Source organism: Streptomyces tropicalis (assembly GCF_029269835.1).
Classification (GTDB): Bacteria; Actinomycetota; Actinomycetes; order Streptomycetales; family Streptomycetaceae; genus Streptomyces; species Streptomyces tropicalis.
The window spans coordinates 226,974-342,316 of sequence record NZ_JARJBB010000005.1; the positions used below are offsets into that span (position 1 = coordinate 226,974).

94 protein-coding genes and 5 pseudogenes (2 of these 99 cut by a window edge) are annotated in these 115,343 nt (G+C 73.2%); 59 read left to right on the plus strand and 40 right to left on the minus strand.

Annotation, left to right across the window (positions count from 1 at the left end):
- Positions 1–395: the 3' portion of an ester cyclase gene (locus P3H78_RS12520; RefSeq protein WP_276108997.1), read on the plus strand. It extends 22 nt beyond the left edge of the window; only the last 395 of its 417 coding nucleotides appear in the window; its start codon lies beyond the left edge, outside the window; it ends in the stop codon at positions 393–395.
- 551 nt (positions 396–946) lie between these two features.
- On the opposite strand, the gene P3H78_RS12525 is transcribed toward P3H78_RS12520, so the two are convergent.
- The gene (locus P3H78_RS12525; protein ID WP_276108998.1) at positions 947–1,507 is read right to left on the minus strand and encodes a hypothetical protein; all 561 of its coding nucleotides are present in this window, start codon (positions 1,505–1,507) and stop codon (positions 947–949) included.
- Between the two features lie 544 nt (positions 1,508–2,051).
- Here P3H78_RS12525 and P3H78_RS12530 point away from each other — a divergent pair.
- Positions 2,052–2,885: a LysR substrate-binding domain-containing protein gene (locus P3H78_RS12530; RefSeq protein WP_276108999.1), complete on the plus strand. Its 834-nt coding sequence runs from the start codon at positions 2,052–2,054 to the stop codon at positions 2,883–2,885.
- Positions 2,886–2,942: 57 nt separating this feature from the next.
- Here the strand turns inward: P3H78_RS12530 and P3H78_RS12535 are convergent, their stop codons facing one another.
- A complete protein-coding gene (locus P3H78_RS12535; RefSeq protein WP_276109000.1) occupies positions 2,943–3,806 on the minus strand; it encodes a PhzF family phenazine biosynthesis protein in 864 nt (287 codons plus the stop codon).
- Between the two features lie 306 nt (positions 3,807–4,112).
- Here P3H78_RS12535 and P3H78_RS12540 point away from each other — a divergent pair, with 306 nt between their 5' ends.
- Complete coding sequence (locus tag P3H78_RS12540; RefSeq protein ID WP_276109001.1) at positions 4,113–5,528, plus strand: APC family permease; 1,416 nt, start codon at positions 4,113–4,115, stop codon at positions 5,526–5,528.
- A gap of 351 nt (positions 5,529–5,879) precedes the next feature.
- Here P3H78_RS12540 and P3H78_RS12545 read toward each other — a convergent pair whose 3' ends face one another.
- Positions 5,880–6,884 (minus strand): ArsR/SmtB family transcription factor, encoded by a 1,005-nt coding sequence (locus P3H78_RS12545; RefSeq protein ID WP_276109002.1) that lies wholly within the window; start codon positions 6,882–6,884, stop codon positions 5,880–5,882.
- Positions 6,885–6,962: 78 nt separating this feature from the next.
- Here P3H78_RS12545 and P3H78_RS12550 point away from each other — a divergent pair, with 78 nt between their 5' ends.
- The gene (locus tag P3H78_RS12550; protein WP_276109003.1) at positions 6,963–8,243 is read left to right on the plus strand and encodes an MFS transporter; all 1,281 of its coding nucleotides are present in this window, start codon (positions 6,963–6,965) and stop codon (positions 8,241–8,243) included.
- 49 nt (positions 8,244–8,292) lie between these two features.
- Here P3H78_RS12550 and P3H78_RS12555 read toward each other — a convergent pair whose 3' ends face one another.
- Complete coding sequence (locus tag P3H78_RS12555; RefSeq protein WP_276109004.1) at positions 8,293–9,099, minus strand: MBL fold metallo-hydrolase; 807 nt, start codon at positions 9,097–9,099, stop codon at positions 8,293–8,295.
- 125 nt (positions 9,100–9,224) lie between these two features.
- Here P3H78_RS12555 and P3H78_RS12560 point away from each other — a divergent pair, with 125 nt between their 5' ends.
- The 5 genes from P3H78_RS12560 to P3H78_RS12580 all read left to right on the plus strand — a co-directional run bounded on the left by P3H78_RS12560 (position 9,225) and on the right by P3H78_RS12580 (position 12,569).
- Positions 9,225–10,202: a helix-turn-helix domain-containing protein gene (locus P3H78_RS12560; protein WP_276109005.1), complete on the plus strand. Its 978-nt coding sequence runs from the start codon at positions 9,225–9,227 to the stop codon at positions 10,200–10,202.
- 79 nt (positions 10,203–10,281) lie between these two features.
- The gene (locus tag P3H78_RS12565; protein WP_276109006.1) at positions 10,282–10,749 is read left to right on the plus strand and encodes a hypothetical protein; all 468 of its coding nucleotides are present in this window, start codon (positions 10,282–10,284) and stop codon (positions 10,747–10,749) included.
- A 123-nt stretch (positions 10,750–10,872) separates the two neighbouring features.
- On the plus strand, positions 10,873–11,325 hold the full coding sequence (locus P3H78_RS12570) for a thiamine pyrophosphate-dependent enzyme (RefSeq protein ID WP_276109007.1): 453 nt from the start codon (positions 10,873–10,875) through the stop codon (positions 11,323–11,325).
- Positions 11,326–11,553: 228 nt separating this feature from the next.
- Positions 11,554–11,997 carry a hypothetical protein gene (locus P3H78_RS12575; RefSeq protein WP_276109008.1) on the plus strand — a complete coding sequence of 148 codons (444 nt, stop codon included), beginning with the start codon at positions 11,554–11,556 and terminating at the stop codon, positions 11,995–11,997.
- A gap of 227 nt (positions 11,998–12,224) precedes the next feature.
- On the plus strand, positions 12,225–12,569 hold the full coding sequence (locus P3H78_RS12580) for a VOC family protein (protein ID WP_276109009.1): 345 nt from the start codon (positions 12,225–12,227) through the stop codon (positions 12,567–12,569).
- A gap of 16 nt (positions 12,570–12,585) precedes the next feature.
- Here the strand turns inward: P3H78_RS12580 and P3H78_RS12585 are convergent.
- A protein-coding gene (locus tag P3H78_RS12585) for an IS5 family transposase (RefSeq protein WP_438827962.1) occupies positions 12,586–13,415 on the minus strand; the annotation gives its coding sequence in 2 pieces (ribosomal slippage) (positions 12,586–13,079 and positions 13,079–13,415; 831 coding nt in all).
- 186 nt (positions 13,416–13,601) lie between these two features.
- On the opposite strand from P3H78_RS12585, the gene P3H78_RS12590 reads away from it, so the two are divergent.
- A complete protein-coding gene (locus tag P3H78_RS12590) occupies positions 13,602–14,186 on the plus strand; it encodes a GNAT family N-acetyltransferase (RefSeq protein ID WP_276109010.1) in 585 nt (194 codons plus the stop codon).
- Here the strand turns inward: P3H78_RS12590 and P3H78_RS12595 are convergent.
- The 5 genes from P3H78_RS12595 to P3H78_RS12615 form a co-directional block, all read right to left on the minus strand.
- Positions 14,114–15,010, minus strand: a complete 897-nt coding sequence (locus P3H78_RS12595) for an IS5 family transposase (RefSeq protein WP_276109011.1) — start codon at positions 15,008–15,010, stop codon at positions 14,114–14,116. The two genes, P3H78_RS12590 and P3H78_RS12595, sit on opposite strands and share 73 nt — an antisense overlap.
- A 176-nt stretch (positions 15,011–15,186) precedes the next feature.
- On the minus strand, positions 15,187–16,224 hold the full coding sequence (locus P3H78_RS12600; protein ID WP_276109012.1) for an SPFH domain-containing protein: 1,038 nt from the start codon (positions 16,222–16,224) through the stop codon (positions 15,187–15,189).
- A 4-nt stretch (positions 16,225–16,228) separates the two neighbouring features.
- The gene (locus P3H78_RS12605; RefSeq protein ID WP_276109013.1) at positions 16,229–16,660 is read right to left on the minus strand and encodes an NfeD family protein; all 432 of its coding nucleotides are present in this window, start codon (positions 16,658–16,660) and stop codon (positions 16,229–16,231) included.
- A 787-nt stretch (positions 16,661–17,447) separates the two neighbouring features.
- Entirely contained in the window at positions 17,448–17,645 is a 198-nt protein-coding gene (locus P3H78_RS12610; protein ID WP_276109014.1) for a hypothetical protein, read from the minus strand.
- A gap of 544 nt (positions 17,646–18,189) precedes the next feature.
- Entirely contained in the window at positions 18,190–20,526 is a 2,337-nt protein-coding gene (locus tag P3H78_RS12615; RefSeq protein WP_276109015.1) for a bifunctional serine/threonine-protein kinase/ABC transporter substrate-binding protein, read from the minus strand.
- 593 nt (positions 20,527–21,119) lie between these two features.
- Between P3H78_RS12615 and P3H78_RS12620 the strand changes: the two are divergent.
- Positions 21,120–21,685 (plus strand): annotated as a pseudogene (locus P3H78_RS12620) (class I SAM-dependent methyltransferase); the annotation flags it as partial.
- A 404-nt stretch (positions 21,686–22,089) separates the two neighbouring features.
- On the opposite strand, the gene P3H78_RS12625 reads toward P3H78_RS12620, so the two are convergent.
- Positions 22,090–23,385 (minus strand): DUF1479 domain-containing protein, encoded by a 1,296-nt coding sequence (locus P3H78_RS12625; RefSeq protein WP_276109016.1) that lies wholly within the window; start codon positions 23,383–23,385, stop codon positions 22,090–22,092.
- Positions 23,386–23,483: 98 nt separating this feature from the next.
- A complete protein-coding gene (locus P3H78_RS12630) occupies positions 23,484–24,686 on the minus strand; it encodes an ROK family transcriptional regulator (RefSeq protein ID WP_276109017.1) in 1,203 nt (400 codons plus the stop codon).
- A gap of 278 nt (positions 24,687–24,964) precedes the next feature.
- Here P3H78_RS12630 and P3H78_RS12635 point away from each other — a divergent pair, with 278 nt between their 5' ends.
- The 12 genes from P3H78_RS12635 (at position 24,965) to P3H78_RS12690 (ending at position 36,501) form a co-directional block, all read left to right on the plus strand.
- On the plus strand, positions 24,965–26,674 hold the full coding sequence (locus tag P3H78_RS12635; protein WP_276109018.1) for a sodium:solute symporter family protein: 1,710 nt from the start codon (positions 24,965–24,967) through the stop codon (positions 26,672–26,674).
- Positions 26,675–26,690: 16 nt separating this feature from the next.
- Entirely contained in the window at positions 26,691–26,996 is a 306-nt protein-coding gene (locus tag P3H78_RS12640; protein ID WP_276109019.1) for a hypothetical protein, read from the plus strand.
- A 93-nt stretch (positions 26,997–27,089) separates the two neighbouring features.
- Complete coding sequence (locus tag P3H78_RS12645; protein WP_276109020.1) at positions 27,090–27,920, plus strand: aldo/keto reductase; 831 nt, start codon at positions 27,090–27,092, stop codon at positions 27,918–27,920.
- 308 nt (positions 27,921–28,228) lie between these two features.
- The gene (locus P3H78_RS12650) at positions 28,229–28,639 is read left to right on the plus strand and encodes a VOC family protein (protein ID WP_276109021.1); all 411 of its coding nucleotides are present in this window, start codon (positions 28,229–28,231) and stop codon (positions 28,637–28,639) included.
- Positions 28,640–29,129: 490 nt separating this feature from the next.
- Positions 29,130–30,116: a LacI family DNA-binding transcriptional regulator gene (locus tag P3H78_RS12655; RefSeq protein ID WP_276109022.1), complete on the plus strand. Its 987-nt coding sequence runs from the start codon at positions 29,130–29,132 to the stop codon at positions 30,114–30,116.
- Positions 30,117–30,246: 130 nt separating this feature from the next.
- Positions 30,247–31,203, plus strand: a complete 957-nt coding sequence (locus P3H78_RS12660) for a ribokinase (protein ID WP_276109023.1) — start codon at positions 30,247–30,249, stop codon at positions 31,201–31,203.
- Positions 31,200–31,604 carry a D-ribose pyranase gene (rbsD, locus tag P3H78_RS12665; protein ID WP_276109024.1) on the plus strand — a complete coding sequence of 135 codons (405 nt, stop codon included), beginning with the start codon at positions 31,200–31,202 and terminating at the stop codon, positions 31,602–31,604. The genes P3H78_RS12660 and rbsD overlap by 4 nt, the downstream gene beginning before the upstream one ends.
- Positions 31,605–31,614: 10 nt before the next feature.
- Positions 31,615–33,114 carry a sugar ABC transporter ATP-binding protein gene (locus P3H78_RS12670; protein ID WP_276109025.1) on the plus strand — a complete coding sequence of 500 codons (1,500 nt, stop codon included), beginning with the start codon at positions 31,615–31,617 and terminating at the stop codon, positions 33,112–33,114.
- Entirely contained in the window at positions 33,111–34,145 is a 1,035-nt protein-coding gene (locus tag P3H78_RS12675; RefSeq protein WP_276109026.1) for an ABC transporter permease, read from the plus strand. Before P3H78_RS12670 ends, P3H78_RS12675 begins: the two co-directional genes overlap by 4 nt.
- A gap of 12 nt (positions 34,146–34,157) precedes the next feature.
- Complete coding sequence (locus tag P3H78_RS12680; protein ID WP_276109027.1) at positions 34,158–35,174, plus strand: substrate-binding domain-containing protein; 1,017 nt, start codon at positions 34,158–34,160, stop codon at positions 35,172–35,174.
- 470 nt (positions 35,175–35,644) lie between these two features.
- Positions 35,645–36,259 carry a nucleotide-binding protein gene (locus tag P3H78_RS12685; protein WP_276109028.1) on the plus strand — a complete coding sequence of 205 codons (615 nt, stop codon included), beginning with the start codon at positions 35,645–35,647 and terminating at the stop codon, positions 36,257–36,259.
- Positions 36,256–36,501 (plus strand): hypothetical protein, encoded by a 246-nt coding sequence (locus P3H78_RS12690; protein ID WP_276109029.1) that lies wholly within the window; start codon positions 36,256–36,258, stop codon positions 36,499–36,501. Before P3H78_RS12685 ends, P3H78_RS12690 begins: the two co-directional genes overlap by 4 nt.
- A gap of 339 nt (positions 36,502–36,840) precedes the next feature.
- Here P3H78_RS12690 and P3H78_RS12695 read toward each other — a convergent pair whose 3' ends face one another.
- Positions 36,841–37,194 carry a hypothetical protein gene (locus P3H78_RS12695; RefSeq protein ID WP_276109030.1) on the minus strand — a complete coding sequence of 118 codons (354 nt, stop codon included), beginning with the start codon at positions 37,192–37,194 and terminating at the stop codon, positions 36,841–36,843.
- 187 nt (positions 37,195–37,381) lie between these two features.
- On the opposite strand from P3H78_RS12695, the gene P3H78_RS12700 reads away from it, so the two are divergent.
- The 6 genes from P3H78_RS12700 to meaB all read left to right on the plus strand — a co-directional run bounded on the left by P3H78_RS12700 (position 37,382) and on the right by meaB (position 45,637).
- Positions 37,382–38,041: an NADPH-dependent FMN reductase gene (locus P3H78_RS12700; RefSeq protein WP_276109031.1), complete on the plus strand. Its 660-nt coding sequence runs from the start codon at positions 37,382–37,384 to the stop codon at positions 38,039–38,041.
- A gap of 165 nt (positions 38,042–38,206) precedes the next feature.
- Complete coding sequence (locus tag P3H78_RS12705) at positions 38,207–38,968, plus strand: SDR family oxidoreductase (protein WP_276109032.1); 762 nt, start codon at positions 38,207–38,209, stop codon at positions 38,966–38,968.
- 502 nt (positions 38,969–39,470) lie between these two features.
- Positions 39,471–40,208 carry an SIR2 family NAD-dependent protein deacylase gene (locus P3H78_RS12710; RefSeq protein ID WP_276109033.1) on the plus strand — a complete coding sequence of 246 codons (738 nt, stop codon included), beginning with the start codon at positions 39,471–39,473 and terminating at the stop codon, positions 40,206–40,208.
- Positions 40,209–40,626: 418 nt separating this feature from the next.
- Positions 40,627–42,435: a methylmalonyl-CoA mutase family protein gene (locus P3H78_RS12715; RefSeq protein ID WP_276109034.1), complete on the plus strand. Its 1,809-nt coding sequence runs from the start codon at positions 40,627–40,629 to the stop codon at positions 42,433–42,435.
- A complete protein-coding gene (gene scpA / locus P3H78_RS12720; RefSeq protein WP_276109035.1) occupies positions 42,435–44,609 on the plus strand; it encodes a methylmalonyl-CoA mutase in 2,175 nt (724 codons plus the stop codon). Before P3H78_RS12715 ends, scpA begins: the two co-directional genes overlap by 1 nt.
- Positions 44,610–44,614: 5 nt before the next feature.
- Positions 44,615–45,637 (plus strand): methylmalonyl Co-A mutase-associated GTPase MeaB, encoded by a 1,023-nt coding sequence (meaB, locus tag P3H78_RS12725; protein ID WP_276109036.1) that lies wholly within the window; start codon positions 44,615–44,617, stop codon positions 45,635–45,637.
- Positions 45,638–45,874: 237 nt separating this feature from the next.
- On the opposite strand, the gene P3H78_RS12730 is transcribed toward meaB, so the two are convergent.
- On the minus strand, positions 45,875–46,951 hold the full coding sequence (locus tag P3H78_RS12730; protein WP_276109037.1) for an enoyl-CoA hydratase/isomerase family protein: 1,077 nt from the start codon (positions 46,949–46,951) through the stop codon (positions 45,875–45,877).
- Positions 46,952–47,199: 248 nt separating this feature from the next.
- On the opposite strand from P3H78_RS12730, the gene P3H78_RS12735 reads away from it, so the two are divergent.
- Both P3H78_RS12735 and P3H78_RS12740 read left to right on the plus strand, forming a co-directional pair.
- Positions 47,200–48,138: an NUDIX hydrolase gene (locus P3H78_RS12735; protein ID WP_276109038.1), complete on the plus strand. Its 939-nt coding sequence runs from the start codon at positions 47,200–47,202 to the stop codon at positions 48,136–48,138.
- Between the two features lie 412 nt (positions 48,139–48,550).
- Positions 48,551–48,890 (plus strand): annotated as a pseudogene (locus P3H78_RS12740) (protein-L-isoaspartate O-methyltransferase family protein); the annotation flags it as partial.
- 185 nt (positions 48,891–49,075) lie between these two features.
- On the opposite strand, the gene P3H78_RS12745 reads toward P3H78_RS12740, so the two are convergent.
- Positions 49,076–49,357 (minus strand): hypothetical protein, encoded by a 282-nt coding sequence (locus P3H78_RS12745; protein ID WP_276109242.1) that lies wholly within the window; start codon positions 49,355–49,357, stop codon positions 49,076–49,078.
- On the opposite strand from P3H78_RS12745, the pseudogene P3H78_RS12750 reads away from it, so the two are divergent.
- The 7 genes and pseudogenes from P3H78_RS12750 to P3H78_RS12775 all read left to right on the plus strand — a co-directional run.
- Positions 49,253–49,816, plus strand: a pseudogene (locus P3H78_RS12750) (aldo/keto reductase); the annotation flags it as partial. The gene P3H78_RS12745 and the pseudogene P3H78_RS12750 sit on opposite strands and share 105 nt — an antisense overlap.
- 282 nt (positions 49,817–50,098) lie before the next feature.
- Positions 50,099–51,277 (plus strand): phosphatidylinositol-specific phospholipase C domain-containing protein, encoded by a 1,179-nt coding sequence (locus tag P3H78_RS12755; protein ID WP_276109039.1) that lies wholly within the window; start codon positions 50,099–50,101, stop codon positions 51,275–51,277.
- 406 nt (positions 51,278–51,683) lie between these two features.
- Positions 51,684–51,975: pseudogene (locus tag P3H78_RS33380) on the plus strand (DNA glycosylase AlkZ-like family protein); the annotation flags it as partial.
- On the plus strand, positions 51,901–52,641 hold the full coding sequence (locus P3H78_RS12760; protein WP_438827956.1) for a winged helix DNA-binding domain-containing protein: 741 nt from the start codon (positions 51,901–51,903) through the stop codon (positions 52,639–52,641). The pseudogene P3H78_RS33380 and the gene P3H78_RS12760, both read left to right, overlap by 75 nt.
- A gap of 76 nt (positions 52,642–52,717) precedes the next feature.
- The gene (locus P3H78_RS12765) at positions 52,718–52,966 is read left to right on the plus strand and encodes a hypothetical protein (RefSeq protein WP_313884401.1); all 249 of its coding nucleotides are present in this window, start codon (positions 52,718–52,720) and stop codon (positions 52,964–52,966) included.
- A gap of 26 nt (positions 52,967–52,992) precedes the next feature.
- A complete protein-coding gene (locus tag P3H78_RS12770) occupies positions 52,993–53,463 on the plus strand; it encodes a S26 family signal peptidase (RefSeq protein WP_276109041.1) in 471 nt (156 codons plus the stop codon).
- A gap of 179 nt (positions 53,464–53,642) precedes the next feature.
- Positions 53,643–54,476 (plus strand): dienelactone hydrolase family protein, encoded by an 834-nt coding sequence (locus P3H78_RS12775; protein ID WP_276109042.1) that lies wholly within the window; start codon positions 53,643–53,645, stop codon positions 54,474–54,476.
- Here P3H78_RS12775 and P3H78_RS12780 read toward each other — a convergent pair.
- The gene (locus P3H78_RS12780; protein WP_276109043.1) at positions 54,443–55,798 is read right to left on the minus strand and encodes a serine hydrolase domain-containing protein; all 1,356 of its coding nucleotides are present in this window, start codon (positions 55,796–55,798) and stop codon (positions 54,443–54,445) included. The two genes, P3H78_RS12775 and P3H78_RS12780, sit on opposite strands and share 34 nt — an antisense overlap.
- Before the next feature lie 562 nt (positions 55,799–56,360).
- Between P3H78_RS12780 and P3H78_RS12785 the strand changes: the two genes are divergently transcribed.
- Positions 56,361–58,910 carry a beta-galactosidase gene (locus tag P3H78_RS12785; protein ID WP_276109044.1) on the plus strand — a complete coding sequence of 850 codons (2,550 nt, stop codon included), beginning with the start codon at positions 56,361–56,363 and terminating at the stop codon, positions 58,908–58,910.
- 622 nt (positions 58,911–59,532) lie between these two features.
- Positions 59,533–59,718, plus strand: coding sequence for a hypothetical protein (locus P3H78_RS12790; RefSeq protein WP_276109045.1), 186 nt, complete (start codon positions 59,533–59,535; stop codon positions 59,716–59,718).
- Positions 59,719–59,835: 117 nt separating this feature from the next.
- On the opposite strand, the gene P3H78_RS12795 is transcribed toward P3H78_RS12790, so the two are convergent.
- A complete protein-coding gene (locus tag P3H78_RS12795) occupies positions 59,836–60,435 on the minus strand; it encodes a hypothetical protein (RefSeq protein ID WP_276109046.1) in 600 nt (199 codons plus the stop codon).
- A gap of 230 nt (positions 60,436–60,665) precedes the next feature.
- A complete protein-coding gene (locus tag P3H78_RS12800) occupies positions 60,666–61,751 on the minus strand; it encodes a helix-turn-helix transcriptional regulator (protein WP_276109047.1) in 1,086 nt (361 codons plus the stop codon).
- Between the two features lie 274 nt (positions 61,752–62,025).
- Here P3H78_RS12800 and P3H78_RS12805 point away from each other — a divergent pair, with 274 nt between their 5' ends.
- The gene (locus P3H78_RS12805) at positions 62,026–62,259 is read left to right on the plus strand and encodes a response regulator transcription factor (RefSeq protein ID WP_276109048.1); all 234 of its coding nucleotides are present in this window, start codon (positions 62,026–62,028) and stop codon (positions 62,257–62,259) included.
- Here P3H78_RS12805 and P3H78_RS12810 read toward each other — a convergent pair.
- The 11 genes from P3H78_RS12810 to P3H78_RS12860 all read right to left on the minus strand — a co-directional run bounded on the left by P3H78_RS12810 (position 62,253) and on the right by P3H78_RS12860 (position 87,277).
- Positions 62,253–63,605 carry an MFS transporter gene (locus P3H78_RS12810; protein WP_276109049.1) on the minus strand — a complete coding sequence of 451 codons (1,353 nt, stop codon included), beginning with the start codon at positions 63,603–63,605 and terminating at the stop codon, positions 62,253–62,255. The two genes, P3H78_RS12805 and P3H78_RS12810, sit on opposite strands and share 7 nt — an antisense overlap.
- 42 nt (positions 63,606–63,647) lie before the next feature.
- A complete protein-coding gene (locus P3H78_RS12815; RefSeq protein ID WP_276109050.1) occupies positions 63,648–65,204 on the minus strand; it encodes an amino acid adenylation domain-containing protein in 1,557 nt (518 codons plus the stop codon).
- Between the two features lie 73 nt (positions 65,205–65,277).
- Positions 65,278–68,520 carry a non-ribosomal peptide synthetase gene (locus tag P3H78_RS12820; protein WP_276109051.1) on the minus strand — a complete coding sequence of 1,081 codons (3,243 nt, stop codon included), beginning with the start codon at positions 68,518–68,520 and terminating at the stop codon, positions 65,278–65,280.
- A 22-nt stretch (positions 68,521–68,542) separates the two neighbouring features.
- A complete protein-coding gene (locus P3H78_RS12825) occupies positions 68,543–71,719 on the minus strand; it encodes a non-ribosomal peptide synthetase (protein ID WP_276109052.1) in 3,177 nt (1,058 codons plus the stop codon).
- Complete coding sequence (locus P3H78_RS12830) at positions 71,716–73,557, minus strand: condensation domain-containing protein (protein WP_276109053.1); 1,842 nt, start codon at positions 73,555–73,557, stop codon at positions 71,716–71,718. Before P3H78_RS12830 ends, P3H78_RS12825 begins: the two co-directional genes overlap by 4 nt.
- Positions 73,550–73,774 carry an MbtH family protein gene (locus tag P3H78_RS12835; RefSeq protein WP_276109054.1) on the minus strand — a complete coding sequence of 75 codons (225 nt, stop codon included), beginning with the start codon at positions 73,772–73,774 and terminating at the stop codon, positions 73,550–73,552. The genes P3H78_RS12830 and P3H78_RS12835 overlap by 8 nt, the downstream gene beginning before the upstream one ends.
- A 188-nt stretch (positions 73,775–73,962) precedes the next feature.
- Positions 73,963–76,233, minus strand: coding sequence for a pyridoxal-phosphate dependent enzyme (locus P3H78_RS12840; RefSeq protein ID WP_276109055.1), 2,271 nt, complete (start codon positions 76,231–76,233; stop codon positions 73,963–73,965).
- Between the two features lie 2 nt (positions 76,234–76,235).
- Complete coding sequence (locus P3H78_RS12845; protein ID WP_276109056.1) at positions 76,236–77,243, minus strand: GHMP family kinase ATP-binding protein; 1,008 nt, start codon at positions 77,241–77,243, stop codon at positions 76,236–76,238.
- Positions 77,243–78,841 carry an argininosuccinate lyase gene (locus tag P3H78_RS12850; protein WP_276109057.1) on the minus strand — a complete coding sequence of 533 codons (1,599 nt, stop codon included), beginning with the start codon at positions 78,839–78,841 and terminating at the stop codon, positions 77,243–77,245. Before P3H78_RS12850 ends, P3H78_RS12845 begins: the two co-directional genes overlap by 1 nt.
- 70 nt (positions 78,842–78,911) lie before the next feature.
- The gene (locus tag P3H78_RS12855; RefSeq protein WP_276109058.1) at positions 78,912–86,267 is read right to left on the minus strand and encodes a non-ribosomal peptide synthetase; all 7,356 of its coding nucleotides are present in this window, start codon (positions 86,265–86,267) and stop codon (positions 78,912–78,914) included.
- 302 nt (positions 86,268–86,569) lie between these two features.
- The gene (locus tag P3H78_RS12860) at positions 86,570–87,277 is read right to left on the minus strand and encodes a formylglycine-generating enzyme family protein (RefSeq protein ID WP_276109059.1); all 708 of its coding nucleotides are present in this window, start codon (positions 87,275–87,277) and stop codon (positions 86,570–86,572) included.
- A 522-nt stretch (positions 87,278–87,799) separates the two neighbouring features.
- Here P3H78_RS12860 and P3H78_RS12865 point away from each other — a divergent pair.
- Positions 87,800–89,215, plus strand: coding sequence for a hypothetical protein (locus tag P3H78_RS12865; RefSeq protein ID WP_276109060.1), 1,416 nt, complete (start codon positions 87,800–87,802; stop codon positions 89,213–89,215).
- Positions 89,212–89,712: an RDD family protein gene (locus tag P3H78_RS12870; protein ID WP_276109061.1), complete on the plus strand. Its 501-nt coding sequence runs from the start codon at positions 89,212–89,214 to the stop codon at positions 89,710–89,712. Before P3H78_RS12865 ends, P3H78_RS12870 begins: the two co-directional genes overlap by 4 nt.
- A 199-nt stretch (positions 89,713–89,911) precedes the next feature.
- Here P3H78_RS12870 and P3H78_RS12875 read toward each other — a convergent pair whose 3' ends face one another.
- From P3H78_RS12875 to P3H78_RS12885, 3 genes are all read right to left on the minus strand, one after another.
- Positions 89,912–90,352, minus strand: coding sequence for a DUF7144 family membrane protein (locus P3H78_RS12875; protein ID WP_276109062.1), 441 nt, complete (start codon positions 90,350–90,352; stop codon positions 89,912–89,914).
- A 38-nt stretch (positions 90,353–90,390) separates the two neighbouring features.
- Positions 90,391–90,999 (minus strand): SHOCT domain-containing protein, encoded by a 609-nt coding sequence (locus P3H78_RS12880; RefSeq protein ID WP_313884402.1) that lies wholly within the window; start codon positions 90,997–90,999, stop codon positions 90,391–90,393.
- Positions 91,000–91,131: 132 nt separating this feature from the next.
- Entirely contained in the window at positions 91,132–91,329 is a 198-nt protein-coding gene (locus tag P3H78_RS12885) for a DUF8691 family protein (protein ID WP_276109063.1), read from the minus strand.
- Between the two features lie 344 nt (positions 91,330–91,673).
- On the opposite strand from P3H78_RS12885, the gene P3H78_RS12890 reads away from it, so the two are divergent.
- The 3 genes from P3H78_RS12890 to P3H78_RS12900 all read left to right on the plus strand — a co-directional run bounded on the left by P3H78_RS12890 (position 91,674) and on the right by P3H78_RS12900 (position 95,574).
- A complete protein-coding gene (locus tag P3H78_RS12890) occupies positions 91,674–93,758 on the plus strand; it encodes a SpoIIE family protein phosphatase (protein WP_276109064.1) in 2,085 nt (694 codons plus the stop codon).
- 143 nt (positions 93,759–93,901) lie between these two features.
- Complete coding sequence (locus tag P3H78_RS12895; RefSeq protein ID WP_276109065.1) at positions 93,902–94,261, plus strand: DUF779 domain-containing protein; 360 nt, start codon at positions 93,902–93,904, stop codon at positions 94,259–94,261.
- 74 nt (positions 94,262–94,335) lie between these two features.
- Positions 94,336–95,574 carry a phosphodiester glycosidase family protein gene (locus P3H78_RS12900; protein ID WP_438827957.1) on the plus strand — a complete coding sequence of 413 codons (1,239 nt, stop codon included), beginning with the start codon at positions 94,336–94,338 and terminating at the stop codon, positions 95,572–95,574.
- Positions 95,575–95,659: 85 nt separating this feature from the next.
- On the opposite strand, the gene P3H78_RS12905 is transcribed toward P3H78_RS12900, so the two are convergent.
- The 5 genes from P3H78_RS12905 to P3H78_RS12925 form a co-directional block, all read right to left on the minus strand.
- A complete protein-coding gene (locus tag P3H78_RS12905; RefSeq protein WP_276109066.1) occupies positions 95,660–95,854 on the minus strand; it encodes a hypothetical protein in 195 nt (64 codons plus the stop codon).
- Positions 95,855–96,023: 169 nt separating this feature from the next.
- Complete coding sequence (locus P3H78_RS12910) at positions 96,024–97,115, minus strand: acyl-CoA dehydrogenase family protein (RefSeq protein ID WP_276109067.1); 1,092 nt, start codon at positions 97,113–97,115, stop codon at positions 96,024–96,026.
- Positions 97,112–98,296 (minus strand): acyl-CoA dehydrogenase family protein, encoded by a 1,185-nt coding sequence (locus P3H78_RS12915; RefSeq protein WP_276109068.1) that lies wholly within the window; start codon positions 98,294–98,296, stop codon positions 97,112–97,114. The genes P3H78_RS12910 and P3H78_RS12915 overlap by 4 nt, the downstream gene beginning before the upstream one ends.
- Positions 98,293–99,267 (minus strand): NADPH:quinone oxidoreductase family protein, encoded by a 975-nt coding sequence (locus tag P3H78_RS12920; protein WP_276109069.1) that lies wholly within the window; start codon positions 99,265–99,267, stop codon positions 98,293–98,295. Before P3H78_RS12920 ends, P3H78_RS12915 begins: the two co-directional genes overlap by 4 nt.
- Before the next feature lie 127 nt (positions 99,268–99,394).
- Entirely contained in the window at positions 99,395–100,039 is a 645-nt protein-coding gene (locus P3H78_RS12925; RefSeq protein WP_276109070.1) for a helix-turn-helix domain-containing protein, read from the minus strand.
- 156 nt (positions 100,040–100,195) lie between these two features.
- Here P3H78_RS12925 and P3H78_RS12930 point away from each other — a divergent pair, with 156 nt between their 5' ends.
- The 7 genes and pseudogenes from P3H78_RS12930 to P3H78_RS12960 all read left to right on the plus strand — a co-directional run bounded on the left by P3H78_RS12930 (position 100,196) and on the right by P3H78_RS12960 (position 107,151).
- Positions 100,196–101,734, plus strand: coding sequence for an ATP-dependent DNA ligase (locus P3H78_RS12930; RefSeq protein ID WP_276109071.1), 1,539 nt, complete (start codon positions 100,196–100,198; stop codon positions 101,732–101,734).
- Positions 101,731–102,204: an NUDIX hydrolase gene (locus P3H78_RS12935; protein ID WP_276109072.1), complete on the plus strand. Its 474-nt coding sequence runs from the start codon at positions 101,731–101,733 to the stop codon at positions 102,202–102,204. Before P3H78_RS12930 ends, P3H78_RS12935 begins: the two co-directional genes overlap by 4 nt.
- 76 nt (positions 102,205–102,280) lie before the next feature.
- Positions 102,281–103,666: an NADP-dependent succinic semialdehyde dehydrogenase gene (locus tag P3H78_RS12940; protein WP_276109073.1), complete on the plus strand. Its 1,386-nt coding sequence runs from the start codon at positions 102,281–102,283 to the stop codon at positions 103,664–103,666.
- Between the two features lie 25 nt (positions 103,667–103,691).
- Positions 103,692–103,928 carry a DUF6213 family protein gene (locus tag P3H78_RS12945; RefSeq protein WP_276109074.1) on the plus strand — a complete coding sequence of 79 codons (237 nt, stop codon included), beginning with the start codon at positions 103,692–103,694 and terminating at the stop codon, positions 103,926–103,928.
- A gap of 394 nt (positions 103,929–104,322) precedes the next feature.
- Positions 104,323–105,387 (plus strand): annotated as a pseudogene (locus P3H78_RS12950) (type III polyketide synthase); the annotation flags it as partial.
- Complete coding sequence (locus P3H78_RS12955) at positions 105,387–106,601, plus strand: cytochrome P450 (RefSeq protein WP_276109075.1); 1,215 nt, start codon at positions 105,387–105,389, stop codon at positions 106,599–106,601. The pseudogene P3H78_RS12950 and the gene P3H78_RS12955, both read left to right, overlap by 1 nt.
- Before the next feature lie 7 nt (positions 106,602–106,608).
- Complete coding sequence (locus P3H78_RS12960; protein ID WP_276109076.1) at positions 106,609–107,151, plus strand: cupin domain-containing protein; 543 nt, start codon at positions 106,609–106,611, stop codon at positions 107,149–107,151.
- A 61-nt stretch (positions 107,152–107,212) separates the two neighbouring features.
- Here the strand turns inward: P3H78_RS12960 and P3H78_RS12965 are convergent, their stop codons facing one another.
- Entirely contained in the window at positions 107,213–108,439 is a 1,227-nt protein-coding gene (locus P3H78_RS12965) for an acyl-CoA dehydrogenase family protein (protein ID WP_276109077.1), read from the minus strand.
- Positions 108,440–108,608: 169 nt separating this feature from the next.
- On the opposite strand from P3H78_RS12965, the gene P3H78_RS12970 reads away from it, so the two are divergent.
- Entirely contained in the window at positions 108,609–109,250 is a 642-nt protein-coding gene (locus P3H78_RS12970) for a TetR/AcrR family transcriptional regulator (protein ID WP_276109078.1), read from the plus strand.
- Between the two features lie 62 nt (positions 109,251–109,312).
- Here P3H78_RS12970 and def read toward each other — a convergent pair whose 3' ends face one another.
- On the minus strand, positions 109,313–109,888 hold the full coding sequence (def, locus tag P3H78_RS12975; RefSeq protein WP_276109079.1) for a peptide deformylase: 576 nt from the start codon (positions 109,886–109,888) through the stop codon (positions 109,313–109,315).
- A 160-nt stretch (positions 109,889–110,048) separates the two neighbouring features.
- On the opposite strand from def, the gene P3H78_RS12980 reads away from it, so the two are divergent.
- The 5 genes from P3H78_RS12980 to P3H78_RS13000 all read left to right on the plus strand — a co-directional run bounded on the left by P3H78_RS12980 (position 110,049) and on the right by P3H78_RS13000 (position 114,827).
- Positions 110,049–111,287: a Mur ligase family protein gene (locus tag P3H78_RS12980; RefSeq protein ID WP_276109080.1), complete on the plus strand. Its 1,239-nt coding sequence runs from the start codon at positions 110,049–110,051 to the stop codon at positions 111,285–111,287.
- Positions 111,288–111,307: 20 nt separating this feature from the next.
- On the plus strand, positions 111,308–112,036 hold the full coding sequence (locus P3H78_RS12985) for a type 1 glutamine amidotransferase (protein ID WP_276109081.1): 729 nt from the start codon (positions 111,308–111,310) through the stop codon (positions 112,034–112,036).
- Positions 112,037–112,361: 325 nt separating this feature from the next.
- Positions 112,362–113,387, plus strand: coding sequence for a 6-phosphofructokinase (locus P3H78_RS12990; RefSeq protein ID WP_276109082.1), 1,026 nt, complete (start codon positions 112,362–112,364; stop codon positions 113,385–113,387).
- 139 nt (positions 113,388–113,526) lie between these two features.
- Positions 113,527–114,477, plus strand: coding sequence for a cytochrome c oxidase assembly protein (locus tag P3H78_RS12995; RefSeq protein WP_276109083.1), 951 nt, complete (start codon positions 113,527–113,529; stop codon positions 114,475–114,477).
- A gap of 98 nt (positions 114,478–114,575) precedes the next feature.
- Positions 114,576–114,827 (plus strand): hypothetical protein, encoded by a 252-nt coding sequence (locus P3H78_RS13000; protein ID WP_276109243.1) that lies wholly within the window; start codon positions 114,576–114,578, stop codon positions 114,825–114,827.
- A 3-nt stretch (positions 114,828–114,830) separates the two neighbouring features.
- Here P3H78_RS13000 and P3H78_RS13005 read toward each other — a convergent pair whose 3' ends face one another.
- Positions 114,831–115,343 carry the 3' portion of a sensor histidine kinase gene (locus P3H78_RS13005; protein ID WP_276109084.1) on the minus strand. The gene runs 693 nt beyond the window's last position, so 513 of the gene's 1,206 nt are visible here — the last part of the coding sequence; its start codon lies off the right edge, out of view — the gene reads right to left on this strand; it ends in the stop codon at positions 114,831–114,833.

Here is a 115,343-nt window from a genome sequence, read left to right on the forward strand (position 1 = left end):
TACGGGAGTTCCTGCTCCAGGTTCGGTCGGGCAAGCATCCGGAGCGGGCCGGGAAGTACATGGCAACACAGGTCGAGGCACATCAGGTGCAGGCCGAGGCTCCTGCCACGGTAGTGCGTACGCCTCAGCAGTACACCGCTCATGTACGCGAAATGCTGGCGGTCTACGGACCGTTCGAGTTCTCCATCGACGAACTGCTCTCCGAGGACGACCGGGTCTATGCCCGGTGGCACCAGGTCGGCCGTCACCAGGGAGCCCTCGATGGCCACGCGCCCACAGGACGCCCGCTGACGCAGTACACCAGTGCCGTCTACCGCGTCCGCGACGAAGTGATCGTCGAGTACTGGATCCAGATCGACCGCCAGGGCGTCCTCGCGCAACTCCAAGCCAGCTGAACTCGGTTCCCTGTCGCGACGGGACTGCAGGGCACGGGGGAGATCGCCGTCGGGAAGCCGGTCCGGGTCTGGAGGGCACTCCAAATACCGGGCCCTGCCTGCCACATCTTTGCCTGGTCAGGTGCCGAGGACCACGGCGCGACCACGAGAGCTGGAGGAACCCCCGAATGAGAGTGCTTGCGGCCCGCGAAGGACGTGGCCGGCCCTATTGGTCCAGCGCGGCAGTGCTTCCCTGCAGCGCGAGAGGCCCTTGCTGCAGTGCGGCGCACGGTGGACACAAGACGCCCCCCACGCCCATGCGCCCGGTACCCGGCTGCGCATCGGGTCCAGCACCATGGGACGACGTGCCGATCTCCTGCAACTACAGGAGTCGGCCGCCCTCCACGTTCACCCTCGCATCCGGCAGCGCGCGGCCGCCGGTTTCGGCACCCGGTGCGCAGGATGACCGACGGGTAGCCCGTCCGATCTTCGCAGCGCGATGGGGCTGGAGAGGTTCGATCTCCCTCGTGCTGTGCCCGCATGGCCGAGCCGCCAGCCAGACGTCGCACGTGTCAGGACAGGTGCCGCTGCCCCGCTGCAGGCACGATCCTTCGTCGTGCGGCGTGGGCAGCAGCGCAGCCCAGCAAGAGGAGCAGTGAGGCACCCGCTGCCCACCCGGTGTACCTGACGCGCAGATCAGCGCGGGCTCCGAGCGCGGGGCGGGTGATGCCCGCGGGGTCGTACACCACCGTCACCCGCCGGCCGGCCAGCCCCGCACAACCGGTTCCACCGGGCACGGCATCGCGATGCGAGCCGTCCGGCAGGGCCACTCGGCACACGGTCCGGTCCCCGTAACGCTCGCCGACGACCCATCGCGGCTGCAGCAGCGTGCCCTGGGCCTGTGAGCCGAGCGCCCTCAAGTACCAGCGGGACGCACCCGCATACGCGGAGCCGAGGCATGTCAGACAACAGACGAGCACGACCACGGCCGTCGTCCCGCGCAGCGGCCAGCCGGCGCTGCGCCGGATCAGCCACGACAGCAGTCCGGCCGCTGGCGCGGCCACACCCAGTGGAATCCCCACCGGCTGCCAGAGGTTGGTGATGATCCAGCACCACACGACACCGGCGAGCAAGAGGCCCAGGAGGACCGACCAGGTGGCCGTGGCGCCGGCCGGTGACGCCGGAGCCGCGCGGCCAATGGCCCGCCAGGCGGGCGCTTGCGGCGGCCCGGATGGCCGTTCCTGCGGTTGTTGTGGTTCATGGCATCCCCGTCCGTCCGTCAAGGACCGGTTCAGCGGCCCGGCCGCCACATCGTCGTGACGATGTGATCGGTGCCGATCGTGGTGCGTTCAGCGCGGGATGAACCCCACGCTCTCATAGCGCTCGAGGGGCACGGGACTGGACGACTCGGGGGAGGCCGGCGCGCCGAGGACATCGATACGCCGAAGGCTCTCTGGCGGCCGTCCCCTTCCCCAGCCGGGACCGCGGATGTCCGCGTGTCGATGATGGCCGTGACGACCTACGGTCCGGCCGCACGTGCGCGGACCCGGGGGCAGTCCCCGATCAGGCCTGTATCAACCTTCGCAGCCGCTGGCCTGCTGTTGCAGGCCACGACGTTCGACAGCCGCAAAAATGCAGGAAGTGGGTGATTCATTCCCGTCGGCATAACCTCCTGTTATGACCACAGACCTTGAGACGGCCCTGCTGCGTGCCTTTGTCACGTCCGTCAAGGCGGGAAGCATCAGTCGCGCGGCAACAGCGCTCGGTCACAGCCAGCCGGCCCTGAGCCAGCAATTGCGGCGACTGGAACGCGTCGTGGGGCAGCCTCTGCTGCACCGTGCCGCCACAGGGGTGTCCCTCACCACGACGGGCGAGGCTCTGATGCCCTATGCCGAGCGGATACTGGCCCTGTCGAGCCAGGCTCTCCAGGTGTCCAGGAGCACGCTGGACGGACATTGCGGGGTGGGGCTGCTGGAGGACCTAGCCACCCCTGTCCTGACCAGTGCGCTGGCGGAGTTCACCCATTTCCATCCGGACATCACGCTGGAACTCGTCAGTCTGCCCGGACCCGCCATGCGTGAGGCCTTCGTCTCCGGCCGCGTGGACCTGGCCCTGTGCGATCCGGCGTACCTGCCGGAGCCTTCCCGATGGACGGCGCGTATGCCGCTGGTGTGGGCGCAGGGTCCCGGAATCGACATCGCGGCCGATCCCCTGCCGCTGGTGCTGTTCTCCCAGCCGTGCCGCTGGCGCGACCCGGTCCTGCAGACCCTGGAGCGGTCGGGCCGCAGGTGGCGTGTCGTCTTCGAAAGCACAAGCCTCGCCGGCGTACAGGCGGCCGTCCGGGCCGGTCTGGGTGTCTCGGCCCTGCTCCCGCCGAATCTCGAACCGGGCACGGTGGCGCCGAGCCTGCCGGAACTTCCGGAAGTCGAGTTCGGCCTCGTCCGGAGCTCCGCGACCGAGGGTGACCGCCTTGTGGACGCAGTGGAGACCCTCCTGCGACGGCTCGTGTGAGCACAGCTGCGGCACCGAAACCGTCGGCCGGTCCTCGATGGACAGTACCGTTCGCCGTCATTGCGGCAGCACCTCCAGACGTCCGTCACCGACGAAAGCGACATCGCCCCCCACTTCGACCGACGGGATGTCCGTGCCGGTGCCGTGCGCGGTGATCGCCATCTCGCTGGGGCGGCCGGCGAAACCCCCTTGGCGGAGTGTGACCTGTTCGCCGTCGCCGATCCGGCCGTTGCGGCGCAGATAGGCCGCGACGCAACCCGCGGCGCTGCCCGTGGCGACATCCTCCGCGATGCCGTCGTTGTTCCAGTGCCGACCTTCGATGGCAGTGGCGTCCAGCATGTAGGCGAACTGGGCGCCGAGAGGAGCCAGGAACGCCTGGAGGTCGAAGGCGACGCGGGCACGTTCCAGTGCGCCGTGGCGTACGGGGACGACGAGATAGCGCAGCCCGGTGGAGACCACCTCCGGCCGGAGGTCCGGGTCGAGGTGTTCGGGGCGCAGTGAGAACCATGACGCCACGTCCGGCACCTCAGGCCGGCTCAGGAACAGCGCCGAGCCCTGGTCGAGGACGCTCGAGTACCGTCCGCGGCTGTGCCTGTGCGTGGCGACGCGGACCGTGCGGGTCCTGAGGCGCAGGGTCCACTCCTCGTCCGGAGCCGTGCCGTGCAGGGCGTGCAGCACGCAGGCGGCGCCGATCACCGGGTGACCCGCGAAGTCCAGCTCCTCCAGCAGGTCGAAGACGCGCGCCTGCCATGTGCGCCCGTCCTGGCCTCCGGGCTGCAGGAAGATCGACTCGAAATGCCGCAACTCTCTGGTGACTTGGGCCATCTGAGACGCTGTGAGCCCGCCAGCCGTTGGGAACACCGTCAGGCTGTTGCCGCTGTAGGCCTGGCCGGTGAAGACGTCAACGTGGTGATATCGCATGTCACGAAACTACGGACGAGGATGCGGCTGGGGAACCACGAACCTTGCATGAGCAGCCATAAGTGCGCGTTATGGCCCGGTGCGGCGCGTGCCTCGTCGTCGTCAGGAGTGCGGACCGCACCCGCAGGCCGACCACGGGGGGCGCCCTCCCACCTCGGGAATCCCTATCAATTCGCTGACGTTCCGCAACTCAGGTCCGGCGCATTTTGACGCGCCTGCGGGCAGGATTCACAGATCGCGTGCGCTGTCGGCCGACCATCCCTTGACGGACATCGCCGAACTGCCGAGGATCGTCGCACCAGAATCATGTCCAGTGAAGGCCGGCGTGTGAACCGAGAACGCAGCGATTCGGTCAGCGAGGGTCAGAACGCGGGAGCATCCCGAGGGCTGACCCGCTGGCAGGCGGTTCCCCTGGCCATCGGGTCCGTCGCCGGCTCGGGCATTCTCTTCCTGCCCTCGGCGGTCTACGCGCGGGCGGGAAACAACAGCCTTCTCGTGTGGGCACTGTCGACTCTCCTGTGCCTGCCGATGCTGCTCATGTTCGACGACATGGTCCGAAGCAATCCCGACGGCCGTGGGATAGAGGCGTTCATCCGGGCCGGCCTGGGCGACATGTTCGCCCGCTGTGTGCCCTTGATGTTCATCGCGCTCGTCGTCGTCGGCCTGCCCTCGGGGACGTTCGTCGCCGGGCGTTACGTGGCCCGGACCTTCGCGATGGACCGGGCAGCCGTCATCGCGATCGGGCTGGCCGTGCTGCTGGCCGCCGCCCTGGTCAATCTCGCGGGGGTCCGGACCAGCACGCGGGTGCAGACGGCTGCCTCCTGGGGGCTGGTCCTCATGGCCGCCGCCCTGCTCGCCGCAGCGGCCCCCTCGGCCGATCACGGCTTGTCCTCGGTGGCTCCCGGCACCCAGCACCTCGACGTGGTTCTCCCGGGAGTGGTGCTGGCGTTCTGGGCCTTCGCCGGTTTCGAGAACCTCACCTTTCTGGCGCGGGAGTTCCGGGCGCCCGCACGTGACTTCCTCCCGGTCAGTGCCATCGCCCTTGCGGTCTATGGCCTGTTCACCATCCTGCTCACCGTTGCTATCGCCGTGTGCGTGCCAAGGCAGAACGTCGACCAGGTCGTGGGGCTCCTGCAACTGGCCGCGGCGGTGGGGCACGGCAAGTTCGTGCTGTGGGCTGTCACCCTGATCGCCTGCACCGCCATGCTGCTCAACGCGATCGCCTGGGTCTGGGGTGTGTCGCAGATGGCGCGGGACGCTGCCGTCAACGGCCTGCTGCCTGCCGCCCTTCTCGACCCCGAGGAAGCCGGTGCGCCTCGCCGCGCCCTCGGACTGCTCTGCGTCCTGTTCTCGGCAACCTCGGTCCTGCTGAGCCTGCGGCCTTCGCTGGTCGTCGACACCACGGCGGCGGCAAGCGCGATCTTCATGCTCCTCTACATACTGAGCATCGTCTCCTACCTGCGAGTGCGCGGCCTCACACTCCGGTCCGGACTCAACCTGCTCCTCCTGGTGGTGATTGCGGCAAGCCTCGTCGAATCCGTCTGGGAGGCGCTCTACGCGCTGGTGGCGTTCGTCGCCGCCCTCAGCGTGCAGCTCCTTCAGCGTCGCAGGGCGCCCCAGAACTCAGACAGAACTCCTCATGGTGGCGTCGATACCGACGGTCTCCTGGTCGACGGCGTTCACGGCGGTGCGCCCGGAGGCGGAGATGACGCCGATCTGTGACTGCATGTCATGATCCACCACCTTGTAATGCGCTGGGATCCGTTCTCCACGAGCGGCTGCAGGCTCGCGCCCAGCGTGACGTAGGAGGTGAGGACCTTGGCGAGAACCGTCTCGTCGACGGCACTGTCGCCGAGCACCAGGGCACCGCTGCCCGCTGACGCCCGTCGCAGAGGTCGCGCCGACGTGCGGACGGGCGTGCAGTCGGCGTGGGCGCGGCCGTTCAGCCGGTCGCCGCGGTTGTCGTGGACGGGGCACGGCCTCATCGCGCTCCTTGGTTCTCGCCAGGCCGGACTCGGCTCCGCCAGTGGTGTACAGGTCGACCCTGCCAGCCGTATCCGCCGTGCGCCGGCGCTACGGACGACGCAGGGCGGCGTGCCCTGCGGACTGGTCCAGCAACGCCGAACCAAGTTCACTCACCACGTAGTTGACCTCGTTGCGGTATCTGCTCTTCGTCACCAGTCCCGCCTCGCGGAGCACCCCGAGGTGTTGTGAGACCGCCGGTGCGCTCAGCCCCGTGCGGGCTGCCAGCTGCGTGGTGGTGCACGGCGAGGTGGTGAAGGCCAGGATCATCGCCCGGCTGCGGCCGAGCAGCCTGGCGACACTGCGATACTCGGTCCCGCCCTGCTCCCACAAGGTGCCCAGGGCCCGTGCCGGATAGACGGCGATGGGCGGAGATGCCGCGCTGCTGGCGACCAGGACCGATCGGGTGGCGAACAGGCTGGGCACGAGCGGCAGGCCCCGGCCGTTCAGACGGATGTCCGTGTCCAACATGTCATCGACGCCGAGGCGGTCGCCCGTCCAGTGAAGTGCCGGGTGCAGCTGGTGAAAGAGCGTCTGGACGCCCCCGCGGGAGAGTTCGCGCGTGCGGAAGGCGACGTCGGCTTCGAGGACGGCCCGCATGCGCGGCCAGTGCGGCCGCAGGGCGGCCTGCCACCACGCCTCCACGGCCTGCACCAGCTGCGGCAGCGCCCGCTGGGCGTCGGTGGCCAGCCGATGGCTGAACGAGCCTGGTACGGCGCTGTCGCCCATGGCCTCTACCTCGGCCTGGACCCGTGCGTGCGGCGTTGCCAGGACGATGGCCAGCTCATCCTCGATGTCACCGGTGGAGCAGTCGGGTGGAGGCGTGAGGAAGTCGGGCAGGCAGATGCTTCGGCCGGTGAGGGAACGCAGGGGCGCTGTCGTGCGGGCCAGGTCCCGGTCCTTGAGGAGCTCCTTGGCGGAGGTGATCCAGGGCCTGTGCACGGAGTTCCGCCCGGCGTCGGCGAGCACCCAAAAGCTGCTCACCGTGTCCCAGAGCGGTGAGATGGTGAACCTGATCTTGGCGACGTCGCCGACATCGAAGTGCAGGGAACTCATATCACCGCCTGATCAGGGACTTTTCGCCGACATGAAATCTCTGGTCGTCTCCCGCGCCGGATGGTGGTGTAAGGCACCATGACACATGAACGCTCGGATCTGCGCTTCCACCGGGACTTCCGCCGGCTGTGGACCGCGGACACGGTGAGCCAGATCGGTGCCGGGGTAACGCTCGTCGCACTCCCGCTGGTGGCCATCCGCACCCTGCACGCCTCGCCGTTCGAGGCGAGTCTGCTCGTCATGTTCGAGTACCTGGCGGCGCTGGTCATCGGTCTGCCCGTAGGGGCTTGGGTCGACCGCATGCGCCAGCGCCGCGTCATGATGGCGGGCGACGTCTGCCGCGCCGTGCTCCTCGGCTCGATCCCCCTCACGGCGGCCATGGGTGCACTGACGCTGAGCCAGTTGTATGCGGTCGCCTTCGGTGTCTCGGTGTGCACCGCGTTCTTCGACGTGTCCTTCCAGAGCTACCTGCCCCGCCTCGTGGCGGCGGACCAACTCGTCCAGGGGAACGTCAAGCTGGAGACCACGCGCAATGTGGCCCAGGCCGGCGGCCCCGGTTTCGGAGGGGCGATCGTCGGAGCACTCACCGCCCCGACGGCCATCGTCGTCAACGTCGTCACCTTCGTGCTGTCGGCGCTGTCGCTGGCGCGGATCCGCACGCCCGACGTCAAGCCCCCCGCCTCCGGCGGCAACCTGAAGTCGGAGATCGCCGAGGGCCTGCGTCTGGTCTTCGGCGACAGGTCGCTCAGGGCCATCACCCTGAGCTCCGCGATCTCCAACATGTGCGCCACGATCGGCGCGTCCATGCTGCTGGTCCTGCTGGCGGGCCGGCTCCACCTCTCCTCCTTCCTGTGCGGCCTGGTCTTCACCGCCGAGGCCGTGGGCGGCCTGCTCGGCGCTCTGGCCGTCGGCCGCGTCGTGTCCCGGCTGGGCCAGGGGCCGGCCATGTGGATGGCCCTGATCGTGAGCAGTGTCCTGTGGCTGTTGACCCTGCCGATGTACCAGGCGGACTGGCGGTTCGCGCTGGCACTGCTGCTGAACAGCCTCGGGTGGGTCAGCTTCATGACCTACAAGATCTCCAGCGTCAGCATGCGGCAACGGCTCTGCCCGAAACCGCTCCTCGGCCGTATGACCGCGACGTTCCGCTTCGTGGTGTGGGGTCTGATGCCGGTGGGCGCACTGATGGGCGGCATCCTCGGCCAGACCCTCGGACCCCGGCAAGCAATGTGGATCGGCGTGCTCGGCGAGCTCGCCGCATCCCTCCCCATCCTGCTGTCACCGCTGCGGACCATGCACGATCTGCCTCCCACCCTCGACGAGGCACCCGAGCAGGCCGACGACATGGCTGCGGCGACCTGAACAGGCCGCCGAGACTGCGATGGGCGTGCACGGTCCGGCGCCGGACCGTTCAGGCTGTCGTGCCACCCAGGTACGTGCTCTCCCCCGGAGCCAGCAGGGTGAGACGCTCCGACAGGCCCGCATCGCTGAAAGCCTTCTCCAACTCCTCGCCGCCCTCGGTGAAGTGGTGCCACATGTGGAAGTGCACGGGAACCACCTGCGGCGCATTGAGGATCCGTGCCGCTTCAGCAGTCTGCGCACTGGTGAGGGTGAGATAGCCGTCGATCAGCCCGGTCCGGCCAGCGCCGGCGAACAGCATCGCCACATCGGTCCGCGGGAAGCGCTCGGCGACGACCCGCACGACGTCCAGGGAGGCGTTGTCCCCACTCACATAGACCGTCGGCAGGCCTCTGCCGGACAGCACAAAGCCGGCCACCTCGCCGACGATCGGCTCCGCGCCCTCGGGGTCGTGGAGCGCGGGCACCCGCGTGATCCACAAGGCGCTCCCGTCGGGGCGGGGCAGCTCGACGGTCTCCCACAGCGGCACGGACCGGCACGCGCCCGCCAGCCGGGCGGTGGCCGAGGCCGTCGTCAGGACGAGCGGGACGTCGGCGAGGTACGCGCGGCCCGACTCATCCAAGTTGTCAACGTGCTGGTCGTGGGAGAGCAGGACCGCGTCAACCGGGCCCACCTCGTGCGGCTGAAGCGCGGAAGCCGCGGTTTTGGCAAGGACCCGGCCAGGGCCCAGGTCGTACTCGCGCGGCGGGTCGAACGTCGGATCCGTCACCAGCCGTACGCCGCCGATCTCCAGGATCGCGGTCGGGCCGCCCACGAGCTGGATCCGGATCCCGGTACCGGCTTCTCGGTCTGCGGTCATGTTCTGCCTTCCTCTCTTCACAACTCGGGTACGCCGTCGATCGTGGCCGGTCGCGCCGTGACAAGTCAGTGGCTTGAACGTCGACCTACGATAGTTTTGCGCCAGCCCGAATCAGGAGGTGACTCATGGGCGAGCGGGAGGCGCAGACGGTGGCCGTGGTCATGTTCGACGGAGCCCCGATGTTCGAAACCAGCGTTCCGGTCAGTGTCTTCGGGGTCGACCGCGCGGACATGGGGGTACCGAGGTTCACGGTCCTGCCAGTCGCGGGCGACCCCGGTCCGCTCACCACGACCGCGGGGATCCGGCTGGAGGCGACCCACGATCTGCAGGCCCTGGACGCGGCGGCGACGATCGTCGTGCCCAGCTGGCGCGATCCCCAGGAGCATCCTCCGCACCAGGTACTTGCCGCCCTGCGGGCCGCGCATCGGGACGGTGCGATTATTGTCGGCCTGTGCCTGGGCACGTTCGTCCTTGCGGCTGCCGGTCTGCTCGACGGCCGACGGGCGGCAACTCACTGGAAGTACGCCGCCGCGCTCGCCCACGCCTACCCACGGATCAGCGTCGATGCCTCAGTGCTGTTCGTCGACGAGGGCGACATCCTCACTTCCGCCGGGACCGCGGCGGGCATCGACGCCTGCCTGCATCTGGTGCGCCGCACCTTCGGCGCTCAGACCGCCAACGCCATCGCCCGACGGATGGTGGTTCCGCCGCAGCGGACGGGAGGCCAGGCGCAGTACATCGAGCGGCCCCTTCCGGACAGCGACACCCGAAATCCACTGACCGCGGTCCTGGCGTACGCGATGGAGCACCTTGCCGACGAGGACCTCGACGTCAACGCGCTGGCGTCCCAGGCGTTCATGAGCCGGCGCAGCTTCGACCGTCGGTTCCGGGAGCTGACGGGGAGTTCCCCCCTCCAATGGCTCCTGGCCCAGCGGATCATGCACGTCCAGCACCTCCTGGAGACCACAAACCTGAACGTGGACGCCATCGCCCGTCAGGGGGGCTTCACCAGCGCGGTCGGGCTACGCCCTCACTTCCGCCGAGTGGTCGGCGTGGCGCCGCAGGCCTACCGCGCCAGCTTCCAACGGCAAGCCGCTTCATGAGCCACTTGACCGACGGCCGCCCGCCGCGCCCGCACGGCACGAGCCGACTCATTCGTCGCCCAACGGCAGGGAGTTCCCGATGACCGAATTCCATTTCAGGATGTCGCTGGAGGAAGGCGAGGCAGCCGGCGCAGCGAACGTGGGAGACATCGAGGTGGTGGGGAGCCACGGCCGGGCCTCGTCGACGGACATCACACCTGCTCAGCCTCTGCTCATCCAACTCGCCGTGGCCACGCTCCTGAACGAGCTCGCCCCCGTGGTCAAGCGCGGTCGCGGCACCGCCGTGTTCCGGGCGACTCCGGCCCGCTTCTCGCTGAAGTTCAAGCTCAAGAAGGGCGGCCCGTTGGTGATCACCTGTGGCAAGGCCGTCATCGACGAAGCGGACCCCCTGGCTGTCGCCTCGGCACTGTGGGCGTCCGCCAGCGAGGCCACCCGCCGGTGGCTCCCCCATGTTCCGCAGAACGACCCCCTATACCCCTTTCTGGTTGGCTCCCTTGCCGCGTTCCACGAAGCACTGGAGAAACGACGTGGCCAAACGGCGGGCTGACCATCCCCGCGTGACGACATACGCATTCAGGAGGAATGCTGTGACCCAGATCATTTTGATCGCAGCGATCGTAGGTGTCATCGCGGGCGCAATGACCCGAACGGCGACAAGCGGATCGTTCACGTGCACCGCTTCCCCGCCGAGGTCGACGCCCACTGCCCGGTCTCCGTGGGCGTCGAAGGAGACCCCAAGCTCGCCCGGCCGGACCGACGAGTCCTGGCGATGATGGGCGACGGCTCGTTCCTGATGAACTCCCAGGAACTGGACACCGCCGTCCGCGAACGCGTCCCACTGGTCGTCCTCGTCCTAGTGGACCAGGAATACGGCCTGATCACCTGGAAGATGGAACTCGAACTCGGCCGCCACAGCCACACCCGGTTCACCAACCCCGACCTCGTCGCCTACGCCGAAAGCTTCGGCGCACGCGGCTACACGATCGAGACCGCCGGCCAGCTCCTGCCCGTGCTGCGCCGCGCCCTCGACGACGATTCGGTGTCCGTGATCGCCTGTCCGGTCGACTACTCCGAGAACCTGCGTCTGACCGACAGACTGGGCAGCCTTCACGGCCCGTTCTGACACCTGGTCTACCACCCTGAACCGCAGTGCAAATTCACCCCCGTAACATTGGTGTGGCAGATGCCACCACCTCGCCACTTCTCTGTCCCTGGGAGAAATCTAGGAGAAGATCTTCTCCGACCCCCTCGGCGACCACCCCAGACCGACGACCCGGTTGCCCTACATAGCCGAGCGAGGGGAATCCCCTCGAAGATTCCCTTCGATGCGAGGATCACGGCGGGATGGCTGTTGAAGGAGGACGAATACCGCCAGCGCATCCGCCGCCATCGTCCCAGCTCACTGCTGCCACTGATCGCCGCGGCGGCAGCCCGCTCCGGCGCACCTGAACAGCCACAGCCCTGTCTGAAAAGCCCGTCGATGAACTACACGCCCTGGGCTAAGGCAGTGCTAACGAAAATGCCCAGCCAGAACAGCGAATTGCAGCACGAACTGGTCAGCCCCGAGCGCATCCGTGCCACCTGGAGTGGTACCGCGAGCGTCGAGGACGCCGCCCAGGCGTTTGGCATGTCGAGATCGAAGGGCTACGACCCTGTGCGTCGCGGGGAGTTCCCTTGCCGCGTGCTGCTGATCGTCCGCGCAGCTCGCGTCGTCTCCGCCTCGCCCCTCCGCGTACCCGAAAGCGGTGAGCCCGAGTACAACGGAGCCGTCAGCACGAGCACCAATCCATCCTGACCAGCCGCACGTCGTGCAGTCAGGTATCACGCGCGAATCACAGACCCCGTGGACACCCTCCTGGCACGGGTTACCGAGAATGGACATAAACGTCCGCATAGGACTGGATGGACGGCCCTGGACGGCTTCTACGACATGTGGCATGTGGTACCGCGACCCACTCGCTAGTGCTGTGACCGCGTAGGTTCACCGGGTTGCTGTGCGTTGTCCGGCGCTACCATGGCCGGATGCCACTCGAGTTGTTCGCCGGGATCTACGTCCGTGACTTCGAGGCTGCGCAAGCCTGGTACGTGCGTGTGTTGGGCTCCGAGCCGACGTTCCTCGCATCCGACACGGAAGCAGTGTGGGAGCTCGGTGAGCATCGGTACCTCTATATCCAGCAGAATGCCCAGCACGCCGGCCACGCCATCCAGACGATTCTCGTCGACGACCTGGACGTCTGCGTCGATCGCATCACCGAGCGCGGGATCGAGCCCGTGAAGCGGGAGACGTACCCCGACGGCATGCGCAAGGTGCTGTACCGCGATCCCGACGGCAATGAGATCGGGTATGGAGGGGCCCCCTCTAGCTAGGAGTTGTCGTCAATTGTCACGCCCACATCAGGAGCGGGGCGAGGGTGACAGCTGCCTGGTTGGACTCGGCGGTCTTGTCGTAGCGGGTAGCGATGCCGCGCCACTGCTTGAGGCGGTTGAAGCACCGTTCCACGACGTTGCGCTGCTTGTAGAGCTGCTTGTCGAAGGCCGGCGGGCGCCCGCCCCGGCTGCCGCGCCGGAGCCGGTTGCGGATCTGGTCGGCCCGCTCGGGGATGGTGTGGCCGATGCCGCGGCGTCGCAGCCAGGTCCGTATCGCGCGGGAGCTGTAGCCCTTGTCGCCCAGCACGTGTGCGGGCCGCGCCCGGGGACGGCCCAGGCCCATGCGAGGCACCCGGATCGCCTCCATCACGGTGGTGAACTGGGTGCAGTCGTTGGTGTTGCCGCCCGTGAGCACGAGGGCGAGCGGACGCCCGAAGGCATCGCAGGCCAGGTGAATCTTGCTGGTCAGGCCGCCCCGGGAGCGTCCGAGTGCGGGGCTGCGTCGCCCCCTTTTCGGGCCCCGGCGGCATGCTGGTGGGCACGCACGACGGTGGAGTCGACCGACACCAGCCAATCGACCTCTCCCGCCGCGTCCGCCCGGGCCTGGGCGGCCTGGAGCATCCGCTCGAAGGTGCCGTCCAGGGCCCGCCGGCGAAAGCGGGTGTGCAGCGTGTGCCAGGGGCCGTACCGCTCAGGCACGTCCCGCCAGGCCGTGCCCGTCCGGAACTTCCACACGATCCCGTTGAGCACGGTTCGATCGTCCAACCGCTTCCGCCCACGCAAGGACTCGGGCAGCAGCGGACGGAGGAACTCCCACTCCTCATCGGACAGTTCATGGCGACGTATCACCCGACCATGATCCACCACTCAAGATCAATTGAAGACACGACCTAGGGCGTGTTCTGAAAGTGGATCAAGGTAGTGCGATCTCGCCTCGGTCTGGCTTACCTGCACCCCACCCGACGGGCCAGGCTCCCGATTTGGCACAAAGCGCCTGATCACACAGGGGGTGCGGGTGTTATCGTCCCTCGCATGGCTGAACTGATCGCTCCCACTGGACGGCTGCATTCCTCGTGGCTCACGGCGCGTGACGAGTGGCAGTCTGGTGCTCACCAGGACGGGGCTGGCCTGCGTCTGGTTGGTGACGATGACCTCGACAGCCCGGAAGGGTTCGCCTCATGGGTCGAGCGACTGCGAAAGCAATCGGACCGGTCGCTGCCTGTCGGGGAAGGCCGCGTCCACGCTACCCATTGGTGGATCGTCGACGGCGAGACGTATCTCGGGGCCATCGACCTTCGACACTATCTGAACGCCTTTCTGTTGGAAGGGGGCGGACACATCGGTTACAGCATTCGGCCTTCTGCCAGGAGACGCGGACTGGCCTCGTGGGCGCTGGGAACGGTTCTACTCAAGGCGCCGGCGCTCGGTCTGGACCGGGTCCTTCTCACCTGTGACGACGGCAACGTCGGCTCAGCGCGGACCATCGAAAGCAACGGCGGCGTCCTCGACGATGTGCGCAGCACCGAAACCGGGGTCAAGCGCCGCTACTGGATCACTCTCGACGACACTGGTCGCAGCCATTCATTGATGGCTGCGACGAGGACGGTCGCCTCGTAGCGGACCGCGAGTTTGTCGTACCTCGTGGCTACGGCGCGGTGTCTTTTCAGGCGATTGATGCCGCACTCGACCGCGTGTCTCGCCTTGTAGTCCTCGGGGTCGAACTTCGGCGGACGGCCGCCGAGCGAGCCGCGCTCCTTGCGGTTGCGGGCCTGGTCAGCCTTGTCCGGGATGGTGCAGCGGATGCCGCGGCGGCGCAGGTAGGCGCGGTTCTTCCGGGAGGCGTATGCCCTGTCGGCCCGCACGCGATCAGGGCGGACGCGTGGCCTGCCCGGCCCGAGTCGGGGCACGCGAACCTTCTCCAGCACTCGCTCGAACTGCGGCGAGTCTCCACACTGTCCTGCAGTCACCACGACAGACACGGGCTTCTGACCTTGCTCGACGGCCAGGTGCAGCTTGGTGGCGAACCCGCCGCGAGAGCGTCCCAGCCCGTGATCACGGAGCTCGGCGAACACGCCGCCCGGTGGTTCCTTCTGCAGGTCGCCCTGCTTGCGGGCTCCGGCCGCATGGGCACGGCAGACCGTGGAGTCGACGCTCAGATCCCACGTGATCGCACCCTTCGCATCGGCCAGCGTCTGGAGCCTGGTGAAAATTCGGTGCCAGGTGCCGGTCCGCTGCCATCGGCGGAACAGGTCATAGACCCGGCCCCACGGCCCGTATTCGACAGGTACATCCCGCCACGGAACACCCGTCCGGACCCGGAACCGTATGCCATCAATCAGCTGCCGCCGAGCCCAGACAGGCGGCCGCCCCGCCCTGACACCCTTCGGCAACAGCGGCTCCAGCACCGCCCACTGCTCGTCCGTGAGATCTCCCCGCCCCATGAACCCTGATCATTCACAGCCCAAGATCCACTTTCGATACACGGCCTAATAGACGCATCGTCGACCGACCAGGAGCAATCCGGCTCGCCAAATGTCATGCCCGCATCTACCCCTCGGGTTGCGTCCAGGGAAGTGACGTACAGGAACCGGCGAAACCCAGCCGGCGTGCCCGGCTGTCAGCGTGGCGGCTGGGAGAGGCCGGGGTCGAGGGTGCCACGATCGGCCCTGGCGGCGTCGGCGAGGGCCTCGGCAGCGGCTTCCGCCGCCTGCGCCGTGTCGTCGGCGGCCTGGGCAGCCATGTCGTCCGTGGGTTTCTCGCGAGTGGCCGGAGACTGGGGCAGCACCTCGCTGAAGGCGCGGGACACACCCTGGAGTGCGGAGGTGATCTCGCTGGGGATGACCCAGAAGTTGTTGCCCGAGCCTTGCGCGAGTTGGGGCAGCGTCTGGAGGTACTGGTAGGCGAGCAGCTTGGGGTCCGGGTCGTTGCGATGTACGGCCTGGAACACCTCGTCGATGGCCCGGGACTGGCCCTCGGCCTGGAGGATCGCGGCGGTGCGGTTGCCCTCCGCCCGCAGAACGGCGGCCTGCTTGTCGCCCTCGGCCGTGAGGATCTGTGACTGGCGTTGCCCCTCGGCCCCGAGAATCGCGGCGCGCTTGTCCCGCTCGGCTCGCATCTGCTTCTGCATCGCGTCCTTGATGGTCTGCGGAGGGTCGATGGCCTTGATCTCCACCCGATTGACCCTCAACCCCCACTTGCCGGTGGCCTCGTCCAACACGCCGCGCAGCTGGCTGTTGATGGTGTCCCGTGAAGTGAGCGTCTTTTCCAGGTCCATGGAGCCCACGACGTTGCGCAGCGTGGTGACGGTGAGCTGCTCGACCGCTTGAAGAAAATTCGCGATCTCGTAGAAAGCCGCACGCGGATCGGTCACCTGGAAATAGAGAACCGTGTCGATCTCCACGACCAGATTGTCCTCGGTGATGACCGGCTGCGGCTTGAAGGAGACAACCTGTTCCCGCAGGTCGATCAGCGGGCGAACACGGTCGATGTACGGGATGACGAAGTTGAGGCCGGGATTCAGGGTCCGGAGATAGCGGCCCAGTCGCTCGACGGTACGTGCACGCGCTTGGGGCACGATCCGGACCGCCCGCACCACCGTGAAGACCGCGAACAGAGCGATGATCAGGCCGGCAAACAAGAACGCCGAGGTTTCCATGGTTTCAGTCCCGGGGGTAGACAATCGCGGTTGCGCCGCTGATCTCCATGACATCGACGGTCTTTCCGACAGGGATCACCAGCGTCTCGTCGTAGGCGCGGGCCGTCCACTCGTCGCCGTCGATACGGACCCTGCCGTCCCGTCCCGTCACCTCCGCGACGACATAGGCAGACTTGCCGACCAGGGCGTCGACACCGAACCGTGCCGCTTGGGGCTGCCGCAGACGGTGCAGCGCGACGGGCCGCAAAAACAGCACGGTGACCACGGCAACGACGGTGAACACCAGGAACTGGAAGGGCACCGACAGACCGACTGCAGCAGAACCCGCCGTGACCAGCGCGGCCGCACTCAGCATGCCGAGCGCGGCAGTCAGTGTGAAGATCTCCGCCACAGCCAGAACGGCTGCAAAGATCAACCACATCAGCCATGGATCCATTGCGCGCCTCTTCAGACCGGTGCAGGCGTGGAAGGGCCGGCCGCTCACCATCGGACCCCGAAACGGAACAGCCGCGGTACCCGTCGGCGAACAAACCCTGGCGATCCAGGCAAGGCGGGCCAGTATGGCACATCCAGCTCATTTATGCCCACTACCTGTGCCTTACCCATCCAGGAAGATCACTCCACCGCGGCACAGGGGCCAATCCGGTCCAGAGCGAAATCCGCGGCCGCGTCGTCCGCCCCTCCCTGGTCGTGGCACAGCCGACCTGTGATCGCCTGTGCAGCCACACCGGCCAGTCCGACGACGATCCAGAGGACGGAGCCCATAGGCGGAGGCCGCGGGCCCGCCTCGCGCAGCTGGGAGGAGTCGAGCGACAGGCTCCGCGGCGGGCAAGCCATCGGGCAGGCGGCCGCAGCGCGATCCTCGACTTCGTACGCGCCGAACAGGCGAGCCAGCTCGTCCTGGGTGCCAGCCGCCCTCCGGGAGCGGACCGCCCGGCACGCCCCGGCCGTCCTTCACGTACCGCGCCCCCTCTACCGGCGACGCCCGTGACGACACAGGCATGCGTGGACACCGCCAGACGGGCAGGAGACCGACGCGGGCAAGGCGAAGGATGCCTCTCTGTCGGCGCGTGGACATCAAGATCCGGACCAGGTGCGGACCGAATCAGCCTGGCACTCGACGTTTCCGCTCTTTGTCGCAGGTCAAGAGCGAGGTCAGGCGTGTACCACCAGCAGACGAAGAATCTGCTGGTGTCGTACTCGCCGAAGAGGCTGGGCTTCTTCTAGACACGGGAGAAGGGCGCCTGGCCGGGGGCGATGCCTGGCAGGCGCCCGGTCGGCGTGTTCGTCAGAGACCGGGCCGAACGAGTAGCCGTCCCCGCGGAGGCGTGCTCGCCCTGGGCCTCGCCTCGAACGAAGCGCTCGGCATCAGCCTCGATCCGGACGAACACCAGGACGCCCTGCAGCACGCTGGAACTCACCCCGTCACCACTGCGGCCAATCCTCGGGCTCCTGCACCAGTCGTGATCCGGCGGCCCCGGTGAAGAGGAAGCAATGGCAGCGCTGAAGGCCGGACGAGCGGGCCGAGCAGCACTACCTCGTCGGGCCTCGCATCCTCGCCCGCGGCGAGTCCGCCACGTCTGGGAGTCCCTGCGCGCCTCGGGAGGGCGGGACAAGTCCAGGACGGGCGGCCCTCTCTTCGCGGAAGACCCGGACCGCACCGTCCGTGTCGCCCATGCCCCTACGTCCTCTCGGCGGGTGGACCGTCCACGGCAGTCCGGACGGTCTGGACGTCGAGTGGTCGGCGTACTTGGGCCGGAAGACCCCGGTGGGGAACGGCGCCGGTCCGACCGGCGCCCTCACCCGTCCCCGCTCCGGCCACGTGCCCTACGCCCCGCACTCGTTGACGGAGCAGGACCGACACACGCGTTTCGAGGGCCAGGACCGCAGCCGTGGCTCTTCCGGAAGCTTTGCTCCGGAGCCGGGGGCGGAGGAGCCGTGGGGCGGAGTGCTGGCTGCTCGCTGCTATCCGAATTCGCTGATGGTGAGCTGTGCTCCCTTTGCCCAGCCGTGCGGCGGGTACTGCGGGTCGAAGAACTCGAGGTTGCCGCTTGCGGCGGCCACCCAGTTGGCCCCGTGGAGATTGATGATCTGGTTGTACACGTCCTGGGGGCCAGGTACAGCGCCCCCGGTCTGGTTGGCGAAGGACTCTGCGGCCCACGCCACGGTCAGTACGGCATCGTGGTTCATGATGGCGTACCCGTCGTCAAGTTCCGCGTCAGTGTGCCCGAGTTCCGTGAAACTCGTCCGGAACGAGGTGAATCCGCGCGGGTTGCTGCCGCCCTTCTTCCAGCTCTCCGGGTTCAGTACGGACACGTCGATCACGGTGATCTTGTCGCGGGTGAGCTCCTTCACCCGTTCCGGGTTGCCGCTGAAGGCCGATCGCCCCGACCAGCACGTCACGACCGTGATCGGACGCAGACCACCTTCCTGGCTGCACAGCCCGCGGTTGGCCAGAGCCTTGACGAAGTCGGGGAAGTCGTTGTCACGGCCGGCATAGAAGACCAGGTCGGAGCCCGAGTAGCAGATGTCCTGCACGGACTGCCCGAAGAGCTTCGGGACCACGTGCTGCCCGGTGGACCCCGCGTAGCCCGTACGGCGTGTGCCGATGGTGTCCTTGAACTCCTGGTCGAATGCTTCGCGGAGGGTTTTCACGTAGAGGTCGTCGTTGATGTCGTAGACCAGAAATCCGCGGCGCCCTTCCTGCAGGGGCCCGATGGCCTTGCGGACCGCGCTGATGTGCTGCAGGTTGGAGGCAGATGCCTTGAAGAGGTAGGGGGATTCCAGACTGGTCGCGGTCAGCGGTCCGCCCACTGCCGGGATCTTCAGCTCGGACAGTCGGTCCGCCAGCCGCTGTGTCTCCGGAAGGCTCACTCCGAGGCCGACGGCCCCGACCACCGGATGGTCGCCCGACTTCATCGTGGCCAACTGGTCCGTGACCGTCCTCCAGTGCTGCTGCGCACTTCCCTCGTTGGCCAGAAGGAGTTGCACACCGGGGACCTTACCGGGCAGGCCCGTCGTACTTCTTCCCTTCAACCCGGGACAGGCGTTGGCACGGCACTGGGCGGCATAGGCGCCCGCCAGGCTCTCGCGGATGGCGGTCCACGACAACGGGCTGCTGTCGTTCGCCGAGTACGGCATCACCAGGGCGACTCGGACAAACGGCTTCCGCTTGTCCGAGGCTGCTTCCTCGGCAACTCGCTGGTTCTCCTGTGCGATCTTCCCCACGATCGTCCTGAGTTCGGGACCGAAGGCGTCGGCACGGATGATCGGGTCGGCTACGCCGACGCATTCGGAACCCTTCCGCGTGAGCGCGCTGACGCAGACGCCGAGGTCCGGCGGTGGCGGGTCCTTCTTCCAATATCCGGGGATGACGATCAGAGCGGGGATCAGCACCGCCACCGCCGCCCCCGCGCTCACCGCCTGCCACTTCCGCGCCCTCCGCACGCGCGGCGCCTTTCGGCGCGGTGGCTCGACAAGGGGACGCAGGGCGTTCACCAGGTCCCTGCTCGTGGGTCTCATCGCCGGGTCCCTGTCCAGCGCGGCGCTGAGCAGCGGGAGGAGGTCGTCCGGCACACCGTTAAGATCGGGCGTCTCTTCTGGACCGGGGTACGGATGCTCCGTTCCGTCCTGCATCACGAAGCAGCCTCGCCCGCGTGCGGCGCAGCCGACGGTCAGCGCCCAGGCCCAGACATCGGCCGGGGGGCCGGCCGGAGGGCCGCCCCGTTTGAACTGCTCCGGTGCCAGATACGGCAGGGTGCCCAGGACATGCCCTGTCTTCGTGAGCTGCTCGGTCTCCGTGAGATCCTCGCCGTCGACGAACCGGGCGATACCGAAGTCGATGACCTTGGTGCCATACGGACCGAGCAGAACGTTGGACGGCTTCAGGTCGCGGTGCACCACGCCGCGCGCATGGGCGGCCTCCAGCGCTCCGGCCAGATCGAGCGCCAGCTTCCGCACCGCGTCAGGGGGTAGGGGGCCCTCACGCAGTCGGTCCGCAAGAGTTGGACCAGGAACATATTCGGTCACCAGGCACGGTTTCTCCGGTCCGGGAAATGCGGCGAGGACCGAGACAATGCGGGGGTCCCGAAGTGTCTGCAGGATTCGGGTCTCGCGAGCGAAGCGCTTCCGAAACTCCTCGTGGACTTCTCGCGACGGCAGAATGGTCTTCACCGCGACCTCATGGCCCGCCGGATCCCGCGCAAGGTAGACCACACCCATTCCACCCTGGCCAATTCTGCCCCGCAGGCTGTATCCGTGCAGTTCGGACGGGTCGTCCGCGAGTAGCGGATTCACTTTCATCTGGGCTCCCCCTCACAAGTGCCATTGGGTCAGGCGTCCGAGTCTGACTACCGTTCGAAGACCGACGGCTCGACGTTCTGATCAATGAACATGGGAAATTGGCGACTCGCGAACAGCCCTGATCGATCATCAAACCGGTTCTGGACGTTGATCGAGCAGATGGTTTCGCTTCTTTCACATGAGCGCGAGCGGCACCAAGGAAGAGATCTCACGGGTCGAGGCGGGTGAATCACCTTCGAATGAGAAGATTTCGAGCCGCTTCCTCCCGTCTCCGTCATGGCAGTACGGAGTCCGGGCGGCGCCCGTGGACGCACGATCCCTCAGGCTTTCCCGTAATTCCCGGTGGACCGGAACATGGCGTCGGATGCGGTGCATCGCCGGGCGAGGGTCGTCCTCGTACTGGACGTATTCGGGCGATCCGTCAACGCGACGAGGTGCCGTAGCCGCCGTCGTCCGCCCGCCGGGGATTGCGGGACAGCCCTGAGGGCATCCACCCTGCACAAGCCCACTGGGGTCCTCACGGTGGCGCCTGCGGCCCTTTTCGCCACTCCTTTCCGGGGGGGGAAGACGCCAGACGTGAGCGTCAGTGAGGGGCCGCTGTTGTGGACGCGGGATGCGGCACGGGCTCCTCCCTGGCCGGCGTACTCGATCAGTCGCCCGGCGCCCGTGGTCCGGGTCCGGACACTTCAGTGCGCGCGCTGCGCTCGGCAGCCCGCGCCCACGACCGTGCCACCGCGGTGGCCTGGGACGTCTTCCGTCCCTTCCCTCTGGCCGACGGCGTGGCCGATGTCGTGCTGCACGTGTTCGCCCCGCGCGACCCAGCTGAGTTCCACCGCGTGTCGCGCCCGTCCGGCCGGCTGATCGTGGTCCGTCCCATCGACCGGCACCTGGCCGAGCTGCGCGAGCGAGCGCCTGGGACGGTCACGATCGACCGAGCCGAAGAACTGCGCCTGCACCGGGCGCCGAACCCCTTCTTCGAGGCCGTCGTCACTGAACAGGTCGAGTACCTCGCGACTCTGGCCAGGCTGGATGCTCCGGACCGGGTGGCAATGGCGCCGAGCGCAGGCGACATGAGCCGTGCAGACGTGAGCGGAGACGGCCTCCTGCCCGATCAGATCAGGTCACCGTCGCGGTACTGGTCACCGCCCACCGGCCTAAGGAACCACGAGCGGACGCATGCGTCTTCCGCCGGCGAGCAGTGGGCACGCCTGGCGCCCTGCCTTCCCTGCAAGTGGGAAGGCAGGGCGCCCCGCGCCGGCCACTCGCCCGAAAGGGCTGTCCCGTCATCACCGGTGGATCGGCGCACGGCGTCAGATGCGGTGCATCGCAAGGCGGAGGGCCGTCCCCATACGGGGCGTATTCGGGCGATCCGACAACGCGGCGAGGGGCCGTAGCTGTCGTCGTGCGCCCGCCGGGGATCGCGGGACAGCCCTGAGGCACGCTGGAGTTCCACGGGGTTGGGAGGCGGCGCCGGCCGGACCTCGCCCCGCCGACCCGTGCGGCTTCGACCTCCCCGGCGCCCAGTCGGGGGCCCGGCCTTCCCACGACCGGCATGCCGCCGGTTCAGTCCAGGCCGAGTCCCCGGCGACCCGTCTCATTGAGGTCGGCCGGGCCGAAGCGGCCGGTCCAGGAGCGTTCGTAGTGTTCCCCGGGGAAGTCGCCGGGGCTGGAGCCGGTGAGGAAGGCGTCCCGGACGCTCGTCGCGTAGTGCTCGTTGCGCGGACACCAGGGCGCGGCGGGGATGTACATGACGTTGCCCCAACCCTGCTGGTCAGTGACCGGGGCGACACTGTGGATCATGTCGCAGTGCCACCAGACCGAGTCGCCGGCCCGGACGTCCGGGATGCCGCTGAGGGCCGTGAGGAGCAGCGGGTGCCACTTCTCATCGACGGGGAAGACCTGGTTGGTGGTGACGCCGCACATGTCGTCCTCCGGCACGTCCGGCAGCAGCGGGCGGAGCATCAGGTAGGCCATGGCCTCGGGGACGGGCACCGTGTGCAGGACGCCCTGGTCGTGGTCCATGTCGGAGAGCGCGGTCCAGCCCTGGAAGGTGCGGAAGGCGGAGCACATGGTGGTACCCGGGTACTGGGGGCCCGAGGTGCGGAAGGCCGCGTCCCAGGGGTCGTACTGCTCGGCGGTGCCGTCGAACAGGTGACGGAAGGCCTGCTGGTTCTCCCGGGTCATCCACAGGTCGAGGGTGCCGGGGTCGCAGTGGGTGCCGAGTCCGCCGGAGTCCGTGCCCGGCGGACGGCGGCGGATGCGGTCCGGGTAGAGGGCGTCGCGTTCGGGGTCGAACCACTGGGTGCCGTCGGACTCGTGCCGCCACAGCGTGTTGAGGAACCGCTGGACGTCCGCCATCCGCTCGCTCTGGCGCGCTTCCATCTGGGCCCGGGACCAGTAGACGGGGTAGATCTCAGGCTTGGAGCCGACACTGCCGAAGAAGTCGTCTCCGGGGCCGGAGTAGTTCTCGAAGAAGTCGTTCCGCTCGACGTAGTCGACGATGTCGGCGTCCCAGGCGCGGGCCTGCTCGCGCGGGAAGTGGCCGCGCACGACGAGGCACCCACGCCGCCTCAACCTGTCGAGCTGCTCGGCGGACACGGAACCCGAGGCGATGTCGGCGTAGTCGACGACCGGCCACACCTCGTCGCCGCGCTCCCGGTCCGCTTCGATCTCGGCGATCCGGGCGGCGACCCGTCGTTCCACGACCGCGAAGACCTCCTCGACGGTGCGTCCCGAGGCCTCGATCCGGGCGCGCAGCGCCGCCTTGATCTCGTGAATGGCCGTCGGGAGATCTTCGGGGGTGCTCTGCCAGTTCGGCAGGGCGGGCAGGGCGTGTCGTTGATCGTTGATGGTGGACATGACGCATCCGCCTTTGGTCAGGAGTCCTAACTTATACAGCCACCGTAGCCAGCGGCCCATGTTCGGACAAGGCTCCTGACCAAAACCCGGGACACCGGTCAGGCGGACGAACGACCCGCCCCTGCCCACAGGTCGGTGCGTGCCCGCCGCAACGCAAGGGCGAGCGCGCCGTGCACCACCGCGGCATCACCCAGCGTGCCCACCTCGATCGGCGGGGTCAGGGGCGCGAGGTCGTGGACCGCGGCGCGAACCGGCTCCAGCAGGGCCGGGTGCAGCCCGATGGGCCCGCCCAGCAGCACCAGTTCCGGGTCCACCACCGCGCAGACGGCGGCGATCGCCTCGCCGATGACGCGGCCCTCCCGCTCCACGATGCGCCCGGCTTCGGCGTCGCCCGTCGCCGCGCGGTCGAAGACCTGGCGGGCGGCCTCGACACCGACCTGGTCGCCGCCCCGCTCGCGGTGCGGGGGGAACCCGGCGGCAACGGCCCTGGCGAGGCCGTGGCGGCCGTGCCGGGGCCCGGGCGGCTGTGCGCTGACGCTGAGGTAGCCGATCTCCCCGGCGACCCCCCGGGCACCGCGGATCAACTGGTCGCCGATCACCAGGCCCATGCCCATGCCCGTACCGACGTAGACGTAGGCGAAGCTGGCCGCCGTGCGCGCGGCACCGTGCCAGCGCTCGGCCACTGCGGCGAGGTTGACGTCGTTCTCCACCAGGATCGGCACGTCGGCCAGCCCGCCCAGAGCCTCCTGGGGCTGGAACAGGCCCTCCGGGTAGGGCGTGTCGTCCAGCACGACGACGCGCGAGGTCGCGGGGTCGACCGGGTTCGCCACCGAGACCGCGACCGCGAGCGGCTTGCCGTGTCCGGGGACACCCGCGGTGATCGCGTCGGCCACCAGCCCACGCAACTGCTCCGCGACCCGGACCGGCTCGCGCGGCCGCACCGGCGCGTGCGCGGCCTCCAGGAAGGGCCGGCCGAACAGGTCGGCCGCACAGACCCGGATCAGGGTGGGGTTGAGGTCGACCGCCACCACGAAGCCGGCGCTCGGCGCCACCTTGTAGTACGTCCCGGCCCTCCCCTGCCGGCCCCGCTGCTCCCCGGCGGGCAGCAGCAGGCCGGCCGCCTCCAGGCGGCGCACCGCCTCGGAGACCGTGGTCTTCGAGATACCGGTGTGCTGCGCGATCTCCGCCCGGGTGATGGGCGCCAGTTCGAACACGGTGTCCAGCACGATCTGGTCGGTCAGCTCGCGCAGCAGCGTCATGCTCGGCAGTGCCTGCAGACCGAGCCCCTTGCGGATTTCCATCTCACCCCTTGCGGCCGACGGTGGCCGTTGTTACGTTAACGCGCATTCTTTGGTCAGGGTCCCTTCCTAACTAGCCGGCTGATCACCGTGAGGCACCCTCCGACCACCCGCACCGTCGTCCGGGCGAGCGGCCCGACACGCTCCCGGAGAGTAGGGAAGCCACCATGATCGAAACCGAATCGGCTCCGGCAGCGCCGCCGGGCCCCGTCGGACCACCGCCGAGACGGTCGACGGGCACGACGCCCCGGCGTGCCGCCGCACGGGCGGGGGTGTGAGCCGTGCTCACACTCGCTGACGCGAATCTGCGCCTGAACGCCCGGCCGATCGACTACGCGCTCATCGCGGTGTACTTCGCCTTCGTCCTGGGGATCGGCCTCCTCGCCCGCCGCAAGGTCGCCTCCAGCATGGACTTCTTCCTCTCCGGCCGCTCCATGCCGGCCTGGGTCACCGGACTGGCCTTCATCTCCGCCAACCTGGCGGCCGTCGAGATCCTGGGCATGACGGCCGACGGCGCGCAGTACGGCCTCCCCTCGGTGCACTACTACTGGATCGGCGCCGTCCCGGCCATGGTCTTCCTCGGCCTGGTCATGATGCCGTTCTACTACGGCTCCAAGGTCCGCAGCGTCCCCGAGTTCCTGCTGCGCCGCTTCGGCCGCTTCGCCCACCTGGTCAACTCCGTCAGCTTCGCGCTCGCCCAGGTACTCATCGCCGGCGTGAACCTCTACGCCCTGTCCACGGTCGTGAACCTGCTGCTGGGCTGGCCCTCGTGGCTGTCGATCCTCGCCGCGGGGGCGATCGTCCTCGTCTACACCCTGCTCGGCGGGCTGTCGGCGGCGATCTACAACGAGGTCATGCAGTTCTTCGTCATCCTGGCGCTGCTGCTGCCGCTCACCCTCGTCGGGCTGCACCGGGTCGGCGGATGGAACGGACTGGTCGGCAGGATCGACGGAAGCAGCGGCGACGCCGCGCTGCAGCTGCACTCCTGGCCCGGCACCAACCTGACCGGCATCGGCGACTCCACGCTCTCCGTGCTGGGCATCGTCTTCGGCCTCGGCTTCGTGCTCTCCTTCGGCTACTGGACGACCAACTTCACCGAGGTGCAGCGCGCACTCTCGGCGAGGAGCATGTCCGCGGCGCGCCGCACCCCGCTGATCGGCGCCTACCCGAAGACGCTGCTCATCCTGCTGATCATGATCCCGGGCATGGTCGCCGCCGTTCTCTCCCCGCAGCTGTCCGCCCTCAAGGCCGCCAACGCCGCGGACCCCTCGGTGCAGAGCCTGGGCGGGGTCTCGTTCAACAACTCCATCGAGCTGCTGATGCGCGACCTCCTGCCCAACGGGATGCTCGGCATCGCCATCGCCGGCCTGCTCGCCGCCTTCATGGCCGGTATGGCGGCCAACGTCAGCTCCTTCAACACGGTCGTCACCTACGACATCTGGCAGACGTACGTGAAGAAGGACAGGCCGGACGAGTACTACCTGCGCACGGGCCGCGTGCTCACCGTGGTCGGCTGCCTGGTGGCGATCGGCACGGCGTTCATCGCCGGGAACTTCGGCAACATCATGGACTACCTGCAGACGCTCTTCGGCTTCTTCAACGCGCCGCTGTTCGCCACCTTCGTCCTGGGCATGTTCTGGAAGCGCATGACCCCGGCGGCCGGTGGCATCGGTCTCATCGCCGGCACCGCGTCCGCGATCACCATCGACATGCTCAACCGGACCGGGATACTGCACGTCTCCGGTCAGGGCGCCAGCTTCCTCGGCGCGATCGCCGCCTTCGTGGTCGACATCCTGCTGAGCGTCGCCGTCTCCCTGGTCACCCGCCCCAGGACCGACGCCGAACTGACGGGTCTGGTCTGGTCGTTGACCCGACGCGGCGACCGTGTACACGAGGCGACGGGGGAGGACGCCGGCTGGTACCGCAGACCCGCGGTGCTCGCCGTCGGCGTCCTGGCCCTCGCCACCGCCCTGAACATCGCCTTCTGGTGAGAAGCGGAGACCTTCCATGTTCGAGAACCGACCACGGCGGACCGCGTCCTCGCAGAGGGCGCAGACACTGTTCGACCTGCGCACCATCATCGCCGCTCTGTTCGGGATCTACGGAACCGTGCTCACCGTGATGGGTGCGGCCGGACAGATGCCTGCGGAGCTCCGCAAAGCCGGAGGCTGGAACGTCAACCTCTGGTGCGGGCTCGGGATGCTCGCCTTCGCGACCGCCTTCGGCGCGTGGGCGCTGCTGAGGCCGGTGTCGGTGCCTCCGGCCGAGGCCGACCCGGACACCCGCGACACCGCTCTGGCCCGGACCGGCTGAACCCGCGAGGTGTCCGCCCGGCGAGCCGTACCCCGGCGCCGGGCGGACACGTCGGCGTACCGGCGTACCCCCCATTCGAGACCGAGGATTCCGATGACCACGGCCCCCACTCGCATCCTCTCCGACGGCGTGCCGATGCCCGTCGTCGGCTTCGGCACCTATCCACTGGAGGAGACCGACGCGGAGGCCGCGGTGCGCGGTGCGCTCGACGTCGGCTACCGCCTGATCGACACGGCCGCCAGCTACGGCAACGAGGCCGCCGTGGGCCGCGCGATCGCGGCCTGCGGTCTGCCGCGCGCGCAGGTGTTCGTCACCACCAAGCTGCGCGGGAGGGCACACGGATACGACGAGACCCGCAGGGCGTACGCAGAGTCCGCCGCGCGGCTCGGTGTGGACTACGTCGACCTTTACCTCATCCACTGGCCGCTGCCCCGCCTGGACAGGTACACCGACTCCTGGCGGGCCATGATCGACCTGCGCGAGGAAGGGCTGGTCCGTTCCCTCGGCGTCAGCAACTTCACCCCTCGTCAGATCGACCGGCTGTACGAGGAGACCGGCGTCATGCCCTCGCTCAACCAGATCGAGATGCACCCCTACTTCCCCCAGCCCGAGCAGCGCGCGGCCCACGCCGCCCGCGGTGTCGCCACCCAGAGCTGGAGCCCCCTGGGCCGGGGCAGCGAGCTCCTCACCGAGTCCGTCGTCATCGAGGCCGCCCACCGGCACGGCGTGACCCCGGCCCAGGTGGTCCTGCGCTGGCACCTCCAGCTCGACGCCCTGCCGATCCCCAAGTCCGCTTCACCGGCCCGCCAACGCGCCAATCTCGCCCTCTTCCGCTTCACCCTGACCGAGACCGAGGTCGCGGCGCTCTCGGCCCTGGCCCGCGGCCGGACCGGCGGCGATCCGGACCGGCACGAGGAGTTCTGAGCGGCAAGCCGGGACGGACTGCGCGCGGCCCCGGTGCCGGTGAGAACCGCATCTGCCGCGGGCGCCCGGTCGTAGAAGTACGACCTCGGTGCCCGCGGGTGTGCCGCGACCAGTCGTACGTGCTGCACCCGGCCCTCCGAGCGGCACACCCTGGTCGTGGGCGTGTCGGACACAGGGAGCGGCGTGCCGGAGGCGACGCCCACGCGCACGTCTTCCGCGCGGACCACTGGAGGGACGTGCGGCGGCCGTCCACCAAAGCCGCGTGCTCCCGGTACCGAGGCGCGGGCGGGTGCCTTACCATCACCCGCGTGACCGACCCCACGCCCTATCTTCGCTTCCCGGGGACTGCTCGCGAGGCCCTGACCTTCTACGGACAGGTCTTCGGTTGTGCGGTGCAGCTGCACACCTTCGCCGAGTTCAACAGGACCGACGGCCCCGGGGATGCCATCGCCCACGGGTATCTGGCCGATGGACCGGTCGCCCTCTTCGCCTGCGACGCCGCGGGGGACGAACCCGCGTTCCGCTGCGAGGGCATGATGCTCGCGTTGTTGGGATCAGCCCGGGCCTCGACGCTGCGCAGGTGGTTCTCCGGGTTGTCCGACGGTGGGCGTGTGGTCGACGACCTGCAGAGGCGGCCGTGGGGAGCCTCCGACGGCCAGGTGATCGATCGCTACGGCCTGCACTGGCTGATCGGCTTCGAGGGCGAGGACAGCGACTGACCTCGGTCGAAGGCGCGTGGGACCAGCTCGACCGGCCGAGCTCCATCTCGCAACTTCCCGTCGTCACGCCTCGACGCCGTTCGGGCGTCGAGGACAGGCGTCCGACGGCAGAAAGGCCGCTGTGCAGCCGGTGCGCGCGGTGTACCGGCCCCGGTGAAATCGAAGATCGCGGTGCGGGCGAGGGCCCTGCCGGCCGAGCGGCGGCGCCCGGCAGCTCTCACTTGACGGTGGCGAAGACGACTCGGCGGGTGCGTCGGCCGACCGGCAGCCGCGACCGGACCGCGGGCTCCGTCCCTCCGGCGTCACGCCTTGCTCGACCTCTCCGGGCCACGCTTGACCAGTCACCGTGAACCCTGCTGAATCCACTCAGAGCACGCTGGTTGAAAAATCCACTCACCCCTCATTGACGGGGTGACGCCCGACTGCAATCGTTCTCTGACAACGGTTTCAGCGACGAAACGGGAGATCCGCAGTGAGCACCATCCACGATGTGGCTGCCCGCGCAGGGGTCTCCGCGGCCACCGTCTCCCGGCACCTGCGCGGCCACCGCGTGCGCACCGCGGTGGCGATTCAGGAGGCCATCGACGCGCTGGGCTACCGGCCCAGCATCGCCGCGCAGTCGCTGAAGTCGGGACGCACCCGCACGATCGGCGTCGTGGTTCCCGACATCACCAACCCGTACTTCGCCGCCGTCGTGAAGGGCATGGAGTCGGCCTCCCGGGACCGTGGATACCGCATCCTGCTCGCCAACAGCGACGAGAGCAGCGAGCGCGAGGACGACGTGCTCACCGACATGATCCATCAGGTCGACGGGGTGATCCTGGCGCCGGCGACGGAGCAGGACGAGACACCGCTCCATGTCCGTGACGCCGGCATGCCGCTGGTGTTCGTGGACCGCGACCTGGCCGGCGGCGAGCACTTCGACGCGGTGCTGGTGAACAACCGTGAGGGCGGCCGGCAGGCGGCGTCCCATCTGCTGTCGCTCGGGCACACCCGGATCGCCGCCATCAGCGGCCAGCAGGAGACGACGCCTGGACGGCACCGTCGCGAGGGATTCGTGGAGGCGCTGGCCGACGGCGGCCTGGAGCTCCTGCCGGAGTTCGATCTGACGGGTGACTTCCGGGAGGAGAGCGGCTACCAGCTCACCCTGCAGCTGCTGTCCTCCGCCGAGCCGCCCACCGCCCTCTTCACCGCCAACAACCTCATGACCGTCGGTGCGCTGAAGGCGCTGCACGACATGCGCGTCGGCATCCCCGACCAGGTCAGCATCATCGGCTTCGACGACCTCGACACCGGACCGCTGCTGAATCCGCCCCTCACCGTCATCGACCGCCCCATGGTCGAGCAGGGCGTCCTCGCCATGCGCCTGCTGCTCCAGCGGCTGGGCCAGGGCGACGACCGGGGCGGCGGGTCCCGCCGGATCACGCTCGACACCAAGCTCGTCCGGCGCGGTTCCACGGGAGTGCCGCGGCGATAGCCCGGCACGGGCACCCGGCAGGAATCCGGGCGGGCTCCTGCACACAAAGACACAGGCACAACTCCGCAGGGCACGGCCACCCGGCCGTGTCTCTCCCCCCACCCATGCCAAAAACAGGAGGAGGACCACGATGCCCCGGACCGGTGTTCTCGTCGTCGGCAGCATCACCGCGGACGTCACCGCGTTCAGCCGGCGGTTGCCGCAACGCGGCGAAACAGTGCTGGGGGACGACTTCACCCTCGTCCTCGGCGGCAAGGGGGCCAACCAGGCCGTGGCCGCAGCCCGGGCGGGAGCGCCCACCTGGATGGTCGGCTGCGTCGGACAGGACCTCTTCCGGGACATCGCGCTGGACGGCCTGCGCGCCCACGGCGTGCAGACCTCCGAGATCCGCACGGTCCCGGGCCGCACCGGCGTCGCCCATATCCGCGTCGACGCCTCCGGTGAGAACGACATCGTCATCACACCGCTGGCCAACGCCGCCCTCACAACCGGCATGGTCGACGCGAGCATCGCCGAGGCCCGGGACCGCACACGCGTCATGCTGCTCCAGCTGGAGGTGCCGGCCGAGGTCACCCGGCACGCCGCGCGGGCGGGAGCCGAAGCCGGGTTCACCGTGGTGCTCGACCCGGCGCCCGCACAGCCGCTGCCGGACGGCATCTGGGCGCACGTGGACATCGTGACCCCCAACGAGAGCGAGGCCAGCGCCCTGACCGGCATCGCCGTGGACGGTCCCGAGGCCGCGGAGCGGGCCGGCCGCTGGTTCCTCGACCGGGGCGTGTCGCACGCGCTGATCACGCTCGGCGCGGCCGGGGCGGTCTCGGTGACCGCGGAGGCGGTCCGGCACGTTCCGGCCTTCCGGGTCGCCCCCGTCGACACCACGGCGGCCGGCGACGCCTTCACCGGCGCACTCGGCGCAGCCCTCGCCGCAGGGATGGACACCGACTCCGCCCTGCGCACCGCCATGGCCTCCGGTGCCCTGGCCACCACCCGTCCCGGGGCGAGTCCCTCGATCCCGGACCGGGCCGCGGTCCGCGCCCTGCTCGCCGCCGCCGATTCCGCAACCGACCTGGAAGGAGCCGCCTCGTGAGGCGCAACAACGGAACGCTCAACGGGCAGCTCGCCCGGGTCATCTCCGAGATCGGCCACACCGACCAGCTCGTCGTCACCGACGCGGGCCTGCCCATCCCACCCGGCGTGGAGCGGGTGGACCTGGCGGTCGCCGAGAACCTGCCGCGCTTCCTCGACGTGCTCGACGTGGTCCTGGCCGAGCTGGCGGTGGAGGACGTGCTCCTGTCGGAGGAGATCCGGGAGGCGAGCCCGCAGATGCTCGCCGAGATCGAGAAGCGGTTCGCCACGCAGGGGGTGGCCCTGCGCTTCGTCCCCCACACCACCTTCAAGCAGGCGACCGCCGCCGCACGAGGCGCCGTCCGCTCCGGGGAGTTCACCCCGTACGCGAACGTGCTGCTCACGGCCGGCGTCGTGTACTGAGGAGCCAAGCATGAGGCTACGACTCCAGGACGTCACCAAGTCCTTCGGCGAGAACAGCGTTCTGCGCGGGGTCACCTTCGAGGTCGGTCCGGGCGAGGTCGTGGCGCTGGCCGGGGAGAACGGGGCCGGGAAGTCCACGCTCACCCGCGTCATCTCGGGCGCGCACCAGCCTGATTCGGGGCAGGTCGTCATCGACGACGAGCCCGTGACGTTCAAGAACCCCCAGGCGGCGATGGCGCGGGGCATCGAGGTCATCTACCAGGAGTTCCGGCAGAACCTCTTCCCCCATCTCACGGTCGCCGAGAACATCCACGTCCTCGACCGCGAGCGGCGCTTCGGACGGCTGCTGGTCTCCCGGCAACGGATGGCCCGCGAGGCGCGGTCGGCTCTCGCCGCACTCGGCATGGACGACATCGACGTGCTCAGGCCCGTCGGCACGCTCGGTGTCGCCCAGCAGCAGATGGTCGAGATCGCCAAGGCCACGTCACACGACCTGCGGCTGCTCATCCTCGACGAGCCGACGGCGGCTCTCGACGAGCGCGAGTCGCAGCAGCTCTTCGAGCAGATACGCCGGTTGAGGGCCGAGGGCGTGTCCATCGTCTACATCAGTCACCGCCTCGACGAGATCTTCGAACTCGCCGACCGCATCGTCGTCCTCCGCGACGGCCTGGTCGCCCTGGACTCCCCCACCGCGAGCACGGGCCCGGCGCAGATCGTCGCGGCCATGGTCGGCAGCACGGTGGACAACTTCTACCCCAAGGAACGCAACACCGGGGACCAGGTCGTCCTCCGGGTCCGGGGTGCCGGCTCCGGCTCCGCCTTCCAGGGCATCGACCTCGATGTCCGCGCCGGGGAGGTCCTGGGCGTCGGCGGTGTCGTCGGCTGCGGCCGCAGCAGCCTGCTGCGCGCGCTGTTCGGACTGGAGCCGCTCACCACCGGAACGGTCGAGGTCGACGGCAGTCCGGTGCCGCTGCGCCGGATCCAGGACGCCATCGACTCCCGCATCGCCTACGTCACCCCCGACCGGCAGGCGGAGGGCCTGTGCCCGGACCTGTCGGTCGAGGCCAACATCTCCTTGGCCACCCTGCGCCGTTACACCGGTCCCGCGGATCTCGTGCGCCGGGACCGGGAGCGGGAGGCCTGCGGCGAGGTCATGTCCCGGCTGCGCGTACGCACCGCCTCGCGCGAGGCCGCGATGACATCACTGTCCGGCGGCAACCAGCAGAAGGCACTGTTCGCCAAGTGGGTCCTGGCCGGTCCCCGGGTCCTGCTCCTGGACGAGCCCACCCGAGGGGTGGACGTCGGAGCGAAGACCGAGATCTACCGCATCATCAACCAGCTCACCGCCGACGGCGTCGCCGTCGTCCTGGTGAGCTCCGACCTCCCCGAACTCGTCGCCATGTCCGACCGCGCGGTCGTCATGCGCCAGGGGCGGCTGGTGGCCGAGATGGCCGGCGACCGCCTCAGCGAGCAGTCCGTCCTGGAACACGCATTGGTAGGTGCCGCATGAGCTCCACCCTGAAGTCCGTGGCCCGCCAACTGCGGGCGGTATGGATGCTGCTGCTGGTGGGCGTGATCCTCAGCATCGCGTCGCCGGTCTTCCTGACCAGCACCAACCTGCTGAACGTCGGACTGGCCACCTCGGTGGTCGCGCTGCTGGCCATCGGACAGACGTACATCATCATCCTGGCCGAGATCGACCTCTCCGTCGGCGCGACCCTGGGCTTCTCCTCCGTGGTGACGGCCCTCGTCCTGCGCGACCACGGACTGCTGCCCGCCCTGGCGGCGGGACTCGGGGTCGGCGCGGCCGTCGGCCTGGTCAACGGGCTGCTGGTCACCCGGGCACGCATGCCGTCCTTCATCGCCACGCTGGCCATGATGTCCATCCTGTCCGGGATGACGCTCCAGCTGACCGACGGCAACCCGGTCACCATCGGGGACTACGACTTCCAGGGCATCGGGCAGGACTACCTCGCCGGCATACCCGTCCCCGTGTGGGTGATGGTGGCCGGGTACGCGGTCTTCGGTGTGCTGCTGGCCCGTACCGGCTTCGGCCGCTTCGTCTACGCGACCGGCGACAACCTCGAGGCCGCCCGCCTGTCGGGCATCCGCACCCGGCGGGTCAAGGTGCTCGCCTTCGTGATCACCGGGCTGCTGGCGGCACTCGGCGGCTTCATCCTCACGGCCCGCCTGTCCACGGCCGAGCCCACCGCCGGCACCGGCCTGGAACTGGAGTCGATCGCCGCCGTCATCATCGGCGGCACCAGCCTCGCCGGCGGCCGGGGCAAGCTGCTCGGCACCCTGGTCGGCGCGCTGGTCCTCGGTGTCATCGACAACGGCATGAACCTGCTCGACGTCTCCCCGTTCCTGCAGAGCGTCGTCAAGGGCGTGGTCATCCTCCTGGCCGTCTTCCTCGACCGCAACGTCGACGCCCTGCGGAGCATGGTCGCCTGGCGCAGGCCGCCCCTGCCCTCCGATCCCTCCACGCCGGACGCCGTCCCCGCCTCCTCCCCCGTCCCCGCCGCCCGTCACACCCCCTGAAGGAGCCACACCATGCCCGTCGTCCGTACCGCAAGGGCGGCTGCCGTATGCGCCGCCGTCACCGCGCTCACCCTCACCGGCTGCAGCCGGGGCTCCCAGAACGCGGCCTCCGGCGCCTCCCCCGGCAAGGCGTCCGGGAACAAGAGCGCCACCTTGATCATGAGCACCCTGAACAACCCGTTCTTCGTCAGCGTCGGGAACGGCGCCCGTTCCCAGGCGGCGAAGTCGGGGGTGAAGCTCAGCGTGCAGAACGCCAACAACTCCGACTCCACCGCGCTCAATCTGGCCACCACCGCCATCTCCAAGCAGGTCGGCGCCCTGATCATCGACCCGGTCAGCAGCACCTCCGCGACGGCGTCCGTCAAGCAGGCCAACAACGCGAACATCCCCGTCATGGCCTTCGACCGCAAGCCCGACAGCGGCACGCTGTCCTCCTTCATCGGCTACGACGCGATCCAGGCGGGGCGCAACGCGGCTGACGCGCTCGCCAAGTCCCTCGGCGAGAAGGGCACCATCGTCGAGATCCAGGGTCTCCTCGGCACCAACGTCGCCCAGGACCGGAGCAAGGGATTCGAGGAGGAGATCGCCACGTACCCGAAGATCAAGACCGTCGCCAAGCAGGCCGCGGACTTCGATCGGGCCAAGGCGCTCGACGTCATGACCAACATCCTCCAGGCCCACCCCTCCATCGACGGCGTCTACGCCGCCAACGACGAGATGGCGATGGGCGCCCTCGCCGCCCTCAAGTCCCGCAGCCTCGCCGGGAAGGTCCGGCTCGTCGGCAACGACGGCATAGCCGACGCGCTCGCCGCCGTCCAGGACGGCACGATGTACGCCACGAACGCCGAGTCGCCCTACGCCCTCGGCCAGAAAGTCGTCAGCCTCACCGGAAACGTCCTCGGCGGCAAGAAGGTGGCGGCCGAGGAGACCCTGCAGGGCAAGCTCGTCACCAAGTCCAACGTCAAGGCGTACGCCCGGTACCTCGTCGGGATCGGCGACTCCGCCGACGTACCGGCCGCGCTTCGCTGAGGATCGTCCCGTGATCCCCGGTGGGCGCACGACGACGGGCACCGGCACCTCGCCGCGTCGCCCGACGCGCCCCGGACGAGGACGGCCAACCGCTGTGCGATGCACCGGGTCCTGGGCCGCGCGCCGATCCACCGGGGATCACGGGACGGACCTCGGGACCCGTCGTCCGAGTGGGCGGGGGCTTCACGACCGCCGGTGCGGGGCGCGGGGTCACCACTCTGCGGTCCGCCGGGGCGCACCGACGCCGCTGCCCGCATCGGGGCGGCGCGGGCGGGCGTGGAACGACGGCCCACCGGGGCTGCCGGCACACGACGGGGGCGCGCCGGCCCCTCTCGGGCCCGGTGCCCGTTAGCCCGCGGGAATGATTCCCCCGCGCCGCAGGGTGAACCGCGGGCGGTGCTTCCGCGTCGGCGGCGGCCGCCGGCCCGGGGCCGTTAGCGTCGGCTCCTGTGCCGCACAGCTATGCATTCGTGAATCTCAAGCCCGGAGTGGGGAAGACGACCAGCGCCGTCTGGTTGGCCCACGCGCTGCACGCCTCGGGACTGTCACCGTTGCTCGTGGACAGCGACCCCGCGTCCTCCGCGCTGCGTTGGAGCGAACTGGCGGGCGGTTTCCCGTTTCCCGTCCTCGCCCTGCCCGTCGGCGACGTGCACCGGCGGGTGAACGACTTCCTCGACAGCCGGCGGGCCGTGGTGTTCGACGCCCCGCAGATGGAGGACCACGCCCAGATCGCCCGATCCGTCATGAGGTACGCGAGCGAGTGGATCGTGCCCGTCACCCCCGCCCCGATCGAGCTGGACCGGATGGCCCCCATCGACGGGGAGATGGACGACATGCAGTCCCTGCGGGCCCAGCCGGCCCGCGCCGCCGTCCTGCTGAACCGCACCAACCGTCCCGACGCCACGCGGACCGGCCCCGATGCCGATGCCCGCGAGGCCCTCACCGAGCGGGGATTCGACGTGTTGTCCACGCACATCCCGCGGCTCGATCTCTACTCCCAGTCCTTCGGCGGCCCCGTCGAGGTGAAAGGGACGGCCTACATGGACCTCGCCGATGAGCTCATCAACCGTCAGGACTCCGTGTGAACCAGCGCAAGGACGCCTACCGTGCCGCACTGCGGCGCCGCCCCGACGGCACCGCCCCCGCCGCCGACGCCCCGAGCACCGCCAACACCACGGTCACGCCTCTGGAGACGCGCTACATCAAGGTGATCATCGAACTGGACCCCGTCGTGGCGCGTGGCCTCGACGACTGGGTCGGGCAGCCGCTGTCCGCGCTCAGGCGGGCCGGCGCGGCGACTCTGCGGCTGCTGAGGCAGGGTCAGTAGGCGGCCTGCGGCCTGCAGCGCGCCGCCGGGAACGCCGCCGTCGGGGCGGCCTCCGGGCCGGCGGCGGCCGTGCACCGCAACCGCCAGGGCGGCAACAGTGAGGGCTCGGTCGCGCGGCGGCCCATGGACGGCGAGAGCCGGTTGCGGCGGGCCAACGGCACGAGCGACCACGCGGACACCCGCTCGGGCGCCCTGTCGGCCGCCGCCGGCCTGTACGGCTCCGGCAGCGCCGGGTACGACGCGGTGGCCGCGGCCTGGTCCGCGGTGAACGTCGGCCAGCAGGACGGCGATCGGCGGGGCGGCGCCGGGGGACCCGGCTGCCGCCCCGCCCGCCGCCGCTCAGCCCGGCGGGTCCGCGTCCGCTTCGCACTGCGCGAGCCCCTGCTCCCAGCGGTGGCGGCGCTGCTCCTCGGACTGCTCCCACCACGGGGTGCCCCGCTCCCCCAGCGCGCCCTTGGCGCGGTGCACCCGTGCGCGTGCCGACCGCTCGGCCTCCGGATCGTGCGCCGCGAGGGCCGAGCGCACCGCGCGGCGCGCCGCCATGAGGTGGCGCCGCAGGCGCGCCGCGACGTCCTCGGGAAGGGCGGGGTCCGTCGCCCGCCACTTCCGGCCGCCGACGACGACGTGGTGCCCGTCGGGCGTCCTCTCCGGTGCCTTCGCCGTCGCCCTGTCCGGCGGATGGTGTGCGTCCACCGGTCCAGTCTGTCCCACAGGGTGGCCCCGGGCCGCGAGGGCCGGCGCGTCGTGCCGTCCGGACCAGCGTCCTGACCTGCTCGTTCCTTCCGGTTCCCGGCCCTGTCGCGTGACGTCAGCCGGGGAACCACACTGGTCGGTGGGGCCCTCTCCCGGAGGCGCTTGCCCGCGACGGAAGGACGGACCCATGCCCACGGACACGCTCCCCGGCCCGCTGCGATTCCTGGTCTTCGGCGCGGCCCTGCGGGCCGATTCCACCAACGCCCGCCTCGCCGCCCTCGTGGCCCGGCTCATCTCCGACACCGGTGCGGCCGTGGACCTCGCCGCCATGCACGACTTCGACATGCCCCTGTACGACGGCGACGTGGAGGCCGGCGAAGGACTGCCGAGCGGCGCCCTCGCCCTGCGCGACCGGCTCGAGCAGAGCGACGCCGTCGTCATCTCCTCACCGGAGTACAACGCCTCCGTACCGGGCGTGCTGAAGAACGCGATCGACTGGGTCTCGCGTGTCCGGCCGCAGCCGTTCAAGACCAAGCACGCGCTGCTCGTCTCCGCCTCGCCGTCCCTGGTCGGAGGCAACCGCGGGTTGTGGGCGCTGCGGGTCCCCCTGGAACACCTGGGCACCCGCGTCTACCCGGACATGTTCAGCGTGGCCAACAGCTACCAGGCCTTCGCCGACGACGGAACACTGGCCGACCCGGGGCTGCAGCAACGTCTCACCGAGACCGTGTCGGGTTTCCTCAGCCTCGTCGAGGCGGACGTGCGCTACGTCTGCCTCGAACGACGTTGGTACGAGTTCCTGGGTGACCGTACCGAGGCGGCCATCACCCAGCGGGCCGAGAAGTGATGCCGGGACGCCGCATTCCCCGGTGCCTCCCGTGGATGGTTCGGCCGACAGGCGATCAGCGGCCCGAAGCGCGACGATGGGACGGGGACCGAGACCCGGAGGCACGGATGACGGGCAGCGGACGGGACCGGGCGGAAACATGACCCCGCTCGAAGGCGTTTCGGCGTGACTGCCACGCCCGGCGCGCGCGGCGCCGATCGCCGGCGCGGCCTCGCCGACCAGACGGTGGTGGTGATCGGCGGCAGCGCGGGTATCGGACTCGAAACCGCCCGCCAGGTGCGCGCCGACGGTGGCCAGGTGGTCCTTGCCGGTCGCGACCCCGAAAAACTGGAGCGAGCTGCACGTGAGCTCGAGCCCGTCGGCGCGGCGGCGTTCGACGCCACCGACACCGGCCGCCTCGAACAGTTCTTCCAGGACCTGCCCGGCCCGGTCGACCATGTGATGGTCACGGGCGGCGGCCCCACGTACGTGCCCTTGGCGGAGATGGACCTTGCCGCCGCCTGCGACGAGTTCGGCCGACGCCTCGCGATGACGCTCGGGGTCGCCCTCTGCAGCCGTGACAAGGTCCGCCCCGGAGGCACGCTCCTGTTCATGGGCGGCACCGGGGCTCGGCGTCCCGGCGTCGGCCTGGCCGTCGCGTCCGCCCTCACTGCGGCGTCGCCCGCCCTCATCGCCAACCTGGCGCTGGAAATGGCGCCCGTCCGGGTCAACCTCATCGCTGCCGGGTTCGTCGACACACCTCTGTCGGCCTCCCTCCTGGGCGATCGACTCGAGGCCCGGCGCGAGGAGTTGCGCGCTACCCTGCCCATCCGACGGGTCGTCGGGCCGGCCGACGTCGCGGCACTGGCCGTGCACCTCATGTGCAACGACGCGCTCACCGGCGCGACCTACGACATCGACGGCGGCCAGCAGCTCATCTCTCCGTGAACCCGCGTCAGTCTTCCCAGCGTCGGGGGGCACATGGAACGCGTGGGCCACATCGAGGCCCTGGGCCCGGATACCCGCGGGCCTGAAGGACGGGCGTCCGTGTGGTGGCCGTTGCCGTCCCGGCCGCACCCGGCCCGCGTGTGGCCGGCACCGAGCAGGAACACCCCGTCGCCGGCAGACCGGGCCGAACCAGCGGTTCAGCCGGAAGCCTCCCGGCGGAGCTGACGACTCCGCTGCCGGCGCGCTCGGTCGTCCACGAGTCCAAGGCGGTCGGTCACGGCACTCCGCTCGCGGTCTGCCGGGTGTCCCGACCGCCGCCGTCACCCGCTGCCGCGGCTGACCACAGAACGTGCGTCGAGGGACGGCACGGTCGACGATCCCTCCGGATCCATCACCACGTCAGGTCATCATGTGTCACTGTGCGTGAAGGGCAGCCCCCGCCTGACCCGGGACCGCCGGATTCCCACTCGCCCCCACCGGGCAGGCGTCCTACCCTCAGCCTATGAACAGCCCCCTCGTGGCCATACTCAGCGGCGCGGGGATCTCCACCGATTCCGGGATCCCTGACTATCGCGGTCCGAACGGGCTGTGGCGGCGGGATCCGGAGGCCGAGAAGCTCGTCACGTACGCGTACTACATGGGCGATCCGGAGATCCGCCGGCGGTCCTGGCGGATGCGCCGCAAGAACCGCACACTCCGGGCCGAGCCGAACGCCGCCCACCGTGCCGTCGCCGAGCTGGAGCGGTCCGGCGTCCCGGTGCGGGTGATCACGCAGAACGTCGACGGGCTGCACCAGCGCGCCGGGATGCCCGCCCGCAAGGTGCTGGAACTGCACGGCACCGCACGGGAGTTCGTGTGCACCGGGTGTCACGTCCGTGGGCCCATGGAGGACGCGCTGGCCCGGGTCGAGGCCGGTGAGGAGGATCCACCGTGCCGGAGGTGCGGCGGGATCCTGAAGTCGGCGACGGTGATGTTCGGGCAGCGGCTCGATTCGGCGGTCCTCGGGGAGGCCCTCGCCATCGCCAAGGCGAGCACCGTGTTCCTCGCGGTCGGCTCCAGCCTCCAGGTGCAGCCCGCCGCGGGGCTCGCGGGCGTCGCCGCCGACCACGGCGCGCGGCTGATCGTCGTCAACGCCGAGCCGACCCCCTACGACGACCGTGCCCACGAGGTGGTCCGCGACCCCATCGGCACCGCCCTGCCCGAGCTGCTGCTACGGTTCGGGCGGGAGGGCACGCCGTGACGTCTTCCGTGTCCGGCGCCGGGCGCACGCCGTCGGCGGCCCTGCGTCGGCCGGTCGGCGCCGGCGCGCTCAGCGCGGTGGGGGACGGCGCACGGGCACGGCGGTTGGGCCATGTCCCGAAATCCGGCAGGTGAGTCGACTCCGGACGCGGTGGGTGAGGGACGCGCCGGGCCTGCACGGGCGACGATCGCGGCCGCCGGCGGAGCGCTTCGGTCTCCGCCGGTGCGGACCCCACCGGCCGTGCGGCCCGCCCGAACCGGCCCGTCGCAGGCCGCTCCGGCGGCCGGGCGGGGCGCCGGGGACCGCTCGATCCGGCGGGCCCGCGACCGCCGGGAGGCCGAGGTCACAGCCTCGGGGAGGTCAAGGTCACAGGCGAGCCCTCTGCTGCACCTTTGCGTCCGTGGCCTAGCATCCGAGCATGACGGTCCTGCCTGACGACGGGCTCGAGCTGGCCGGCGAATTCCCTGACGTGACCCACGAGCAGTGGCAGCGCCTCGTGGCGGGTGTCCTGCGCAAGTCGGGCAAGGACGTCGGGGACGCCGAAGCCGAGGAAGCCCTGTCCACCACGCTGGAGGACGGGCTGCGCACCCGGCCACTCTTCACCGCCCGCGACACCGCGCCCGAGCCGGGTATGCCCGGGTTCGCGCCCTTCGTGCGGGGCGGCCGGGCCGAGGGGAACACCGCCGGCGGCTGGGACGTACGGCAGCGGCACACGGTGCCCGACGGCCCCGCCGTGCTCGCCGACCTGGAGAACGGCGTCACCTCCCTGTGGCTGGCCGTCGGGGAGGACGGCATCCCGCTGGGCTCCCTCGGCGGGGTCCTCGACGGGGTCTACCTCGACCTGGCGCCCGTGGTGCTGGAGGCGGGACGCGACACCGAGGCCGCCGCGCGGGAGTTGCTGCGGCTGTACGAGGAGCGGGGTGTCGCACAGGACGCGGCGCGCGGCAACCTGGGCGCCGATCCGCTCGGCGACGAGGCCCGCACCGGGCAGCCGGGGACGTTCGCGCCGGCGGCGGAGCTGGCGCGGCTGTGCGCCGGGGAGTACCCGGGGCTGCGGGCGCTGACCGTGGACGCCCTGCCGTACCACGAGGCGGGCGGTTCGGCCGCGCAGGAGCTGGGTTGCTCGCTGGCCACCGCGGTGGCCTATCTGCGGGAGCTGACGGACGCCGGACTGGACATCGGCCAGGCGTGCGGGCAGCTGGAGTTCCGGTACGCCGCGACCGCCGACCAGTTCCTGACGATCGCCAAGCTGCGCGCCGCGCGCCGCCTCTGGGCGAAGGTGGCCGAGGTCTGCGGGGCGCCGCGGGCGGGTGCGCAGGTCCAGCACGTCGTGACCTCGCCGGTGATGATGACGCGACGCGACCCGTGGGTGAACATGCTGCGCGCGACGGTGGCGACCCTGGCCGCCGGCGCGGGCGGGGCCGACTCGGTGACCGTGCTGCCCTTCGACCACGCCCTCGGTCTGCCGGACGGCTTCGCCCGCCGCATCGCCCGCAACACCTCGACGATCCTCATCGAGGAGTCGCACCTGGCCCGGGTCATCGACCCGGCGGGCGGTTCCTGGTACGTGGAGCGCCTCACCGACGAACTGGCCCAGGCGGGCTGGGAGTTCTTCCGGCGGATCGAGCGGGACGGCGGCCAGGCGGCCGCCCTGCGCTCGGGGCGCCTGGAACAGGACCTCGCCGAGACCTGGCAGGCGCGCACCGCAAGGCTGGCCAAGCGCCGCGAACCCATCACCGGCGTCAGTGAGTTCCCGTTCCTCGCGGAGAAGCCCGTGGTCCGCGAGAGCGCCCCGGAGCCGCGGCCGGGCGGTCTGCCGCGGGTGCGCCGCGACGACCAGTTCGAGGCGCTGCGCGCCCGCTCCGACGCCCACCTCGCCGCGACCGGCCGACGGCCCCGCGTCTTCCTCGCCGCGATCGGCCCGGCCGCCGCGCACACCGCACGCCTCACCTTCGCGGCCAACCTCTTCCAGGCCGGGGGCGTCGAGCCCGTCACCGGGGGCACGTTCGCCGAGAGCGGCGCCACCGAGGTCTGCCTGTGCTCCAGCGACGCCGTCTACGAGGAGCAGGCGGCCGAGACGGCCGCGGAGCTGCGGACGGCGGGCGCGTCGCACGTATCCCTCGCCGGGCGCCCCGGGCAGTACCCGGGAGTCGACTCCTACGTCTTCGCCGGCTGCGACGCCGTGGCCGTGCTGTCCGCCACCCTCGACCGCATGGGAGCGTCGTGATGGGAATCCCCGACTTCTCCGGGATCGAGCTGGGGACGCCGGCCGTCGACGGCGGCGCCGACGAGTGGCGTGCGGCGGTGAAGAAGGCGACCGGCGGGGACGACCTGCTCTGGGAGACCCCGGAGGGCATCGCGGTCCAGCCGCTCTACACCGGGCGCGACCTGGAGGGACTGGACTTCCTGGACACGTACCCGGGCGCGGCGCCGTACCTGCGCGGGCCGTACCCGACGATGTACGCCAACCAGCCCTGGACCATCCGCCAGTACGCCGGTTTCTCCACGGCCGAGGAGTCCAACGCCTTCTACCGGCGCAACCTGGCGGCCGGTCAGAAGGGCCTCTCCGTGGCCTTCGACCTGCCCACGCACCGCGGTTACGACAGCGACCACCCGCGGGTGACGGGCGACGTCGGCATGGCGGGCGTGGCGATCGACTCGATCTACGACATGCGGCAGCTGTTCGACGGGATCCCGCTGGACCGGATGACCGTGTCGATGACGATGAACGGCGCCGTGCTGCCGGTGCTCGCGCTGTACATCGTCGCCGCGGAGGAGCAGGGCGTGCCGCCGGAGAAGCTGGCGGGGACCATCCAGAACGACATCCTCAAGGAGTTCATGGTCCGCAACACCTACATCTACCCGCCGAAGCCGTCGATGCGGATCATCTCCGACATCTTCGCCTTCACCTCGCAGCGGATGCCGCGCTACAACTCCATCTCGATCTCCGGCTACCACATCCAGGAGGCCGGTGCGACGGCCGACCTGGAGCTGGCGTACACGCTGGCCGACGGGGTGGAGTACATCCGGGCCGGACAGGGGGCGGGCCTGGACGTGGACGCGTTCGCCCCGCGGCTGTCCTTCTTCTGGGCGATCGGCATGAACTTCTTCATGGAGGTCGCCAAGTTGCGCGCGGCGCGCCTGCTGTGGGCGAAGCTGGTGCGGCAGTTCGACCCGAAGAACGCCAAGTCGCTGTCGCTGCGCACCCATTCGCAGACCTCGGGGTGGTCCCTGACCGCTCAGGACGTGTTCAACAACGTCACGCGCACGTGCGTGGAGGCGATGGCGGCGACGCAGGGCCACACCCAGTCGCTGCACACCAACGCCCTCGACGAGGCGCTCGCGCTGCCCACCGACTTCTCGGCGCGCATCGCCCGCAACACGCAGTTGCTGATCCAGCAGGAGTCGGGCACCTGCCGGGTGATCGACCCGTGGGGCGGCAGCGCCTACGTGGAGAGGCTGACGTACGACCTCGCGCGCCGGGCCTGGAAGCACATCCAGGAGGTCGAGCAGGCGGGCGGCATGGCCCAGGCCATCGACGCCGGCATCCCCAAGCTGCGGGTGGAGGAGGCCGCCGCCCGGACCCAGGCCCGCATCGACTCCGGCCGTCAGCCCGTCATCGGGGTGAACAAGTACCGCGTCGACAGCGACGAGCAGATCGAGGTGCTCAAGGTCGACAACTCGTCCGTGCGTACCCAGCAGATCGAGAAGCTGCGGCGGCTGCGCGCGGAGCGCGACGAGACCGCCTGCCGGGACGCGCTGGACGCGCTGACCCGGGCCGCCGGCGGCGACGGCAACCTGCTGGAGCTGGCGGTGCGCGCCGCCCGCGCGAAGGCGACCGTCGGGGAGATCTCCGACGCCCTGGAGAAGGTGTACGGGCGGCACGCGGGGCAGATCCGTACGATCTCCGGCGTGTACCGCAACGAAGCAGGCGAGTCCCCGTCCGTGGACCGCACCCGGGCGCTGGTGTCGGACTTCGAGGACGCCGAGGGGCGCCGTCCGCGCATCCTGGTCGCGAAGATGGGCCAGGACGGCCACGACCGGGGCCAGAAGGTGATCGCGACGGCCTTCGCCGACCTCGGCTTCGACGTGGACGTCGGTCCGCTGTTCCAGACGCCGGCCGAGGTGGCCCGCCAGGCCGTGGAGGCGGACGTGCACATCGTCGGCGTCTCCTCGCTGGCGGCCGGACACCTCACCCTCGTCCCGGCGCTGCGCGAGCAGCTCGCCGAGGAGGGCCGCGAGGACATCATGATCGTGGTCGGCGGGGTGATCCCGCCGCAGGACGTGCCCACGCTGCTGGAGATGGGCGCGGCGGCCGTGTTCCCGCCGGGGACGGTCATCCCGGACGCGGCCCACGACCTGGTGCGGCGGCTGTCGGCCGGTCTCGGGCACGAGCTCTGAGGCCCGTGGCGATCGACCTCGACGCGTATGTGAAGGGTGTCCTCGACGGGAAGCGGGCGCTCGTGGCGCGCGCCATCACGCTCGTCGAGTCCACCCGGCCCCAGCACCGTGCGCTGGCGCAGGAGTTGCTCACCGAGCTGCTGCCGCACAGCGGGCGGGCGCGGCGGATCGGTGTCAGCGGGGTGCCGGGCGTGGGCAAGTCGACGTTCATCGACGCGTTCGGCACCATGCTGACCTCGCTGGGACACCGGGTCGCCGTGCTCGCCGTCGATCCGTCCTCCACCCGTACCGGGGGCTCGATCCTCGGCGACAAGACGCGGATGGAGCGGCTGGCGGTGGACCCGGCGGCGTTCGTCCGCCCCTCTCCCAGCGCGGGCACGCTGGGCGGGGTCGCCAAGGCGACCCGCGAGTCGATCGTGGTGATGGAGGCGGCCGGCTACGACGTGATCCTGGTGGAGACGGTCGGCGTCGGCCAGTCCGAGACCGCGGTCGCGAACATGGTCGACTCCTTCCTGCTGCTCACCCTCGCCCGCACGGGCGACCAGTTGCAGGGCATCAAGAAGGGCGTGCTGGAGCTGGCGGACGTGATCGCCGTGAACAAGGCGGACGGTCCGCACGAGCGCGACGCGCGTGCGGCTGCCCGCGAACTGGCGGGCGCGCTGCGGCTGATGCACGGCAAGGACGCGGCGTGGACGCCGCCCGTGCTGAGTTGCAGCGCGCGCGAGTCCGGCGGCCTGGACACCGTCTGGGAGCGGCTGGAGCAGCATCGCACGCTGCTGGACTCGACCGGGCGTCTCGTCGCGAAGCGGCGCGAGCAGCAGGTGGAGTGGACCTGGGCCATGGTGCGCGACGAACTCCTCGGCCGCCTGCACGCAGACCCGTCCGTACGCTCACTCGCCCCCGTCCTGGAACAGCAGGTCAGGGAGGGCGGGTTGACGCCCACGCTGGCCGCGGAGCGGATCCTGGGGGCGTTCGGGGGGCCGGACGGGGCCGTGTTCGGGAAGCCGGAGGGGGCCGCCTCCTCCTGACTCCGTGCGCCGCCCGGGGGCGCCGGCCCGTTCGCGGGCCGGCGCCCGCGGATCAGGAGGGGCCGGACGTCCAGCCGGTCCGCCGGACGGGGGACGGGCCCGCCGCGCCGCACGGCCGGGAGGGTGCCGTCCTTCCCGGCCGTACCGCCGGTAGCGGGCGGGTCCGCGGGCGAGGCCCGTCCCGTGCGACGGCCCTCGCGCGCCGTCACGGGCGTGGAGGGCGCCGGGTCCGGATGCTCAGCCGGTCGTGTGCGGGCCGGTTCCGGGGCCGGCGAGTCCCAGTTCGCGACCGCCGAGCGGCGTGAAGAAGCGCTCCACGTCGGCTTCCGTCACCTCGGCGAGGGTCGCCGGGGACCAGCGCGGGGCGCGGTCCTTGTCGACGACCTGGGCGCGGACGCCCTCGACCAGGTCCGGCAGGGCGAGGGCGGCACAGGAGACGCGGTACTCCTGGTCCAGGACCTGCTCCAGCGTGGCCAGACGGCGGGCCCGGCGCAGCGCGGCCAGGGTCACCTTCAGGGCCGTGGGCGACTTGGCGAGCAGGGTGTCGGCCGCCTCCTTCGCATCCGGGTCGGCGTGCGCGTACAGCCGGCGGAGGATCTCCTCGACGCTGTCGGCGGCGCAGCAGGTGTCGATCCAGTGCCGCCGGCCGGCGAGCTCCCCGGGCGGGGCGGGCCGGGTGTGGCGCGCGAGGGCGTCCGGCACGGGCATCCCGGCGAGGTCGTCGAGGAGGGCCGGGAGCGCGGCGGAGGGTACGTAGTGGTCGGCGAGCCCGCAGAACAAAGCGTCACCGGCGCCGATGTGCGCGCCCGTCAGCCCGAGGAGGGTGCCGGTCCCGCCGGGAGCGCGGGCGAGCAGGTGGGTGCCGCCGATGTCGGGGACGAAGCCGATGCCGGTCTCGGGCATGGCGATCCGGGACCGCTCGGTGACGATGCGGACGCTGCCGTGCGCGGAGACGCCGACGCCGCCGCCCATGACGATGCCGTCCATGACGGCGACGTACGGCTTGGGATAGCGGGCGATGCGGGCGTTGAGGTGGTACTCGTCCCGCCAGAAGGCGGCCGAGGCGGCGCCGTCGCCGTCGCGGGCGTCGTCGTGGACGGCGCGGATGTCGCCGCCCGCACACAGGCCGCGCTCCCCCGCGCCGGTGACGACGACGGCCTCCACGTCCGGATCGTGTTCCCACCCCGTGAGGGCCGCGTCGATGCGGCGGACCATCTCGTGGTTCAGGGCGTTGAGCACCTGGGGCCGGTTGAGGGTGATGCGGGCGGTCCGCCCCCGGGTGTGCAGCAGGACGGGCTCGGTGGTGCCGGTCATCCGGACGCCTCCGTCCGGCCGCGGGCCACGACGACGTGCATGTTCGCTTCGGTTCCTTCCTCGTGTCCCACGAGCACCCGGCTCGGCTCGCTCGGCTCGGCTCGGCTCGGCTCGGCTCGGCTCGGCTCGCGGGGCGGATCTCGCCTCTCCCCGGACCGTAACTCATGCGGCCGCTTCTCCGTTCTTCGATCACCAGTACGTTTTCTGCGCGCACGGCGCCGGACCGCGCCGCCCGTGACCCGAGGAGGGTGATTCCCCTGTCCGTCCAGAGCACCGGCACGAGCCCGGGCAGCACCGCGGTGCTGATCGTCAACGGCAGGGGGCAGTATCTGCTGCACCTGCGCGACGCCAACAGGCCGATCTGCGATGCCGGCACCTGGTCGCTGGTCGGTGGCGCCCCGGAGGGGTCCGAATCGCTCCACGAGGCGGTCGTCCGCGAGATCCGGGAGGAGACCGGCCTCGTCCTCGACGAGGTCACGCCCTACGCCACGGCACGGCCCGGCGGTCCGCACGCGACCACGGGGCACGTCCAGGTGTACGTCGCCCACTGGGACGGCGACGCGCGCGCTCTGCCGGTCACCGAGGGGATCCTGTGCGCGTGGTTCGACGTGTCCACGATGGACCGGCTGACCATGTGCGCCTGGGCGCACGACGTGATCAGGGCGCACTGGGCCGAGTACGGGACGGCGTCCCCGGCCGCCCGCGGTGCCGTGCCACGGCAGCCGTCCCTGCCCCGCTCCGGCGGCGCCCGGACGGTCCGGCAGGTGGTCGGCGCGCACCTCTACCTGGAGAACCCGGCGGGGGAGATCCTGCTCGGCCTGCGCCACCCCGACTCCGCGTTCGCCGGGGAGCTCTGGCACTTCCTGGCCGGTCACTGCGAGCAGGAGAGCGCCGTGTCCTGCCTCGTCAGGGAGGCAGACGAGGAGGCGGGGCTGCTGATCCGCCCCGAGGACGTCGAGTTCGCCCATGCCGTGCACCTGGTCGACGAGCCCGGCGGACCGCCCCGCATGCAGCTGGTCTTCCGGGCCCGGCGGTGGGAGGGCGAGCCCCGTCTCCGCGAGCCCGACAAGTGCCTGGCCTGGACGTGGTGGCGACCGGACCACCTGCCCGAGCCGATCGTCCCCTACACCCGCGCCGCGATCGAGGGGATCCTCACCGGCCGGCGGTACACCGAGATGGGCTGGTGACGGGTGAGGAGCCGCGGCGCGACGCCAGCAGGGCCGGCCACCGGGGCGTCGGGCGAGCCCCCGGGCTCCCCTCCGACGGCCACGGCCCGGACCCGGCGGCCGCCCGGGCGGCGATGGTCGCCCGGCTGGAGGAGTGCGGGGCGCTGTGGCCCGGACCGGTGCGCGATGCGCTGCCGGCTCTCCCGCGTGAGGTGCTGATGCCGCAGGCCTACGTGCGGTGGAGCCCCCCCCCCCCGGCGAGGAGCCGCCCCGGTGGGACCTGCTCGACCGGCCGGTGCCGCGGGACCGGGCGGAGCTTCTCGACGTCCTGCACGACGGGCGCAGTGTGCTCGTCCAGCACGACGGAGAAGCGCTCCTCGGCCGGGAGCCCGGGGTCCGGTCGGGCGGTTCGATCACGTCGATGTCGACGGTGATGCGTCTGACGGCCTCGCTGCTGGAGGAGCCGGACCTGCGGCCGGGGCAGCGGGTGCTGGACGTCGGCACGGGATCGGGGACGACCGCCGCGGTGGCCTGCCACGTGTGCGGTGACGAGGGGGTGGTCATGCTCGACCGGGACCGCCACCGCACCGACGCAGCGGCGGTGCGCCTGGCGGAAGCCGGTCACCGCCCGGCCGTGGTGTGCGGCGCGGGCGAACGGGGTGTCCGGAGCGGGGCCACACGACCGGATCTTCGTGTCGTACGCGGTGTCGTGCGTACCGGCCGCACTGCTGGACCAACTCGCCCGAGGAGGGCGGCTGCTCGTGCACGTCACCACGGCGTCCCCGTCGTGGCCCGCGCCGGCCGTCGTCACGCGCACCGGGGACGGTCGGATCGAGGCGGAGCTGAAGGCCGTGGAGTTCGCCCACCTGGCCGGTCACGATCTTCAACGGGTCCTGCTCACCCGCGAGTTCCTCGACCGGATCGCCACCGGGGCCGGTGGCCGGACGCGTCGGAGCGATCAGGCTCCGCCCGCCGACGCGGCCCGGGGGCTGTGGCCCGCGGTGGACCACGTGTGCGGTGGTGGGCTGGTGCGGGACTTCACGGCCCAGGAACTGGTGATCGGGGCGCCTGCCTGTGGATCCTGGCTGCGCGTGGCGGCGGACGGGCGGGACCGCTGGAGCGTGACCGCCTCCGGGACCGGCTGCGCGGCCAGGTCGAGGAGAACCTCCGCCAACTCGGACGCGACGCACTGGATCTGGTCAACCTGCGCATCATGGGCCAGGACGACGTCAGCGAGCACGTCGGCGCCCTCGCCGATCTGCGCGAGGCCGGGCTCGTCCGGCATCTCGGGCTGTCCGGTGCCGGCCCGGGGCACCTGGCCCAGGCGGAGCGGATCGCCCCGGTGGTGTGCGTGCAGAACCGCTACGGCATCGGCGCGTCCGGCGGCGACGGGATGGTACGGCTCTGCGGGGAGCGCGGCATCGTCGCCTTCGTGCCCTTCTTCTCCCTCGTGGGCCGGGGACGCCGGGCCGGTGGCGATCGGGCGGAGTACGAGCAGGTGCGGGACGTCGCCCGCGCGCACGGGGTGTCACCCGCGCAGATGCGCCTGGCGTGGATCCTCCGGCAGGGCCCGCACGTGCCGGCCATCCCCGGGACGGGCGACCCGGATCACCTTGTCGACAATCTCGCGGCGGGCACGCTCCGGCTCACGGACGAGGAGGCCGGCGTACTCGGCGCCCTCGGAGGACCCGCGTCCTGACGTACGACTCGTCGACCCTCGTCCGGACGTCCGGAGGGTGGGACCGGCGTCCTGACGTACGGCCACGGCCCGTGCCCTGCAGCCGTCTGCGCAAGCGCCGTCGTGCGGGCCGTACGCCGCCGGGAGGCAGCCCGGCGGGTGCGGTGCGGGCGGGGCGCCGGCGGACGTCCGTATGCCGGGGAGGCGGATGCGGATTCCGTGCGCAGGGCTCTGGGCACAGCGTCCCCCGGCCTCTACCCTCGGTGCCCGACTCGACCTCTTCCCCCAAGGAGGCGCACGAAGATGAGACGTGGAACGGGCGGTACCCGCTTACGGCGTCCGGCGGCCGGCCTGGCCGCCCTGGTGCTCGCCGTCGTGGCGCTGGCGGCCGGCGGAGCGCCGGCCCAGGCGGCCAAGGCCCGGGCGGACGGCCGGGCCTTGGCCGCGACGGTGGACCTGTCGCGCTGGATGGGCGACATGCACGGCTATCTGGACGGCCTGCCGCTGAACCGGATCGCGATGCCCGGCAGTCATGACTCCGGCAGCTGGAGCATCCCGGCCGACCCCGGGTTGTGCACGAGCGGCTGGTCCTACGGCGTGGCCTCCGTGGATCCGCGGCTGGCCGCCAGCATCTCCCGCTCCCAGAGGGGCAGTCTGACCGACCAGCTCGATCAGGGCGCGCGCTACCTCGACCTGCGGCTGTGCTTCGAGGGCGGGCAGTGGAGGACCTTCCACGGCGCTCCGATGGGCGGGCTGTTCTTCGGCGACGCGACCGGTGAGGCGGCCTCGCTCAAGCGCTGGGTCGACGCGCACCCCTCGGAGGTCGTGGTCCTCAGCGTGTCGGAGGCCGCCCCTGCGGGCACCGACGCCTCGCAGCCGCTGACCCGGCTGAGGGACCTGTTCGGCAGTCGCGTGGCCATCCGGTCGGAGCTGTCCCCGACCTCCACCTACGGCGACTTCGTCAAGGCCGGGAAGAACGTCGTCCTCATCGACGGCTCGTCCGCGGTCGACCGGCCCTGGGCCTGGCATGCGGACAGCATGTCCGACCGCGGGAGCTACCCGGCGGGAGATCCGTCCTGGTGGGAGATCGTCAAGTCCTTCTTCAAGGGCAGCCCGCCGCAGCAGGTCTACGACCAGACGCTGTCCCTGAACCAGGCGGCCCTGGCGCGGGACCCGGGGGCGGACGCCGGCCGTTTCTTCGTGCTGTCGAGCATCGTCCAGCCCGACCTGCAGATCCCCCAGCTGGCCCTGATCCGGCTGCTGTCCCCCTTCTTCCCGGCCTCCGTCCGCGACAACTACCTCATGTACCTGGCCAACGGGCTGAACCCGCAGCTGGCCGCCAGACTGCGGTCGGACTGGCGGGCACCGGCGCTCGCCCGCCACCTCAACATCGTGGCGATCGACGACCTCGGCGACCGGCCGCAGGGCGATCTCCAGCGCGCCGTGATCGACTTCAACACCGTCCCGGGCCGGACCGGGTGATCCGCTCCGTCGGGTCCGAGTGAGGGCTGTGCCCGGCAGGACCGGTGACCGTCCCCGGCGCCCTGCGGACCCCGGGTGCGGGTCCTCAGGTCGCCGGGCTCCGGGTGCGGGTCCGCAGGTCGCCGGTCGCCGGTCGCCGGGATCCGGGATCCCGGATCCCGGATCCCGGGGGCACCGGACCTCGGATGCCAAGGCCGACGGGCCGCACGGTCCCGCCAGGCACAGGGCTCGACGTCCGGAGGCGGTCGCGCGCGGTGCGGCCGGGCCACGGGGCGTGCGGCGCACCGGGGGCGTGTGCGGTGCTCCCGGCGTCGCTGCGTGGTTGGCTGGTGTACGGCGGCCGGGACCGGCGGCGGTCCGCCGCGGCCGCCGGTCCACGCAGGCCCCCAGGATGCGGAGAACACGTATGAGCGACACCGTCGGCGTCCGCGAACTGAACCGGGCGACGCTGGAACGGCAGCTCCTGCTGCGCCGTGACAGCCGGCCGGTCGGCGACGTGATCGCGCAGGTGGTCGCCCTGCAGGCGCAGGCGCCCAACGCCCCGTACGTCGGCCTGTGGTCGCGGGTCGAGGACTTCCGCAGGACGGACCTGACGCGTCTGATGGAGGACCGGCAGGCGGTGCGTGCCACCATGCTGCGGGCCACGCTCCAGCTCGTCACCGCGCGGGACTACCTCGGGCTGCGCGGTCCCCTGCGGCCCGCGCTGGTCCGGACGATGCGCGGCTTCACTCACGCTCCGCTGTCATCTGCCCGTGGTGCAGAAGCCTCCCGGCGGCACCTGGGGGTCGGGCTCCCGCGCGACGTACGTCGACGCCGAGGACTGGCTCGGCGCCCCGCCCACCGAGGAGCCGGATCAGACCGGTCTGATCCGCCGCCACCTGGCCGCCTTCGGCCCGGCGACCGCGAAGGACGTCCAGGTGTGGTCCGGGCTGACCGGACTGGGCCCGGTGCTCGCGCGGCTGCGGACAGAGCTGACCGTGCTGCGGGCCGAAGACGGCACCGAGTTGTTCGACCTGCCGGACGCCACCGTGCCCGACGCGGAGACGCCCGCTCCGGTGCGGCTGCTGCCGGAGTGGGACAACGTCCTGCTGTCCCACCACGACCGAGGCCGGGTGGTTCCGGCGGAGTACCGCTCCCGGGTCTTCCGCCCGGGCGGCCGCGTCCTGCCCACGGTGCTGCTCGACGGGTTCGTCGGCGGGGTGTGGCGCCTGCGGAACGAGCGGTCCGGTGCCCGGCTCACCGTGGAGCTGTTCCGCGAGCCGGGCGCGGGCGACCGGGACGCGGTGGCGGCGGAGGCCGAGCGTCTGCTCGCGTTCGTCACGGGCGGACCGGGCCGGCCGGTGGAGGTCGTCGTCACGGACTGAACCGGCGGAGGGCTACGCCGACCTGCTGATCCTCGACGAGCCCAGCTCGGGCCTGGACCGGGAGGCCGAGCACCAGGTGCACCGCACCCTCGGCCGTCACCGCCGGGGGCGGGCCGCCCAGCTGGTCTCGCACCGCCTGGGGACCCTGCGGGAGGCCGACTCCATCGCCCTTCTGGTCGACGGCCGGATCGCCGAGCGGGGCTCGCACGACGCACTGATGTCCCTTCAGAACAGGGACTGCGCACGGCTTTTCGGCCTCCAGGCAGCAGGATACGCCGCGCCGGGAGAGCGGGCGGCAACGGCCGCGGCGGAGGCCGCCTCGTGAACCGGACGGAGACGGAGGACGGGCGTATGACGCGTGCCCTGCGCACGGCGACGGCCCTGGGCGCGGGCGTGCTCTGCGCCGCACTGGGCCTGCTGCGTTCGCGCCTCGCGCTCTTCCGGGTGACCGGTTCGAGCATGGCCCCGGCCGTCGCGGACGGCGATCGGCTGCTGGTCCGCCGCACCGCGCGGGTGCGCCACGGCGACGCGGTGGTCTTCCGCGATCCCTTCCCGCTCGGCGACGGCGACGAGGCACTCGCCCGTCTGGTCAAGCGGGTCTCCGCACTGCCCGGCGACCCCGTGCCGCCGGAGGTGCGCGGTGTCGTCGGCGCCCCCGTGGGCGGCCGGGTGCCACCGGGCTCCCTCGTCGTCCGCGGGGACGCCGTCCGCACCCAGGACTCCCGCCACTTCGGCCACGTCGCCGAGTCCGCCCTGCTCGGCGTGGTCCTCACCCGTCCCGCGAGGGCCGCCCGCCGCCGCGTCCGCGGCCCGCGAAAATGAGGGGTCGGGACCGCGACCGCCCTGCTATCTTCCTCGCGACCGTGACACCGCCCGAGGAGGTGAGACCCGTGAACGCAGGAACCGTGTGGGTGCTCCCCCTCGCCGTCATGGTCGGGCGGACGACGTAGGTGTCGCCGGGAGCGCCTCGGAAGCAAGGCACTCCCGAAAGGCAACACCTCATGAAGACACTGCAGTTCACCGCGGAAACGACGTCGGACGGCGTCCGCGCACGCGACTTCGCCGTCGACGGGGTCCCCGGGGTGCTCTGGTCGCCCGCATCCGTCACCGGTACGGCCGGTCCTGCGCCCCTGGTGCTGATGGGCCACGGCGGCGGCACCCACAAGAAGGCGCCGGCCATGTCGGGCCGGGCGCACCGCCTCGTCACCGGCTGCGGGTTCCACGTCGCCGTCATCGACGCACCCGGTCACGGCGGCCGGCCGCGCACCGCGCACGACGAGCGTGAGATCGCGACGATGCAGAGGGCGATGGCGGCGGGTGAGCCGGTCGGCCCGATCGTCGTCCGCTACAACGCCCACCTCGCCGAGCGCGCCGTGCCGGAGTGGCTGGCGGTCCTGGACGCGCTCCAGGAACTGCCGGAGATCGGCCCCGGCGGGCCGGTCGGCTACTTCGGCCTGAACATGGGCACCGCGATCGGCGTGCCTCTGACGGCAGCCGAACCCAGGATCACCGCCGCGGTCTTCGGCATGTTCTGGCACGACCCCCTGGCCGACACGGCGCGGCGGATCACCGTCCCGGTCGAGTACGTGCTCCAGTGGGACGACGAGCACATCCCGCGCTCCTCCGGTCTCGCGCTGTTCGACGCCTTCGCCTCGAAGGACAAGACGTTGCACGCCAACGCGGGCCGGCACAAGGAGGTTCCGCGGTTCGAGGCCGACAGCGCGGTCCGCTTCTTCGCCCGGCACCGCCGCCGCGGGATCCGGATGTGCCAGCGGGGGCGCCCCCGCGCACTCCGTCTCCGTCAGCCGCCCTTGGAGAGGGAGAGGCCGGCGTAGACCTGGTCGAGGACGGCGGGCAGCAGGGCGTTGGCCGTGGTGCGGCCGTCGGGCGACAGGGTCAGGCCGGTCCAGATCACGAGTGTGACACCGTGCTCGGGGTCGTGCCCGATGAAGGAGTTGAAGCCGGGCAGTTCGCCGCCGTGGTAGTACATCGCCGCGTGCGGGCCGAAGCGCTGGTACGAGATGCCGAGGCCGTACTTCCGCCCGGCCGGCGCGGCGGGGTCCTCGGGCCGCGGACTGTTCCGCCACACCCGCTGGTACACGGGGCCGAGGACCTTGCCCGTCACCAGCGCCCGGATCCACGTGGCCAGGTCGTCGGCGGTGGACACGACGCCGCCGGCCGCGGTGGCGTAGGACGGGTTCTGGTGGGTGTAGTCCAGCGGCGCGAGCCTCCCGGAGCGGGCCGCGGCCTGCATCGCAGCGGGGTAGGGCCGGTCGACCAGCGCGTAGGCCGTACCGCCGTACATGTAGCCGTGGGCGTAGGGGGCGGGCAGGGACACGTCGTGGGCGTCGGGCAGGGACGTTCCCGTCAGGCCGAGGGGGGCGAACAGCCGGTCCTGGAACTGGCGGGCCAGCGGGCGGCCGCCGGCCTTCTCGGCGACGAGGCCGAGCAGCAGGTAGTTCGTGTTGCTGTACTCGTAGGAGGTGCCGGGAGCGAAGTTCGGCGGGTGCCGGAAGGCGAGGTCGAGCATCTGCCGCGGGGTGAAGGACCGGCCGGGGTCGGCGTCCAGGGCGGCCGCCAGTTCGGGTGCCGCGGTGTAGTCGTACAGGCCGCTGCGCATCGTGAGCAGCTCGGCGAGGGTGATGTGCTCACCGCCCGGCACCCCGGGGACGTAGGCGGACACCGGGTCGTCCAGCCGGAGGCGGCCCTCCTGGGCGAGGAGGGTGATGAGCGCCGCGGTCATGGTCTTGGTGTTGGAGGCGATCCTGATGTGGTCCGCGGTGGTGGGCGACCGGTCCGCGCCCCGCTCCGCGGTGCCGACGCCGACACGGAAGGTCCCCTGCGGGGTGCGGAGCAGGACCACCGCGCCCGGGACCATGAGCCGGTGGGCCGCCTGCTCGACCACGGACCGCAACGCGGCGGGGTCGATGCGCCGCAGGTCCGACGGGCCGGGATCGGCGGTTCGCACCGCGGCGGAGGCGGTCGGCCGGGCGGGCCCGGCGGGACGGGCCGCCGTCGCGGGCGCGTCCGGCGCGTGCGCGGGGCCCGCGCCGGGCGGCAGGGCCCACCCGGCGACGAGCAGGGGCACGCACGCCACCGCCAGGGACAGGCGGCGCGAACGGCCCGGGGCGTCGCCGCCGGCTCGATCAGGTCTCATGACTGCACCACAAGATGGGGACAAATGACCTGATTTTATCATTCTTTGACGTGCACAACCGCCGGTGACCGGGGTGCACGGGGCGTCCTGGAGCGGCACGGCACGCGGCGTCGGGGGCGCGCGGGACACGTCCGCGGGGACATCCGGCGCCACCCCGGAAGCAGCACGGGGCACCCTGAAGCGGTCGTCCGGTGCGGCTCCGGCTGGGGCAGTCGCCCGGTGCGGCTCCGGCCGGGGCGGTCGTCCGGTGCGGCTCCGGCCGGAGCGGTCGCCCGGTGCGGCTCCGGAGACTCGCGGGCGAGGGGATCCACCCGGCCCCGGGACCGTGGGCCCGGTCCGCGGCCGGTGCCGCCGCGCCGGCCCGGAGGCCCCGCAGCGGGGCCCCGGCGGGCCTCCCCCGTCAGCGGATCACGCCCGGCGGCCGCGCGTCGCGGCCGCGCCTCCGCACCCTCGGAACCACCCCGGAAACCGCACACCACGCCTCTTGTATGCGCTTTCTGTATGCGCTTACAGTAGCGCCGCCTCCTGGCCACCCCCCAACCTCCCCCGACTTGGAGCCGCCATGACGCACCACCTGTCCCCGGGCCGCAGAACCGTCCTCGGCGGGCTCGCCGCCGGCGCGGCCGCCGCGGCCGGAGGTCTGCCCGTCGCGACCGCCGCCGCGGCGGCGGAGCCCCGGGCCGCCGCCTCCTCCGCGGCCCCGCGCAGGGCCGGAGCCGTGGTCACCTACCGGGACAAGCAGTTGCTCGTCGACGGCAGGCCCACGATCGTCCTGGCCGGGGAGATCCACTACTTCCGGCTCAAGCGGGGCGACTGGCAGTCCCGGCTCGACCTGGCCAAGGCGGCGGGCCTCAACACCATCGCCACGTACATCCCGTGGATGTGGCACGAGTTGCCCGACGGGTCCCTGGACGTCACCGGGCACAGCCGTCCCGAGCGCGACCTCGGAGCCTTCCTCGACCTGTGCGTCGCGAACGGCTTCCATGTGATCGCGCGTCCGGGACCGTTCACCATGGCCGAGCTCAAGGGCGAGGGCATTCCTGCCCGGGTGCGCCGGGAGCACCCGGAGATCAACACCAAGGGCTGGAACGGCGATCCGGGCACGGCCCAGCAGGTGGACTACCTCGCCCCCGCCTTCCTCAAGGAGGCCCGGCGCTGGTACGACACCGTCGTCCCCGTGATCGCGAAGCGGCTGCCGGGCCACGGCCGGCCGGGTGTGATCGGCGTGCAGCTCGACAACGAGGTCGGCATGCTCGCCTGGGTCAGCAACGGCCCGGACCTGACGGACCACACCGCGAAGGACTTCGACGCCTGGCTGCGGCACACCTACGGCGACCGCCTCGCGGACCGCTACCCCTTCGCCGGCGCCGCGCTCCCCGCGCGCCTCGCGGCCGTCCGCGCCCCGAAGGACGGGTACGCGGCGGCGCTCATGCACGACCTCGGGGTCTTCTTCCGCGGCCGCCACGCCGAGTACATCAGGACGCTGCGCGGCTGGGCCGAGGAGAACGGCATCACGGGAATCCCGTTCGCGGTCAACATCCACGGCACCGGCGGCGGGCACGGGGCCTCCTTCCCCATCGGCATCAGCCAGCTCATGGAGAGCTACGCCGGGGTGCCCGGGATGATCTCCGGGTCGGACATGTACCTCAACGACCTGACGGTCAACAACGTGACCGACCTGTACGTGATGAACGCCTTCATGGACGCCGTGCACGACCGGCACCAGCCGCTGGCCTCACTGGAGTTCGACGCGGGCAGCGGCGACTACGGAGAGGACAAGGACGCGCAGATCGGCCCCTCCGGGCTGGACCTGAAGACCCGGCTGTGCCTGGCGCAGGGGCACCGGCTGCTCAACTACTACCTGTTCGCGGGCGGGTTCAACCCCAAGCTCGACAAGCCGGTCGGCGACGGCAACGACCGGATCGGCATCACCGGCGAACGGCACGGTTTCGCCGCGCCGGTGACCCCGGAGGGCACGAAGGGGATCACGTACGACTCGACCCGGAGCACCCTCGCCGCGGTGAACGCGCTGGCGCCCGTCCTGGCGACCATGCGGCCGCAGACCGACGGGGTGTCCCTCGGCTTCGTGCCGGACCACTACCTGACGGAGTACCGTCCGCCGGGCAGCGACACGGTGCAGCGGGTGCTGAGCGACCTGGAGCCCGCACGCGGGTTCGGCCCCCGCGGCTCCCTGACCCGCGCCCTGCTCTTCGGCGGCGTCCGCTACGACAGCGTCGACCTCCAGGCGGGGGACCTCGACCCACGGCGGGTACCGGTGCTGGCCCTGGCGAGCGGTGAGCACCTGGACGCGAAGCTCCAGCAGCGCCTGGTGACCTACGTACGGTCCGGGGGGCGGCTGCTGCTGTCGGGCAGACTGCCGGTGAAGGACATGGCCGACGGGGCGTGCACCGTGCTCGCCGACGCACTGGGCCTGTCGGGGGGCCGGACCCTCACCGACGCCGACCGGTTCTGGCTCTCCGTCACCGGGCACGGCTGGGCCGCCGGCCGGCCCGAGGTGCGGGTGCCCAACGCCCAGCTGTGGCGGGCCGATCGGGGCAGCACGGTGCTGCGGGAGGTGTCCACGGGTGAGGGATGCGCCTTCGACGTGCCGCTCGGGCGGGGCAGCGCCGTGGTGGTCACCACCGCCTACCCGTGCGACCTGGTCTTCTGGGGCGCGGCGCTCAAGGCGCTCGGCGCCGCACCGGGGCTGGCGCACTCGGCCGTCACGGCCCCCGGCGTCTTCTTCCTCACCACGCGGAACGCGGACGGCGGCCGCCTGCTGCACGCCTTCAACACCACGTCCGGATACGCCCAGTCGGTAACGGTCAGCGAGCGCGGGAAGGCGCTGTTCGGGGGTGCGGCGCTGCATCTGGCCGGCCGCAGCGCGGCGATGCTGCCCCTGGACCTGAAGGTGGGCGGGCTCCACCTGGCCCACGCCACCGCCGAGATCACCCGTGTCGGCGGCAGCGCGGTGTCGTTCCGGGCGCTCGGCGACGAGGCGGTCGTGGCCGTCGAGGGCAGGGCGGTGTGCGAAGGGGCCAAGGTGACGTCCGAGGGCGGCCGCACCCTGCTGCGCGTCCGCCGCCGGGAGTTCACCGTCCGACGCGGCTGACCCTCCGGCCCCGGGCGCCGGCGGGCGCCCGGGCGCGGGGCCGTCCGGCGTGCGGCCGGGCCGCCCCGCGCGGCCGGACGTGCGGTACCGGAATGCGACGGTGCCGCCCGCGCACCTGTCAAGAGGCGAATTACGGGGACTTCCCGCGCCGTTGAGTCTTCATGGAAAGTGATCCTCGTGTCGTCGTCGACCGACCGATCCGACCGAGGAGACCCCCCGCGATGCCCACTCACGACCGCGGATCGCTGCCGCCGACCTCGCCGCAGGCCGGCGTCCGGTCCGTCCGGCAGTTCGACCCCTCGCGCCGCGACCACGCCATCGCGGCCACCGGGAGATCCACGGGGCTCGGCCTGCGTCACCCCGGCCCCGCCGGCGGCCCGCGCATGCCAGGAATGGGATGTTCCGCACAGGGAAGTCCCCCGGCTCATCGGCCGATTCGCCCCGAATGAGGGGTTTTGCCGCCCCTCATTTTAGGGCCAGGCAGTTTGATGAGTGCCGCGGCGGACCGATTCGGGGCCGGGAGGCGGCAGGGTTGATCCCGCAAGCCACCGAACGGAGGGCGCGGACCGACCAGGTGGTGATCCACCCCGCGCCCGGCCCTTGACTCCCTGGGGGGAACACCATGATGAAGCGTCTCGCACTGGCCGCGGCGGCCCTCTCCGTCCTCGCCGGCGCCCTGCTGCTGCCCGCCGCCGCCCGGCACGGCGACCGTACCGCCGCGGACGAGCGGACCCACGTCGTCGTCACCGGCTCGGCGCAGGGCGGCCACGGCAACAGGAACATCGACGACACGTCCTGGGGCGGCTGACCCGCAGCGGGCCGACCGCGGGTCGGCGGCGCGCGGCCGGACCGGACACGGAACGAGGCTCCTCACCGCGAGGCGCCTCGTTCGGCCGTTCTCCGGCAATGCCTTGATGACGGACCGTCATACACCGGCCGGAGAAGGCGGCGTGGAGCCGAGGACGAGCACGGTGCAGCGTGCGCCCGAGGTGGGCTCCGCGCGGCGGGACCAGCCGTCGGGCACGTACAGGACCTCGCCGGAGCGCAGGCGGTAGCGGAGCGAGGCGCAGGGCCCGCCGCCCTCCCGGCCCTCCGCGAGACTCCAGACGGCCGCGCCCGCGATCTGATGGACCAGCAGATGCCCCGGTGGCACGGACGCCCCGCCGGTTCCGTCCCCGTCGCCGCCCTCTCCTTCGTCCCCGCCGGTCCCGACGCCGCCGGCGACCGCGCGGGTCGCCAGCCCGGTCAGCTCCGCCAGGCCGGAGGCCAGCAGCTCCAGGCGGTCCGCGCGCACCGCGTCGGCCGCGTCGTCGCCGTCGGGCAGGCCGTCGAGGAGCGGATGGACGTCCTCCGGCCACAGCACGCCCGGCGCGCGGTCCAGGTGGACCGAGAGGAACAGCGCCAGTTCCCGCAGGTGGACCGCTGACGGGTCGCCGTCCTCGGCGTCCTCGGCACGCGCCGCCTCCGGCCGGCCCGACGGACCCGCCGCGAGACCCGCCGCCGGGCCGTCGACCGGCATGTTCATCGTGCGCCCCTCTGTCGTGCCGCGTTCACCTGGCGCACCGCGTCCGGCCGTGCGCACGGGACCCCATGCCGAGGTCCCATCGGGGAAGCATCCTGCACGCGGCCGGGCGGCCACCAGCCACGGAAACGCGTTCCCGGAATCACGTGACACACACGGAGGGTCCGCTCCCGTGCGCCGCGGCGGGGCGGGAGGGGCCGGCGGAGGCGGCCGGGACCGGCCGGGAGGGCAGGTCAGGGGCCGGCGGAGCCCCCGCGCGAGGCCTCCCCGGAGGGTGGCCCCGCGGCCCCTTCGGGCAGGTCCGCGCCGGCGGATCCGTCCCCAGGCCGGGGCCCGGTCCCGGCGGGGTCGTCGAGGAGACCGCGCACCGCGGCGGCGACGCCGGCCTGGAACCGGCTGCCGGCGCCGAGTTCCTCCATGATGTCGGCGATGTGGCGGCGCGCCGTGCGCAGGGACATCCCGAGCCGCCGGGCGATGGCCTCGTCCTTCAGGCCGGCCGCGAGCAGCCGGATGATCGTCTCGTGGATCTCGCGGGCCACCTCCTCCAGACCCTGTCCGACGGCGTTGGAGAACGGGGTGGCCAGGTCCCAGGTCTGGTCGAAGATGTCGCACAGGTAGGCGACGGTGGACGGCTCCCGGATGACCACGGCACCCCAACTGCCGTCCCGGACGGGGATGAACGCCAGCTCGCGGTCGAAGGCGATGAGCCGGCCGAAGAGTTCGTGGGCCGTGCGGTACTCCGCGCCGAGCGCCGAGGCCGCGGCGACGTACGCCTGGCTGGGGCCGTTGAAGCGGGCCGTGTGGTGGTAGAGGCTGCGCATCGATATGCCGCGCCTGAGCATCACCTCGTCGCGCTCGAGCGCCTCCTGCATCGCCGCGGGCACCCGGCTGCCGCCGCCGGGCTGGCAGGTGAGCACCTCGCGGCGGCACTGGGCCGAGGCACGGTTGAGGGCGCCGCGCACGTCCTCGACGTTCTCCAGGACCTCCAGGGCCTCGCCGGTCTGGCGGCGTTCGAGGTAGTGGGGCACGAAGCGCCCGAGGTCCTCGCGGATGCCGCTGATCTCGCGCTGGCGTTCGCGGATCTCCTCCTCCAGCGGCGCGGCGAGCCGGGCGGCGGCGGTGTCCGGCGCCACGGCGAACGCGGCCGCGTCGTCGCCCGGTTTGCGGTGCAGGAGCTGGGCGCGGAGCAGCCGCTCGACGCTGACCCGGACCTCGTCCGGGTCGCGGCCGGTACCGGCGGCGACGGCCTCCACGCCGATCGTGCGGTGTTGCAGTACCCAGCTGTAGACGTCGAGATCGACGTCATTGAGATCAGACAACACTCTTGCCCCATTTTGCATGCTTCGCCCCGGGTCGCTTTGCTGCCAGGCACCTTGGTGAGGTGTCCTCCCCCTGGCGTCAGCATAAGCAGGACGAAAGTCTGTTCAGGAGCATCCGCGGCGGCGAGTTGGCAATGTTCGATGCCGCCGGAGGACCCGAAGGAGCAGAGTGAACCACGCCCATTCGCCGATGAATCCCCTGTCGAGAGCGTTTTCCGCCGCAATACTTCCGGACACCGTCCGGCGTCCCGCATCCCCCTCACCGGAGGCCGCCTTGACCGAGACCCGCCCGGACACCCCCCGGCTCGCCTCCCTCACGCCCCGCGAAGAGGAGGTCCTCGCGCACCTGGCCCAGGGCCACACGTACCGGATCATCGCCCGCCGGATGGGGCTGAGTCCGCACACGGTGGACACCTACGTGCGCCGGCTGCGCGGCAAGACCGGATCGGTCAACCGGACGCAACTGGCGCATCTGGCGTTCCAGTTGGGGTACGGCCCCGGCTACTGAGCCGGTCCGTCCTCGAAGGTGCGCATCCGCCGCAGCCGGGAGCAGAGCAGGATCAGCGGGGTCGCCGACAGGGCGGCCGTCAGGCACCACAACGCACCCCGCACACCCGCCAGTTGCCCGAGCGCACCGGCGAGCAGGCCGCTCACGGGCAGGATCCCCCACACCAGGAAGCGCATGGTGGCCGTCATCCGGCCCAGCAGGTGCGGCGGGCACACGGTCTGCCGGTAGGCGACCTGGCAGATGTTGTACGCGGTGACGCCGCCGGACTGGATCAGGGCGCCGAGGACGAACAGGCCGATGCGCCAGCCGGGCCCCGCCATCGGCAGCAGCAGGCCGAAGGGCATCGCGACCAGCAGGGACAGCCAGGTGAGGCGGGCCGCGCCCACGGCGTGCGACAGCCGCTCGGTGACCAGCGCGGCGAGGACCGAGCCCACGCCGGCCGAGGTGAGGACCCAGCCGACCGCCGCCGGCGCCAAGCCCACGGTGCGGGTCAGGAACAGCGTCTCCAGGGCGAAGATCCCGCTGAGGAAGAGGTTGACGGAGGCCGTGCTCAGGGCGATCACCCGCAGGACGGGATTGCCCAGGACGTGGTGCAGCCCCTCGCGGATCTCCGCCGCGAGCCGGGTGCGCGCGGCCGGTGCCGGGCGGTCCTCCCGTACCTCGATCCGGCCCAGCAGGACCGCGGAGACCAGGGAGGTGACGGCCTGCCCGGCCAGCGTCCCCACCGCACCCAGGAGCTGCACGAGGAAGCCCGCGATGCCGGGACCGGCCAGTTCGGCCGCCGAACGCACGGTCTCCAGGCGTGAGTTGCCGCTGACCAGGGGGGACCGCCCCACCAGGGTGGGCAGGTAGCTCTGGTCGGCGACGTCCCCGAAGAGCCGGGCGCAGCCGAGCAGCAGCGCCACGGTGCAGAGCAGCGGCATGGAGTGCAGGTCCAGCAGCCAGGCCACCGGGACCGCGGTGAGCAGCACGGCGCGGGCCAGATCGGCGGCGATCATGACGTTGCGTCGGCGCATCCGGTCCACCCAGGCGCCGGCGGGCAGTCCGAGCAGCAGGAACGCGGCCTGCTCCGCCGCGGCGAGCAGGCCGGCCTGCCAGGCGTTGGCGTGCAGGGTCAGCACCGCGGTGAGGGGCAGGGCGACGTACGTGATGCTGCTGCCCAGTTCGTTGCAGATGTGCGACGCCATGAAGCGCCGGAAGTCGCGCCGCTGCCGGCGGGACGGGCCGGGGGCGGCGCCCTCCTCCGGGACGGCCGCGCCGGGGGCGGGAGCGGGGCCGTCCGGGGTCGGGCCGGGCGCGGTGTCCGCGTCGGGGGCGGGGCCGGAGGCGGCGGTGGGGTGGGACACGGGGGTGGTCCTTGTCTGAGGAGGGGTGCGGGCGGGCGGTGGTCAGCCGTCGGCGACGCCGGGCAGGGCCCGGGGGTCGAGCTTGCCGCCCGGCGTGCGCGGAAGGCGGGGCAGGACGACCACGTGGGCGGGCACGAGGTGGGCGGGGACGCGGGCGGCGACGTGGCGGCGCACGTCCGCACCGTCCGCTGCGCGGGCCGGCGCCAGGGCGACGTAGGCGGCGACCTGCACCTCGCCGCGGCGGGTCACCGCACGGGCGGTCACGTCGACCACGTCCGGGTGGGCGGCCACCGCGGCCTCGACCTCCTTGAGCTCGACGCGGTGGCCGCGCACCTTGACCTGGTCGTCGGCGCGGCCCAGGAAGCGGAGCGTGCCGTCCGGCGAGCGGCGCACGCGATCGCCGGTGCGGTACATGCGCTCCCCGGCGCCCCCGCTGAACGGGTCCGGCACGAAACGCTCCGCGGTCAGCGCCGGCCGGCCGTGGTAGCCGCGGGCCAGGCAGTGCCCGGCGAGGTACAGCTCGCCCGCCGCCCCGGGCGCGACCGGGGCGAGGTCCTCGTCCAGCACGTGGGCCCGCACGCCGGGCAGCGGCACGCCGAGCGGGATCACCTCCTCGCCGTCGGCCCCGGCGAGCGCGGCGGCGTGCGCCTCGTGGCAGGTGGCGGTGATCGTCGACTCGGTCAGGCCGTAGGCGCTGGTGACCGGCGGCCCGCCGGCGGCGTACCAGCGCACCAGGTCGGCGGTGCGGCCCGCGTCGCTGCCGATGACCACCCGGCGCAGCGCCGGCGGCAGCGGCCGGGGACGGCGCTCGACGTCCTTCGCCCACTGCGCCCAGTACGGCGTGGGCAGGTTGGCCACGCTGACCCGCCGGTCCGCGAGGAAGGGCTCCAGCTCGCCGGGCGCGGCCACGTTGTCGGCGACGAAGACGGCGGCGCCGCCGGTGCACCAGGTGGGCAGGGCCTCCTCCAGGGCCACGTCGAAGGCCGGGGCGGCGAACTGCAGGACCCGGTCCTCGGCGGTCAGGCCGTACCGCTCGGCGAGCACCCTGCTCTGCCGGGCCAGTCCAGGGTGGCCGACCGCGACCGGCTTGGGCAGACCGGTGGAGCCGGAGGTGAAGAGCACGTAGGCGAGGGCGCCCGGTGCGGGGTCCGCGGGGGCGGCGTCCGCCGGTGCGCCGTCCGGCCGGATCGTGGCCGTCGCGGCCGCGGTGGACGCCCACAGCAGTGCGGTGCCGCAGCGCTCGTGGAGGGCTGCGGCGGCCGCGTGGTCCGCGACGACCGCGTGCCGGGTGCCGGCCGCGGCGAGCAGGGTGCGCAGCCGCTCGCCGGGGGTCGCCGGGTCGGCGGGCAGCAGGGCGGCGCCCGCGTACCAGATCCCCAGTACGGCCACCGCCCAGGCGGCGCCCCGGGCCACGCCGACGAGGACGGTGTCCTCCGGTCCGGCCCCGGCGGCGCGCAGTTCCCCGGCCAGCCGCCGGGCCGCCCGGTCCAGCCGGCCGTAGGTCAGCTCGCCGTCGTGGGCGACCACGGCCGGGGCGTCGGGGGTGCGTGCCGCCTGCCGGGCGACGAGCATCGGTACGGAGTGCTCGGTGGCGCTCATACGGGGTCTCCTGGTCGGTGCGGCCGGGCGCGGACGCGGCCGGGCGGCCGGGGGTCGGTGGCGGGGGTGCCGCTCACGCGCCGTCACGGGCGCGGGGGCGGAGGACGGGCCGGACCGGCGCGCGGCGCGCGGACGCGAGGCGGGCCGCGACACCGGCGGGCGTGGGTGTCTCGAACAGTTCGCGGATGGTGAGGTCGGCGCCGAGTTCGGCGCGCAGCCGGCCGGTGAGGCGGGTGGCGAGCAGCGAGTGCCCGCCGTGTGCGAAGAAGTCGTCGTCCGGGCCCGCGGAGGACAGTCCGAGGACGGCCGCGAAGACGGCGCAGACGGCCTCCTCGCCGGGCGTCGCCGGGGCCCGTCCGGCGGGTCGCGCCAGGGTCGCCGGGTCGGGCAGGGCCTTGCGGTCGACCTTGCCGTTGGTGGTCAGCGGCAGGGCGGGCAGGTGCAGCAGCAGCGACGGCACCATGTACGACGGCAGGGTGCGGGAGAGGGCCGCGCGGATGCCGTCGGCGGTGGCGCTGCCGGTGACGTAGCCGAGCAGCCGCTGCTGGCCGGCGCCGTCGCGGTCCACGGCGACGACGGCGTCGCCGACGCCGTCCACGGCCCGCAGCGCGGTCTCCACCTCGCCGAGTTCGATGCGGTTGCCGCGGATCTTGACCTGGTGGTCCTGGCGGCCCAGGAAGTCGAGCTGCCCGTCGGCGCGCAGCCGGGCGAGGTCCCCGGTGCGGTACATGCGGGCGCCGGGCACGGTGGCGTAGGGGTCGGGGACGTAGCGTTCGCTGGAGCGGCGCGGGTCGTTGAGGTAGCCCGGGCCGACTCCGGTGCCGGCGATGAAGAGCTCCCCGGGGGTGCCGGGCGGCACGGGGGCGAGCGCCTGGTCGAGGACGTAGAGGCGGTTGTTGCGCAGCGGCCGGCCGACGGGCAGCCGGCCCTGTTCGAGCAGCGCGTCGACGTCGTGGCCGATGAACGCGTGGGTGTTGTCGTCGGAGCACTCGGTCAGGCCGTAGGCGTTGACGATCGCGGCGTCCGGGTGGCGGGCGTACCAGCGGGTGCACAGGTCCGGCGGCAGCACCTCGCCGTTGACCACGAACCAGCGCAGGGCGGGCAGTTCGGGGTCCGGGGCGCCGGAGTCCCACAGGTCGAGGGCGGCGCGGACGAAGGAGGGCACGGTCTCCAGCACGGTGATGCCGTGCTCGGCGGCGGCGGCGAACAGGGCCGCCGGGTCGCGGGCGGCGTCGCGGGAGACCAGGTGGACGCGGCCGCCGGTGATCAGCGGGGCGAGCATCTGCCACACCGAGATGTCGAAGGTGAGCGGGGCGTTCATCACGACGCGGTCGGCAGGGGTCAGCCGGAGGTCGTCGAGCTTGGCGAGCAGGTGGTTGTTCATGCCCCGCCGGTGCACCATGGCGCCCTTGGGCCGGCCGGTGGAGCCGGAGGTGAAGCAGACGTAGGCGAGCCGGTCGGGTCCCGCGGTGGGGGGCGGCGGGGGTGCGGCGGTGGCCGCCGCGGCGGTGTCGAGGTCGAGGACGCGGACCGGGTGGGCGGTGACGGCGGCGGCGATCTCCCCCGCGCGGTCCCGCTGTTCGGGGGCGCAGAGCAGCCACGTCACTCCCCCGGCGGCCAGCAGGCCGGCGGTGCGGGTCACCGGGCCCTGCGGATCGAGGGGCACGTAGGCGGCGCCCGCGGCGAGGATGCCGAGGAGGGCGACGGGCACCCGGGCGGTCGGCTCGCTGAGGACGGCGACGAGGTCGCCCTCGGCGGCTCCGGCGGCGCGCAGCCCGGCGGCGAGGGCGTCGGCGCGGGCGGCGAGGGCGGCGTAGGTGTGGGAGCGGCCGGTGTCGTCGGTGACGGCCACGGCGTCCGGCCGCTGCCGCGCCTGTCTCCGCACGCGGTCGGCCACTTCGGCGTAGTCCTCCTCGCGGGCGGTGTCGTTGAACCCGACCAGGACGCGGTGGCGCTCGGCCGGCGACAGCAGGTCGACGGACCCGGCCGCCTGCCGGGGGTCGTCGGCGACGGCCCGGAGCAGGCGGACCAGGCGGTCCAGCAGGGCTCCGGCCTCGGCGGAGTCCACGGCGTCGGGCCGGTGGTCGATCTGCAGGCGCAGCCGCTCGCCGGGGATGGCGGTGAGGGACAGCGGGTAGTGGGCGGCGTCGTGCGGGTCGACGCCGGTGACCCGGAGGTCGCCCGCGGACAGCGCGGCCAGCCCGTCGGCGTCGACGGGGTAGTTCTGGTAGGCGACGCAGGAGTCGAAGAGCTCTCCGGCTCCGGCGGTGTGCTGGATCTCGGTGAGGCCGAGGTGGTGGTGCTCGATGAGGCGGGCCTGCTCGTCCTGGAGACGGGCGAACAGGTCCGTGAGGGGCTCGGCGGGGTCGATGCGGACGCGCACCGGGACGGTGTTGATGCACAGGCCGACGATGTCGGCGACGCCGGGCAGGTCCGGGGAGCGGCCGCTGACGATCGCGCCGAAGACGACGTCGTCCGAGCGCAGCCGGTTGCCGAGGAGCAGCGCCCACGCGCCCTGCAGGAGGGTGCCGGGGGTGACGCGGTGGGTGCGGGCGAGTGCGGTGAGCCGGTCCGTGAGGTCCTGCGTCAGCGTGGTCTCGACGCGGTGCGGCAGTACGCCGGCGTGCGCGGTGGAGACGGGAGCGGTGCGGCTGCCGCCGGTCAGCCCGGCCAGGGCGCCGCGCCAGGCGTCGCGGGCCGCGTCGCTGTCGCGGGTGCCGAGCCAGCCCAGGAAGGACGCGTACGGGGTGACCGGGGGCAGCGCCGCGTCCCCGGGTCCCGCGTCGTGCAGGGCGAGCAGCTCGCGGACGAGGACGGGCCAGGACCAGCCGTCGAGCAGGATGTGGTGGTACGTCAGCAGCAGGCGGTGGCTGAGCGGGCCGGTGCGGACGAGGGCGAGGCGCAGCAGCGGCGGGCGGGCCAGGTCGAAGCGGCGGGCGCGGTCCTCGGCGAGCAGGGTGTCCAGGGCCGCCTGCAGGTCCGCCCCGGCGAGTCCGGTCAGGTCCCGCTCCTCCCAGGGCGCGGTGACGTCGCGCTGGACGACCTGTGCGGGGGCTCCGGAGGCGCGGCGCAGGAAGCCGGCGCGGAGGTTGGCGTGCCGGCGCAGCACGGTGTCGGCGGCGGCCCGCAGCCGGGCGGGGTCCAGGGGGCCGGTCAGGTCGAACAGGAGCTGGGCGACGTAGACGTCGTGCCCGTCCTCGTCGAAGAGGGCGTGGAAGAGGATGCCCTCCTGGAGCGGGGCGAGGGGCAGGACGTCCTCGACCCGTGCGGAGGAGGCGGCCGGTCCTGCGGGGTCCGGGGCGGGAGTGGGGCTCACGGTGTTCCTTGTCGGTCGGTGGTCAGACGGCGGGGGCGCGGCGCGCGCGGCGCACGATCGGCGGTTCGTCCACGGGCGCGGACGCGTCGGCGGCCGCGGCGAGTTCGGCGACGGTCGGGCCGGCGAAGAAGCGGCGCACGGTGACCGCGGCGCCGAGGTCGGAGCGGACCTCCGCCAGCAGCCGGGTGGCCAGCAGGGAGTGTCCGCCGAGGGCGAAGAAGTCGTCGTCGAGACCGACCCGTTCGGCTCCGAGGAGGCGCTCCCACAGGGCTGCGAGGCGGCGTTCGGTCCCGGTGCGCGGGGCCCGGTAGGGCCGTTCGGCGGCGGGCGCGACCGGGGCGGGCAGCGCGGCCAGGTCGGTCTTGCCGTTCGGGGTGACGGGCAGCCGGTCCAGGACGGTGACCGTCAGCGGCACCATCCACTCCGGCAGGACGGTCCGCAGGTGCGCGCGCAGCGCGGCAGGGTCGGGGGCGGCTCCCTCGGCGGGCACCGCGTATCCGGCGAGGGCGGGCCCGGCCGGGGTGGCGACGACGGTGACCGCGGCCCGGCCGACGTGCGGGTGCCCGGCGAGGGCGTCCTCGATCTCGCCGGGTTCGATGCGCAGGCCGCGGATCTTGACCTGCCGGTCGGCCCGGCCGAGGTACTCGACCTGCCCGTCGGCGCTCCAGCGGGCGAGGTCGCCGGTGCGGTACATGCGGGTGCCGGGCGGTCCGGACGGGCAGGCGGTGAAGCGCTCGGCGGTGAGCCCGGGGCGGCCGAGGTAGCCCTGGGCGAGTCCGGCCCCCGCGATGTACAGCTCCCCGGGGACGCCGGGCGGCACGGGGGCGAGGCGGTCGTCGAGGACGTGCAGGCGGGTGCCGTCCAGGGGCCGTCCGACGGGGATCTGCCCGGCCGGGGCGTCCTGTCCGGGGGCGAGGGCGAAGGTGGCGGCGAAGGTGGTCGTCTCGGTCGGGCCGTAGGCGTTGGTGACGGTGGTGCGGGGGCAGTGGGCGCGGACCCGGGCGACGGCGGCCGGCGAGGCGGCCTCCCCTCCGGTCATCACTTCGCGCAGCCCCGACAGCCGCTCCGGGCAGCGGTCGGCGAGTTCGTTGAAGAGGGTCGCGGTCAGGAACGTGCCGGTGACCCGCTGACCGGCGATCAGGTCGGCCAGGGCGTTGACGTCGAGGTCCCCGGGCGGGGCGACGACGACGAGCCCGCCGTTCAGGAGCGGCACCCACAGCTCGTAGGTGGAGGCGTCGAAGGCGTGCGGGGAGCGCAGGAGGACGCGTTCGTGGGCGCCGCCGCGCCAGCGCCGGTCCAGGGCGAGGCCGACGACCTCGCGGTGGGCGACGGCGACGCCCTTGGGGGTTCCGGTCGAGCCGGACGTGTACATCAGGTAGGCGAGGCCGTCGGGGTGCGCGGCGGACCGGTCCGGGGCGGTGCCGTGGGGAGGGTCCGCGTCCTCGCCGGGGGGCGGGGCGTGCCGCAGGCCGAGGTCCGCCGCCGTCGCGGGGTCGCCGACGAGGACGGCCGCGCCGGCCCCGGCGACGATCGCCGCCGACCGGGCCCGCGGGGCGCGCGCGTCGAGCGGCAGGTAGGCGGCGCCGGCCTTCAGCACGCCGAGGCAGGCGGCGACGAGGTCGGCGGAGCGGTCCAGCAGGACCGCGACGGTGTCGCCCGGACGGACCCCGAGCGCGGCGAGGCGGGCGGCCAGCCGGCCGGAGTGCGCGTCGAGTTCGCCGTAGGTCGTCCGCCGGTCGCCGCAGACGACGGCGGTGCGGTCCGGGTGGGCAGCGGCCCGCGCGGCGAACAGGGTGTCGACGGTGCCGGTGCAGGGTTCGGCGGGCGCCCCCTGCCAGCCGTCCAGCAGGTCGGCGCGCTCGGCCGGGGTCAGCAGGTCGAGGGCGGCGATCGGGGCGTGCGGGTCGTGGACGGCGGCGTCGGCGAGGCGGACCAGGCGGTCCAGGAGCCGCCGGGCGGTGTCCGCGTCGAACAGGTCGGCGGCGTACTCCAGCGCCAGTGCGATCCCGGCGGGCTCGCCGGTCGCGGGGTCGTGGTGCTCGTCGACCTCCAGGGTCAGGTCGAACTTCGCGGTGGCGGTGCGCACCGGCTCCGTCCGCACCCGCAGTCCGGGGAAGTGCGGGGTGCCGCCGGTGTCGCGGCGTCCTGCCACGGCGATCTGGAACAGCGGGTGGCGGCCGGGCGAGCGGGCCGGGTTGAGGCGTTCGACGAGGGCGTCGAACGGCAGGTCCCGGCAGGCGTGCGCGTCGAGCGCGGCGTCGCGGACGCGGTCCAGCACGTCGGTGAAGGACGGGTCGCCGGAGGTGTCGGCGCGGACCACCACGGTGTCCACGAAGAGGCCGACGAGGTCGTGCAGGGCCTCGTCGTCGCGGCCGTCGACCGGGCACCCCAGCGGCAGGTCGGTACCGGCGCCGAGCCGGGTCAGCAGGGCGGCGAAGGCGGCCTGGACGGCCATGAACGGCGTGGCCTGCCGCTCGCGGGCGAGCGCCGCGAGCCCGGCGTGCGCGGCGGCGCCGGTCCGCGCGGTCACCACGGCGCCGCGGTGGGTGGCGGCGGCGGGGCGGGGACGGTCGGTGGGCAGGGCGTGCTCGTCGGGCAGGCCCCGCAGGGCGTGCGCCCGCCGGTCGAGCTGGCGGGCGTGCAGGGATCCGGAGTCGTCGGGGGCGCCGAGGACCTCGTGCCGCCACAGGGCGTAGTCCGGGTACTGCACGGGCAGTTCGGGCCAGTCGGGGCGGCCGCCGAGGAGGCGGGCGGTGTAGGCGGCGGCCAGGTCGCGGACCAGGACGTCGAGGGAGGCGCCGTCGCCGGCGATGTGGTGCAGGACGAGCAGCAGCAGGTGCTCCCCGGCGCCGTCGGTGAACAGTTCGGCGCGCAACGGGGTCTCGGTGGCGACGGCGAAGGGGTGGGCGGCGGCGCGGAGGGCCAGGTCCCGGTGCTCGGCGGCCGGGCGGACGGTGACGGTGTGCGCGGGGGCGGTGCCCGGCTCCAGCACGTGCTGGCGGGGGTCGCCGCCGTCGTCGGGGAGGACGGTGCGCAGGGCCTCGTGGCGGTCCGTCACGTCGGCCAGGGCGCCGGTCAGGGCGGTGCGGTCGAGGGCGCCCCGCAGGTGCAGCGCCACGGGGATGTTGTGCAGGCCGCCCGGGTCGCCGTCGCGGCACAGGAACCACAGGCGGCGCTGGGCGTGGGACAGGGGGATCACAGCACTCCTCGGAGCTGGGACTCGAAGGCGTCGAGGTCGGCCTGGCTGAGGCCGGAGAGGGTCACGTCGGACGGGGTCGGTGCGGCGGTGCCGGCCGTCGCGGTGTGGCGGGCGAGGGCGCGCAGCATCACGAACCACTCCTCGGCCAGCGCCCGCACCCGGCCGGCCGGGTGGGCGTTGCCCGCCCAGGTCCAGGTGGCGCTCAGGACCGGCCCGCCGGGGCCCTCGTGGGCGGCCGCGTTGACCTCGACGGCGTGGGCCATGGGCAGGCCCTCGTCGGCGTCGTCGAGGGCGACGTCGTGGCCGGGGGCGGCGGCCCAGTCGGCGGTGTCGCCCATGGGGAAGCGGCCGAGGTAGTTGAAGCCGAGCTCGGGGATGCCGAGCGCCGCCAGCCGGGGGGCGGTGCGGGGGTTGGTGTGGCGCAGCAGGCCGTGGCCGATGCCGTGGTCGGGGACGGCCCGCAGGGCCTCCTTGACCTGGCGCAGCACGGCACCCGCGGTGGGGCCGCCGGCGCGGGCGTCGTCGAGGTCGGGGCGGCCGAGCGCGAAGCGGACCGGGTAGACGGTGGTGAACCAGCCGACGGTGCGGGACAGGTCGAGCCCGTCGGTGATCTCCTCGCGGCCGTGGCCCTCGACGTCGACGAGGACCGTGCCGCCGTCCGCGTCGCCGGTGACGGGCCGCCGCCAGCCGAGGACGGCGAGGGCGAGCCCGGTGAGCAGGACGTCGTTGACGGTTCCGTTGACGAGGCCGGGCGCGGTGGTGAGCAGTGGCCCGGTGACGTCGGGCGGCAGGGTGAGGGTGAGCCGGTGGGCGGCGCTCTCGGCGTCGAGCCGGTCCGGGGCGCACACCCCGCCGAGCGGTTCGGGGGCCGGGCGGAGCATGCCGGCCCAGCGGTCCGCCTCGGCCGTGCGGCGGCCCGAGACGGCGTCGGCGCGCAGCAGTCCGGCCCAGTGCGCGAACGGTGTCGGCGCCGGTTCGGGGGCCGGGTCGGCGCCCGCAGCGAGCTGTGCCCAGCAGGAGCGCAGGTCGTCCTGGAGGATGCGCCAGGACACGCCGTCGACGGCCAGGTGGTGGACGACCAGGGCGAGCCGGCCCTGCCGGTCCGGGCCGCGGTCGAGGAGGATCGCGCGGAGCATCACGCCGTCGGCGGGCGAGAGCAGCCGCCGGGCGGCGCGGATGCGGTCGGTCGTCAGGCCGGGCAGGTCGGCGTCGGCCGCGGCGCGCACGTCGTGGTGCTCGACGAGCAGGTCGGCGTCGACGGTCCCGGGCGGTGGCAGGTACGGCGCGTCCCCGGCCGCGGCGGCGCCGCCGGGCACCCGCATCCGGAGGACGTCGTGCGTGTCGAGCAGGGCCCGCACGATGCGCACGGCCTCGGCCCGGCCGCAGCCGGCGGGGCTGCGGACGACGAGCGTCTGGTGGTAGGTGTCGACGGGGCCGCCGAGTTCGCCGAGCCACGCCATGATCGGGGTGGGGGCGAGCGGCCCGGTGCGCCGGGCGGGCGCCGCGGTCCGTGCGCCGGCGCCGGGTCCGCCGACGGCGCGGGCGCCGGCCGCGAGCGCGGCCACGGTCTCGCTGCGCAGCACGTCGCGGGTGCTGAGCAGGAGTCCGGCGGGGCGGGCGCGGCTGACGACCTGGATGGCCTGGATGCTGTCGCCGCCGAGGCCGGTGAAGCTCTGCCCCGGGTCGACGGCGGGGGTGCCGAGGACGTCGGCGATCAGTGCGCAGAGGATCGCGGCCGGGTCCTGCGGGGGGCGGCCGGCTCCGGACTCCGCCGGGCCGGTGCCGCCCGCCGGCAGCCGTGTCGCGGGGCCGGCCGGGGTGAGCGCGGTGTCAGTCACGGGGGGCGGTCCCGTCGAGGGCGGCCACCAGGGACGCGGGGCGCATGTCGGTCCAGTGCTCCTCGACGTGGTCGAGGCAGGCCCCGCGGGAGTCGGGGCCGTGCACGGTGGTCCAGCCGGCGGGGACGGGCAGGGTCGCGGGCCACAGCGCGTGCTGGAGTTCGTCGTTGCGGACGACGAGGTAGGAGGCGTTGTCGTTCTCGAAGGGGTTGCTCATGGCTCGGTCACCTCGGATGCGGTTCGCGTCGGCACGCCGTACGGGCGTACGGCGCGGGCTGGTGGCGGTACGGGGCGTACCGCTCGGGTCGGTGGCGCGGCACGGACGGGCCGTACGGCGCGGATGCGGCGTACGGCGGACGGGGGCCGTACGGCGCGAGGAGGGGTGCGGGTCGCCGGTGGCGACGGTCACGGCGCGGGGCGGGGGGCCACGGTGAGGCGGACCAGGCGGTGCGCCTCGTCGAGGGCCTCGGTGACGCGCTGCGCGGTGGGGTGGGAGGCGATGACGTGCCCGATGCGGTCGCCCGCGCTGCGGGGGCGCAGGACGGCCGCGCCGGGCGCGGCGGTGACGGCGACCGCCTCGACGTCGGTCACGGCGGCCGCCTCCCGGGTGCCGTCGACGGCGGTGAGGACACCGTCCGCGGGCGGCAGGACGAACTGGATCCCCGCGTGGGCGTCGTGGGCGCGCTTGAGGACGGGGGGCAGTCCGACAGCGGCCCGCAGCTGCTGCTCCAGCAGGTCGATCCCGGTGGCCAGGCGCACGAGTTCGGGGATCATGCCGCCGGCGGGACGGGGGTTGATCTCGACGACGGCGGGTCCGTCGGGCGTGAGCTTCACCTCGGTGTGGGTGGCGCCGGCCAGGATCCCTGCCGCGTCCAGGGCGGCGGTCACCGTCTCGGTGATGCGCTGCGCGGCCCCGGCGGGCAGCGGGGCGGGGAACAGGTGCCGGTGCTCGACGAAGTGCGGGGTTCCGGTGACCGACTTGGCGGTGATGCCGACGCACTCGGCCCGGCCGTCCCAGCTGACCATCTCCACGCTGTACTCGGGGGCGTCCAGGTACTCCTCGACCAGGACGGTGCCGGCGGTCGGCATGCCGCGGGCGTTGGTGGTGACGGCGAGGACGCGGGCGGCGTGGCCGGCGGCGCTCGCCGCGTCGTGGCACAGCAGGACGTTGACGGAGCCGGAGTCGTCGGCCGGTTTGACCACGCAGGGCAGTCCGGTCCGGGCGGTGGCGGCGGCCGCGGCGGCCGGTTCGCGCACTGCGGCGTGGCGTGGCTGGCGCACCCCGGCCGCGTCCAGCAGGGCGCGCAGCGCGGCCTTGTCGCGGCAGGCGGCGACGGCCTCGGGCGGGTTTCCGGGCAGGCCGAGCCAGCGCGCCAGGCGTGCCGCGGCGGGGACGTAGAAGTCGCTGGTGGTGGTGATGCCCGCGATCTCCTCGCGGCGGAAGCGCTCCTGCACGGCGGTGCGCAGGGCGGCGTCGGAGGTGGTGTCGCAGCGGATCACCTCGGCGCCGGTGGCGGCCAGCCCCCGGTACCGGTCGGGGTCGCCGGTCAGCAGGACCGGGGCGAGGCCGAGCCGGTCGCGCGCGGTGTCCAGGGCGATCATGCCGGTGCCGGTGGTGTTGGACTCGACGAAGACCAGGTGCCGCCGCACGTCGGCGGGCGCGCGGTAGGACTGCGCGGACCAGCTCAGCGCGGTGTCCCCGGGTGCCACCGCGGCCGGCCGCCGCGGGACGGGCAGGTCGCGCAGGCGGTGGGCGTCCCAGTGCGCGTCGCTGTAGACGGTCTCGGCGTAGCGGTCGCCGCGGTCGGGCATGATGCCGACGACACGGGTGCCGGGCTCGGCGCGGCGGGCCAGGTCGCCGAGGACGCGGTAGACGGAACCGGAGGTGTTGCCCCCGAAGATCTGCTGCTCGCGGGCGAGGTCGCGGGTGGCGGCGAAGGCCTCGTGGTCGTTGAGCCAGTGGACCTCGTCGACGAGGGTGCGGTCGAGGTTCTTCGGCAGCAGGCTGTTGCCGAGGCCGCTCTGCAGCCGCTGCGGCACGTCGGGCTGCCCGAACAGGGCGCTGCCCACGCAGTCCACGCCGACCACGTGCAGGGCGGGCAGCGTCTCCTTCAGGGCGCGGGCGGTGCCGCACAGCGAGCCACCGCTGCCGACGGCGCCGACGAGGGTGTCGATGTGGCCGAGGTCGGCGGTGAGTTCGCCGGCCAGGTCGCGGTAGGCGCCGGGGTTGTCGGGGTTGGTGTACTGCTGCGGCCAGAAGGCGCCCGGCAGTTCGGCCATCAGCTCGGCGAGCCGCTCCAGGCGGGCGGACTGCCAGCCGTGGCTGGTCATGGCGCCCACGACGTGGACCCGGCAGTCCAGGGCACGCAGTTTGGCGAGGGTGACGGGGTCGATGCGGGGGTCGGTGACGATGTGGACCTCGTGGCCGAGCGAACGGCCGACGAGGGCGACGCCGAGGGCCATGGTGCCCGAGGAGCTCTCCACGACGGCGGCGTCGGGGCGCAGCGTGCCCAGCCGCCGGGCCTCCAGGATGATGTTGCGGGCGACCCGGTCCTTCATCGCGAAGAGGTTCTGCAGCTCCAGCTTGGCGTAGACCTCCACGCCGCGGTCCGCGCCGAGGCGCAGCCGGACCAGCGGCGTCCGGCCGATGGCGTCGGTCAACGTGTCGTACAGCATGCTCAGATCTCCAGCTCGTGAGGGAGTGCGGACGGCACGGCCGGCACCGGTCGCTGCGCGGGCAGCACCGGCACGGCGGGCCGCGGCGGGCCCCAGTCGTCGCCGGCGCCCAGGGAGCGGTGCACGGACACCTCGCCGCCGAGGAGGGCGCAGCCGGCCCTGATGTGCGCGGTCTTGCCGTCGAGTTCGGGGTCGTCCGCGTCGAGGAGGACGCCGAGCAGGGTCCCGCTGTGGGCGAGGACCAGGCCGAGGCCGCCGACCTCGCGGGCGAGGGCGTGCAGCCGGGCGAAGCCGGGGCGTGCGCGCCGGGCCGTGTTCAGCTCGGCGCTGCGGGTGGCCACCGCGCCGACGGCGGGCAGGTCGCCCGCCGCGACGGCGTCGGCGAGCCGGTCCAGCAGCCGGGCGTACTCACGCCGTTCACCGGCTCCGACGGCGGCGGCGCTGCGGTTGTGGGCGACGGTGTCGACCTGGCCGCCCTCGTCGTGGGCGACGACGGCGAGCGGGGGCAGGGTGCCGAGGCGGCGGCCGAGGCGGACGGCGCGGTGGTGGAAGCAGACGATCTCGTCGTACATGACGCCGTCGGCGGGTTCGACGCCGCGCAGCAGGTCCTCGGTCTCGGCGGGCGTGAAGGAGCGGCCGAAGGCGGCGCCGACGGCCCGCACGGTGGCGACGAGGTCGGCGGAGGAGCTGGCCATGCCCTTGCCCTCCGGGAGGGTCCCGCCCAGTTCCAGCAGGCCGCCGCCGGGGACGCCGAGCGCGTCGAGGACGGTCTCGGCGACCCGGCGGGACTTGCCCTTGTGCGGCGGTACGACGTGCACGTCCCGCCCGCCGGGCCGCGGCCGGAAGACGGCGGTGGCCCAGCGGGCCAGGGGGAAGGTGACGAGGAAGTCGCCGTCCGCGCCGGGCAGGGCACCCTGGAGGAGTTCCCCGAAGGTGCCGAAGGCGTGTCCGGTGCCGGTGGCGGCGGGCGCGGGGACGTCGGCCGCGCTGCGTATCGGTGACGGCGGCATCAGCGCTCCCCGGTTCCCGCGGGGCCGCCCGCGAGGTCCCCGGCCGTCGCGGCGGCCCGGGAGGCCGGGACGGCGGTGGCCGGGGCGGGCTCCGGGCGGAGGCCGAGCGCGCGGTCCGTCTCGGCGGCGCCCGCGTCGACGGCCTCGGCGCGCCGGGCCCAGGCCGCGCGCACCTCCGCCTGCGCGGCGCGCTGCGCGTCCAGCACGGCCCCGACGGCCTCGGGGTGGGCCGACCCGGCGGAGGCCAGGCGGGCGAGTCCCCGGTCGACGTCGAAGGCGTCGGCGAGCAGTCCGGCCGGGTCGGTGAGCGCGTGGCCGTGCGCGGCGGCCGCCTCGACGAGGAGCTCGGGCACGCCCGGGTACGGCGGGGCACCGGCGGCGTCGGCGCGCACGATGTACTTTCCGGCGACGACCTGCGCGGTGCGCCAGGGCACGTCCTCGGTCAGGGTGAGCGCGTTGGCGAGGGCGAACCCGCCGAGGAACTCCCGCTCGCACACGGCGCGCATCCGCTCGGCGCGGAAGGTGAGGCGGCGCAGCACCTCGGTGAGGAGCCGGACGGTGCCGTGGGCGGAGTCGAAGGCGGCCAGGACGTGCGTGCCGGCCTCCTTGGAGACCTCGACGAGGTTGCAGAAGGGGGTGTTGCGCTGGCCGAGCAGGACGTCCGTGTGGAAGGCGGTGAGGTGGGCGGTGCGGCCGCGGATGCGTTCCAGCACCGGGTAGTTCCTCTTCTGCGGCATGGCGGAGGAGATGCCGGACAGTTCGTCGGGCAGCTCGACGAAGCCGTACTCGCTGCCGCCCCAGGTGAGCAGGTCGGTGGTGAAGCGGCTGAGCGCGGCGCCGAGCAGGCTGAGTTCGGCGGTAGCCTCGGCGCTCCAGCGGCGGGAGGCGACGGCGGTGAGCGCGTGGGGCTGCGGGCCGGCGAAGCCGAGCAGGCGGGCCATCCGGTCGCGGTCCCAGGGGAGTTCCTGTCCGGCCATGGCGCCCGCGCCCAGCGGGCAGGCGTCGATGCCGTCGTGGGCGTGCAGCAGCCGCCGCTGGGTGTGCAGCAGGTGCTCCGAGAGGGCGGCCAGGTGGAAGCCGGGGGTGATGACCTGGGCGGCCTGGAAGTGCGTGTAGCCGGGCATGGGCAGGTGCCGGGTCTCCTGCGCGCGGCGGAGCACGACGTCGCCGAGTTCCAGCAGGGCCGCGGCGAACCGGGTGAGGCGGTCGCGGCCGAACATCACCTGGGCGCAGGACTGGAGGTCGTTGCGGCTGCGGTCGACGTGCCAGCGCACGGCGGGCCGCGGCAGTCCGGCCTCGACGTGGCGTTCGAGGGCGAAGGCGATGTCCGACATGTTGGCGTCGGGGCGCGGCGCGAGGGTGTCCGGGCCGACGCCGTCGAGCAGGGCGGCGACGGTGTGCGCCTCGTCGGCGGTGAGCAGGCCCATCCGGGCGTACTCGGCGGTGAGGGCCTTCTCGACGGCGACGTAGTGGGGCAGCAGGTGGCGGGACTCGAACCGGAACTGCGGGGCGAGCACCTCGTCGTGCAGCAGTTGGTTCGGCCCGCCGCTGATGCGGCCGGTGAGTTCGGCGGCGGGCGGCGGGGACTGGCTCGTCACGTGACGGTGTCCGTTCTGTGGAGTGGGCGGCGGCGCGGGAGGGCCGGTGGGGGTGCCTTCCGGCAGGGGGTCAGCGGCGGTCGGCCGCGGCGAGGGCCGCGTCGAGCGCGGCGGCCACGTCCGTGACGTACGGGGGCCGCATCAGGGCGTAGTGGTCGCCCGCGGACTCGTACCTGACCAGGCCGGGGACCCGCTCGGCCCACCGGTCGGCGGACCCGAGCGCGGCGCCGGTGGAGCTCTGGTGGAAGTGCACGGGACCCGGGGCCGGGGACGGGGCGTAGCGGGCGGCGGCGAGCAGGTTGGTGCGGAACACCGCGTAGTGGCGGGCGAGTTGGTCGCCGTCGGGAACGGGGGCCCCGTCCGCCGCGAGGCGGTCCGCCACGGCCCGCAGCCGGGCCGGGGCGCCGTCCGCGGTCCGCAGGGCGGCGGCCAGGGCGGCTCGGGATCCGGGGCCGGGGTCCGTGCCGGCGGACCGGGCCAGGTCGTCGTGGAACCACTCCAGCAGCGACGTCTCGTCCTCGGGGACGTCGGTCGTGCCGGGGTGGGCGGTGTCCAGCAGGGTGAGGGTGGCGACGTGCTCGCCGGCGGCCCGCAGCCGGTGGGCCATCTCGTAGGCGAGGAGTCCGCCCAGGGACCAGCCGGCGAGGTGGTACGGGCCGTGCGGGCGGATCCGGCGGACGGCGGCGACGTGGGCGGCGGCGAGGTCGGCGACGGTCGCCGCCGGCCCGGGCTCCGCGCCGCGGGCCGGGCCGGTCGCGTCCAGCGCCGGAGCGGCGAGCCCGTGCACGGGACGGCCCGCGCCGAGGGCGGCCCCGAGCTCGCGGTAGCACAGGACGCTGCCGCCGACGGGATGCACCAGGAACAGCGGGTCCAGGTCGCCCCCCGGCCGGATGCGGACCACCGGGTCCGGGCCCGAGGGGCGCCGGCCGCGCAGGACCTCCGCCTGGCGGGCGACGGTCGGGTGCTCCAGCACCGTGGCCACCGGGAGCCGTTCGCCGAAGGCCGCGTTGACGCGGCCGATCAGCCGCAGGGCGTCGATGGAGTGGCCGCCGGCGGCGAAGAAGTCGTCGTCGACGCCGACCGGCCCGGTTCCGAGCAGTTCCTCCCAGATGCGGGCGAGGCGGGCCTCCGTCGCGTCGCGGGGCGGTGCGGGCGGGGTGGCACGGTGCGCGGCCGCCGGGTCGGGGGCGGGCAGCGCGGCCCGGTCGAGCTTGCCGTTGGGGGTGAGCGGCAGGGCGTCCAGCGGGAGCCAGGCGGAGGGGACCATGTGGTCGGGGAGCCGGGTGCGGGCGTGCCGGGCGAGGTCGCCGGCGAGGCCGTCGCCGGTGCCGCGTGTGACCACGTAGCCGACCAGGCGCTCCCCGCGCAGCAGGACGGCGCAGGCGCGGACGCCGGGGTGTTCGGCGAGCACCGCCTCGATCTCGCCCGGTTCCACGCGGAAGCCGCGGATCTTCATCTGGTGGTCGGTGCGGCCGGCGTACTCCAGGGCGCCGTCGGGGCGGTGGCGGGCGAGGTCGCCGGTGCGGTACAGGCGGCGCGGGGTGCCGTCGGGGCCGGTGCGGGTGACGAACCGCTCGGCGGTCAGGTCGGGGCGCCCGTGGTATCCCAGCGCCAGGCCGACACCTTCGAGGTACAGCTCGCCGGTGACGCCCGTGGGGACCTCGGCCAGGCGGGCGTCGAGGACGTGGGTGCGCATGTTGGCGATGGGCCGGCCGATGGGGACGGTGTCCCCGTCGCCGGGCCGGCAGTGCCAGGCCGTGACGTCGACGGCGGCCTCGGTCGGGCCGTACAGGTTGTGCAGGTCGACCCCGGGCAGCAGGGCGAGGAAGCGGTCCCGTACCTCTGCGGGCAGCGCCTCGCCGCTGCACACGACGCGGGTGAGGCCCGCGGCGTGCTGCACAGCGACCGGGTCGTCGAGGAACACGGCCAGCATGGAGGGCACGAAGTGCACGGTGCTGATCCGCTCGTCCCGCACCAGCCCGGCCAGGTAGGCGGGGTCGCGCTGGCCGCCGGGGCGGGCGAGGACGAGGGTGCCGCCGGTGAGCAGCGGCCAGAACAGCTCCCACACCGACACGTCGAACGTGTACGGGGTCTTCTGCAGCACCCGCTCGCCGGGGGCGAGCCGGTAGGCGTCCTGCATCCACAGCAGCCGGTTGGCGATGGCCCGGTGGGAGACCACCACGCCCTTGGGGGTGCCGGTGGAACCCGAGGTGAAGATCATGTACGCGGGGTCGTCCGGGGCCGCGGCCCGGCGGGCGGCGCGGGCCGGGTCCGGGGTGCCGGCGGCGGGGGCAGGGGCAGGGGCGCCTCCCGACGGTGCGGGAGCGTCCGGGACGAGCACCGCGATGCCGGCGGCGCGCAGTGCGGGGGCCCGGTCGGCGTCGGCGACGACGAGGGCGATGCCGGCCTCCGTGAGCAGGGACAGCACGCGCGGCTCCGGATGCCCGGGGTCCAGCGGCACGTACGCCGCACCGGACTTGAGGACGGCCAGGAGCACCACCGGCAGGGCGAGGGAGCGTTCCAGCAGCAGTCCGACGGACGTGCCGGGCCCGGCGCCGTGTTCCGTGAGCCGTGCGGCGAACCGCTCGGCGGCCTCGTCGAGCGCCCGGTAGCCGAGCTCGGCGCCCTCGAAGCGCACGGCCGCGGCACCGGGGGTCGCCCGTACCTGACGTGCCATCAACTCCGTGAGGGTGTGCGGGTCGTCGTACACCCGACCGGTGTCGTTCCACTGCGCGTGGCGGCGGCGGTCCTCGGCGGTGAGCAGGTCGGCGGCGCGGCAGTCCTGTTCCGGGTCGGCGGCGAGGGCGGTCAGGGCGGCCGCGTAGGCGGCGTGGACCGCGGCGATCCGCCCGGTGTCGAACTGCGCGGCGTCGTAGCGCAGTCCGAGGTCGAGGAGACGGCCGTCGGGGCTGCGGGAGAACTCGGCGCCGAAGGCGAAGTCCGTGGCGGCCTCGCCGGTCTCCTCCAGCACGGTGAAGGCGCCGGCGTCCGGGCCGTCCTGCTCCACGTGGAAGTGGGTGTAGTTGAAGAAGGTCTCGAAGGGGGCGGCGCCGCCGTTGCCGCGCACGATCTCCGCGAGCGGGAAGCGCCGGTGCTCGTGGACGCGCAGGTCGAGTTCGGCGACCCGGCGGACCAGGTCCCGCCAGCCGCCGTCGGTGAGGGCGATCCGGAAGGGCAGCGTGTTGAGGAAGGCGCCGACGACCCGGTCGCCGTCGGGTTCCTCCGTCCGGCCGTTGTGCACGACACCGGTGGTGATCTCGTCGGCGCCGCCCATCAGGGCCATGACGCGCACGTGCGCGGCGAGCAGGACGGTGCGCAGCGGCACGCCCAGGTCGGCGGCGAGAACGCCGAGCCGCTCGTGCAGCCCGGCGGGCAGCGGCGCGTCGTACCAGGCCATCCGCGGCGGGCCGCCGACGGGCGCGGTGCGGGGCAGCCGGGTCACGGGGGCGCCGGCGGTATGCCCGGCCCAGAAGGCGCGGTGCTCCGGATCGGCGAGCGCCGCGCGCTCCAGGGCGGTGAAGGCGGCGAAGCGGGAGCGGGGCGCGGGCTCGGCGGCCGGGACGTCCCCGCCCGCGCACAGGCGGACGTAGCGGGAGGCGAGTTCGGTGAGCAGCGAGCGCTCGCTCCAGCCGTCCATGATCGCGTGGTGCTCGGCGACGAGCAGCTGGAAGGAGTCGTCCGAGCGGCGCTGCACGTGGAAGCGGATGAGCGGGGCCCGGTCCCAGGCGAACGGGCGGGCGCGCTCGGCCTCGTAGCGCGCGGCGACGGCGGCCTCCTGCGCGGCCGGGTCGAGCCCGCGCAGGTCCTCGAAGGTGATCCCGGGGCGGGCGTCGCGGTGCACCAGCTGGAGGGGCTCACCGTGGCCGTGCAGGTCGAAGGAGGTGCGCAGCATCTCGTGCCGGGCGGCGGCCTCGGCGACGGTGCGCCGCCAGGCCTGCTCCGACCAGGGCGCGCGGACGTGCCGGCTGGAGACGTTGTGGTAGACGCGGCCCGCGGCGGCGGGCAGATCGCTGTGGAAGAGCATCCCGGCCTGGAGCCGGGTCATGGGGTACGCATCCTCCAGACCCTCCGGCAGCGCGGCCCGGTCCGCGTCGCCGAGCAGCGAGAAGGGCCGGTACGCGGAGGCGGTGCCGGTGCCGCCCGCCGGGTCGCGGGTGACGGCGGCGGCCAGCCCTCGCACGGTCTGGTGCCGCATCAGGTCGACGACGGCGAAGCGCAGTCCGCGGTCGCGGGCCCGGGCGAGCACCTGGAGGGAGCGGATGGAGTCGCCGCCGAGGGCGAAGTAGTTGTCGAGCGCGCCGACCTTCTCGTGGCCGAGCACCTGCTGCCAGATCTCGGCGAGCGCGGTCTCGACCGGTCCGCTCGGCGGCTCGTACGCCGCCGCCGGGGTGAGCGAGCCGGCGGCGGTGCCGGGGTCCGGCAGGGCGCCGCGGTCGGTCTTGCCGTTGGCGGTGAGGGGCAGCTCGGGCAGGGTGACGAAGGCGGCGGGGATCATGTAGCCGGGCAGCCGGGCGGCGAGGTGGGTGCGGAGACCGTCCAGGGTGAGGCCGTCCGGGCTCGGGGCGGCCGTGGTGGGGCCGTCCGGGCTCGGGGCGGCCGTGGTGGGGCCGTCGGGGGCCGGGCCCTCGGGGGCGGCCGGGACCAGGTAGGCGGCCAGTACGGGGGTGCCGGTGGCGTCCGGGACCACGCGGGCGACGGCGGCGGCGACCCCGGGGTGCGCGGCGAGCGCCGCCTCGATCTCGCCGAGCTCGATCCGGAAGCCCCGCAGCTTGACCTGGTCGTCGATGCGGCCGAGGTACTCGAGTTCGCCGTCGGCGCGCAGCCGGGCCAGGTCTCCGGTCCGGTACAGCCGCTCCCCCGAGGGCGCGGTCGGGAAGCGTTCCGCTGTCAGCCCGGGGCGGTTGAGGTAGCCGCGGGCGAGGCCCGCCCCGGCGACGTACAGCTCTCCGGCGGCGCCGCGCGGGACGGGCCGGCCCCGGCCGTCCAGCAGGTGCAGCGCCAGGTCCGGAATGGGGACGCCGATGACGCTGCCCCGGCCCTCCGCCGCGTCACGGGCGGTGAGCGGACGGTAGGTGACGTGCACCGTGGTCTCGGTGATGCCGTACATGTTGACCAGCCGGGGCGAGGCGTCGCCGTGCCGCCCGAACCAGCCGGTGAGCGCGCCGACGTCCAGTGCCTCACCGCCGAACACCACGTGCCGCAGGGCGAGTTCGGCGCCGGGGGCGCCGGGGCCGCGCTCGGCGTCGACGCGGTCGAGCTGGTGGAAGGCGGACGGGGTCTGGTTGAGGACGGTCACCGCCTCGTCGCCGAGCAGCCGGCGGAACTCCTCCGGGGACCGGCTGGTCGCGTACGGCACCACGACGAGCCGTCCGCCGTGGAGCAGGGCGCCCCACAGCTCCCACACGGAGAAGTCGAAGGCGATGGAGTGGAAGAGGGTCCAGACGTCGTCGGGGCCGAAGCCGAACCAGTGCCGGGTGGAGCCGAACAGGCGGGTGATGTTGCGGTGCGGCACCAGGGTGCCCTTGGGGCGGCCGGTGGAGCCGGAGGTGTAGATGGCGTAGGCGAGGTGGTCGGGGGTGACGCCGCTGACCGGGGCGGTGCCGGGCAGCGCGGCGAGCAGCTCCGTGTCCGCCGCCAGGTCCACCGTGTGCTCCGGGCCGTCGTCCAGGAGCGGAAGGGTGGCGGTGGTGGCGACGACGTGGCCGAGGCCGGCGTCTTCGACGATGTGGCGCAGCCGCTCCGGCGGGTTGTCCGGGTCGAGCGGCAGGTACGCGCCGCCCGCCTTCAGGATGCCCAGCAGGCCGATCACCAGTTCGGCGGAGCGGGGCAGGCAGAGGCCGACGAGGGTGTCGGGGCGCACGCCGAGGGCGCGCAGCCGGTGGGCCACCCGGTTGGCCCGGCGGTCCACCTCGGCGTAGGTGAGTCGCCGTCCGCCGTCGGTGACGGCCACCGCGTCGGGGGTGCGGGCGGCGTGCCGGGCGAACTCCTCGTGGGCGCAGCGCACTTCGCCGGCCGGTTCGGCACCGGAGGCCGGCGGCACGGAGGTGAGCGGGCGCGTCTCCGCCTCCGGCAGCATCGGCAGCCGGGACAGGGGCAGGCCGGGATCGGCGACGGCCCCGGCGAGCAGCGTCAGGTAGTGCCGGGTGAACCGCTCCACGGTGGCGGCCTCGTACAGGTCGGCGCGGTACTCCAGCCGGCAGCGGAGACCGTCGTCGGACCGTACGACGTCGAAGGTCAGGTCGAACTTGGCGGTGCCGGGCGGGCCGTCGAGCAGCCGGGCGCGCGGACCGGGCAGCGACGCGGTGGCCGCCCGCTCGTCGTGGAGGCCGAAGACGACGTCGAAGAAGGGGGCGCGGTCGCCGCTGCGCTCGGGGTTGAGGTGCTCGACGATCCGCTCGAAGGGCAGGTCCTGGTGGTCCTGGGCGTCCGCGACGGTCTCCCGCAGCCGCGCCAGGTGGTCGGCGAAGCGGGGGTCGTCGGAGAGGTCGGAGCGGACGACCAGGGTGTTGACGAAGAGGCCGACGGTGTCCGCGAACTCGGCGCGGTTGCGGTTGGCGGCCGGGGTGCCGACCAGCACGTCCTCGCTGCCGGTCCAGCGGCTGAGGACGGTCTGGAACGCGGCCAGCGTCGCGGAGTAGAGGGTGCTGCCCGACTCCCGGCAGAGCGCCTCCAGCCGCTCCAGGACGTCGCCGGGGACGACGGCCTCGTGGACGGCGGCGGTACGGGGTGCGGCGGCCGCGGCGGGACGGTGGTCGGCGGGCAGGCCCGAGGAGGGCAGCTCACCGGCCAGCCGGTCGGCCCAGTAGGCGAGTTGGCGCTCCGCGGCAGGGCTGTGCAGCCACTCCTCCTGCCACTCCGAGAAGTCGGCGTACTGGAATTCCGGCCCGTCCTCGGACACGGCCTGCTCCGGCCGTGCGCCGGTGCGGGCCGCGTAGGCGGTGAGGAGTTCCCGGAGCAGGATCTCGATCGACCAGCCGTCGCCGACGATGTGGTGCATGCCCAGGGCGAGTACGGCGCCTTCACCGCCCTCCCGGCGCAGCAGCGCGGCCCGGAAGAGGGGGCCGGCCGCCAGGTCGAAGGGGCGCCGGTGCTGCGCCTCGGTCCAGCGCTCCACGTCGGCGGGGCCGCGGGCGGTGTCCGCGGACCAGTCGAGCTCGGCGGAGGCGTCGACGTGCTGGAGCACCTCCCCGTCGCGCAGCACGAACCGGGTGCGCAGGGCCTCGTGCCGGTCCAGCAACCCCTGGGCGCAGGCCCGCAGGGCGTCGGCGTCCACCGCGCCGTCCAGGGCACACAGGACGGGCATGTGATACGTCGGTCTGCTCCCCTCCATCTCCTGGAGGAAGTACATCCGCTGCTGGGCGCGCGAGGCGCGGAATACGGTGACCGACGGCTCGGTGAACGGTTCGGCCGGAACGTGAGTGGCCAAGACGACTCCCTCGGCGGCGCGCCTTCCCGGCGCGCGGCGCTGACTCCCACTGGCTGGCTGACACCACGCTAGGGGCGCAGAGGGAAGGAGATAAGTCCCGTTTAGCCGGTCCCCGAATCACGTGACACGACCGGACACGGGGCCTCGGCCTTCCGCCCGAACTCCGCGCGTTCGCGCGGAGTTCGGGCGGAAGGCCGAGGGAGTGGGCGGAAGGCCGAGGAGGGCCGGCCGAAGACCGAGGAGGGTCGGCCGAAGGACGGCGGCGGGCCCCCGGGCGGATGCCGGAGGGGCCGGTCCGCGGCTCAGGCCGACCGGGCGACGCGGAAGCCGAGATCGTCGATGCGGAAGGTGGGATGGCTCTTGCGCCGGCACGCGGCCCGGCACCCCCGCGGCGGGTCGTAGGCGCCGCCGCCCCGGAAGACGCGGTACGGCCCGTACACGCGCGGGTCGTAGACGTCCCAGCACCACTCCCACACGTTGCCGATCATGTCGTGGAGGCCCCACGCGTTCGGCGCCTTCTCCCCCACCGGGTGCACCGCGCCGCCGGAGTTGCCGCGGTACCAGGCGATGTCGTCCAGATCCCCGTACCGGACGCCTGGAGTCCCGGCACGGCAGGCGTGCTCCCACTCCGCCTCGGTCGGGAGGCGGTAGCCGCCGGCGCCCGCGTCGCAGACCGCGTCCAGGGCGTCGGGCCCGTCGCCGAGGGTGTAGCAGGGTCGGAGCCCGGCCCCGCGGGACAGCAGGTTGCAGTAGGCCACGGCGTCCCGCCACGACACGTCGGTGACCGGCGCACGCGGTCCGGCAGCGCTCGCGGGGGCCGCGCCCGTGACCGCCGCGTACTGCTCCCGGGTGACGGGGTGCGGGGCGAGCAGGAAGTCCGCGACCTCCGCCTCCCAGTCCGTGCCCGTCCCCTCGTCGCGCAGCGCGACGGTGCCGCCCGGCACGTGGACCAGCCCGCTCCCCGCCCGGCTCCCCGCCCGCTCGCTGCCCGCCTGCACGTCCCCGTCCACGTCGCCCCCGTCCCCGCCGCGGGTTGCCCGCGGCCTCCGTGGCGATCCTAGGGCGACCGACGGCGAGCGCCTTGGCCGGTGACGGACGAGGGGGGCCGGCGGCGGGCGGCCGCGAGGAACTCAGCCGGTCGTCACGACGGACCGGCCGGTGGTGCGTTGCCAGGCGGTCACGGGCAGCCCGGCCGGTGGCACGCGGGCAACCCGACCGGTGGCACCCAGGCAGCCGACCGGCGGCACGCAGGCAACCCGACCGGCGACACGCGGCTCCGCAGCGGCCGGCGGAGCAGCCGGCCGGACGGGCGGTGCGGTACCCGGCACCGGAGACGTCGTGGGCGGAACGGCGCGCGCGCCGTGGCCCCGGACCGGGCGGCCGGCAGGACGCCGCGCGGCCGGGGCCGCACCGGAGGGCCGCCCGCCTCGTCGGCCCGTGGTCACCGCGCGGGCGGCCGACGCCGTCGTCGCGGGCCCCGGTCACCCTCGGAGGGTGAAGCGGGCCCGCGCACGCGGTGGTCTGATACGGGCGTGAGTGAGACCCCGGACGACCCGACCCGCCGGCTGCCACCGGGCGGAGCGGACGGGAACGGCCGGGACGGGCAGGAGCGCCGGGCGGCCGCGGAGGGTCGGGACCGGTCGGCACTCTCCGGTGCCACCCGCCTGGTCCTGGGGGCGGCGGGCCTGGCCGCGGACGCCGTCGCCGCCGCCCGCCCGCCGGTCCCGCGTCCGCCGTCGGCGGTGGCACGGTCCGCGGCACCGCTCGCGGACGCCGCGCTGGGCCTCGCGCTGGAGGCGCAGCGCCGGTCGCTGTCCGTCGTCTCCTCCGCGGCCGGCCGCACCGCGCGCACGATGCGCACCGCGACCCGGTGGCTGGTGCCGCCCGGGGTGCTCGACGCCCTCGGCCGCCGGATCGACGACTGGAGCGCGCGGGGAGCGTCCGAGCGGACGCGGGCACGCGGCGAGGTCCTGCCCCTGGCGCGGGCGTTCGTCCGGTCCCTGACGGCGGCCGTGGTCGAGGAGATCGACCTCGACGCCGTGGCCGACCGGCTCGACGTGGACCGCGTCGCCGCCCGCATCGACGTGAACGCCCTGCTGGACCGCATCGACGTCGACGCCGTCCTCGACCGCGTCGACCTGGACGCCGTGCTGCGCCGCGTGGACCTCGACGCGCTGCTGCGGCGCGTCGACCTGGACACCGCGGTCGCCCGGGTGGACGCGGACGCGCTGCTCCGCCGCGTCGACGTCGACGCCGTGGTGGCCCGGGTCGACCTGGACGCCCTGCTGGACCGGGTCGACCTCGACGCCGTCGCCGACCGGCTCGACGTGGACCGTGTCGCCGCCCGCATCGACCTGGACACGGTGCTGGCCGGGGTGGACCTCGACCGGGTGCTGGCCCGGGTCGACCTGGACGCCCTGCTGGCGCGCCTGGACCTGGCGGCGTACACGGGGCAGGTGCTGGAGGAACTGGACGTCGGGCGGATCGTCCGGGACACCGGCGGCAGCATCACCGCGGAGACGGTGGACGCCTTCCGCGAGCAGAACGTGCGCGCCGACCGGTTCGTGCAGCGGCTGACCGACCGGCTGCTGCACCGCGCGGAGGGCGGGCCGCCGGGCGCCGCCTCGCCCCCGGCGTCCCCCGGCGCACCCCTGCCGCCGGGCGCGCCACCGGCCCCTTCCGCCCCTCCCACCGGCCCGCCGCGGGCCACCGCCCCGGCCGTGGGCACCCCGCCCGGGGCCGCGTCCCCGGACGGGCACGAGCCGGAGGGGTCCGGCGGCGGACCGGAGCCTGCGCGGTCGGACGAGGGACGCCCTCCGCCGCGACCCGGCGACCGGCGCCCCCCGGAACGGTCCGGTGACGCGGACGGCCCGGAGCAGTCCGGCGGCGGGCCGGCCGCACGGCCCGCGGACCGGCTCCGGCCGGCCGGGCCGGAGGCACCGCCGTGACCGCGGTGACCCGGGCGCACGGCCCGGCCGAACCCGGCCTGCAGGGCCTTCCCGCGGGCATCGTCTCGCGCGCGGTCGCGGCCGCCGTGGACGCGCTCGTCGTCACGGCCCTGGTGCTGGCGATCGATCTCGGCATCGGGGCGGTCGCGTACCTGCTGCTGGGGCCGCCGTTCTCACCTCCTGACGCGGGTGCCTGGATCACCTTCGGCTGGGGCGCGGTGGTGGCCGTGGGCTACCTGGCCGGCAACTGGGCCGTCTCGGGGCGGACCGTCGGGGACCAGCTCATGGGGCTGCGGGTGACGCGCCGGTCGGGTGGCCGGCTCCGCCCGGGTGCCGCCACGGTGCGGGCCGTGCTGTGGATCGCCGCCCCCTGGGGTCTGCTGTGGGTCCCCGTCAGCCGCCGCCGGGCCTCGGTGCAGGACCTCGTCGTCGGCAGCTGCGTCGTCCACGACTGGTACGGCCGGTCACGCCCGCCGGGACACCACGGGCACAGGTGAGAGCGACGGGCGCCGGGCGAGTGCGACACCCGTACGGCACGAAGGCCGCGCCCACCACGCGGCGGCCACGGGCACGCAGCCCCGGGACGGGTCCGGCGGGGCACACGGCGGCGGGGCCGGCGCGGTCCACCCCACCGGCCCCGTCGGACCCGTCCCGCACGCGCCGCCCCACCGGGCGCGGCGCCCGTCGCCGTCCGGCTCAGCGGAGGCCCGGTCCGCCGCTCCGGTAGACGTCCTCGCGGGCCAGGACGCACAGCGCCCAGACCACCAGCCCGGAGAACGCGATCAGCACGACCGACCACACCGGCGAGTACGGCAGTGAGAGGAAGCCGGCGATGATCACGAACGCGGCCACGACCACGCCACCGATCCGCGCCCAGCGGGCGCCCTGGAAGATGCCCATGCTGACCAGCACGGCGACGGCGCCGAGGACCAGGTGGACCCAGCCCCAGCCGGTGAGGTCGAACTGGAAGGCGTAGGAGCGGGTGGCGACGAAGACGTCGTCCTGGGCGATGCCCATGACACCCCGGAAGATGGACAGCATTCCGGCGATCATCAGCATCACACCGGCGAAGACGGTGACTCCGCCGGCCCACGGATGCTTCGCCGCCTGCGGGGCGGCGGGAGGGGTCGCGGTCATGTGCGGGCCTCGATTCGCATCTCGTCCGTCACGCCCGCTCAGCGGCGGGGGTCGGAGGTGACGGGGCGGTCCGGCGCGGGAGCCCCCGCGGTCGCGGGAGGAACGGCGCCCTCAGGACCTCCGGGCAGCGTGGACGCTCCGGGCGCCGGGGCGGCTCCGGGTGCCGGGGCCGCGGGACCGCCCGGGGCCGCGGCGGACCCGGACGCGCCGGACGGCGCCGGTCCGGTCGCGGCGGCGCCGAGGAGGTGTTCCTTGGCCCGCGCGAACTCCTCGTCGCTGACGTCGCCCCGGGCGCGCAGCTCGGAGAGCCGGGCGAGGTCGTCGACCGTGCCGGAGCCGCCGGAGCCGGCGGCCTGCCGGACGTAGGCGTCGAAGGCCTTCTGCTGGGCGCGCGCGTGCTCGACGTCGCGGCGGCCCATGCCCTTGCCGCGGGCGATCAGGTACACGAGGACGCCGAGGAACGGCAGCACGAGGACGAAGATCAGCCAGCCGGCCTTGCCCCAGCCGCTCAGCTCGTCGTCGCGGAAGACGTCGAAGACGACCTTGAAGAGCAGGACGAACCACATGATCCACAGGAAGAACCACAGCATGGTCCAGAAGGCGCTCAACAGCGGGAAGTCGTACGCCAGGTACATCGGTGCGTTCATGTCTCTCCTCCGTTCCGGGCCCGGCCCGGCCGCGGCGCTGTGCCGCCCTCAGCGTGCGCGCGGCGAGACATCGGCGGCCTCACCCGGGACGGGTGAGCACGCCCCCGCGGGACCGGGCGCACGCGGTGCACCTCACTCCGGCAGCCGGCGCATCTCCAGCAGCCGCAGCCCCAGCGACCGGCACCGTGCGAGCAGCCCGTACAGGTGGGCGTCGTCGACGACGGCGCCGAAGAGGACGGTCTGGCCCCACATCACCACGTGCTCGAGCTCCGGGAAGGCCTTCGCCAGCGTCTCCGAGATGTGCCCGTCGACGCGGATCTCGTACCGCATGAGCTGCTCTCCCGCACGTGACCGGTTCCGCCGGGACGGCGCCGAGGTCTGCGGCCGTCCTGCTGCGATGGTCCGCCCGGGCGCGCCACGAAGCCTCACCCGGGGCAGGTGATCCGGCACGGGCACCGCGGCGGGGGCGGGTGCACGCGCTCCCGGGGGCGCGCCGCGCCTGCGCGTGCGGTGGCCCCGCGCACGGAGGACGCTGGAAAAGCGCCGTTCGGCGGGCACGGGTGCACGACGGCGGCCACCGCACCCGCCACGGCTCCCGCTCCCGCTCCGGGTCCCGCTCGCGTCCACGGCCGCGCTCCGGGACGCCGGCGCGACGAAGCCCGGAGGTGGTTCGCGTGGCCCAGGCCGACCCCCGTCGGCACGAGGACGAGACGGCGGCCTCGATGCTGGAGGCCCTCTTCGCCGACGCGCCGATCGGGCTGTACCTGCTGGACCCTCAGCTGAGGGTGGTGCGGGTGAACACGGCCACCCCGGCCCTGCAGGACCCGGCGGCGTCCGACCTGGCCGGCCGCGCGGTCCGCGACCTGTACGACATGGTCGACGCGGAGGCGCTGGAGCGGCGGCTGCGCGAGGTGCTGGACACCGGTGTGCCGCTGCGGGAGCGCATCGTCCAGGCGCGGCTGCGGTCCGACCCCGGGCGGGCGCACCACTTCGAGGTCACCGCGCTGCGGCTGGACAATCCCGACGGCGCGGTGCTCGGGGTGGCGGTCACCGCGGTCGACGTCACCGAGCGGGAGCGGAGCCGGGCCCGCGCCCGGGTCCTGGACGCGGTGCGCCGCCGGGTGGGGCGGACGCAGGACCCGGTGGTGACGGGCGAGGAGTTCGTCGGCGCCGTGGTGCCCGGGTTCGCCGACATCGCGGTGGTGGAGGTGGTGGACGCGGTGATCCGCGGCGACGAGCCGCCGCTGGCCCCGCTGCCGCCCGGCACCCCGCTGATGCGCACCTCCTTCCGCAGCAGCCGGCCGTGTCCGCCGCAGGCGCATCCCGTCGGCGACGTGCGCCGTCTGCCCTCCCCCACTCCCTTCACCCAGGCGCTGACCGATCTGCGTCCCCGGGTGGTGCCGCTGCACGCCGACGAGCCGTGGATGCCGGTGGACGCGCCGCGGACGGACGCGATGCGCTCCTCGCGGTCCCACTCGCTTCTGGTGGTGCCGATGGCGCTGCGCGACGCGGCCCTGGGCCTGATCAGTCTCTACCGCACGGAGGAGTCGCCCCCCTTCGACGATCACGACCGCCGGCTCGCGGTCGAACTGGCCGCCCACACCGCCCTGTGCGTCGACAACGCGCGGCGCTACGTCCGCGAGCACACCCTGGCCGCCATGGTCCAGCGCCGGCTGCTGCCCCGCAGCCCGGAGACGCACGCGTCGCTGGAGACCGCCTACCTGTCGGTCACCGGGGCCGACCCGGGCGCCTGGTACGACACGATCGCGCTGTCGGGGGCGCGCACCGCGCTCGTGGTGGGGAACGTGTCCGGGCGGGGTCTCGAAGCGGCGGCGGCCATGGGCCAGTTGCGGACGGTGGTGCGCGCACTGGCCGCCTTCGACCTGGCGCCGGACGAGCTCCTGGCCCGGCTGCACGACACCGCGGCCGGGCTGGCGTCGGAGCGGGCGCGGCTGCCGGTGGGCGACCCGCTGCGCCGCGAACGTCTGGACGCCGACTGCGCGTACGCCGTCCACGAGCCGCTCACGGGAACCTGCGTGATGGCGGCGGCGGGCCGGCTGGCGCCGGTCGTGGTCCGGCCGGACCGCACGGTCACCGTCCCCGACACCCCGTCGGGGCCGCGGCTGGGGACGGCGGGGGATTCCCCGTTCGCCGCCGTCACGTTCTCGGTGCCGCACGGCAGCCTGCTGGTGTTCACCAGCAACCCGGCACTCACCGCGTACCTGGCGGAGCACTCCCAACCGCTTCGCGCGGCACCGGACTTCGACGACCGCCCGCTCCAGGAGCTGTGCGACACCCTGGTCTACGAGCTTCCGGACAGCCTCGGGGCGGGCGACGCCGCCGTGATCGTGGCGCGCACCCGGTCCTTCGCCGCGGGCGAGTTCGCGACCTGGCGGCTGGACCCGGACCCGACCGCGGTGGCGGTCGCGCGCGGCCGGGCCCGCCGGCAGCTCACCGCCTGGAACATCGACGAGGAGACCGCGTTCCACACCCAGGTCATCGTCAGCGAACTCGTCACCAACGCGGTGCGCTACGGGGCTCCGCCCATCGAGCTGCGGCTGATCCACGACCGCACGCTGACCTGCGAGGTGAGTGACTCCGGCTCGGCGGCGCCGCATCTGCGCTATGCGCGGACGGCCGACGAGGGCGGGCGCGGCCTGTTCATCGCCGCCCAGCTCGCCCAGTCGTGGGGCACCCGCTACACGCCCGACGGCAAGACGGTGTGGACGGAGCAGGCACTGCCCGCACGGCAGGACTGACCGTACGGCCGGGCCCGCGTTGCGCTGATCCCCCCTCGCGGGACGCCTGGTCCGCGCCCGGGCGGGTGCGGTGCAACGTCCTCGCAACGTCCGGGCTGCTTCGCTGGACCCGTCCGGTTCCGGTGCGGCGAAGGGCGGCGACGATGGACGAGGAGACCCCGCGCGTGGCGCTCAACCCCGCGGCGGCCGCGCTGGTGCGCCGGCTCAGTGAGACGCACGGTCCGCTGATGTTCCATCAGTCCGGCGGCTGCTGCGACGGCAGTGCCCCGATGTGCTATCCGGAGGGCGAGTTCCGCACCGGCGGCTCGGACGTGCTGCTGGGCGAACTGGACGTCGAGGGCCTGAAGCGGCCGGTGGAGTTCTGGATGTCGCGCAGCCAGTACGAGGTCTGGAGCCACACCCGTCTGCTCGTCGACGTGGTGCCCGGGAGGGGCAGCGGCTTCTCCCTGGAGGCACCCGAAGGAGTGCGTTTTCTCATCCGTTCCCGCGTCATTGGCGCCTGAACACCGCGCCGGACACCGCCTTCTGATGCACTTCCCCGAGTCCGGGGAAAGCTGACGAGACATCAGGGGGCACGGTGGGCAGTGCGACACGTCGTCACGGGCGGATCGGAACGGCTCTGGCGACTCTTCTGGCATGCGGCGCGCTGGCCGGCGCCGCCCTCGCCGGGGCGGCACCGGCCAGCGGCGCGCAGCGGGCCGAGGAGATCGCGCCGGGCGTCGAGTACCGCGCGTTCGACCTGGACGGGGCGGGCGGGGTGACCCGGGCGCACCTGCTCAGCGTGGACCTGGCCGACCGGCACGTCCGGGTGGGTTTGCTGCATCCGGGCGCGGTGGCCGCCCGCCGGACGGTGTCGGGCATGGCCGACGCGCAGGGTGCGGTGGCGGGCGTCAACGGCGACTTCTTCAACATCAGCGAGGCCCAGCACCCCGGGGTCGAGGCGACCGGCGCGGCGGTCGGCCCGGAGATCACCGGTGGGCATCCGCTCAAGGCGGCGGTGCCGCGCGGGCAGCGCTTCGGGCCCCCGCTGCCGCCCGGCACCACCGCCGAGGACGTCATCGGCGTGGGCGCCGACCGCACGGCGCGGCTGGACCGGTTGCGCCTCGTGGGCTCGGTCGACACGCCCGAGGGGGAGTTGAGACTCGGCGGCCTCAACCAGTACGCCCTGGGGGAGGGTTCCGTCGGGGCGTACACCTCAGAATGGGGCGGGACCTCCCGGGCACGCGCGACGTGCGGCACGGACACCCGACGCGCGGCGCCGTGCAGCGGCGACACCTACGAGGTGACGGTGCGTGGCGGGCAGGTGGTGGCGACGGCGGGGCGGCCCGGCAGCGGCCCGATCGCGGCGGGGACCACGGTGCTGGTCGGACGGGAGGCGGGGGCACGGCGATTGCGCAGGCTGTTCCGGGGCGAGCCGGTCACCGTACGGCGCAGGCTGGTGGCGGCGTCCTCGGGGGATCCGCTGGTCTTCGCCGTCGGCGGCTTCCCGGTGGTGCGGCACGGGGCGCCGCTGCCCGGACTGGACGGAACGGTGTCGACGGTGCGCACCGCGGTGGGCATCGCGCGCGGCGGGCACCGGCTTCTCCTGCTCGCCCTGGACGGCGCGTCCCGGTACCGCCGGGGTCTCACGGTGGCCGAACTGGCCGCCGAGCTGCGGAGGCTGGGCGCCACCGACGGGTTCAACCTGGACGGCGGCGGCTCCAGCACGCTGGTGACCCGGGAGCGGGGCGAGGGCTGGGTGGACGTGCGCAACCATCCCAGCCGCGGCGCCGAGCGGGCGGTGGCCAACGGGGTCGGGGTGTTCTCCGTGTCGTGAGGGGCGCCGCGGCGGCCGGTGCCGGGAGGCCGCGCCGCGGCCGGCGTTCGCGGCAGCGGCCTGCGCAAGGGGGCCGCGTCGGCGGTCAGGGGCGCAGACCGCCGACGAGCTCCGCGGTGGTGGCGATGCCCTCGTGGATGGTCGGCGCCATGCTGGATCCGGCCAGGAAGAATCCGAGCAGGGCGCAGACCAGGGCGTGCGAGAACTTCAGCGCCCCGTTGCGGACGAAGACCACCGCCAGGATCAGCAGCAACAGCACCACAGAGATGGAAATGGCCATCGTCGTCCTCCTCCGGCAGGCCCGGTACGGGGCTTTCGGCCGCAAGTGTGGCGCAGCGGAGGGTTCGTCCGGGCGGATGACGTGTCCCCCGAACGTGTGGTTCGGGTGCCGGACGTGCGGGACGGCCCGGCCCCGGTGGGGCGGGCCGTCCCGGCCGCGGGTGCGCGGCTCAGGGGGCCTGGAGGTCGACCAGGGGGGCCAGTGCCGTGCGGTGGGCGCCGGCCGTGCCGTACGCGATCGCGTCGGCCTTGGCCCGCTTCAGGCACAGGTGGACCGGGTGCTCCCAGGTCATGCCGATGCCGCCGTGCAGTTGCAGGGCCTCCTCGGCGGCGCGGACGGCCACGGGGGCCGCGTAGGCCTGGGCGACGGCGACCGCGACGTCGGTGCCGGTGCCGGTCGCCAGGGCGTCGGCGGCGCTGCGGGCGGCGGCCCGCAGATGGACGACCTCCAGCCACAGCTGGGCGAGCCGGTGCTTGAGCGCCTGGAAGCCGCCGACCGGCCGGTTGAACTGCTTGCGCTCCTTCAGATGACGCACGGTCTCGCTCAAGGCCCAGTCGGCGAGGCCCAGTTGCTCGGACGCCAGCAGTCCGGCGCCGGCGCGCAGGGCCCGTCGGACGGCGGGCCGGGCGTCGCCCAGCCGGCGGCCGGGCGCGCCGTCGAGGACGACCGCGGCCACCGGCCGGGTGAGATCGAGCGAGCTCGCGGGGGTGACCGTCGCGTCCGCGGCGTCCACGGCGTACAGGGCGCCGTCGTCCGCGGGGACGAGGAGCACGTCCGCGACCGCCGCGTCGGCGACGCCGGTCACCGTGCCGTGCAGGGCGCCGTCCTGCCACCGGACCGGCGGCGGGGTGCCGCCAGGGGCGGTGTGCAGGCCGACGGCGAGGGCGCCCACGGTGCGGCCCGACGCCAGCCGCGCCAGCAGGTCCCCGGCCTCGTCGCCGGCGCAGGCGAGCAGGGCCTCCGTGGCGACGACCGCGCTCGTCAGGTAGGGCACGGGCGCGACGGAGCGGCCCAGTTCCTCCAGGACCACGGCGGCCTCGCGGTGCGTGGCGCCCTGGCCGCCCCGCGCCTCGGGCACCAGCAGCCCGGCGAGGCCCATGCCCTCGGCGAGGGACTTCCACAGCGCCGTGTCGTGCGGTGCACCGGTCTCGATGCGCGCAAGGACGTCGGCCGCGGTGCACTGGTCGGTGAGCAGGTCGCGGACGGCGGCGCGCAGCGCCTCTTCCTCCTCCGAGTACAGCAGGTCCGGCTCGGTGCTCATCGGGCGAGGTCCTTCCATGCGACGTCCTTGTCGGTGCGCGGCTCGGCCGGCAGGCCCAGGACGCGCTCGGCGACGATGTTCAGCAGGACCTCACTGGTCCCGCCCTCGATGCTGTTGCCCTTGGCGCGCAGGTAGCGGTAGCCGGCGTCCCGTCCGGTGAAGTCCACCAGTTCCGGGCGCCGCATGGTCCAGTCCCCGTACAGCAGGCCCTCCTCGCCGAGGAGTTCGACCTCCAGGCCGCTGATCTCCTGGTTGAGGCGGGCGAAGGCGAGCTTCATGCCGGAGCCCTCCGGGCCGGGCTGTCCCGCCGCCATCTGCTGGCGCAGCCGCTCACCGGTGAGGCGCGCGACCTCCGCCTCCACCCACAGCGTCAGCAGCCGCTGGTGCAGGTCGTGGGTGCGCAGTTCGGGACGCTCGCGCCAGGTTCCGGCGACCGTGCCGATCATGCCGCCCTCGCGGGGCAGCCGCATGCCGCCGATGGAGACGCGCTCGTTCATCAGGGTGGTCCGGGCGACCTGCCAGCCGTCGCCGACGTCGCCGAGGCGGTGGGCGTCGGGGATGCGGACGTCGGTGAGGAAGACCTCGTTGAACTCGGCCTCGCCGGTGATCTGCCGCAGCGGGCGGACCTCGACGCCGGGGTCGGTCATGTCGCAGAGGAAGTACGTGATGCCCTGGTGCTTGGGCAGGTCCGGGTCGGTGCGGGCGATGAGGATGGCCCAGCGGGCCAGGTGCGCGCTGGACGTCCACACCTTCTGCCCGTTGACCACCCAGTCGCCGCCGCTCTCGCGGACGGCGCGGGTGCCCAGGGCGGCGAGGTCGGAGCCGGCCCCGGGCTCGCTGAACAGCTGGCACCAGACCTCCTCCCCCACCCACAGGGGCCGCAGGAAGCGCCGCTGCTGCTCCTCGGTGCCGTAGCGGAGGATGGTCGGCGCGGCCATGCCGAGGCCGATGCCGATGCGGCGCGGGTCGTTGTCGGGTGCCCCCGCGGCCTCCAGTTCGGCGTCCACGACGGCCTGGAGCGAGCGGGGGGCACCGAGGCCTCCGAGGCCCTCGGGGTAGTGCACCCAGGCCAGTCCGGCGTCGAAGCGGGCGCGGAGGAAGTCCCCGGATCCGGTGGTGGAGGGCGGGTGCGCGGCGAGCAGGTCGCGGGCGCGGCGGCGCAGGTCGTCGGCGTCGGTCATGCGGTGGCTCCGTTCTCCGCGGGCAGGACGGCGATCCGGCCCGTCGTGGTGCCGTCGGCGACGCGCTGGACGGCGTCCGCGGCCGCGGCGAGCGGCACCCGCTCGCTCACCAGCGGACGGATCGCGCCGCGGGCGGCCAGCCCGGTGAGCTGCTCGTGGCAGTGCTGGACGAGCTTGGGGTTCCGGGTGGCGTAGAGGCCCCAGTGGAGGCCGAGGATCCCGTAGTTCTTCACCAGGGCGTGGTTCAGCGCCGGGGCGGGAACGGTGCCGCCGGCGAAGCCGACGACGACGATCCGGCCCTCGAAGGCGACGACCTTGGTGGACTGGGTGTAGGCCGTGCCGCCGACCGGGTCGTAGACCACGTCGGCGCCCCGGCCGCGGGTGGCCTCCTTGACCGCGGCGACGACGTCCTCGGCGTGCCGGTCGATCACGGTGTCGCAGCCCAGCTCGCGGGCGGTGGCGGCCTTGGCGGGACCGCCCACGACCCCGATCACGGTGGCCCCGGCCGCCTTGCCGAGCTGCACGGCCGCGCTGCCGACCCCGCCGGCGGCGGCGTGGACGAGCAGGGTCTCGCCGGCCTCCAGGCGGGCCCGGCGGTGCAGACCGAACCATCCGGTCTGGTAGCCGATGTGCAGTGCGGCCGCCTCGGCGTCGTCCAGCGCGTCCGGCGCGGGCAGCACGGCGGCGGCGTCGGCGACGACGTACTCGGCGAACCCGCCGTGCGGCAGCGCCGGGTTGGCGATCACCCGCCGTCCGTCCCCGGTCTCGCCGCAGATCTCCACGCCCGGGGTGAAGGGCAGCGGGGGCCGGACCTGGTACTGGCCGCGGCAGAGCAGCGCGTCCGGGAAGTTGATGTTGGCGGCCCGCACCTTCAGCAGGACCTGGTGCTCGCCGGGCACCGGCCGCTCGGTCTCCTCCAGCCGCATCACCTCGCTCGGCTCGCCGTTCTCGTGCACTCGCCATGCCTGCATGCGCCGCCTCCACGGGACTGCGTCGTCGGACCGGTTCTGGGCATACTAAGCGGTTGCTTGTCGATCGGGGAACAGTCCGCCGGCGGAACCGTCTCCGCACCCGGTCACCGCGCCGTGCCGCGCCCCCTCACCCGGTGCGCGGCCGGGCTCTGACGTGCATCCGCTCACCCTGCGGCCCGAACAGGCTCAGGAACTCCGCCGGCCCCTCCCCCGTCGACCCGAACCAGTGGGGCACCCGCGTGTCGAACTCGGCCGCCTCGCCCGCGGCCAGCACCACGTCGTGCTCGCCCAGTACGAGCCGCAGCCGCCCGGAGAGCACGTACAGCCACTCGTAGCCCTCGTGGGTGCGCGGGTCCGGTTCCTCGCTGCGCCGCGGTTCGCGCACCTTGTACGCCTGGAGTCCGCCGGGCTGCCGGGTCAGCGGCCAGTACGTGCGCCCGTGCCGCACGACCGGCTCGGCGCGCACCCTCGGATCCTCCACCCGCGGCGCGCCGACCAGCTCGTCCAGCGGCATCCGGTGGGCCCGCGCGATCGGCAGCAGCAGCTCCAGGCCGGGCTTGCGCAGGCCCGACTCCAGCCGCGACAGGGTGCTCACGGAGATGCCGGTCGCCTCCGACAGGGCGGCCAGGGTCACCTCCCGCTCCTTGCGGATCCTGCGCAGTCGCGGGCCCACCTCCGCCAGCACGTCCTCGGCCCCCTCGTCCCGGGCCGGTCCGGCGGGCCCCGGCACTCCGCCCCCGTCCCGTCCCGTTCCGCCCCGGTGCGCAGCCATGCCCGTATTGCAGGTCCGGCAACCGTGTTTGTCAATCGGGCAGGTCGGCGGGGCCGCACCGGGCCGCCGCCGTGCACCGGTCCCGGCCGGGCCGTGGAACGGCACCGGCACCGGCACCCAGGTGTGGACCACCGTCCGCCGGTGCACCATGACTGCATGCTGCTGACCCGGCTCGCCCAGGTGTCCCGGGAGGTCGCCGCCACCTCGGCGCGGTCCCGGAAGATCGCCCTGCTCGCGGACCTGTTCCGGGACGCCGACGCGGACGACGTGCCCGTCGTCATCCCCTATCTCGCGGGCCGCCTGCCGCAGGGCCGCATCGGCGTCGGCTGGAAGGTGCTCGGCCGGCCCGTCGCGCCCGCCGGTGCGCCGACGCTCACCGTGCGCGAGGTGGACGCCCGGCTGACCGAGCTGGGCGGAGTCTCGGGCGCCGGGTCGCAGGCCGCGCGCGCACGGCTGGTGGACGCCCTGATGAGTGCGGCCACCGAGGACGAGCAGCGGTTCCTGCGCGGGCTGCTCACCGGCGAGGTCCGGCAGGGCGCCCTGGACGCGATCGCCGTCGAGGGACTGGCCGGGGCGACCGGCGCGGCACCCGCGGACGTACGGAGGGCCGTCATGCTGGCCGGATCGCTGCAACCGGTGGCCCGGGCGCTGCTCGCGGACGGGCCGGGGGCCCTGGACCGCTTCCGGCTGACCGTGGGCCGCCCGGTGCTGCCGATGCTCGCGCACAGCGCGTCCTCCGTGGCCGAGGCGGTGGAACGGCTCGGCGCCTGCGCCGTGGAGGAGAAGCTGGACGGCATCCGGGTCCAGGTCCACCGGGACGGCGACGCCGTGCGGGTGCACACCCGGACGCTCGACGACATCACCGACCGGCTGCCCGAACTGACCGCGGCCGCACGTGCACTGGACGGCGACCGCTTCATCCTCGACGGCGAGGTCCTCGCCTTCGGCCCGGACGGCCGCCCGCGCTCCTTCCAGGAGACCGCCGGGCGGGTCGGCTCGAGAATCGACGTGGCGGCGGCCGCCGCCGCCGTGCCGGTCTCGCCCGTGTTCTTCGACGTGCTGTCGGTCGGCGGCCGCGACCTGCTGGACCTGCCGCTGACCGAGCGGCACGCGGAGCTGGCCCGGCTGGTCCCGGAGCCCCTGCGGGTCCGCAGGGCGCTGGTGTCCGGAGCGGACGACGTCGCCGGGGCGGAGCGGTTCCTGTCCGCCACCCTGGAGCGCGGCCACGAGGGCGTGGTCGTCAAGGGCCTCGACGCGCCGTACAGCGCGGGCCGGCGGGGCGCCTCCTGGCTGAAGGTCAAGCCCGTGCACACCCTCGACCTGGTCGTCCTGGCCGCCGAGTGGGGGCACGGCCGGCGCACCGGGAAGCTGTCCAACCTGCACCTGGGCGCCCGCACCGCCGACGGCGGCTTCGCCATGCTCGGCAAGACCTTCAAGGGCATGACCGACGCGATGCTGGCCTGGCAGACGGAGCGGCTGCGCGAGCTGGCCGTGGACGAGCAGCGCTGGGGAGTGCGGGTGCGCCCCGAGCTGGTCGTGGAGATCGCCTACGACGGCCTCCAGCGCTCCACCCGCTACCCGGCAGGCGTCACCCTGCGCTTCGCCCGGGTGGTCCGCTACCGCGAGGACAAGCGCCCCGAACAGGCGGACACCGTGGAGCGGGTGCTCGCCGCGCATCCCGGGGTGGCTGCGTGAGCGAGCGGCGGCACCGGCGCAGCGCGGGCCTGCTGCTGTTCCGCCGCACCGGCGGCGGGACCGAGGTGCTGCTCGGCCACATGGGCGGCCCCTTCTTCGCCCGGCGCGACGCGGGCGCGTGGACGGTCCCGAAGGGCGAGTACGGCCCCGAGGAGCCGGCGTGGGAGGCCGCCCGCCGCGAGTTCCGGGAGGAGCTGGGCCTGCCGCCCCCCGACGGCGCGGCATTGCCGCTGGGCGAGGTGCGGCAGACCGGCGGCAAGACGGTCACCGCATGGGCCGTGGAGGGCGACCTGGACCCGGCGGCGGTCACCCCCGGCACCTTCCGGATGGAGTGGCCTCCGCGGTCCGGGCGGACCCGGGAGTTCCCGGAGCTGGACCGGGTGCGGTGGTTCGGCCTCGACCGGGCCCGCGAGGTGATCGTCACGGCCCAGGCCGCGTTTCTCGACCGGCTGGCGGAGCACTCGCCCTGACGAGAGGTGTACGCGTTGCGGTCGCCCCCGCGGCGCGCGAAGGTCGAAGCACAGCCCGCTCCCAGGGAGGTCGGTCATGCCCATTGCGACGGTGAACCCGGCGAACGGCGAGACGCTCAAGACGTACGAGGCGATGGGCGTGGAGGAGGTCGAGCGCCGGCTCCAGCTCGCCGAGGCCACGTTCCGGACGTACCGGACCACCTCGTACGCCGAACGCGCGAGCCTGCTGAGCCGGGCCGCGGACCTCCTCGACGAGGACCAGGGGGAGATCGGCGCCGTCATGACCACCGAGATGGGCAAGCCGGTCGTGCAGGCCCGCGCGGAGGCGGCGAAGTGCGCCCGGGCGATGCGCTGGTACGCGGAGCGCGCCGAGGCACTGCTCGCCGACGAGCTGCCCGGGGAGAACGACGTGCGGGACTCGGGCGCCTCCCGGGTCCTGGTCCGCTACCGGCCGCTCGGCCCGGTGCTCGCGGTGATGCCGTGGAACTTCCCGTTGTGGCAGGTGGTCCGCTTCGCGGCACCGGCGCTGATGGCCGGCAACGTGGGCCTGCTCAAGCACGCCTCCAACGTGCCGCAGACCGCGCTGTACCTGGAGGACCTCTTCCACCGGGCGGGCCACCCCGAGGGCTGCTTCCAGACCCTGCTGGTGGGCGCGGGCGCGGTGGACGAGATCCTGCGCGACGACCGGGTGAAGGCCGCCACCCTCACCGGCAGCGAGCCGGCCGGCCGGGCCGTCGCGTCGACCGCGGGCGAGATGGTCAAGAAGACGGTGCTGGAGCTGGGCGGCAGCGACCCGTTCGTGGTGATGCCGTCGGCGGACCTGGACCGGGCCGTCGAGACGGCGGTGACCGCGCGGGTGCAGAACAACGGCCAGTCGTGCATCGCCGCCAAGCGGTTCATCGTGCACGCCGACGTCCACGACGCCTTCGCCGAGCGGTTCGCCCGCGGCATGCGGGAGCTGAGGGTCGGCGACCCGGCCCTGGAGGACACGCAGGTCGGGCCGCTCGCCACCGAGCAGGGACGGGCCGACCTGGAGGAGCTGGTGGACGACGCCCGCCGCGGCGGGGCGACGGTGCTCTGCGGGGGCGAGCGGCCCGAGGGGCCCGGCTGGTTCTACCCGCCGACCGTCCTGACCGGCGTCACCCGCGAGATGCGCATCCACCGCGAGGAGGCCTTCGGGCCGGTCGCCACGCTGTACCGCGCCGCCGACCTGGACGAGGCGGTGCTCATCGCCAACGACTCTCCGTTCGGGCTGAGTTCGAACGTGTGGACGCGGGACGCGGACGAGGTGGACCGGTTCGTGCGGGACATCGAGGCGGGCGGCGTCTTCTTCAACGGCATGACGGCCTCGCACCCGGCGTTCCCCTTCGGCGGCGTCAAGAGGTCCGGTTACGGCCGTGAGCTGTCCGGGCACGGAATCCGCGAGTTCTGCAACATCACGACCGTGTGGCACGGGGCCTGAGGTTTCCGCGGCTACGATCGCTGTCGTGAACCGCGAAGTGACTCTCCCGCTGATCGTCGACGACCGCGGTACGTTGCAGGTGGCCGCGTCCGACGTGAGCAAACTGCTGCGCACCGTGGGCGGCCGGTGGCTGCGGCTGGTGGAGGGCGGGCAGGAGGGGCTCGACGAGGACACGGTGGCGACGCTCACGATCGAACTCGCCAAGCTGGCCGACCGGATCGACGTCGCCTGCATCGCGCACAGCAGCGGGACGAAGGGGTAGCGGGACCACCGCCGCCCGGGGGCCATCCGTGTGATCGTTCCGCCAGATGCCCCAGCGGTCCCGGTCGACGGTGATCACCTTTCTCTGCTCGCCGCGCGAGGTGCGGCGCGCGCCGGTGCCCCACCGAGCGGGCGCTCCCCGCGGAAAACCCGCTGACCTGCACGAACGGCCCGTCCGTCGCGCCCGGAAGTGCCGTCGGGCGCCCCGCGCGGACCGCCGCGCGTCCCCCGTTCGGCGGACAGCGCGGCCCGGTCCGGTCCCCGGCCGCCGTCCCCGGTTTGGAGTAGTCCGGCGCGAGATCGTCGCTCTCCCGGGTGATCGTGGGTGGACCACCCTTCTGGGTGCGGCACCCCTCTGACCGGAGGGCGACCGGCCTTCCGGACGGCGAAAGCAGGCGCGGCTCATGGCGACTTTGTGCAGACCCTCGGTGTCCGTTCCAGAGCACGTGATCACGATGGAGGAGACGCTGGAGCTCGCACGCTCCCGCCATGCGGACCACCCGCAACTCCCGCTGGCCCTCCGGCTGATCGAGAACACCGGTGTACGCACGCGGCACATCGTGCAGCCGATCGAGGAGACGCTGAAGCACCCGGGCTTCGAGGAGCGCAACAAGCTCTACGAGCAGGAGGCCAAGGCACGGGTCCCGGCCGTCATCCAGCGCGCGCTGGACGACGCAGAACTCCTCACCACGGACATCGATGTCATCATCTACGTCTCCTGCACGGGCTTCATGATGCCCTCGCTGACGGCGTGGCTGATCAACGAGATGGCCTTCGACAGCACCACGCGGCAGATACCCATCGCCCAGCTGGGCTGTGCGGCCGGCGGCGCGGCCATCAACCGGGCCCACGACTTCTGCACGGCGTACCCGGACGCCAACGCGCTGATCGTGGCCTGCGAGTTCTGCTCGCTGTGCTACCAGCCCACCGACCTGGGCATCGGCTCCCTGCTCTCCAACGGCCTGTTCGGCGACGGCATCGCGTCCGCGGTGGTCCGCGGCCGCGGCGGGACCGGCGTCCGGCTCGAACGCAACGGCTCGTACCTGATCCCCAAGACCGAGGACTGGATCGCGTACGACGTCCGCGCCACCGGCTTCCACTTCCTGCTGGACAAGCGGGTGCCCACCACGATGGAGCCGCTCGCCCCGGCGCTCCAGGACCTGGCGGGTCAGCACCAGTGGGACGCGTCGGACCTGGACTTCTACGTCATCCACGCGGGCGGTCCGCGCATCCTGGACGACCTCAGCACGTTCCTGGAGGTCGACCCGCACGCGTTCCGGTTCAGCCGGTCGACGCTCACCGAGTACGGCAACATCGCCAGCGCCGTGGTGCTGGACGCGCTGCGCCGGCTGTTCGACGACGGCGGCGCCGAGCACGGCGCGCGCGGGCTGCTCGCCGGCTTCGGCCCGGGCATCACGGCCGAGATGACCCTGGGCCACTGGCAGGACGGCGGTGCGTGATGAGCGAGGAGACGCTCACCGAGGCCATGCCCCCCGTCCGGCAGTGGCCGGCGTTCGACCTGACCGGGACCGACTTCGACCCGGTGCTGGCCGACCTGATGGAGGAGGGGCCGGTCACCCGCATCCAGCTGCCCAACGGCGAGGGCTGGGCGTGGCTGGTGACCCGCATGGACGACGTGCGGATGGTCGCCAACGACCCGCGCTTCGGCCGCGAGGCGGTGATGGACGGTCAGGTCACACGGCTGGCACCGCACTTCATCCCGTCCCGGGGTGCGGTCGGCTTCCTCGACCCGCCCGACCACACCCGGCTGCGCCGCTCGGTGGCGCCCGCCTTCACGGCCCGCGGCGTCGAGCGGGTGCGGGAGAACGCGCGGCGGATGCTGGACGACCTGGTCGACGAACTCCTCCAGGACGGCCCGCCCGCGGACCTCACCGCGGCGGTGCTGAGCCCCTTCCCGATCGCGGTGATCTGCGAGCTGATGGGGGTGCCCGCGGCCGACCGGCACGCGATGCACACCTGGACGCAGCTGATCCTGTCCTCGGCGCACGGCGCGGTGGTCAGCGAGCGGGCCAAGGAGGAGATGGGCGCCTACTTCGCCGGCCTCGTCGGGTCCCGGGCCGGCAGCACCGACGAGGACGTGGCCTCGCTGCTCGGCGCCGCCGTGGGCCGTGGGGAGATGACGACGGCGGAGGCCGTGGGCCTCGCGGTGCTCCTGCAGATCGGCGGCGAGGCGGTCACCAACAACAGCGGGCAGATGTTCTACCTGCTGCTGACCCGGCCGGAGCTGGCCGAACGGCTGCGCCACGAACCGGGGATCCGCCCGCAGGCGATCGACGAGCTGCTGCGGTACATCCCGCACCGCAACGCGGTCGGGCTGTCCCGGATCGCCCTGGAGGACGTGGAGATCAAGGGGGTGCGGATCCGGGCCGGCGACGCGATCTACGTGTCGTACCTGTCCGCCAACCGCGACCCCGACGTCTTCCCGGACCCCGGAGCGATCGACTTCTCGCGCAGTCCGAACCCGCACGTGTCCTTCGGCTTCGGCCCGCACTACTGCCCGGGCGGCCGGCTGGCCCGGCTCGAGTCGCAGCTCCTCGTCGACGCGCTGCTCGACCGGGTGCCGGGGCTGAGGCTCGCGGTGCCGCCGGACGAGGTGCCCTTCAGGAAGGGCGCGTTGATCCGCGGACCCGAGGCCCTGCCCGTGACGTGGTGAGGTCGCGATGACGGCGATCGAGGAACCGACGACGGCGTCCGACGGCCTGCTGGTGCCCCCGGGCCACGGCCGGGTCGTCGCGACGCCCGCGCAGCGCGTGACCTTCAAGGTGACCGGATCGCACTCGCGGTCGGCCTCCACCTTCGAGGTGGAGGTCCCGCCGGGCTTCGACGTCGGCGCCCATGTGCACACGCGCAGCGAGGAGTTGTTCTACGTGCTCGAGGGCGAGCTGGACGTGCTCGCGTTCGAGCCGCGGATCCGGACCCCGGACCACTGGCAGAGGTGGGAGTCCCGGTCGGGCAGCCCCGTGGTGCGGGCCACGCCGGGCACGGTGATCGTGGTCCCGCCGGGCTGCCCGCACGCCTTCGCCAACCCGACGGAGGCGCCCGCCAGGATGTTCTTCCAGGCTTCACCACCGCCCGACCACGAGCGGTACTTCGAGGAACTGCTGGAGATCCTCGGGGCCGGCGGTCCGCCGGACCACGCGGCGATCGAGGATCTCAGGAAGCGCTACGACATCGAGCAGCTCACCCCGCTGAAACACCGGTGAGCGACGCCGAGGGGTGGGAGGACCGGGCCTCCCCACCCCTCGGGCGCTGCTGCGCACGCGGTCAGCGCAGCGGCAGTCCCGAGATCGTCCGGGAGATCACCAGGCGCTGGATCTCGCTGGTGCCCTCGAAGATGGTGTAGATCGCCGCGTCGCGGTGCATGCGCTCCACCGGGTACTCGCGGGTGTAGCCGTTGCCGCCGAGTATCTGGATCGCCTGGGCGGTGACCTTCTTGGCGGTCTCACTGGCGAACAGCTTCGACATCGATCCCTCGGCAGCGGTGAACGGCTTACCGTTGACCGCCATCCACGACGCGCGCCACACCATGAGGCGGGCGGCGTCGACCTGCGTCGCCATGTCGGCGAGCTGGAAGGCGACGCCCTGGTTGTCGATGATCGGTCGGCCGAACTGCTCCCGGGTGCGGGCGTAGTCGAGGGCGACCTCGTAGGCGGCGCGGGCGGTGCCGACCGCCATCGCGCCGACCGCCGGGCGGGACGCCTCGAAGGTGGCCATGGCCGCGTTCTTGACGCGCTCGCCGCCCTTCCTGGCCCGCTCGCGGGCGCGGGCGAGGCGCTCGTCCAGCTTCTCCTTGCCGCCGAGCAGGCAGGAGCCGGGGACGCGCACACCGTCCAGGACCACCTCGGCGGTGTGGGAGGCGCGGATGCCGTGCTTCTTGAACTTCTGCCCCTGGGACAGGCCCGGCGTGTTCGGCGGGACGATGAAGGAGGCGTGGCCCTTGGAGCCGAGCTCCGGGTCGACGACCGCGACGACCACGTGGACGTTGGCGATGCCGCCGTTGGTGGCCCAGGTCTTGGTGCCGTCGAGCACCCACTCGTCCTTGGCCTCGTCGTACACCGCGCGGGTGCGCATCGAGGAGACGTCGGAGCCGGCGTCGGGCTCGGAGGAGCAGAAGGCGGCGACCTTGACGTCGTTCGGGTCGCCGTACATCTGGGGGATCCAGGTGCCGATCTGCTCCTCGGTGCCGTTGGCGAGCACGCCGACGGCGGCGAGGCCGGTGCCCACGATCGACAGGGCGATGCCCGCGTCGCCCCAGAACAGCTCCTCCATCGCCATCGGGATGCCGAGACCGCTGGCGTCGAAGTACTGCTGGGCGTAGAAGTCGAGGGAGTAGATGCCGACCTTGGCGGCCTCCTGGATGACCGGCCAGGGAGTCTCCTCACGCTCGTCCCATTCGGCGGCCGCGGGACGGATCACGTCGGCGGCGAAACCGTGGAGCCAGTCCCGGACCTCCTTCTGTTCGTCGTTGAGCTCCATGGTGAACTCGGCCATGTCCCCTCCAACTGCACACGTACATGTTACTTGCGGTAACACGAGTGTGTTACTGGCGAGTAGGAAATGTCAACCCCCGATGACCGGTCGGCAGCCCGTTCGAGGTCCAGGCCTTTGACAGTGTTAGTTTGCGCAGGCGTCACCGAAACAGCACGGGTGGGGAGAGCACATGGACACCACACAGCGGACCGAACAGCAGCAGTCGGCCGACCGCCGGCGGCGCGAGCTGCTGGAGGCCGCCGACCGGGTGGTGCTGCGCGACGGCCCGCATGCCTCGATGAACGCCATCGCCGCCGAGGCCGGCATCACCAAGCCGATCCTCTACCGCCACTTCGGCGACAAGGGCGGGCTGTACGCGGCCCTGGGCAAGCGGCACACCGACGCCCTCCTCGACTCCCTGCGGGCCGCGCTGGACGCGCCGGCCGAGCGCCGGGAGCGGGTGGAGGCGACCCTGGACACCTACCTCGCCGCGATCGAGGCCCGTCCGCAGGTGTACCGCTTCCTGATGCACCCCGCGGAGGGGTCTCAGGGCGAGGCGGGCTTCGACGTCGGCAAGCACTCCGCCCCCCTGCTGCGCCGCATGGGCGAGGAGCTGGCCCAGGTCATCGCGGAGCGCCTGGACCTCGGCCCCGGGAGCGAGCAGCTGGCCCGGGTGTGGGGCCACGGCATCGTCGGCATGATGCACGCGGCGGGCGACTGGTGGCTCGGTGAGCGGCCCTGCTCCCGCGCCGAGCTGGTGCGCAGCCTGGCCGACCTCCTCTGGGGCCGGCTGGCGGCGGCGGGCGACAAGGTGGGCGGTCCGGGCTTCTGAGCCCCGCGAGGGCCGGGCTCGCGGGCCCGGCCCCGGTCGGGCCCGGGGCGCCCGGTCGGCCCCTACCGGGTGCCGTCCGGCCGGACCCGGCCGTGCCCGGGGCGCCCCCAGGGCGCCTTCGCCGCCTGCCGCAGCACGCGCCGCCGGCGCAGACCGGTGAGGCGGTCGACATACAGAAGGCCCTCCAGGTGGTCGTACTCGTGCTGGAGGCAGCGGGCGAAGAACCCCGTCCCGTGCACGGTGACCGGCTCCCCCGTCACGGTGACGCCCTCGACGACCGCCTCGTCGTGGCGCTCGGTGCCCGCCTCCAGGCCCGGCAGGGACAGACAGCCCTCGGGTCCGCGGACCACCACGCCGTCCGTCTCCACCAGCCGCGGGTTCACCACATGGCCCAGACGGCGCACGTCCTCGTCGTCCGGGCAGTCGTAGACGAACACCCGCTGGGCGACCCCGATCTGGTTCGCGGCCAGCCCCACCCCCCGGGCGGCGTACATCGTGGCGAACAAGTCCTCCACCAGCCGTGCCAGTTCGGGGCCGAAGTCGGTGACCTCCCGGCAGGGCTCGTGCAGCACCGCGTCGTGGAGCAGGGCGAGGGGCCGGACGCGCCCGTGGGCGCCCGGGATCGGGCCGTTGCGCATGGCGGCAAGGGTACGGTCCTCTAGGCCGCGCGAAGGGCGCGCGGGTGCCGCCGCGGTGCCGGGGTTCGGGAGTGCGAACGGATCTCGATAGGCTGAGGCCCACACCACGTTGCCGAACGACTTCGAGGCGCGGCGCGTACGCAAGGAGGATCGAGAACTGATGTCAGGCAACTCGGACCCGCTCTCGCCGCGGGCCAAGCTGGCCGTGACCGCGGGCAAGGCGGTCGCTGCAGCGTCGCGTGCCGCGGGACGCGGCAGCGGTTCGGTGATCGGCGGTCGGGTCGCCCTCAGGCTCGACCCCGATCTGCTCGGCCGCCTCGCCCAGCACCTGGACGTGGTCCTGGTCTCGGCGACGAACGGCAAGACCACGACGACCCGGCTCATCGCCGAGGCGCTCCGGGCGGCCGGCCCGGTGGTGTCCAACGCGCTCGGCGCCAACATGCCCGCGGGCATCACCTCGGCGCTCGCCGGCAGCTCGGAGGCGAAGTTCGGCGTCATCGAGGTCGACGAGAAGTACCTCGCCGGTGTGGCGCGCGACACGTCCCCCAAGTGCATCGCGCTGCTGAACCTCTCCCGCGACCAGCTGGACCGCGCCGCCGAGACCCGGATGCTCGCCGAGCACTGGCGTGAGGGCCTGTCGGGCTCCAAGGCCGTGGTCGTGGCCAACTGCGACGACCCGCTGGTGGTCTGGGCAGCCTCCTCCTCGCCGAACGTGGTCTGGGTCGCCGCCGGGCAGATGTGGAAGGACGACGCCTGGTCCTGCCCGTCCTGCGGCGGCGTGATGCAGCGGCCCGGCGAGGACTGGTTCTGCGGCGAGTGCGGCTTCCGCCGCCCGACCCCGACCTGGGCCCTGTCCGGCGACCACGTCCTCGACCCGCACGGCTCGGCCTGGCCGATCCACCTCCAGCTGCCGGGCCGCGCCAACAAGGCCAACGCCGCCTCCTCGGCCGCCGTGGCCGCGGTCTTCGGGGTGCCCCCGCAGGTGGCCCTGGAGCGCATGTACCAGGTGCAGGCCGTCGCCGGGCGCTACGACGTGGTGCAGTTCATGCAGCGCGACCTGCGGCTGCTGCTGGCGAAGAACCCGGCCGGCTGGCTGGAGACCTTCTCCCTGATCGACCCGCCGCCCACCCCGGTGATCCTGTCCGTCAACGCGCGCGGCGCGGACGGCACGGACACCTCCTGGCTGTGGGACGTGGACTACACGCGCCTGACCGGGCACCCCATCTTCGTGATCGGCGACCGCAAGCTGGACCTCGCCGTGCGCCTGGAGGTCGCGGGCCAGCACTTCCAGGTCTGCGACAACCTCGACCAGGCCGTCCAGCAGGCCCCGCCGGGCCGCATCGAGGTGATCGCGAACTACACCGCGTTCCAGGACCTGCGCCGCCGCGTCGGCAACTGACCACGAAGGACGAGCCCCACATGAGCGACAACCAACTGCGGCTGGTCTGGATCTACCCGGACCTGCTGAGCACCTACGGCGACCAGGGCAACGCGCTCGTCGTCGAGCGGCGCGCCCGGCAGCGCGGTCTCGACGTGGCCCGCCTGGACGTGCGCAGCGACCAGCCGATCCCGACCTCCGGCGACATCTACCTGATCGGCGGCGGCGAGGACCGCCCGCAGCGGCTCGCGGCCGAGCGGCTGCGCCGGGACGGCCACCTGCACCAGGCCGTGCAGAACGGCGCGATCGTCTTCTCTGTCTGCGCCGGCTACCAGATCCTCGGCCACGAGTTCGTGAACGACCTCGGCCAGCGGCAGCCGGGCCTCGGCCTGCTCGACGTGGTGTCGGTGCGCGGCGAGGGCGAGCGGTGCGTCGGCGACGTGCTCGGCGACGTCGACCCGCGTCTCGGCCTGCCGCCGCTGACCGGCTTCGAGAACCACCAGGGCGTCACGCACCTCGGCCCCACCGCGCGCCCCCTCGCCCGGGTCCGCCTCGGCAAGGGCAACGGCACCGGCGACGGCACGGAGGGCGCGTACAACGACACGGTCTTCGGCACGTACATGCACGGGCCGGTGCTCGCGCGCAACCCGCAGATCGCGGACCTGCTGCTGAAGCTGGCCCTCGACGTCAACGCGCTGCCGCCGATCGACGACCGCTGGTACGAGGCGCTGCGCAACGAGCGCATCGCCGCCGCCCAGCAGCCCGCGTAACCGGAGCACACCCGTCCGGATCCCGGCCGCCGGGCCGTCCGGACGAGCGGACCACCGGCGCCGGCCTGCGCGGAAACGGTGCTGCGGCGGCCCGCCGGGCGGCTCCCCCGCCAGGGGGCCGCCACCGGTCCGCACGGCCCGTCCGATCGGGGGTCCGCACAGGTGAGCGGGCCCGTACGATCAGGCATCCGCACAGGTGAGCGGGGTCGTCCAGCAGGCGGACGCACGGTTCGGTCCCGCCCCCCGGTGCCGCTAGGGTGGCGGTGAATCGAGCCGGACAGCGTGGTCCGGTCCCCGCGCCCACGGTGAGAAGGTTATTCGGGCTATGCGCATTGGTGTCCTCACGTCCGGCGGCGACTGCCCCGGCCTGAACGCCGTCATCCGGTCCGTCGTGCACCGCGCCGTCGTCGACCACGGCGACGAGGTCATCGGCTTCCGGGACGGCTGGAAGGGCCTCCTGGAATGCGACTACCTCAAGCTCGACCTCGACGCTGTGGGCGGCATCCTCGCCCGCGGCGGCACCATCCTCGGCTCGTCCCGGGTCCGTCCCGAGCACCTGCGGGACGGCGTGGAGCGGGCCCGGGGCCACCTCCGGGAACTCGGTCTCGACGCGATCATCCCGATCGGCGGCGAGGGCACGCTGAAGGCGGCCCGCCTGCTGTCGGACAACGGCCTGCCCATCGTCGGCGTGCCGAAGACCATCGACAACGACATCGCCGTCACCGACGTCACCTTCGGCTTCGACACGGCGGTGACCGTCGCCACCGAGGCGCTGGACCGCCTCAAGACCACCGCCGAGTCCCACCAGCGCGTGCTGATCGTGGAGGTCATGGGCCGCCACACCGGCTGGATCGCGCTGCACTCCGGCATGGCGGCCGGCGCCCACGCCATCGTCGTCCCGGAACGGCCCTTCGACATCGACGAGTTGACCGCGAGGGTCGGCGAGCGGTTCGCCGCGGGCAAGCGGTTCGCCATCGTCGTCGCCGCGGAGGGCGCCAAGCCCGCCGCCGGAAGCATGGAGTTCGACGAGGGCGGCAAGGACATCTACGGCCACGAGCGGTTCGCCGGCATCGCCCGGCAGCTGTCCCTGGAGCTGGAGCAGCGCCTCGGCAAGGAGGCACGGCCGGTCATCCTCGGGCACGTGCAGCGCGGCGGCACGCCCACGGCCTACGACCGGGTGCTGGCCACGCGGTTCGGCTGGCACGCGGTGGAGGCCGTGCACCGCGGCGAGTTCGGCCGGATGACGGCGCTGCGCGGCACGGACATCGTGACGGTGCCGCTGGCCGAGGCCGTGGAGACCCTCAAGACGGTACCCACCGACCGGTACGCCGAGGCGGAGTGCGTGCTCTGAGCCGCGAGCCGTCCCGGGGACGTACGGGCCCGCGGGCCTGAGGCAGGGTTGCCCCGCCCCCGGCCGCGGACGCGGCCGGGGGCGGTTCTACCCTGGTGCGGACAGACCGCACAACCCCCCACGAAGCAGGAGCCGGCGGATGGATCACAGCATGCACGGCATGACGATGGATCTGCCGCCGTTCACGGTGGCCCGCGGCCTCATGTGGTCCGCGGACCCGATCTTCCTCGTCGCGTGCCTGCTCGGGCTCGGCCTGTACGGCTGGGGCGTCGTCCGGCTGCGGCGGCGCGGGGACGCCTGGCCGGTGGGCCGGACCGTCGCCTACACCGCCGGTGTGCTGACCGTGATGCTGGTCATGTGCACCCGGCTGAACGACTACGGCATGGTCATGTTCAGCGTGCACATGGTGCAGCACATGGTGATCAGCATGCTGTCGCCCATCCTGATCCTGCTGGGCGCGCCGATCACCCTGGCGCTGCGGGCCCTGCCGGTCGCCGGCCGGGGCCGCCGGGGACCGCGCGAGCTGCTGCTGGCCCTGCTGCACAGCCGCTACCTGCGCGTGGTGACCCACCCCGCCTTCACCATCCCGCTGTTCATCGCGAGCCTGTACGCGCTCTACTTCACGTCGATCTTCGACCTCCTGATGGGGTCGAGGACGGGGCACACCGCCATGATGGTGCACTTCCTCGCGGTGGGCCTGGTCTTCTTCTGGCCGATCATGGGCGTGGACCCGGGACCGCACCGGCCGGGCCACCTGATGCGGATGCTGGAGCTGTTCGCGGGCATGCCCTTCCACGCGTTCTTCGGCATCGCGCTGATGATGGCGAGCACGCCCATGGTCGCGACCTACCGCAATCCGCCCGCGTCCCTCGGCATCGACGCCCTCGGCGACCAGACGGCGGCCGGTGGCATCGCCTGGGCCTTCAGCGAGGTGCCGTCCGTGCTGGTGCTGCTCGCGCTGCTGTTCCAGTGGTACCGCTCCGAGCAGCGCCAGGCCCGTCGCAAGGACCGCGCCGCCGACCGTGACGGCGACCGCGAGCTGCAGGAGTACAACGCCTACCTGGCGTCGCTCAACGCGCGCGGCCGCTGACCGTCTCCCCGGCCGGTCCCCCTGCGGGACCGCCCGCCCCGCCGTGCCCGGACCTCCGCGTGAGCGTCCGGTTCCCCCGGGAGGACACCCGGAGGTCCTTGCGTCCCCGCCCATCCGCCGGGCCGGACGGCGGCGCGGCGGGCACCATGGAGGGGTCGGACCACGAGAAGGGTGTCGCGATGCCCGGTTCCCCGCACGGTTCCACGAGGACGATGGGGGTGCTCACCCTCGCCGCGCTGGTCGTGGTGAGCGCCTACACCGTGGCCCTCGGCAGCAACGGCTGGCTGTGGTTCGGCTGGGTGGTGCTGGGCCTGATCACCCTGGCGACGGCCGCCTCGCGCCGGACCTGACCCTCACTCCGCGGGCAGCCGCCCCGCGGAGTGGACGCCCGGCTGGTACTTGGGCAGCCGGACGGTGATCCTCATGCCGGCCCCGGGCGCCGTCTCCAGGACCAGGCCGTGGCCGTCGCCGTAGACCTGGCGGAGCCGCTCGTCGACGTTGGACAGCCCGATGCCGCCGGACGGGCTGACCTCGCCGGCGAGGATGCGGCGCAGCAGCGCCGGGTCCATGCCGGCTCCGTCGTCGTCGATGGCCACGACGGCCTCGGCGCCCGCGTCCTGCGCGGTGATCCGGATGCGGCAGGTTCCGGCCTTGCCCTCCAGGCCGTGCTTGACGGCGTTCTCGACCAGCGGCTGCAGGCACAGGAAGGGCAGTGCCACCGGGAGGACCTCGGGGGCGATCTGGAGGGTCACGGCGAGGCGGTCGCCGAAGCGCGCCCGGACCAGGGCGAGGTAGTGCTCGATGGCGTGCAGCTCGTCGGCGAGGGTGGTGAAGTCGCCGTGCCGCCGGAAGGAGTAGCGGGTGAA

Bases quoted from the DNA above. Each gene is read 5' to 3' on its own strand.
- P3H78_RS12845 (WP_276109056.1), bottom strand. From the start codon at position 77,243: ATGCCGCCGTCACCGATACGCAGCGCGGCCGACGTCCCCGCGCCCGCC.
- P3H78_RS12700 (WP_276109031.1), top strand. From the start codon at position 37,382: ATGCCCACGGACACGCTCCCCGGCCCGCTGCGATTCCTGGTCTTCGGC.
- P3H78_RS12955 (WP_276109075.1), top strand. From the start codon at position 105,387: ATGAGCGAGGAGACGCTCACCGAGGCCATGCCCCCCGTCCGGCAGTGG.
- P3H78_RS12985 (WP_276109081.1), top strand. From the start codon at position 111,308: ATGAGCGACAACCAACTGCGGCTGGTCTGGATCTACCCGGACCTGCTG.
- P3H78_RS12615 (WP_276109015.1), bottom strand. From the start codon at position 20,526: ATGAAAGTGAATCCGCTACTCGCGGACGACCCGTCCGAACTGCACGGA.
- P3H78_RS12775 (WP_276109042.1), top strand. From the start codon at position 53,643: ATGAAGACACTGCAGTTCACCGCGGAAACGACGTCGGACGGCGTCCGC.
- P3H78_RS12785 (WP_276109044.1), top strand. From the start codon at position 56,361: ATGACGCACCACCTGTCCCCGGGCCGCAGAACCGTCCTCGGCGGGCTC.
- P3H78_RS12910 (WP_276109067.1), bottom strand. From the start codon at position 97,115: ATGAGCACCGAGCCGGACCTGCTGTACTCGGAGGAGGAAGAGGCGCTG.
- P3H78_RS12815 (WP_276109050.1), bottom strand. From the start codon at position 65,204: ATGAGCGCCACCGAGCACTCCGTACCGATGCTCGTCGCCCGGCAGGCG.
- P3H78_RS12640 (WP_276109019.1), top strand. From the start codon at position 26,691: ATGTTCGAGAACCGACCACGGCGGACCGCGTCCTCGCAGAGGGCGCAG.
- P3H78_RS12605 (WP_276109013.1), bottom strand. From the start codon at position 16,660: ATGGATCCATGGCTGATGTGGTTGATCTTTGCAGCCGTTCTGGCTGTG.
- P3H78_RS12930 (WP_276109071.1), top strand. From the start codon at position 100,196: ATGCTGCTGACCCGGCTCGCCCAGGTGTCCCGGGAGGTCGCCGCCACC.
- P3H78_RS12590 (WP_276109010.1), top strand. From the start codon at position 13,602: ATGGCTGAACTGATCGCTCCCACTGGACGGCTGCATTCCTCGTGGCTC.
- P3H78_RS12915 (WP_276109068.1), bottom strand. From the start codon at position 98,296: ATGACCGACGCCGACGACCTGCGCCGCCGCGCCCGCGACCTGCTCGCC.
- P3H78_RS12600 (WP_276109012.1), bottom strand. From the start codon at position 16,224: ATGGAAACCTCGGCGTTCTTGTTTGCCGGCCTGATCATCGCTCTGTTC.
- P3H78_RS12710 (WP_276109033.1), top strand. From the start codon at position 39,471: ATGAACAGCCCCCTCGTGGCCATACTCAGCGGCGCGGGGATCTCCACC.
- P3H78_RS12670 (WP_276109025.1), top strand. From the start codon at position 31,615: ATGAGGCTACGACTCCAGGACGTCACCAAGTCCTTCGGCGAGAACAGC.
- P3H78_RS12555 (WP_276109004.1), bottom strand. From the start codon at position 9,099: ATGACCGCAGACCGAGAAGCCGGTACCGGGATCCGGATCCAGCTCGTG.
- P3H78_RS12755 (WP_276109039.1), top strand. From the start codon at position 50,099: ATGAGACGTGGAACGGGCGGTACCCGCTTACGGCGTCCGGCGGCCGGC.
- P3H78_RS12630 (WP_276109017.1), bottom strand. From the start codon at position 24,686: ATGGAAATCCGCAAGGGGCTCGGTCTGCAGGCACTGCCGAGCATGACG.
- P3H78_RS12925 (WP_276109070.1), bottom strand. From the start codon at position 100,039: ATGGCTGCGCACCGGGGCGGAACGGGACGGGACGGGGGCGGAGTGCCG.
- P3H78_RS12840 (WP_276109055.1), bottom strand. From the start codon at position 76,233: ATGCTGTACGACACGTTGACCGACGCCATCGGCCGGACGCCGCTGGTC.
- P3H78_RS12875 (WP_276109062.1), bottom strand. From the start codon at position 90,352: ATGACCGCGACCCCTCCCGCCGCCCCGCAGGCGGCGAAGCATCCGTGG.
- P3H78_RS12920 (WP_276109069.1), bottom strand. From the start codon at position 99,267: ATGCAGGCATGGCGAGTGCACGAGAACGGCGAGCCGAGCGAGGTGATG.
- P3H78_RS12550 (WP_276109003.1), top strand. From the start codon at position 6,963: ATGACACATGAACGCTCGGATCTGCGCTTCCACCGGGACTTCCGCCGG.
- P3H78_RS12715 (WP_276109034.1), top strand. From the start codon at position 40,627: ATGACGGTCCTGCCTGACGACGGGCTCGAGCTGGCCGGCGAATTCCCT.
- P3H78_RS12535 (WP_276109000.1), bottom strand. From the start codon at position 3,806: ATGCGATATCACCACGTTGACGTCTTCACCGGCCAGGCCTACAGCGGC.
- P3H78_RS12780 (WP_276109043.1), bottom strand. From the start codon at position 55,798: ATGAGACCTGATCGAGCCGGCGGCGACGCCCCGGGCCGTTCGCGCCGC.
- P3H78_RS12560 (WP_276109005.1), top strand. From the start codon at position 9,225: ATGGGCGAGCGGGAGGCGCAGACGGTGGCCGTGGTCATGTTCGACGGA.
- P3H78_RS12960 (WP_276109076.1), top strand. From the start codon at position 106,609: ATGACGGCGATCGAGGAACCGACGACGGCGTCCGACGGCCTGCTGGTG.
- P3H78_RS12995 (WP_276109083.1), top strand. From the start codon at position 113,527: ATGGATCACAGCATGCACGGCATGACGATGGATCTGCCGCCGTTCACG.
- P3H78_RS12565 (WP_276109006.1), top strand. From the start codon at position 10,282: ATGACCGAATTCCATTTCAGGATGTCGCTGGAGGAAGGCGAGGCAGCC.
- P3H78_RS12795 (WP_276109046.1), bottom strand. From the start codon at position 60,435: ATGAACATGCCGGTCGACGGCCCGGCGGCGGGTCTCGCGGCGGGTCCG.
- P3H78_RS12770 (WP_276109041.1), top strand. From the start codon at position 52,993: ATGACGCGTGCCCTGCGCACGGCGACGGCCCTGGGCGCGGGCGTGCTC.
- P3H78_RS12645 (WP_276109020.1), top strand. From the start codon at position 27,090: ATGACCACGGCCCCCACTCGCATCCTCTCCGACGGCGTGCCGATGCCC.
- def (WP_276109079.1), bottom strand. From the start codon at position 109,888: ATGCGCAACGGCCCGATCCCGGGCGCCCACGGGCGCGTCCGGCCCCTC.
- P3H78_RS12730 (WP_276109037.1), bottom strand. From the start codon at position 46,951: ATGACCGGCACCACCGAGCCCGTCCTGCTGCACACCCGGGGGCGGACC.
- P3H78_RS12530 (WP_276108999.1), top strand. From the start codon at position 2,052: ATGACCACAGACCTTGAGACGGCCCTGCTGCGTGCCTTTGTCACGTCC.
- P3H78_RS12595 (WP_276109011.1), bottom strand. From the start codon at position 15,010: ATGGGGCGGGGAGATCTCACGGACGAGCAGTGGGCGGTGCTGGAGCCG.
- P3H78_RS12905 (WP_276109066.1), bottom strand. From the start codon at position 95,854: ATGGCCATTTCCATCTCTGTGGTGCTGTTGCTGCTGATCCTGGCGGTG.
- P3H78_RS12675 (WP_276109026.1), top strand. From the start codon at position 33,111: ATGAGCTCCACCCTGAAGTCCGTGGCCCGCCAACTGCGGGCGGTATGG.
- P3H78_RS12625 (WP_276109016.1), bottom strand. From the start codon at position 23,385: ATGTCCACCATCAACGATCAACGACACGCCCTGCCCGCCCTGCCGAAC.
- P3H78_RS12965 (WP_276109077.1), bottom strand. From the start codon at position 108,439: ATGGCCGAGTTCACCATGGAGCTCAACGACGAACAGAAGGAGGTCCGG.
- P3H78_RS12835 (WP_276109054.1), bottom strand. From the start codon at position 73,774: ATGAGCAACCCCTTCGAGAACGACAACGCCTCCTACCTCGTCGTCCGC.
- P3H78_RS12660 (WP_276109023.1), top strand. From the start codon at position 30,247: ATGCCCCGGACCGGTGTTCTCGTCGTCGGCAGCATCACCGCGGACGTC.
- P3H78_RS12940 (WP_276109073.1), top strand. From the start codon at position 102,281: ATGCCCATTGCGACGGTGAACCCGGCGAACGGCGAGACGCTCAAGACG.
- P3H78_RS12895 (WP_276109065.1), top strand. From the start codon at position 93,902: ATGGACGAGGAGACCCCGCGCGTGGCGCTCAACCCCGCGGCGGCCGCG.
- P3H78_RS12545 (WP_276109002.1), bottom strand. From the start codon at position 6,884: ATGAGTTCCCTGCACTTCGATGTCGGCGACGTCGCCAAGATCAGGTTC.
- P3H78_RS12880 (WP_313884402.1), bottom strand. From the start codon at position 90,999: ATGAACGCACCGATGTACCTGGCGTACGACTTCCCGCTGTTGAGCGCC.
- P3H78_RS12970 (WP_276109078.1), top strand. From the start codon at position 108,609: ATGGACACCACACAGCGGACCGAACAGCAGCAGTCGGCCGACCGCCGG.
- P3H78_RS12980 (WP_276109080.1), top strand. From the start codon at position 110,049: ATGTCAGGCAACTCGGACCCGCTCTCGCCGCGGGCCAAGCTGGCCGTG.
- P3H78_RS12790 (WP_276109045.1), top strand. From the start codon at position 59,533: ATGATGAAGCGTCTCGCACTGGCCGCGGCGGCCCTCTCCGTCCTCGCC.
- P3H78_RS12540 (WP_276109001.1), top strand. From the start codon at position 4,113: ATGTCCAGTGAAGGCCGGCGTGTGAACCGAGAACGCAGCGATTCGGTC.
- P3H78_RS12990 (WP_276109082.1), top strand. From the start codon at position 112,362: ATGCGCATTGGTGTCCTCACGTCCGGCGGCGACTGCCCCGGCCTGAAC.
- P3H78_RS12580 (WP_276109009.1), top strand. From the start codon at position 12,225: ATGCCACTCGAGTTGTTCGCCGGGATCTACGTCCGTGACTTCGAGGCT.
- scpA (WP_276109035.1), top strand. From the start codon at position 42,435: ATGGGAATCCCCGACTTCTCCGGGATCGAGCTGGGGACGCCGGCCGTC.
- P3H78_RS12885 (WP_276109063.1), bottom strand. From the start codon at position 91,329: ATGCGGTACGAGATCCGCGTCGACGGGCACATCTCGGAGACGCTGGCG.
- P3H78_RS12680 (WP_276109027.1), top strand. From the start codon at position 34,158: ATGCCCGTCGTCCGTACCGCAAGGGCGGCTGCCGTATGCGCCGCCGTC.